The 83,314-nt window shown below is 44.9% G+C and carries 65 protein-coding genes and 1 pseudogene (1 of these 66 only partly in view); 30 read left to right on the top strand and 36 right to left on the bottom strand.

Annotated elements, in window-relative coordinates; all coding sequences use genetic code 11:
* Window positions 1-1,314: condensation domain-containing protein (locus A4R26_RS02335; RefSeq protein WP_207625660.1), on the bottom strand; the 1,314-nt coding region annotated here is incomplete at its 3' end.
* A gap of 36 nt (window positions 1,315-1,350) precedes the next feature.
* Here A4R26_RS02335 and cysC point away from each other — a divergent pair.
* The 3 genes from cysC (at window position 1,351) to A4R26_RS02320 (ending at window position 5,146) form a co-directional block, all read left to right on the top strand.
* Window positions 1,351-2,031 carry an adenylyl-sulfate kinase gene (gene cysC, locus A4R26_RS02330; RefSeq protein WP_341350282.1) on the top strand — a complete coding sequence of 227 codons (681 nt, stop codon included), beginning with the start codon at window positions 1,351-1,353 and terminating at the stop codon, window positions 2,029-2,031.
* Between the two features lie 75 nt (window positions 2,032-2,106).
* Entirely contained in the window at window positions 2,107-3,483 is a 1,377-nt protein-coding gene (locus tag A4R26_RS02325; RefSeq protein WP_081159384.1) for an FAD/NAD(P)-binding protein, read from the top strand.
* Between the two features lie 25 nt (window positions 3,484-3,508).
* Window positions 3,509-5,146 carry a cyclic peptide export ABC transporter gene (locus A4R26_RS02320; protein WP_081159381.1) on the top strand — a complete coding sequence of 546 codons (1,638 nt, stop codon included), beginning with the start codon at window positions 3,509-3,511 and terminating at the stop codon, window positions 5,144-5,146.
* A 14-nt stretch (window positions 5,147-5,160) separates the two neighbouring features.
* Here the strand turns inward: A4R26_RS02320 and A4R26_RS02315 are convergent, their stop codons facing one another.
* The 4 genes from A4R26_RS02315 to A4R26_RS02300 form a co-directional block, all read right to left on the bottom strand.
* The gene (locus A4R26_RS02315) at window positions 5,161-7,125 is read right to left on the bottom strand and encodes an alpha/beta fold hydrolase (protein WP_165760120.1); all 1,965 of its coding nucleotides are present in this window, start codon (window positions 7,123-7,125) and stop codon (window positions 5,161-5,163) included.
* Between the two features lie 71 nt (window positions 7,126-7,196).
* A complete protein-coding gene (locus A4R26_RS02310) occupies window positions 7,197-7,379 on the bottom strand; it encodes a hypothetical protein (RefSeq protein ID WP_081159375.1) in 183 nt (60 codons plus the stop codon).
* A 16-nt stretch (window positions 7,380-7,395) separates the two neighbouring features.
* Window positions 7,396-9,240, bottom strand: coding sequence for a lanthionine synthetase LanC family protein (locus A4R26_RS02305; RefSeq protein ID WP_081159372.1), 1,845 nt, complete (start codon window positions 9,238-9,240; stop codon window positions 7,396-7,398).
* A gap of 12 nt (window positions 9,241-9,252) precedes the next feature.
* On the bottom strand, window positions 9,253-10,149 hold the full coding sequence (locus tag A4R26_RS02300) for a DUF6734 family protein (RefSeq protein WP_133054510.1): 897 nt from the start codon (window positions 10,147-10,149) through the stop codon (window positions 9,253-9,255).
* An 81-nt stretch (window positions 10,150-10,230) separates the two neighbouring features.
* On the opposite strand from A4R26_RS02300, the gene A4R26_RS02295 reads away from it, so the two are divergent.
* Together A4R26_RS02295 and A4R26_RS02290 are read left to right on the top strand one after the other, a co-directional pair.
* Window positions 10,231-11,289, top strand: coding sequence for a sulfotransferase (locus A4R26_RS02295; RefSeq protein WP_081159366.1), 1,059 nt, complete (start codon window positions 10,231-10,233; stop codon window positions 11,287-11,289).
* A gap of 55 nt (window positions 11,290-11,344) precedes the next feature.
* A complete protein-coding gene (locus A4R26_RS02290) occupies window positions 11,345-11,836 on the top strand; it encodes a hypothetical protein (RefSeq protein ID WP_081159363.1) in 492 nt (163 codons plus the stop codon).
* A 269-nt stretch (window positions 11,837-12,105) separates the two neighbouring features.
* Here A4R26_RS02290 and A4R26_RS02285 read toward each other — a convergent pair whose 3' ends face one another.
* The 3 genes from A4R26_RS02285 to A4R26_RS02275 all read right to left on the bottom strand — a co-directional run bounded on the left by A4R26_RS02285 (window position 12,106) and on the right by A4R26_RS02275 (window position 15,189).
* A complete protein-coding gene (locus A4R26_RS02285; RefSeq protein WP_081159360.1) occupies window positions 12,106-13,611 on the bottom strand; it encodes an alpha/beta hydrolase in 1,506 nt (501 codons plus the stop codon).
* A 212-nt stretch (window positions 13,612-13,823) separates the two neighbouring features.
* On the bottom strand, window positions 13,824-14,252 hold the full coding sequence (locus A4R26_RS02280) for a hypothetical protein (protein ID WP_133054509.1): 429 nt from the start codon (window positions 14,250-14,252) through the stop codon (window positions 13,824-13,826).
* Between the two features lie 91 nt (window positions 14,253-14,343).
* Window positions 14,344-15,189: a helix-turn-helix domain-containing protein gene (locus A4R26_RS02275; protein ID WP_081159355.1), complete on the bottom strand. Its 846-nt coding sequence runs from the start codon at window positions 15,187-15,189 to the stop codon at window positions 14,344-14,346.
* Between the two features lie 372 nt (window positions 15,190-15,561).
* On the opposite strand from A4R26_RS02275, the gene A4R26_RS02270 reads away from it, so the two are divergent.
* The 4 genes from A4R26_RS02270 to A4R26_RS02255 all read left to right on the top strand — a co-directional run bounded on the left by A4R26_RS02270 (window position 15,562) and on the right by A4R26_RS02255 (window position 18,806).
* Window positions 15,562-16,464, top strand: a complete 903-nt coding sequence (locus A4R26_RS02270; RefSeq protein WP_081159352.1) for a hypothetical protein — start codon at window positions 15,562-15,564, stop codon at window positions 16,462-16,464.
* Between the two features lie 21 nt (window positions 16,465-16,485).
* The gene (locus A4R26_RS02265) at window positions 16,486-16,920 is read left to right on the top strand and encodes a DM13 domain-containing protein (protein WP_081159349.1); all 435 of its coding nucleotides are present in this window, start codon (window positions 16,486-16,488) and stop codon (window positions 16,918-16,920) included.
* Window positions 16,921-17,040: 120 nt separating this feature from the next.
* Window positions 17,041-17,613: an RNA polymerase sigma factor gene (locus A4R26_RS02260; protein WP_081159461.1), complete on the top strand. Its 573-nt coding sequence runs from the start codon at window positions 17,041-17,043 to the stop codon at window positions 17,611-17,613.
* Window positions 17,601-18,806 (top strand): outer membrane beta-barrel protein, encoded by a 1,206-nt coding sequence (locus tag A4R26_RS02255; protein WP_081159346.1) that lies wholly within the window; start codon window positions 17,601-17,603, stop codon window positions 18,804-18,806. Before A4R26_RS02260 ends, A4R26_RS02255 begins: the two co-directional genes overlap by 13 nt.
* Before the next feature lie 42 nt (window positions 18,807-18,848).
* Here A4R26_RS02255 and A4R26_RS02250 read toward each other — a convergent pair whose 3' ends face one another.
* The 3 genes from A4R26_RS02250 to A4R26_RS02240 all read right to left on the bottom strand — a co-directional run bounded on the left by A4R26_RS02250 (window position 18,849) and on the right by A4R26_RS02240 (window position 21,238).
* Entirely contained in the window at window positions 18,849-19,547 is a 699-nt protein-coding gene (locus A4R26_RS02250) for a DUF1826 domain-containing protein (RefSeq protein WP_081159343.1), read from the bottom strand.
* 228 nt (window positions 19,548-19,775) lie between these two features.
* Window positions 19,776-20,480: a LytR/AlgR family response regulator transcription factor gene (locus A4R26_RS02245; RefSeq protein ID WP_081159340.1), complete on the bottom strand. Its 705-nt coding sequence runs from the start codon at window positions 20,478-20,480 to the stop codon at window positions 19,776-19,778.
* The gene (locus A4R26_RS02240) at window positions 20,477-21,238 is read right to left on the bottom strand and encodes a sensor histidine kinase (RefSeq protein WP_081159338.1); all 762 of its coding nucleotides are present in this window, start codon (window positions 21,236-21,238) and stop codon (window positions 20,477-20,479) included. Before A4R26_RS02240 ends, A4R26_RS02245 begins: the two co-directional genes overlap by 4 nt.
* 291 nt (window positions 21,239-21,529) lie before the next feature.
* Between A4R26_RS02240 and A4R26_RS02235 the strand changes: the two are divergent.
* Both A4R26_RS02235 and A4R26_RS02230 read left to right on the top strand, forming a co-directional pair.
* Window positions 21,530-22,357 (top strand): annotated as a pseudogene (locus tag A4R26_RS02235) (ABC transporter ATP-binding protein); the annotation flags it as partial.
* A gap of 21 nt (window positions 22,358-22,378) precedes the next feature.
* Complete coding sequence (locus A4R26_RS02230) at window positions 22,379-25,996, top strand: ABC transporter permease/M1 family aminopeptidase (protein ID WP_081159335.1); 3,618 nt, start codon at window positions 22,379-22,381, stop codon at window positions 25,994-25,996.
* Between the two features lie 64 nt (window positions 25,997-26,060).
* On the opposite strand, the gene A4R26_RS02225 is transcribed toward A4R26_RS02230, so the two are convergent.
* Window positions 26,061-26,852, bottom strand: a complete 792-nt coding sequence (locus tag A4R26_RS02225; protein WP_165760119.1) for an HAD family hydrolase — start codon at window positions 26,850-26,852, stop codon at window positions 26,061-26,063.
* Between the two features lie 161 nt (window positions 26,853-27,013).
* Window positions 27,014-27,763, bottom strand: a complete 750-nt coding sequence (locus tag A4R26_RS02220; protein ID WP_081159330.1) for a DeoR/GlpR family DNA-binding transcription regulator — start codon at window positions 27,761-27,763, stop codon at window positions 27,014-27,016.
* Between the two features lie 220 nt (window positions 27,764-27,983).
* Here A4R26_RS02220 and A4R26_RS02215 point away from each other — a divergent pair, with 220 nt between their 5' ends.
* From A4R26_RS02215 to rluF, 4 genes are all read left to right on the top strand, one after another.
* Entirely contained in the window at window positions 27,984-28,826 is an 843-nt protein-coding gene (locus A4R26_RS02215) for an SDR family NAD(P)-dependent oxidoreductase (RefSeq protein WP_081159455.1), read from the top strand.
* A gap of 56 nt (window positions 28,827-28,882) precedes the next feature.
* Entirely contained in the window at window positions 28,883-29,800 is a 918-nt protein-coding gene (locus A4R26_RS02210; RefSeq protein ID WP_081159327.1) for a helix-turn-helix domain-containing protein, read from the top strand.
* Between the two features lie 72 nt (window positions 29,801-29,872).
* A complete protein-coding gene (locus A4R26_RS02205; protein WP_081159325.1) occupies window positions 29,873-30,484 on the top strand; it encodes a class I SAM-dependent methyltransferase in 612 nt (203 codons plus the stop codon).
* A 118-nt stretch (window positions 30,485-30,602) separates the two neighbouring features.
* On the top strand, window positions 30,603-31,652 hold the full coding sequence (rluF, locus tag A4R26_RS02200) for a 23S rRNA pseudouridine(2604) synthase RluF (RefSeq protein WP_081159322.1): 1,050 nt from the start codon (window positions 30,603-30,605) through the stop codon (window positions 31,650-31,652).
* 33 nt (window positions 31,653-31,685) lie between these two features.
* Here rluF and A4R26_RS02195 read toward each other — a convergent pair whose 3' ends face one another.
* The gene (locus tag A4R26_RS02195; protein WP_081159319.1) at window positions 31,686-32,441 is read right to left on the bottom strand and encodes an SDR family NAD(P)-dependent oxidoreductase; all 756 of its coding nucleotides are present in this window, start codon (window positions 32,439-32,441) and stop codon (window positions 31,686-31,688) included.
* A gap of 117 nt (window positions 32,442-32,558) precedes the next feature.
* Between A4R26_RS02195 and A4R26_RS02190 the strand changes: the two genes are divergently transcribed.
* A complete protein-coding gene (locus tag A4R26_RS02190; RefSeq protein WP_081159316.1) occupies window positions 32,559-32,912 on the top strand; it encodes a winged helix-turn-helix transcriptional regulator in 354 nt (117 codons plus the stop codon).
* 65 nt (window positions 32,913-32,977) lie between these two features.
* Here the strand turns inward: A4R26_RS02190 and A4R26_RS02185 are convergent, their stop codons facing one another.
* Genes A4R26_RS02185 through A4R26_RS02170 form a run of 4 tightly spaced genes read right to left on the bottom strand, consistent with a single transcriptional unit; the run spans window position 32,978 to window position 37,932 of the window.
* A complete protein-coding gene (locus A4R26_RS02185; protein ID WP_081159314.1) occupies window positions 32,978-33,739 on the bottom strand; it encodes a LytR/AlgR family response regulator transcription factor in 762 nt (253 codons plus the stop codon).
* On the bottom strand, window positions 33,736-34,788 hold the full coding sequence (locus A4R26_RS02180; RefSeq protein WP_081159312.1) for a sensor histidine kinase: 1,053 nt from the start codon (window positions 34,786-34,788) through the stop codon (window positions 33,736-33,738). The genes A4R26_RS02185 and A4R26_RS02180 overlap by 4 nt, the downstream gene beginning before the upstream one ends.
* 23 nt (window positions 34,789-34,811) lie before the next feature.
* Window positions 34,812-35,597 (bottom strand): DUF4249 family protein, encoded by a 786-nt coding sequence (locus tag A4R26_RS02175; RefSeq protein ID WP_081159309.1) that lies wholly within the window; start codon window positions 35,595-35,597, stop codon window positions 34,812-34,814.
* 4 nt (window positions 35,598-35,601) lie between these two features.
* Window positions 35,602-37,932, bottom strand: a complete 2,331-nt coding sequence (locus A4R26_RS02170) for a TonB-dependent receptor (protein ID WP_081159307.1) — start codon at window positions 37,930-37,932, stop codon at window positions 35,602-35,604.
* Window positions 37,933-38,137: 205 nt separating this feature from the next.
* Here A4R26_RS02170 and A4R26_RS02165 point away from each other — a divergent pair, with 205 nt between their 5' ends.
* Both A4R26_RS02165 and A4R26_RS02160 read left to right on the top strand, forming a co-directional pair.
* Window positions 38,138-38,752 (top strand): DUF4230 domain-containing protein, encoded by a 615-nt coding sequence (locus tag A4R26_RS02165; protein ID WP_081159306.1) that lies wholly within the window; start codon window positions 38,138-38,140, stop codon window positions 38,750-38,752.
* A gap of 44 nt (window positions 38,753-38,796) precedes the next feature.
* Window positions 38,797-39,669: an alpha/beta fold hydrolase gene (locus tag A4R26_RS02160; protein ID WP_081159304.1), complete on the top strand. Its 873-nt coding sequence runs from the start codon at window positions 38,797-38,799 to the stop codon at window positions 39,667-39,669.
* Window positions 39,670-40,060: 391 nt separating this feature from the next.
* On the opposite strand, the gene A4R26_RS02150 is transcribed toward A4R26_RS02160, so the two are convergent.
* A complete protein-coding gene (locus tag A4R26_RS02150; protein ID WP_081159301.1) occupies window positions 40,061-41,035 on the bottom strand; it encodes an alpha/beta fold hydrolase in 975 nt (324 codons plus the stop codon).
* Between the two features lie 86 nt (window positions 41,036-41,121).
* On the opposite strand from A4R26_RS02150, the gene A4R26_RS02145 reads away from it, so the two are divergent.
* The gene (locus A4R26_RS02145; RefSeq protein ID WP_081159299.1) at window positions 41,122-41,985 is read left to right on the top strand and encodes a LysR family transcriptional regulator; all 864 of its coding nucleotides are present in this window, start codon (window positions 41,122-41,124) and stop codon (window positions 41,983-41,985) included.
* Window positions 41,986-42,139: 154 nt separating this feature from the next.
* Here the strand turns inward: A4R26_RS02145 and A4R26_RS02140 are convergent, their stop codons facing one another.
* The 8 genes from A4R26_RS02140 to A4R26_RS02100 all read right to left on the bottom strand — a co-directional run bounded on the left by A4R26_RS02140 (window position 42,140) and on the right by A4R26_RS02100 (window position 55,207).
* A complete protein-coding gene (locus A4R26_RS02140) occupies window positions 42,140-43,129 on the bottom strand; it encodes a YncE family protein (protein WP_081159297.1) in 990 nt (329 codons plus the stop codon).
* A gap of 259 nt (window positions 43,130-43,388) precedes the next feature.
* The gene (locus A4R26_RS02135; RefSeq protein WP_081159295.1) at window positions 43,389-44,837 is read right to left on the bottom strand and encodes a Gfo/Idh/MocA family protein; all 1,449 of its coding nucleotides are present in this window, start codon (window positions 44,835-44,837) and stop codon (window positions 43,389-43,391) included.
* Window positions 44,838-44,870: 33 nt separating this feature from the next.
* Window positions 44,871-46,049: a Gfo/Idh/MocA family protein gene (locus A4R26_RS02130; RefSeq protein WP_081159293.1), complete on the bottom strand. Its 1,179-nt coding sequence runs from the start codon at window positions 46,047-46,049 to the stop codon at window positions 44,871-44,873.
* A 49-nt stretch (window positions 46,050-46,098) separates the two neighbouring features.
* Window positions 46,099-48,288, bottom strand: a complete 2,190-nt coding sequence (locus tag A4R26_RS02125) for a TonB-dependent receptor plug domain-containing protein (protein WP_081159292.1) — start codon at window positions 48,286-48,288, stop codon at window positions 46,099-46,101.
* A 211-nt stretch (window positions 48,289-48,499) separates the two neighbouring features.
* Window positions 48,500-51,466 (bottom strand): T9SS type A sorting domain-containing protein, encoded by a 2,967-nt coding sequence (locus A4R26_RS02120; protein WP_081159290.1) that lies wholly within the window; start codon window positions 51,464-51,466, stop codon window positions 48,500-48,502.
* Between the two features lie 93 nt (window positions 51,467-51,559).
* Window positions 51,560-52,759, bottom strand: a complete 1,200-nt coding sequence (locus A4R26_RS02115; protein WP_081159287.1) for a porin — start codon at window positions 52,757-52,759, stop codon at window positions 51,560-51,562.
* A 252-nt stretch (window positions 52,760-53,011) separates the two neighbouring features.
* The gene (locus tag A4R26_RS02105) at window positions 53,012-54,088 is read right to left on the bottom strand and encodes a 3-oxoacyl-ACP synthase III family protein (protein ID WP_081159282.1); all 1,077 of its coding nucleotides are present in this window, start codon (window positions 54,086-54,088) and stop codon (window positions 53,012-53,014) included.
* 216 nt (window positions 54,089-54,304) lie between these two features.
* Complete coding sequence (locus A4R26_RS02100) at window positions 54,305-55,207, bottom strand: NAD(P)-dependent alcohol dehydrogenase (protein ID WP_081159280.1); 903 nt, start codon at window positions 55,205-55,207, stop codon at window positions 54,305-54,307.
* 236 nt (window positions 55,208-55,443) lie between these two features.
* Between A4R26_RS02100 and A4R26_RS02095 the strand changes: the two genes are divergently transcribed.
* From A4R26_RS02095 to A4R26_RS02075, 5 genes are all read left to right on the top strand, one after another.
* On the top strand, window positions 55,444-56,640 hold the full coding sequence (locus tag A4R26_RS02095; RefSeq protein ID WP_081159452.1) for an aminotransferase class V-fold PLP-dependent enzyme: 1,197 nt from the start codon (window positions 55,444-55,446) through the stop codon (window positions 56,638-56,640).
* 213 nt (window positions 56,641-56,853) lie between these two features.
* On the top strand, window positions 56,854-57,441 hold the full coding sequence (locus A4R26_RS02090) for a biliverdin-producing heme oxygenase (protein ID WP_165760118.1): 588 nt from the start codon (window positions 56,854-56,856) through the stop codon (window positions 57,439-57,441).
* Window positions 57,425-58,939, top strand: a complete 1,515-nt coding sequence (locus A4R26_RS02085; protein WP_081159274.1) for a GAF domain-containing protein — start codon at window positions 57,425-57,427, stop codon at window positions 58,937-58,939. The genes A4R26_RS02090 and A4R26_RS02085 overlap by 17 nt, the downstream gene beginning before the upstream one ends.
* Window positions 58,940-58,943: 4 nt before the next feature.
* Complete coding sequence (locus A4R26_RS02080; RefSeq protein WP_081159271.1) at window positions 58,944-63,077, top strand: chemotaxis protein CheB; 4,134 nt, start codon at window positions 58,944-58,946, stop codon at window positions 63,075-63,077.
* Window positions 63,074-63,478, top strand: a complete 405-nt coding sequence (locus A4R26_RS02075) for a response regulator (protein ID WP_081159268.1) — start codon at window positions 63,074-63,076, stop codon at window positions 63,476-63,478. The genes A4R26_RS02080 and A4R26_RS02075 overlap by 4 nt, the downstream gene beginning before the upstream one ends.
* 116 nt (window positions 63,479-63,594) lie before the next feature.
* Here A4R26_RS02075 and A4R26_RS02070 read toward each other — a convergent pair whose 3' ends face one another.
* The 4 genes from A4R26_RS02070 to A4R26_RS02055 all read right to left on the bottom strand — a co-directional run bounded on the left by A4R26_RS02070 (window position 63,595) and on the right by A4R26_RS02055 (window position 71,247).
* Window positions 63,595-64,815 carry an amino acid kinase family protein gene (locus A4R26_RS02070; protein ID WP_081159265.1) on the bottom strand — a complete coding sequence of 407 codons (1,221 nt, stop codon included), beginning with the start codon at window positions 64,813-64,815 and terminating at the stop codon, window positions 63,595-63,597.
* Between the two features lie 492 nt (window positions 64,816-65,307).
* Window positions 65,308-66,534, bottom strand: coding sequence for an alkaline phosphatase family protein (locus tag A4R26_RS02065; protein WP_081159262.1), 1,227 nt, complete (start codon window positions 66,532-66,534; stop codon window positions 65,308-65,310).
* A gap of 85 nt (window positions 66,535-66,619) precedes the next feature.
* The gene (locus tag A4R26_RS02060; protein ID WP_081159259.1) at window positions 66,620-68,098 is read right to left on the bottom strand and encodes a SusD/RagB family nutrient-binding outer membrane lipoprotein; all 1,479 of its coding nucleotides are present in this window, start codon (window positions 68,096-68,098) and stop codon (window positions 66,620-66,622) included.
* Window positions 68,099-68,118: 20 nt separating this feature from the next.
* Complete coding sequence (locus A4R26_RS02055; protein WP_081159257.1) at window positions 68,119-71,247, bottom strand: SusC/RagA family TonB-linked outer membrane protein; 3,129 nt, start codon at window positions 71,245-71,247, stop codon at window positions 68,119-68,121.
* A gap of 229 nt (window positions 71,248-71,476) precedes the next feature.
* Between A4R26_RS02055 and A4R26_RS02050 the strand changes: the two genes are divergently transcribed.
* Entirely contained in the window at window positions 71,477-72,094 is a 618-nt protein-coding gene (locus A4R26_RS02050) for a TetR family transcriptional regulator C-terminal domain-containing protein (RefSeq protein WP_081159255.1), read from the top strand.
* On the opposite strand, the gene A4R26_RS02045 is transcribed toward A4R26_RS02050, so the two are convergent.
* Window positions 72,060-72,332 (bottom strand): CBU_0592 family membrane protein, encoded by a 273-nt coding sequence (locus A4R26_RS02045; protein ID WP_081159252.1) that lies wholly within the window; start codon window positions 72,330-72,332, stop codon window positions 72,060-72,062. The genes A4R26_RS02050 and A4R26_RS02045 overlap by 35 nt on opposite strands.
* A gap of 154 nt (window positions 72,333-72,486) precedes the next feature.
* On the opposite strand from A4R26_RS02045, the gene A4R26_RS02040 reads away from it, so the two are divergent.
* Window positions 72,487-73,719 carry a glycoside hydrolase family 18 protein gene (locus A4R26_RS02040; RefSeq protein ID WP_207625659.1) on the top strand — a complete coding sequence of 411 codons (1,233 nt, stop codon included), beginning with the start codon at window positions 72,487-72,489 and terminating at the stop codon, window positions 73,717-73,719.
* Here A4R26_RS02040 and A4R26_RS02035 read toward each other — a convergent pair.
* From A4R26_RS02035 to A4R26_RS02020, 4 genes are all read right to left on the bottom strand, one after another.
* On the bottom strand, window positions 73,689-74,408 hold the full coding sequence (locus A4R26_RS02035; protein WP_081159249.1) for a siderophore-interacting protein: 720 nt from the start codon (window positions 74,406-74,408) through the stop codon (window positions 73,689-73,691). The two genes, A4R26_RS02040 and A4R26_RS02035, sit on opposite strands and share 31 nt — an antisense overlap.
* Window positions 74,409-74,484: 76 nt before the next feature.
* Entirely contained in the window at window positions 74,485-75,342 is an 858-nt protein-coding gene (locus A4R26_RS02030) for an AraC family transcriptional regulator (RefSeq protein WP_081159247.1), read from the bottom strand.
* Between the two features lie 124 nt (window positions 75,343-75,466).
* On the bottom strand, window positions 75,467-76,312 hold the full coding sequence (locus tag A4R26_RS02025) for a class I SAM-dependent methyltransferase (protein WP_081159244.1): 846 nt from the start codon (window positions 76,310-76,312) through the stop codon (window positions 75,467-75,469).
* Between the two features lie 95 nt (window positions 76,313-76,407).
* On the bottom strand, window positions 76,408-77,094 hold the full coding sequence (locus A4R26_RS02020; protein WP_081159241.1) for a protein-L-isoaspartate(D-aspartate) O-methyltransferase: 687 nt from the start codon (window positions 77,092-77,094) through the stop codon (window positions 76,408-76,410).
* Window positions 77,095-77,260: 166 nt separating this feature from the next.
* Between A4R26_RS02020 and A4R26_RS02015 the strand changes: the two genes are divergently transcribed.
* From A4R26_RS02015 to A4R26_RS34730, 4 genes are all read left to right on the top strand, one after another.
* Complete coding sequence (locus tag A4R26_RS02015; protein WP_081159238.1) at window positions 77,261-78,376, top strand: beta-1,2-mannosidase; 1,116 nt, start codon at window positions 77,261-77,263, stop codon at window positions 78,374-78,376.
* Between the two features lie 647 nt (window positions 78,377-79,023).
* Entirely contained in the window at window positions 79,024-81,189 is a 2,166-nt protein-coding gene (locus tag A4R26_RS02010; RefSeq protein WP_081159235.1) for a T9SS type A sorting domain-containing protein, read from the top strand.
* Between the two features lie 175 nt (window positions 81,190-81,364).
* Window positions 81,365-83,224, top strand: coding sequence for a hypothetical protein (locus A4R26_RS02005; RefSeq protein WP_081159232.1), 1,860 nt, complete (start codon window positions 81,365-81,367; stop codon window positions 83,222-83,224).
* Window positions 83,225-83,311: 87 nt separating this feature from the next.
* Window positions 83,312-83,314: the 5' portion of a hypothetical protein gene (locus A4R26_RS34730; protein ID WP_165760117.1), read on the top strand. 153 nt of this gene lie beyond the right edge of the window; 3 of the gene's 156 nt are visible here — the first part of the coding sequence; it begins with the start codon at window positions 83,312-83,314; its stop codon lies off the right edge, out of view.

Raw genomic sequence — 83,314 nt, 5'->3', positions numbered from 1 at the left:
CATTTGCAGGGCGCTTATGGGTTTGCCGGGAGTGTGCAGCAATTCATGAATTAAAGATTGAAACCGGTTTGAAAAACTTTCTATAAAATCTGTATTGAAGAAACTGGTGTTGTAGTCAAAGTCAATTTTTACATCTCTATGATCATCAAATTCCCGTACATATATAGCCAGCGGTGTTTTTTCCATCTGATGCATCAGCGGAGTTACTATACAGGGACATCCATCGATGGAAACCGAATAATCGTGTTTTTCATACGAAAAAAAAACCTGGTAAACAGTTTGTTGCAAATTTCCTTTCATCCATCCGGCATTGGCGGCAATGATACTGAGCGGCAGCCGCTGGTGTCTGAAATTTTCTTTTAATTCATTACGAATGTCCTTTAGCAGGTTTATAAAAGCAGCGCTCCTTTCCACCTTTAATAATAAAGGTGTAAGGCTTGCAAAAAGCCCCACCGTTTGTTTGAATTTTTTATTTTTCCTGTTTAACAGGGGCAAGCCCAGGATGATAGAATTGTTATCAAAAAGGGATGAAAAATAAGTTAGCACAATGCCCACCAAAAAATGAAATGTAGTTACAGAATGATCAGCTGAGAACTTTATGAGAGCATTATATGTTTGCCGGTCAATATAAATAGCTTTTCGCCTGGTATCGCCGGTAACCGCTGCAGTTATATCTTTTCGAAACGGAAGAAAAGCAGGTTCCGGATGCGCTTCGCATTTCTGCTTCCAGTATTCCTGGTCCAGTTCAAACCGGGCTGAGTTCAGATAATCGAGATCATCCTTAATAAAGTCGATATATGAATGATCGGGAAGGGTATCAGGCTGGTTATATTTAAAAGCGTTGTAAATATCAGACACCCGCGACAGCAATAGAGAAGTACTCCACCCGTCTGCAATCAGGTGGTGATAAGCGGCAAATACAATATGCCGGTCCTTTGATATCTTTAATATCCAATGTTTATGAAGCAATGAAATCCCTGACAGATCGAATGGTTTATTGAACTCACGGCTGATAAACGATTCCGCCGCCTGATCGGGGTCCGGCTCGAAGGATAGATCGAGATAATCGATAACAGGCTCATAATTATCGACAATATTCATATACGGCACGCCATCCATGTTAACAATTACGCTTCGCAAAACATCGTACCGCTTAACCAGTAACTTAATTGCAAGTATGAGAAAGAATGACTGAATACGACCTTCGATCTGAACCTTAGCCCCAATATTATAAATGGTACTATCGGGATGAAGCAATTGCTCATAATAGATATCCCGCTGAGGAAGCGAAAGTGGATAAGATTTATCGGTCATCTGTTATCGATATATTAACGTCAACCGAATTTAAAGATTTATTTTTTATACAGGCAAATATTTTTTTATAATTTCAGTATAAATATTTTTTATCACGCTCAACTAATATCTGCAGTTCTTAATTTAGTTATTCATTATCTCCAATCTGAAAATCATTTTACAAATATGAGAAAGGGATTTACTATTTGGCTAACCGGCTACAGCGGATCGGGCAAAACATCGATTGCCACTGAGCTTTACAGGAAGCTGATCGAAAGAACGATACCTTGTGAAATACTTGACGGAGACGTTATAAGGCAACATTTGTCACAGGGACTAACTTTTTCAAAAGAAGATCGCTGTGAAAACATCATGCGGATCGGTTATGTGGCACAGATCTTATCTAAACATGGTGTTGGAGTGATCGTTTCCGCCATATCACCCTACAAAAGCGCCAGAGATATGGTCAGAGAGAAAATTCACTCCTTTGTTGAAGTGTACGTTAACTGCTCTATCGAAGAATGTGAGCGGCGCGACGTGAAAGGCCTATACAAAAAAGCTAAAACAGGGGAAATAAAAAATTTTACAGGTATTAGTGACCCATATGAAGAACCTGTTGATCCTGAAGTAACCTGTTATACAGAAACCGAATCCATAGATGAATCCGTAGCTAAAATTTTAGCCTGCCTCGAAGCGCTTCATTTGATCGGCCATATTAAAACCGGAATAACCGGCTAACCAGTTTAGCTGGAAACACGGCTTATACAGATAATGTTATCGCTTCTTTAATTAAACCTTATCAATTCATTATTAATGCAGCAGATCGTCGTTATTGGCAGCGGATTAAGCGGTACGCTATTTACGATCAATATCCTCCGGCATCATCATCACTCTCCTATAAGCATCACTGTTATTGATAAAAATCCGCCCGGTACATTGGGCCTGGCCTATTCCACCGATCATTCTTTTCATCTTTTGAATGTACCGGCTTTCAAAATGAGTGCATTTCCCGACAACAGCAATGATTTCACCGACTGGCTATCAAAAGCAGGCTATCCATATGATCCACATTCGTTTGTACCGCGAAAAGTTTACAGGGAATATATTCTTAGCTTGCTCCAAAACGAACTAAGCCGAAAAAAGGAAAACATACATTATACATATATAAATGACAGCGCAATTGACATTGTTCCCCAAAAACGTCTTTTATTATTGGGGTCAGGCAGGCAGGTTCCGTTTCACAAACTGGTACTGGCCGTTGGAAATTTCAACCCAGCCCCTTTAAGACTTCCTGACAATGATTACCTCCGCCATCCCGCCTACTTTTCATCGGCCTGGGATAATCACCTGGCAAATCAACATTCCCCATGGGAGCACGTGCTTATTATAGGCACCGGGCTAACCATGGTAGACACCGTATTAACCTTGCAACGATCTTCGCCCGATGTTCTTATAACTGCCTTATCTAATCACGGGTATATGCCGCTATCGCACGAACGAACAGCCGGGTACCAGTTGGAGGATAAACCTCACCACGACATCAGCACCCTTTCAGAAGCCTTGCAGATCGTAAATAAACATATTAAAAAATCCAGGGAACAAAAGATCGGTTGGCAGGCTGTGGTAGATGCCATACGGCCATATACCCAGGAAGTATGGCATAACTTCTCTTACAGGGAAAAGAAAAAATTCCTTGGGCGCCTCCGGCATATATGGGGCGTGGCGCGCCACCGCATGCCGCCGGAATGCGCAGAACAAATTCACCGGCTTTTATTACGCCAGCAATTGTTCATCGCTGCCGGACAAATACAATCCATCAACCTGAATGCCAGCAACGGTTTTGACGTATTTTACCACGAAAAAAGCACCCGCAGGAACGTTCAGCTGACGACCAACGCCATTATTAACTGTATGGGCCCTGAATGTAATTATGAAAACCTGGATGATCCGTTGATTAAAAATCTTTTACAAAGAGGGTTGATCCGGTCAGATGAATTACGGTTGGGACTCGATTGTTCACCCGGGGGCATTATCATAGAGAAAAACGGCGCCCCCTCCCCTTTTTTATTTACGCTTGGCCCGCCGGTGAAAGGAATACTATGGGAAATTACAAGTGTGCCCGAAATAAGAGTAGCCGCCTTACAATTAGCCAAACTGGTAGCCGGGAAAAAAGTGGAATCAATTGCCTGAAGATGAATCGCCAAAACAAGTTATAATGAGATATTTTTTGTCATTGCTTTCGATCACGAGGAAAATATTTGGTTACCGGGTATTCCTCTTTGGAATAGCGGCCGGTCTTTCAAATACCGCTCTGATTTCAATTATCAATGAAACCATAAAATACGGAATCGATAAAAAAGCGCCTTCTTTACTACTCTTTTTCGGATATATCACTGCCCTATTATTGTATTTCCTCCTGCAATATTTTTACCAGAGCCTTTTGATCAAATCGGCTCAAACACTGATCCTGCAAAGCCGGGAAACACTCATAGAAAAAATAAGAAAAAGCAATTTGAGGAGTTATGAAAAAGTGGGAAGCACCCGGTTATTTGTTTTACTTGCTCATGATACCAATACAATCGGCACCATTGCAACCCTTTCTTCCAGTGTGATCATCGCGCTGATCGTCATCTCCGGATCCCTGATCTATTTGCTTTCAATCAGCATAAAAGGCTTTCTGCTTACAGTAGGTATCATCAGCGTGTCGTTACTGATCACCTTTTCCATGCAAAAAGCAAATATAAAACGGATCAAAAAGTTACTGGAGCTGGAAACCGTATTCCTGAATTTCATCCGGAACATGCTTACGGGCATTAAAGAAGTAAAGATGGACAGCAAGATAAGCGAGGGCATATATAATACACACCTGAAGCCTTATATGAACGACATTCATGAAAAAAAGACAAGCAACAATATTTCACAGGCCCGGTTTGCCCTGCTTGGGCAACTCATTTTTTTCATAACCATGGGTTTTATTCTTTTCGTATTTCCGATGCTGCAAATATCCATAACCAGGAACCCTGCGCAATTCGTCATTGTATTGCTATATATCCTCTCTCCTATCCAGATGCTTATTCCATTGATCCCCCAATTCTCACATATAAAAGCAACCATGGAACGGATGGCTTCCATTAAAGATATGTTAGAGGAAGAGCCGCTATCCCATACAACAGAAAATTCATACAAACAGTTCGAGACGATCAGTTTTAAAGATGTCATCTATACATACGAACCAATAGCCGACAAACCCGATTTCAGGTTAGGCCCGGTTAACTTCGATATTCAGGCAGGTGACCTGATATTCATACTGGGAGAAAATGGATCAGGAAAATCTACCCTTATAAAAGTGCTTACCGGTTTGTATACCGCCAATAAAGGATCGATACAACTCGATGACGATCCCATTTCACATCGCAACATTCAATTGTACCGGAATTTGTTTGGCGTTATTTTCACCGACAATCATTTATTTGAGCATTTGTACGGAGTAGACGACATTTCAACCGCACATATTGACCAGCTTATTGAAAAAACCGGCCTCACCGAAAAAGTAAATTTCCAGGAAAACAGGTTCAATACCATCGACCTCTCCGAAGGACAGAAAAAAAGGATCGCGCTCATAAACGTATTACTGCGAGATAAACCCATTTATATCTTTGATGAATGGGCGGCCAACCAGGATCCTGATTTTCGCGACTACTTTTATAATGTTTTAATTCCTGAACTAAACAACCAGCAAAAAACGGTTATAGTTATTACCCATGATGACCGGTATTTACATATTGCCAAACGATTGTTCAAAATGGAAGACGGGCTACTTGAAGAAGTAGCAATGGCCGGTATCGATGAGTGAACAGGAACCAGCTCCTAATAGAAAAGCCAGAAATAAAATACAAAGAACAAAAAGGGAATTTGCAATAACAGGAAAGTCCGGTAATATTTTATGGCGTTCTTGTTCTTTCTTTCCCACACAAGCAAAAGCAGTTGAATGGCATAACATAAAACAATAAAATACGGAACCCAAAGAACAGTGGCATACTGACCAGGCAAACCAAAACCCAGCACCATCCGGTTTGATGCCGCTGTTTTAAAGATCACCTGTATCAACCGGATACAGAAATAAAGGCCGCCAATACTACCTGCTATTGAAAGAATGTAAAAACTTTTTTCAAGCGGCGTCCATTTATATTTTTTGTTTGTCAGATATTTTCTTCCGGCAATAAAAAGACCAGACAACAAGCAAAGACCTATCACAACCAGCCAGCCGGTGTATACCCAGTTTGCCTTATTGATCTGTAATTTAGGCGCCAGCGATATTATTCCATTATGCACATGCACATTGCCGGCAAAAGGAATGGGCGCAGCCTTTACAAAATGTGCGGCATCAGGTTCTTTGTCAGGATCATTCAGGAACTTTTGAATGAGATCCATTGCGTGCGGGTTACCCGAAGCAAAATGTCCCGTATTTTCAAACGTATATAAAAATGAACTACCTAACGTTCGATGTGCAATTTCACCGTTTGAAGCAGCTGCGATGGGGTCCATATCACCCGATAAGATCAAAGCAGGGATATTACTTGCAACTGCAGCAGAATCGATCTGGTTCGGAGCTGCTGTATTCCAGAGATTACAAATATCAAATTCATCCCTGTAAAAGCTCAACCCTTTCCAAAATCCGGACGATGAACTGTCAAAAACCTTCAGATCGTTAAAAGGCATACACTCTTTACAGATGACCGTATAATACAACCCATAATCCAATCTGAATATGCCATTGGACATAGCAGTAACAAAGTTTTTCAAAGCTGCTTCGTTCCGATTTTTTATCTGTTCAATAAGCAAAGGTAAAATGGGATAAATATCCTGGCTATACATGGCTTGCTGAAAAGCCAGCAACATATCCTGTGAGTTGATGATAAATTCGCCGGCAGGGAATTTTGTTTTATCAGCCATATGAACAACCATGGGCTGTTTGTCAAGGGACTCAATGGCTGCGTAAAAGTCATTTTTCAAATCAGGATAATTCAGTCTGCAACCCGCGTCCTGGCTGCATCTATCGAATAATTTATCTAAAGACCTTTTAAAGGTGGCGGTAATGTTCTGGAAATACGGAACGTTGGGTGGTAAAGGCGATTCCAGGATAACACTCCTGATGCCTTCGGGATAGTCGCGCATCATTGTTAACGCTACCCTTGTTCCATATGAGCTGCCCCACAGGTTCCAGGAGGTATAACCAAGCGCTTTGCCCAGATCGCGAATATCTGCAGCAATTGCCGCACTGTTGTATACCGACAGATCGATGCCTTTTTGAATTAATTTTTCTTTCGCCTTTGCAGCAATGCTTACCCGCTGTTCCAATTCCTGGGTAGGTGAAAGGTCCTGAGCAAATAAATTCAGCAACTGCTGGTTCATTTCAGGACTGAATGCAGGTTCAGAACTGCCAGCACCGCGTTGGTCAATAAAAACCACATCCCGGTCTTTCCGCAGCTTTTCATATTGCGGGGAATAAAAACCAACGATCTTTCCGCCCGGTCCGCCATGAAGGACAATCAGCGGGGCTTTCGTTGTTTTTGGGTCAGTTGATTTAAGAATGGAAACACCTAATCGAATTGTTCGCCCGTCTTTTATACTTCTGTTTTCAGGAACAGTTAGATAGCCGAGCAACATATTTATCCTTTTTATATCTGCGGGATCTGCTTTGGGGATGGGACATTTGGGGCAGGTGGCCCATTCAAATTTTACGGTTCCGGGATCCTGTGAAAAAGAAATGCTAAGTGAAAAAAAAGCGAGTACAACCAGGATAAGCGTTTTAAATGAACAGGATTGAGGCATAGGTTTATAATAATAGATGTACATGGGATAAGTTCGCTGACGTTATTGTAATTTTCTAAAGATACTAACAATTATGTCTTGTTCCCCAGGCTGCTATTGATCACTTGCATTATTTCTTCAGGATGGTCGAAAATAAAAAAATGTTTGCCGGGAAGTTTTTTCATTTCCACCTCTTTCATGGTTTCCTGCTGCCAGGCATTAATTTCTTCATCGCTTATATCTTCTTCATCACCGGTGAAACAGAACAAATTCATGTCGCGTGGTAAATATTCAATTGGTTACTTCCAGAAAACCTTCCATGATGCAGTATTTGATACCGTCCAATGTCATTTCGTTAATGATCTCCATAAGATGGTCTTTATCTTTTGCCCTATAATGATTTTTCAGGAACCCGATCACTTCTTCATTTTGCATAAGCAAAAAATAAGCGATCTGGTTGCGGGCATCCGTAACGGCAACAGGCGTACCAAACCTGTCGAAAATCAGCTTTAGAATACCGGGAACAAATACCTGTAGCGTGTCCATGTCAGACACCTTATACAAAAAGGTCTTTGTTCCATACTGCTGTAAAAAATTACCGAACGATTCTTTGGTAAAGCCATTTTCAAGCGAGGGTTCCTTACTAAAAACCCATACCTTTTCTGAATGGCGAAGGGTTAACTGCAGGAGCTTCTCATCCGGCAACTTCAACAGGGTATCTGTTTCCAGAATGGCACTATCATCATATAGAACCGGTTCTTTTGAAGACCGCAAAATAGACAACGCAAAGCTTTCCCGTTCAAAATTATATAGCAAGGAATTTATCTGTGCCACATCCTGTACTTCATCGATCACTCTTTTAATATAAGCTACGAAGTCATTCACATCTGCGGATTTTTCCCGTCTCAACAGTTCTTCCCATGCATCTGGCAACTCTTGTTTCAATGCCGATAACGTATTGCTGAAATGCCTGCGTACCGTGGTGAGATAAATTTCCTGGTTACCTTCACAAAAAACAGATTGCTCAGGCAACTCATCACGCTTAACGGCTGTGGTAAATGCGGGTATAAAAAATACACCTGGCCGGTCATTTTTTATGCCAATGAGTTGTAGCATAAAATAGCCAATACCCAGACTGCCTTCCATTGTAAGGGGCATATCATTTTTAGCGGAGACCGGAAGCAGCCGTTCGGCAATTTGTTCAGCTTCCTGCAAACAGGCTTCGTTACCTGTTATTCTGAAAACTTCACTAAAACCAAGGCCTGTGCCTGCCATACCTGTAAGGAGGCCGTATGAAGCCGGCTTCGGCAAATCATGAAGCTGTTGCGTATCCGTTATACCCAGATAATTTTTCACCAACACCATACCAAACAGTCCATGCTCCAATGATAGTTCTCTAGCGCCCGCGCTATTACCAGCCGCCCAATAGCCCTGTTCATATTGCAATGCCTGTTCCGCCAGTTCAACCAGCAGGGAATTACCAAAACATTTCCCCAAAAAAGCCAACACAAATGAAATACCTGCAGTGCCAGCCAACCCAATATTCTGTCGGCGTTTATTTGTTATACCGCCCCAGAATATGCCCTGGTCAGCTGAAATAGCATTACTGATTATTCGTAGCAGGTACTTCTCTACATATTCCAGCAACCAGGTTGCTTTCGTTTTCAGGTATAACCGTTGTGTAAAAAGCAATATACCCGAAATGCCATCCAGCAAAGAGGGGCGGCTGATGATCCGGTACTGGTAAGAATCCCCGTTATAATACTCCCGGGCCAGTTCCACCGCTTTTTCAAGGAACCCTTTTTTACCGGTACGCTCAAAAGCTTCAAGATAAAAAAAACCTAATCCTAATTTACCCTGTATGGTGAAATTGTTAGTCGCAACCCTTTTTGCAAAAGACTCAATAATTGCCAATTCAGTAAGTATATTATTCCATACGTTCTCATCACCCGTATTCTTATAAAGTTCCAGCATAAAAAACAGGAACCCCAATTTGCCCTCTTTAAAACCATAGGATTTCCAGACATTCCCGTTTGTTGTATGCAGATCGTTAGCGGAGCCGGGCGGATATATGATAAGGTATTCATTATATATGTCCCAGGCCTTTTTAAGCATCTCTTCTTCCAATCTCTTCATATCAAAAACTATTTATAATTCTGATGAATCTATCAATTCCAGGATCAGGTGATAATAATCCGGGTAAAGCGTTTTCATTTTCATTTCAAGGGTCCTGTACACCTGTCTGTTCTGTTTATAGGTACCCAGGCAATGCACAAAGCCCGCATTCCTGTCAGCTTCATGAAAAAAGCCAATGTATTTAGGTATATCAATGTCATAGGGAAATAAAAAGGTGATCTCCTTATTGGTTTTTTGGGCAAACTGGCTAAAGATCACCTGCTCATATATAACATTTAAATAAGCGGAGTTCATATTTACGATATTCTCTTCTATGCAATCGTTATTCTCATCGATAAAACGAAAGATCTCGTTTGTATAGGCTTTAAAAAAACCGATGTCGGTGCCGCCCAATATCCCCGCATTACTGCAAAACACGTACTGGCGCCCTTCCAGCTCCTTTAAATAATCAGGCACGTAAGGGAACTTCCTGCATATTTCATTGAAAGTTTGGGTATAGTCCAACGATTGGTGCTCCTTATTTTGCGCTGTCAGTGGTGCCTTAACAATGCGGTCATCAAATGCGTTCCAGATAAAAATATCGCTGTCTACATGTAAAAAAGGACTTTCCTGCAGGCTGTAAGCATATATTTTCCCAAGCGCCCATAATCCGGCATTATAGTTATTGATCCTGTTCAGATCTGTATTTACATTGGTATAGGGAAGCTTTAACTTCTCTATAAGAATAAATTTACCGAGGTCATCTGTAACCAATTCTACATTTGAATAATAACGGCATAATTGCAAGCAGCTTAAGGCCCAGCTGAAATAATTATATTTTCTGGCAGGCCAGCCGCCATTCATTCTCGAGTCCTGTAAATTGGGAGATTGTAAAAAAGGCCGTGTCCAAAAACTTTGGATAATTTTCATTATTTTTTATAACATTATTATCTAAATATATTATTTTCACGTATCCCTGATAGCGAGAGTATAAATATAAACCTTTTCCTTATGACGCTAACGCAACAGTTAAAAAATAAAGCGCATCTTGCCAAAAAAATCTACGAGTACTACCGGTATATACGCCCCTTCACAAAAAAGAACAGGTCACTCAACAATATAGATAGCAATACAAATATTTCTGTTTTTTCAGAGCCCAGAGGAGGATCAACGTGGGTAGGCGAAATTCTATGTAAGCTCCCAAGCAGTATTATGATCTTTGAACCCATGTTCCTGCTCCCACCCTACCGGGAAATAAAAAAAGTAAATTTTTGCTTTAATCAATATATACCTGAAGATGCAGAGTGGCCAGAGGCGGAAGAATATTTCCGCCAGTTGTATAACAGGGAGATCGGTTCTTTATCTTCTTTTAGAATTTATTATCACAATGATAACCTTCCGGAAATAGCTTCTGCAAAATATTTTATTTATAAGGATGTTAACAGCAATATGTTATTGCCCTGGCTTACCAAAAGGTTTAACATTAATCCAATTTACATTCTAAGGCATCCCTGTGCAGTGATAGCTTCCCAATTAAAGTACAAACACTGGGACTATATATTAAAAGATGTAAAAGCATATTTCCCCGACCCCAAAAACAGGTATAAAGAAATATACACCCAATACCAGGATATTATTGACAAAATAACAAAACCGGAAGAAAGGCTGGCGGCAGAATGGGCTTTACATAATATAATTCCAGTTACACATAAAGAGAATGACAGGAAATGGATAACGGTTTCTTATGAAAAATTGTATAAAGAACCTGAGCCATCACTTACACGCATATTTAACCGGCTGAATATCGACATGCCCGCCGGGCTATTAACCGAAATAACCCGGCCAAGTATAACAACGATCGATGAATCGCGAAGCAACATTAAAGCAGGCAACCAACTCGGATCCTGGAAAAGATCTTTGTCTTCAACACAGGTAAAAAATATATTAAGTATTGTAAAAGAGTTCGGGATCGATTTTTATGACGAATCATTGGAGCCAGATTATACAAAAATTTACAGGAATGATATATATTCTGGAAATGGAATAATGACGATGCCTGGGACAATTTAACTACACAGGTTTTGAAATCCGAAGTATATAATGTAGCCTTTAAACAGCAACCTCTATGACTAACATTAAACCATCAACATTTGCTGTTGCATTCTTTATATTCATCAGTTGCGGCAACCCCGGGGTTAATGAATCAGATAAACAAAAACCCGATGATATTTCGAAAAATATAGATTCAACCGCCTTATTAGTGGCGAACATGAAAAAGGCCCACCCCTATTTTGACCTGAAACTGGATTCTTCCCTGGTGGATACAGCCAAATATCCCGCGATTTATTATCCCGATGCATCAGATTGCAATTCATTTAGATTCGACAGAACATTCCTTGGCAAACTCAGCATGGCAAAAGCAACAGTGCAGAAAGAAAGTTCCGCCGATAGATTACACCTAAAAACCGGTAACTTAAACTTATGGGTTTGCAGTCTTCCGAATAAAGTAAAAGCCGGCGATACTGTATTGATCACCGTCCTTGTGTATGACATATTTGGCTCTGAGAAAACCTGGGGTTATCCTACCATAGTTACTGAAATTCGCATGTCATATTAACGAACTATATCCAGCTTATTACCCACCGTGCGCTTGTTCATCATACCCATTGACATGGCCTGCAACATTGCATAAAACTCTGTTTTATGCAAATTTTTCCAATTGTCTCCAGGAAATGTATACATCAGGTTATTATCCGCATTAAATATTTGTCCGGTTACAGGTTGCCATGCTGACAATCGTCTCAGCCGCCCCCGACAAGAAATCCGTTCCGCTTAAGCGGAACGGATTTTGTTTTTTATGGTAGTTGGAGAAGAATATACAAAACTTTACTTATATCCATACTTGAGTAAAAATGCGTTCCTGAGTTTTGTCACTTGTCCACTATACCTTCTATCAAACCAAATATGATGAGGTGCCCCTTCCATTGTATGAAACTCGAAATCATTACCCTGTTCTTTTATCTTTTCTGCAAATTCCTTTGCTGAAGCGTAATCTACACTCCGGTCATTCGTACCGTGAATGATAATCATTGGCGGCAGCCCTTTTCTCAACAGATGAAAGGGTGATATATTTTTGACGATGCTTTTATCTTTTAAATCTCTTGTTATCCAATCTGTGGCATCTTCCCATAATAAATTATAAACACCGGCATTTACCATAGCTAAATTGGGCGATGCACTATAATTGAGGTTGTCGGTGGATTCATTGAAATTATCTGCCAGAACGGTTGTCAATACAAGGTGACCTCCTGCTGAATTTCCGGACGCTACAATTCGATTTGTGTCAATATTATAAGTATCAGCATTCATCCGCAGCCAACGAATAGCCGACCTTGCGTCTTTTACCGCTTCAAATGGTGTGGTTTCATACCTGTCTGCAACCCTGTATTCAACAGAAACGCCCACCCAACCTCGCTTTGCATAAACGGCACAATTATAAAAATCCCATTCCGGATTTCCTTTCGTCCAGCTACCACCGGTGAAATACACGATTACAGGGATTTTATTAAATTTATTAATGCTATCAGGTAAAAACAGGTGAATATCAAGATTAAAACCATCAACCGTTTTATATGTTTTTATAAGATGATTTTTTCTTACTGCTGTACTTTCGTTATAAATTGAATCAATCTCTTTTTTATATGTTTCGTTTTTGCATTTTGCTTTAAAATTTTCGATAACAGATGCAATATTTTTACTTCCCCAATCGTCGAGGTGAGCAAAAATGTAAAAGTATTGCCAATAGTCCCTGCATGCCTGATTGATAAAGTATTTAGGTATCAGGTTAAGATAGGCATCAAGCCTTTTATTATCCGAATTTTTATAAAACGTTTTTTTTACTTCAATAGAGGATTGGTGCCGAAGAAAAGCTTCAATATAATCTTTTACATCACGGCTGCTTAAGAGGGCAGGATTGTTAAAGTCAGTCAAATGCCTATCCAGTCTCTTTTGTGTCACATGAGATAACTTTACTTTTTCTCCGGTGTGCGCTTCATGAAAATACGGAAAGTCCAGGATCATCCTGTCAAAAAAGAAATCGATATCCCTTTGTTCTTCCAATATGAATTTTACATCTGCATTGTTGGTCTCTTCCTTATATTTTATCAGGTTTTCTATGAAAACAGAACGCAAAGAATCGATTTTAAAAAGAAACTGTTTCTCAGGTTGAGCATAGATTATGGCACGGTTTGGATAATAGTAATCTGAAAATTTATTGCTGATCGTCTTTTGTATTGAATAATAATTTTTACGTAATGAGTCTATTGCTGATTGTTGTTGGGCATAACCTGATAGAGAGACCGTCAACAGGAATGTAAAACAGATTCTTATCATTTTGTATACTTAGCATTTTTTTACAGTAGTGCTTAAACGTAAGATAAATTATTGCTGCCATTAAAAGAAAGAATGATCGGCTCTGATACATCACCGGTTTCGGTATTCAGATCAGAAAGGTTTTAATTATCCGTTTGGGATATTATTTGATATATAAGTTGTTGAATTTTATAGGCAGGAAAAAGCAATTATCGCCCTGTGAAATTCCGCTATCAGCGAATGCCTTCTCCCGAATTCGATAAACGCCCTGACTTCTGAACCATCACCAGGTTGATGACGGCAATAGCCATAAATAGTAAAGGAATAACAGGTGGTTTTATTTTTAAGGGAAGAATAGCTGACGGTACCCACCTGATCAAATGAACTACCGTTGCGGCAACCATAATGGAGATCATTAAACAATTTGCCAGCACTAAGAGCAAATGTTTTGATCTGTCATTCATCATTACCAGGAAAGGAAGAAAAAAAACAATCCCTGTTATTATTTCACCCGCAATGCCGATAGCATACATATACTGAGGCAACCCGCTGCTTTCTATCTGGGCGTGGTACCAATCCCTGAATGGACTAAAAAACTTTAAAATACCAAATACTAAACTAACCACGCCAAGCCCCAGGCTGAGCATCTTTATACTTTTCATATTAAATTATTCTATTGCAAATTTCGCCGGCAGTCGACTTCCTTCCTTGTATAAAAAAGTCAGACTTTTGAATAATCCGGTCACTTTTACATTAGATCCCCTTCAGGGACAACCGGTATGCAGATGGAGAACAATGATAAGCGGTTTTAAATGACCGGGAAAAATGGGCCACATCAGTAAAGCAGGTTTGAAGGGCAATTTCACTAACTGATAAATCGCTCATGGCAAGCAGATCTTTTGCCCTTTCGAGCCGTTTCCGCTTTATATAATTAGCAGGCGTGTCATTGAACAGCGTTTGAAAGCTGCGGGTGAAAGTGGATACACTTAAATTCGCGAGGTTCGCCAGGTCTTCGACCGATAATTCGGAAAATATATGATTATTGACTACCTCTTTTATGCTTACATTCCGCGGGGCAAACAAATCGGTAAATAAACTTACGATCGAACTGGTATTTTGGGTTCTCAGAAGTAACAATATAAGCTCCCTGAACTTTAGTTCCAGCAGTTCATCGTTAACCAGTTCGGGGTTGTCGAAATAGAAAGAAAGACTTTCAACAAATTTTTTTACTACATCATGCGTTGCTACATAACTGATATATGATTTGTTTTCAACCTCCTTAACCAATGCGGGCATCTCATGCTTATATATCATTCGCAAAATATCCTTGTAAAGGTGTACCACCAGAATTTCATACCTGTTGGCCTCACTGTATTTCAGCAGATCGGCAAAATAGCTGCCGCATTTTAAAATTACCGCCTCCCCCGAAGCAACAGGTACCTGCCCGATAGGAGAACTGGTCCTGGCCGTTCCCTCCAAAAAATAAATGAAACAGGCCTCGTCGTGAAAGTTAACAGAATACCGAAAAGGCGCCTGTATAACCACTTTCTCAATAAGGCATTTATGGCCGAATTCAAATTTCTGATGATGCAGCACCATGTTTTTAATTTAACTGCGTAAATCTACCCGCAAAATGTCTTATACCTGACCTGTTTACAGGTATTAAGTACGCAAATGTATGGTTTGTATCCTTATCGGAAAATTGCGCAGGAAGGCCATGATCTTTCAATTCTTTATTTCCACCGGGCATATTGCCTTTCAATAGGATACGTTGTATGAACCAGCTTTTTTCAATAAATAATAAAATTCGTACTATCTGACTGCAACCCTTTCTTTTTTTATACGTATGTATAATATAGGCTGTTATGGAAATGATCCTATTTTAACTAACACCATAAATATAATCAAACCAGGGATTGCGATGAGCAATATATAGCGAACGGATTCGCCATACCTGTCACCTTTATCAACATGAAAAGAATTATCACTATCATAGTTTTTGTTCTTGGCGCCACGTCGGCGAAATCCCAGGGTTGCAGTGATGCAGGTTTTTGTACGATCAATAGCTTTGAACCATCGACTGACAAGGCTCAAACCGCCACTTACAAAAACCAGTTTAGAATAGGTGCATCAGCCGGAAGCGCGGACCACGACATTACGGTATACGGCTCAATGGTAGAGTATAGCAGGCAAATAAACAAATGGTTTAGCGCAGATCTTAAATTGACGTTTCTCGCCCAAAATGGCAATAACATAAGTACGGCCGGCCTTTCAGACGTTTTTGTCAATATAAACTATGCGGTTTCAAAAAAAGTTGACCTCATCCTTGGCGCCAAGATCCCGCTGAACGATGCCAATAAAAAGAAGAATGGTCTTGCACTGCCAATGGATTACCAAAGCAGCTTAGGCACGTTCGATGCAATTGTGGGGCTTGGTTATAAACTTGAAAAATGGAAATTCAATCTTGGCTGGCAGCAACCTCTCACCCAAAACAACAATACCTTTATTGCAGAGGATTATCCGATACATTCACCATTACATAGTTTTCAATCTACAAACAACTACTCGAGAAGCGGCGATGTATTGCTCAGGGTTTCTTATTTGTTCAACCTGTCGAAAAAACTATTGATTACACCGGGTATTTTGCCCATATACCACCTGGCAAATGACGAGTTTTCAAACATCAACGGTAAACAAGTTATCAATGGCTCAAAGGGATTGACACTTAATGCCGTTGTGTATTTGAATTATAAACTGAACGAAAAAAACAATCTTGAATTTAATATGGGTAGTCCATTGGTGGCAAGAGACGTAAGACCCGATGGCCTTACCAGGAGTTTTGTGGCAACAATACAATATCAATTATCCTTTTAAAAAAGGGTCAAACCAAATTATATGCATTTATCGAATTCAATAAAACTGTTCGTATTGCTGCTGGCGGCCGTTGTGTTCAATGCCTGCAAAAAGGAAAACACACCAACCACACCGGCTACCGATGAAACCCCGTCAGGTTCGGTAATTGCCTCGGCCAATATTAAGGAAGGAAATACACCCGGCGATAAAGCCAACGGGAATGCACGTATTTATAACGACAATGGCACCTGGAAACTCTACCTGTTTAATTTTTCCGCCACCAACGGGCCCGACCTGCATGTATATTTATCGACCACTGAAAACGCCGCCACCTTTATCGATCTGGGGTTATTGAAGTCTACCGCCGGCGACCAGGTATATAACATCAGCGGCAACCCCAACCTCGCTACCTTTAAATATGTCCTTATCTGGTGCAAGCAGTTTGGTGTTTTTTGGGGTGGTGGGCTATGGATGTGACCAGGAATGTCGGCTAGCTGACAAAAAAGATCCGGCAATGTCCCCTACCTTTCTATGATGAAAAACTAAACTTTTTCAGAATATCGCTATTTAAAGTTGCCAAACCTTTTTTACCTGAGTTTGAAAAATATAACGCGTATCATAGAAGGATGCATTGCCAAAGAACATAAATATCAAAAGATACTTTATGAGGGCTACTATGGGTATGCGCTGAAAACGGTATTCAGATACATCTTCAGCTATGAACAGGCGGTTGACATCGTAAATGACGGGTTTGTAAAACTATTTTCACATTTCCAGCAATTTGAACCGGGCAATGACAGCGATAATGAAAAAAAGTTAATGGGATGGCTGAAAAAAATAATGATCAATACGTCGATAGATGTTTTGCGCAAAGGAAATATGCTTTCGGAAACAGGAAGCATCCCCGAATATGTTTGGGACAATACGTACAGGGGTGACGAGGCCGACCAGGTATTGCTGTACAAAGAGCTGGTCATTTTAATTAAGGAACTTCCACCGGCCTACCGTATGGTGTTCAACCTGTATGTCATCGACGGATACACGCATAATGAAATTGCAGGTTTGTTGAATATACCGGCTGGCACTTCGAAATCAAGCTTGTCAAGAGCAAGGGAACTGTTGCAAAAAAGCCTTAAAAAAATTGAAGATGCGCAATTATGCAAAATCTGAATAACGATATGGATGAATTGTTCAGGAAAGCCGCCGCCGGTTATCCGCTAAAAGCGGATAACAGTGACTGGAATGGCCTTGCATCCAGATTGTCAGCCCCCCCGGTTCCCCCTGCGCCCCTTAAAAAGAAAAACAGGTTCAAAAAATATGGCCTGCCGTTGCTGCTGATGCTATTGCTGCCTGTTTTTGGTGGACCGCCTTTAAAACAAATGCGTGGCCATTTAACTGCGCCCCCATCATCTGTAAGGGATGCGTCAAACACCGGTAAAGGCGCTTTTTTATTGACCTCAAATACGCCAACTACCCAATTTCAACAACAGCCGCAAGGGCGCCCCGCCGTGACCGGCATGGTTACCGGAAAAAGAGAATTAAACAATGTCCCGGCTCATTCACCAGTAACGGATCAACCGGCAAATGAACATTCAACCCGGGGCTATAATCACCTGAACCGTACTATAACATCAAATTACCGGCAAACAACCGATGCCGCCGCCACCCACATCACATCGGCTGGCACCAGCTTCCCCCTCAATAAAACGATCACTAAAACGCCAGGAGGAACAGAAAAGAAAACAGATACGACACGAAAATCTTCCAGGTTCTACTGGGGTGTGGTGTTCGGCCCTGAAATTAACAGCATTGAAAACCAGAAGTTACAAAAACCGGGCTTCGATATTGGGATCGTCGCAGGTATTACAATATTAAAAGACAGAGCTGCTATTGAAACCGGGTTATTATATACGCAGAAATATTACTTCACCGACGGCAAATATTTCAATATGGATAAGGCCGGAAGTTCCATGCCGCAGGGAATGGAGATAATGAGCCTTGAAGGAAGCTGCCGGTTAATTGAATTACCGGTAAAATTTAAATACAAAGTGCTACAAAAGAACAGATCGGCTGTTTTTTTGTCAACCGGCATTTCCTCTTACCTCATGACCAAAGAAGAAAACGATTACATTACTATGATGAATGGTACGGAACAAAACATGTTGGGCTCTTATAACGACAACTGCCGGTATATTGCTGTAATGGCCAATATCGGAGCCGAATACAATTACAAAATTGGAAAACATACATTGATCAGAATTGAGCCTTACATTCAAATTCCCCTCAAAGGCATAGGCATTGGCTCCATGCCTGTAACAACTACAGGCCTGCATGTTGGTTTTATCCGATCTACACCGCGATAATGGCAATCGTGGTTAAATTACAACCGCTATTAAGAATGGTTTTCAACAGATCAGCAGCAACCTGTTTTTCCCTGATGTTTCCCGCGGTGCACGGTGAATACAGGGAGGAACCTGGCTTTCAGGATGATCAACCGCCAACCTCCACAGATGACCAGTGCCTAAGTTTACAGGGCGGGCATTTGGTACAGGTTGATAGTGCAGATCAAAGAAATGTTCACTTAAGAATGATTCAAAACCTTCATCCGCACCATGATATAGTTTCCTCAGCTCCGCCCGTATTTCCGGAATAAGTACTTTCTTTTGGCCTTGTGAATTTGGCAATATGTCACTCGATTCGCCATAGTAAGTGCATAAAAAGGTATCGGTTGGAATAGGCGAACGATCTACATGAAAGGAATAAACATCTGTTGGAAAAAACGGGCAGGCATCATCGCGGTCATAGTGTTTGATCACATTAAGCATTGGCAGTGCGCCATGAGCTTTTAAAACATTCAGGTCATTTAAGATTATTTCCCGGGCAAGCTGCCCCTGTTCACTCAATTGAAGCGCCTGAAGTTCCTCTGTTTCAACTGCCGTTATATTGCCGCTGAGCGCTACCTTATTAACGATCTCAGAAAAATTACCCGTCAGTTTACGCGCCCAACAAACCGCGTTTACTTTACCACTAAATGGGGTAGAAACAAGGTCATGGAAATTCGTGACACATGTAACCTGCTCCTCCGCAAAAGATAGATCGATCATAATTAAATGGCATTTTATCCTGAACTATGTAACCTCCACCACCCGTTACCTGCTTTCTTCTTTTTTAACTAAAGGATCACGCCTGCTGTGCCTGGCAGTTGGAAAATAACAGTAACGATAGGGAGTATAGTATGATTTTCATCAGGCCCAATATACGGTTATAGTAATTCACCCGGTTTTTTATTTACCCATCCCTTAGGATAGTTTCGTTTGATCTCCCCTTCCCTGTCACCGGTTACCTAACAGGTCATTTATATATGATTTATACATTTTACCTATAGGTATATAATGATCGCCTATCGATATCTGGTTACCTTCAATGCTTTTGATGTGTTTGGGAGCTATCGCAAACGACCTGTGCACCTGTAAAAAATTTTCGGGTGGCAAAGTATTTAAAAGATCGGAAAACACCTCTCTTACAAGAATGGCATCTACACTTGTGATGATTTTTACAAAATTACCGGCAGCTTCCACAAAAAGAATATCGCCAATACGCACCTGAATATATTTATTTCCCGATCGAAGGAAAATAGTAGCCGATTCATTGCCTGCTGTTTCATTTTTAGCAATGTTGGGTGGTAACGAAGCGCCCATTGCCTTATTTACCGCTTTCACAAAACGCTCAAAGCTGAATGGCTTCAGCAAATAGTCCACCACATTGAGTTCGTACCCTTCCAATGCAAACTCCTGGTATGCCGTGGTAACAATTACTTTGGGTGGCAACTGTAAGGTTTTAAGAAATTCAAATCCTTTCAGTTTGGGCATTTTCAGGTCAAGAAAAATAAGATCTACCGTGCCTGCATTCAGGTATTCCAACGCTTCAATGGCATCATAGCAGTTCTTCTGTAATACCAGGTTGGGAAGCATATCGCAGTAGCCCTTAATAATATCATGGGCAATGTGTTCATCATCGACAATCAGATACCTGATCATATGTTCTTCAATTTTAACTGTGCCAGATATTCACCATTACGTTGTTCCAGCTTCAATTGATATTTATTCTCATAAGCCAGATGCAGCCTCCTTTTCAGGTTGTTCAGGCCAATTCCGGGCTTTTCCGGCGGTAACGAATCATCAAAATTATTCTTTATTTCAAAATTGATCTCATTATTCGCCGTAGTAAGCAACAGGTGCACGAAAGCCTTTTCCCGGAGGTTTTCTACACCATGTTTAAACGCATTCTCTACCAATATTATAAACAACAACGGCATAACCCTGTAGCCATCCCGGATATCTATTTTGAAATTTACATCTATATGCTTATGATAACGCATCCTGTGCAGCTCAATATAATTGCTGAGGTATTCAACTTCTTTTTCAAGCACTACCCGTTCGTTTTGCGCTTCATAAATTCCGTAACGCATTATATCTGAAAGTTTAAGAACAAGTACTTCAGCCTTTTGGGGATCTGTTTTGATCAGGCCATACAGGTTGTTCAGCATATTAAAAAAGAAATGTGGGTTTACCTGGCTCTTCAGATGCATTAACTCGGCTTTCCTGCGTTCATTTCTTAAGCGAAACACTAACACTACCTGCCAGATCAACCAGGGTATAAATATAAACGCAGTAAAGAAAAGCCCGGCAATCAAAAAGTTCAGTTCGTATTCTTCCATTATTGCCGCCATTACCAGTAAAAGGAAATAAACGATGGCTATTAAGAGCAGACTATACTTATTCAGAAACGCTATCATCTCCAAAAATAGGCAGTTGACGCCAATAAACCGGGTGAAAGGCAGCCGCCGGACCTATAAATGTGATGAACGACGGTTTGGCTACTTCGAACAGCCAGGAAACAGACATGAAAATACTTTGTCACGATGTAACAATCGTATGTCAGCTGTATGGGTGGTTTTATCACACTCATTTGGATAGCCCCTTTCGCGGCCTTAGGTTTGAAAAAAACACAAATGACGGAAATGGCACTCACCATATCAGGATTATCGAAAACCTATGCAAATGGAGTTCAGGCCCTCAACAATGTTTCGTTAACTATCCGCACAGGCATCTTCGGGCTTTTAGGGCCAAACGGCGCCGGTAAATCAACCCTTTTGCGAACCGTAGCAACATTGCAGGAACCAGACGCAGGCTCCATCCTGCTGGGAGAAACAGATGTGCTCAGGAATAAACCAGAGGTAAGAAAAAAACTGGGATACCTGCCGCAGGAGTTTGGCCTGTATCCCCGGGTCACTGCCGAAGTACTATTAAATCACCTGGCAGTGCTTAAGGGCATCACCAATAAAAAAGAGCGGGCGGAGTTAGTGAAAGCGCTGCTTTACAAAACAAATCTCTATGAGAAAAGAAAGAAGCACCTGGGCAGTTACTCAGGCGGAATGAAACAACGCTTTGGCATTGCGCAGGCCCTGCTTTCAAACCCGCAATTACTTATTGTTGATGAACCAACCGCCGGGCTCGACCCCGCTGAAAGAAATCGATTCCATGATCTGCTCAATGAATTAAGCGCAACGACAATTGTTATTTTCTCTACACATATTGTGGAAGACGTAAAAGAACTCTGTACCGATATGGCCATTATCTGCAATGGCAAAGTTCTTTTAACAGGCAATCCTTTACGGGCTATTGAAGACGTACAAGGGCATGTATTCAGTAAGGTTATTCAAAAAAATGAGTTCGGGGTATATAACGAACGTTATACGATAATTGCCAACCGGCTTTTCCAGGGCAACACGGTCATCCACATATTCAGTAAAACCACCCCGGGTGAAGGATTTAAACCGGTTGAGGCTGATTTGAGTGACGTTTACTTCTCAAAGATCTCCGGCGCTCCCGCCCCTGTTCAAAAACTTTACTGATCGCATTATAAAACCCTCTTCATGCTGTTTGAAATAATCAAATTTGAGCTCAATTACCGCATCCGCCAGTACAATACCTACCTCAGTTTTATCATCGTATTTATGTTTTCCATCGTTGCTGTAGACTTTATTTTTGAAGGCCAACCTGATGCATTCAAAAGAAATGCACCTTTAACCATTGCAAAAAGCATGGGTATCATTTCGGCGTTTCTTCTTATGATACCCTCTATGATCATGGGAACGGCTGTACTGAGAGATTTCGATCACCGGATGGAAGCTTTATTGTTTGTGAACCCGGTTAAAAAAAGTGACTATCTTATGGGCAGGTTCCTGGGATCTCTTGTGATCCTGGTCTTTATTTTTACCGCCATTCCATTGGGCATGATGGTTGGCGATGCGATGCCCTGGCATCGGGCAGATGAACTTATCCCGTTTCATCTTTGGCATTATCTTCAGCCGTTCCTCTTTTTGGTAGTGCCCACCTTGTTCTTTGGCGGATGTCTCTTTTTTGTTACCGGCGCATTAAGCCGGAGTTTACTGATCGTATATATTCAGGGATGCTTCTTTCTGATAGTATACCTGTTAGCCGTCAACTTGTTGAAATACCCCGAAAATCAGCTCCTGACAGGTATCCTGGAACCATTCACCTTTCAAACAGTGCGTATTACAACTGCATCCTGGAGTATCGATGATCGCAACACGGCTTTGGTACCCCTAACGGGAATAATGCTTTACAACCGCTTATTCTGGATATCGCTCGGCATGCTCACACTTGGCATCGGACACTATTTCTTTACCTTTAATGTGCTGGCTGATAAAACATCCACAAAAAAAAAATACGCAGGTAAAACCCAGGATAAAAACATACCCGGTTATGTTCCGGGGCCCATACCGTTCGCATCCCCTGATGCGGGCAAACAAAAAACTTTCATTCAACTTTTTCATACTACGTTATTCAGTTTCAGATCGATCGTTGCCACCCTTTCCTTCAAGGTGATCGTACTTTGTGGAATGGGCGTTTTGCTCATCAATTCATTCAATCTTAACACGGGCTATGGGGTGAACAATGTTCCGGCCTCTTATCTTATTGCCGGCGAACTGATTGAACTTACGGGACTCTTCTTCCTGGCAATCGTTATCTTCTACACCGGCGAACTCGTTTGGAAGGAAAGAGATTCAGGGATCGATCCGCTGTTTGATACGCTGCCTGCTTCGAACCTGATCAGCCTGGGCGGCAAATTCCTGGGCCTCATGCTTACACTTATCCTTCTCTTTTTTACAATGACAGGCACGGGTATCCTGTTCCAGTTCTCCCATGGCTATTATAAGTTTGAACCAGCTATTTACCTGGCAGCCTTTTTTATTGAAGTGTTCCCCTTTTTGTTTTTGCTTGGAGTTGTTTGTTTTGTTGCCCAGGTGCTCGTGAATAACAAATACCTGGCACACCTGGTGGCACTTATTTTTATCGGCATATGTACTTTTGGCTGCAGGCTGCTTGGCATCGATCACGGCCTTGTTACTTTTGGCGGCTCACTCCTTACCTCTTATTCCGACATGAACGGGTATGGCCATTTCCTGCAACCTTACCTTTGGTTCAAAACATATTGGATCTCCTTTTCTGTTCTGCTTTTTATGATCGCAGTGCTTTTTTCAGTAAGAGGCGCAGATACCGGATTCAGGAAACGTTGGCGGCAACATAGAGCGCTGTTGATTACGGTTAAGCGCATTTCAATGTCTGTATTGATAGTCTTTATTTTTTCAGGCGGATATATTTTTTACAATACCAATATATTAAACAGGTATGCCTCCAGGTCTACTCAAAATACGTTCCGGGCCGAATACGAACAGCAGCTAAAGCCGCTCATAACGCAGCGTCAACCCCGCATAGCTGCGGTATCACTGAAGCTGGACCTTTATCCCGGCCAAAGAAAGTATTCGGTAAAGGGACAATACCTGTTATTCAATCCGGGACAAAAGAGCATTTATGAAATTCATATTCAAAAGCTGCCGGTTGATGAGGTAAAACTGGAATACCTTGCCGTGGAAGGAGGAGCCATCAGGGATAGCACGTATATTCGTTTTGGTTATTATATTTTAAAACTGGAACAACCGCTGCAACCGGGAGACACTTTAAAAATGGAATTCATTCAGCATTTTACTCCCGCCGGATTTCCAGAAAGCACCAATACCTTTATGGTGTATAATGGCACTTTGCTCGATAATTATCATTTTCCAACAATTGGCTACAACCACGACCTTGAACTGGAGGATCCAACCATTCGTGCAGCATATGGATTGAATCGCCAGCCCGGAAGGGCTGCTATCGACGATCCGGTAGCCCTGCTTGAAGGCAAGTCAAACGGAGATGGTGAAGAGATCGATCTTGACATAACAGTCAGTACAGATACCAGTCAGGTTGTTGTAGCTCCCGGTAGTTTAATAAAAAGGTGGACCCAACAAGCGCGTCGTTATTTTCATTTTGTTTCCGACGAACCGGTCTCCAATTTTTATGCAGTGCTTTCGGCCAGGTATGCCGTCAAAAGCGAATTCTGGCATCCCGGTAAAGAAAATACCGCCCTGGAGATCTACTACCATCCCGGGCATACCTTCAATCTGGATAGAATGATGAACGGCATGAAAAAGTCTCTCGATCATTACAGTAAACACTTCACGCCCTATCGATATCAACAGGTACGCGTGGCAGAATCACCCTTTTATTCCGGAAGAGGCCAGGCTTTCCCCGGGCTGATATCAATTGCCGAGAACGTTGGATTTATCATGAATATCGATGATGAAACGGATATGGACATGCCTTTTTACATCACAGCGCATGAAATGGCCCATCATTGGTGGGGCGACCTGGTGAACCCGGCAAATGTGCAGGGTAAGACAATGATCTCCGAATCACTGGCTCAGTACTCGGCACTGATGGTCTTTAAAAAGGAATTCCCGGCAGAAAAAGTTAACAAACTGCTGAGATGGAATATGGAGCATTATTTAAAAGGCCGGTCGGAAAAGGCCATCCCCGAGTCTCCCCTTTCGTTAGTGGGGTCCAAACAGGAATATGTTCATTACAACAAGGGTTTGATCAGCCTGCATGCACTTCAACATTACATCTCTGAAGACAGTGTCGATAAAGCGTTACAGCGTTTTATCAGGGACTGGAATAGCTACACCGGGTTGAAAAAGCAATATACCGGCCGGTATCCCACCACAAACGATCTGCTTTGCTACTTAAGGCAGGTAACCCCTGACAGTATGCAATATATTCTCAGCGACCTGTTTACCTCGGTTATACTATATGACAACAAATTGGGCCAGGCACACTATGAAAAAACTGCTGCAAACCAGTATACCATAACGGTGACGCCCGATCTGAAAAAAATAAAAATAAACCCGCAGGGCAATGAAATACCTACAGCCATTAATGATTATGTTGAGCTGGGAGTTTACACAAAGGATAAGGAGGGGAACGAAACCCTTGCCGGCATAAAAAAAATAAAGATCACTTCAGCACATCCTACACTGAAAATATCTGTTTCACAAAAACCAGCGAAGATCGTACTTGACCCCAACCTGCTCCTGATCGATAAGAATATCGCCGACAATGAAAAGTCGTTTGGTAATGATCCCTTATAGCGATTGGATTCCTGGCGATGCCGGTCGCGGTAGTCCGATAAATTTGCTGATTTCAGGCCAATAGTTATGATTTAAAACACAGCGCCTCTATCACATCCAGAACGCCCTCCTCATTATTGTCTTTTTCGGTAACAAAATTGGCGACCTCTAAAATTTTGGAATACGAATTTTTCATGGCATAGCTGTATGTTGCGGCTTTCATCATTTCGTAGTCATTCATAAAATCGCCAAATACGAGTGTTTCATCAGGTGTTATGCCATTTAATTGTTGCAGCGCCTGTACCGCTTCGCCCTTATTGGCATCTGTACGAGTGATATCGAGCCAGACTGCGCCGCCTACGGCAATCTTCAATCTATCTTCGAATTGTTTGAAGTAAGGATAACTATTTTGTTCAGCACCCATGAGATCTAATACAGTTATCTTTAATACGGCATCATCAACCTTCGTAAGGTCATCCACGATCTTAAAATTCCTGATGTAGTTCGAGATCTTTTCTATAAGCCTGCTATCTGAATTCTCCACGTACCAGATATCCTTTCCGCAAAGAATTGGCCAGCCATGCGGGGCTGAACGCGCCGCCATTACCAGCGCTTCTATTTCATGCTGTGGCAAAGGTTTCGAAAACAATTCAGTTTTATTATGAATGATCATGCTGCCGTTATCTGATATAGCGTACAGATGTTCCATAATTGACCTGAAATTTTCGGTGATGCTGAAATGAGGCCTGCCCGAAGCAATGCCTAACTTAACCCCCTTCCTGAACAACCGGTCTGCAATATCCCAAAATCGTTCCGGCACTTCGTGGTTGTCTTTAAGCAACGTTCCGTCAAGGTCTGTAACAACAAGTTTTATCATATTATTAAATGAATTTATTATGTAATAGCAACCTTCATGATGCAATATTATGCAATTTTGCATATTTACGCAAAATATACAAATGAATACCTGTTAAATCACTGACACAAAAAAGCCCATATAGTTATCTATACGGGCGGTGCCATTATAAAGTTTAGATCCTATATGATCTCTATATCAAGGTTGCGAAATGCTTCCAGTTCTTCGTGATCACTATTCAGGTTGGTTATCAAAACATCGATTTCCTGTATACCGCAAACTTTAAATGCATCTACCCGCCTGAGCGACTGGTCATTGGCCAGCACTATCGTTCTGCGGGTATTTTTTTTCATAGCTCTTTTTACATCGGCATCGTGCTGAAAAGTGGAGGAAATTCCGAATTGCTGGTCAACCCCACAGGTGCCCATCAGGTAAAGGTCCGCCGTAAAACCGGCAACGCCTGTACAGGTGGCGAGCCCGGAAAATATTTGCAGATCGCGGTCATAATTCCCCCCAGCAACGATCAGCTCCACATTTTTATAGGCGGCCAGGATCGAGATCAAGGTATAATTATTGGAGATCACCCTTAACCTGATATCCGTAGGAAAATAGGCTGCTACAGCGCAAATGGTGGTGCCGCCATCCATAAAAACGGTCATTCCATCCTGTATCAGTTGTTGTGATTTAAGGGCAATTACATCTTTTTCTTTTTTCAGGTGTTTTTGCCTGTCCTGGAAGGTCAGCGGGTTCTTCGCGCGGGGTATTGCCCCGCCCCGAACTTTTGATAACAAACCATTTTTATGCAGGTGCTCTATATCCCTCCTAACGGTATCATCAGATACGCCCAGCTTTACAGCCAGTTCCTCGAAAGTAACCTCTTTCTTCTTTTTTAGATTTTCCAGGATGATCTCAAACCGTTTCTCTTTTAACATGTAAGCCAGTTTATCCTTTTTGTAATATTATGCAATTTCGCAAATTATCGCAAAATATGGCAAATTGTTTTAAGCAACCAGTCATTTTGATCAGTTCCCGGCTGCCACGGGCAATGACGCAAAATCCGCAATCAGGCTACAAAAGCACCCGATTAGACTACGTGCGGCCGCCGGCAACTCCTGAGCTTTGTTCTATCAAAAAATTGAAAAAGAAATGAACATGGAAAATCAAAGAAACAGTAAGGTCTGGTTCATTACCGGCGCCTCGCGTGGTTTTGGACGTATATGGGCCGCCGCCGCCCTGGAGCGTGGCGATAAAGTTGCCGCAACAGCACGTAACATAGCCAGTTTGGCGGTACTTAAAGAAAAGTATGGCGATAACGTATTGACACTTGAACTGGATGTAACGAACCATGCCCGGGCAGCAGCCGCTGTAGCACAGGCTTATGCCCATTTCGGCCGGTTAAACGTTGTGCTGAACAACGCCGGCTATTCGCTGGTAGGCACCATCGAGGAAGCAAGTGCGGAAGATGTTAAAGCATTGTATGAAACCAACATTTTCGGCGCGTTGGCTGTTATTAAGGCAGCATTACCGTTACTCCGGCAGCAGGGCGGCGGTCATATCCTTGGTACCTCCAGCAACCTTGGCCATGTAACAATGCCGGTAATCGGCTACTACTGCTCATCTAAATGGGCATTCGAGGCTATTCACGAAAGCCTGTCGAAAGAGGTGAAAGACTTCGGTATAAAAGTAACCATTATTGAACCGGGCGCATACGCAACAGAATTTGGCAGCCAGGAATCCCTGAAGTTTGCAAAGGGCATGGACATATATTCGGATTTTAAAACGCAATTCATCGGAACAATTAAAGACCTGGAAAGAGGCGATCCGAATGCCACCCCCCAGGCGCTTTTCCAGATCGTAGATGCGGACAACCCGCCCCTACGCTTCCATCTCGGCAACCAGAACCTGCCCTGGGTAAGGGCCGCTTATGAAGAACGGTTGGCGCTTTGGGAAAAATGGGATGCCGTTTCCAGTTCAGCCCAGTCTTTATCTAAATAATAACCGGTCATAACCGGTAACTAAATGATTGCCGGTTATGATTAAATTTGTACAAGATGAAAAAAGAAGAGAAAAGCCTGCTGAAATTTGAGACGTTGTCCGATGCACACCGCGCCTTTGGACTGCCTCATCCAAAACATCCCCTGATCAGTTTGATCAATGGAACACATGCCCTGTCGGAATTAAACCGGCCGGCGCAGCATCATGTACTGGGATTTTATAAAATTTCTTACAAGCCAAAACTTGGCGGTAAATTAAAATATGGCCAGGGTCATTACGATTTCGATGAAGGCGGTTTGCTGTTCGCTTCCCCCGGCCAGGTGGTCGGTAGCGCAGACGAGGGAACAGTTTGCTCTGAGCATGTCCTGCTGATTCACCCGGATTTCTTTTTGGGTTACCCGCTTGCCAAAAAGATCGGTCAGTACGGGTTCTTTTCCTATACCGTCAACGAAGCCCTGCACCTTTCGGAAAATGAGAAAGCCACCATCATTTCTATTTTCAGGATCATGGAAGAGGAACTGAACAGCCGTATAGATGACTTCAGCCAGGATGTGATCATATCGCAGATCGAATTGCTGCTGAATTACGCCAACCGTTTTTATAAGCGCCAGTTCATTACCCGTAAAACCGTCAGCAACGATCTGCTGCAAAGACTGGAAGAGTTGTTGAACAGGTACTTCAGCGATGAGCATGGCTTAAACAAAGGCATCCCAACCGTTCAGGACCTTGCCGACAACCTGCATCTGTCACCCGGTTATTTAAGCGATATGCTGCGGGCGCTGACCGGACAAAATGCGCAGCAGCATATCCATGATAAACTGATCGAAAAGGCAAAGGAAAAGCTGTCAACCACAACATTATCAGTAAGTGAAATAGCCTACGCACTGGGTTTCGAACATCCACAGTCGTTCAGTAAATTATTTAAAACAAAAACCAATTTTTCGCCGCTCGGGTTCAGGCGCTCTTTCAACTGAGCTATACAAAAGGAAACCGCCCGGTAAAAACAAAGCCCACTTCTTTACATTGCTCCCTATTCAATACATAACATGCAAAACAAACTACAACAAACCTACGGCAATATCGATATCTATCTGTTCGACCAACTGCTGAAAGGCCGTTATGACAACTGCAAAAAAGTATTGGATGTGGGTTGCGGTAATGGGCGGAACCTGTTTTACTTTTTACGCAATGGTTACGAGGTGTTTGGTATCGATCAGAATCCCCATGCGGTGGAAGCGGTCAGGGAATTATCTGCTGCACTTGCCCCTGGCAATCCGCTGGAGAATTTTACCGTTTCCCCGGCGGAAGATCTGCCATTCGATGATGCGGCGTTTGACCTCATCATTTGCAGCGCAGTATTGCATTTTGCGAAGAGTGCGCAGCATTTCGATGCCATGCTGCGGGCCATGTTCAGGGTGCTGCAACCCGGTGGTTATTTCTTTGCACGGCTGGCATCGGACATCGGGATAGAAAACCTGGTAAAACCACTAGGCAATGACCGTTATTTACTGCCCGATGGGTCAGAACGGTTTTTAGTCAATGAACAAACGTTGCTGAAATATACCAGCGAATTTGGTGTTTTATATGAACCCATAAAAACCACCAACGTGCAGAATATGCGGTGTATGACTACCTGGTGTGTGCAGAAGACCGGTTAGGCATTTATATTCATAGCCCGGGCTGAAAAGACCGAATTCCCGCGAAGGCGCTTTTTTTGTTCTCAATTCCCGACCTTTGCGACCGGGAAGCATACGCCGACCGCTAAAACATACATCATTGGACAATTCGATCAGTTTAAACAAGTTTATCAGCGATACGGGTTATTGCTCACGCCGCGAAGCCGACGAACTCATCAAGGAAGGCCGGGTATTTTTGAACAACCGGCCGGCTGCATTAGGCAACCGGTACAAACCCGGCGACACTGTTGAGGTGGATGGCAGCCTCGTCACCGCCGCCAAAAAGGAAAAACGCGTATACCTGGCGCTCAATAAACCGCCCGGCATCACTACCACTACCGAATTGCACATCAAGGACAATATCATTAGTTTCATCAACTATCCCAAAAGGATCTTTCCCATTGGCCGCCTCGATAAAGACTCTGAAGGGCTGATCCTGCTTACCAATGACGGCGATATCATTAACAAGATCCTCAGGGCCGATAACAATCACGAAAAAGAATACATCGTAAGGGTTAATAAACCCATCGATCATGCGTTCGTACAACAGATGTCGCAGGGAGTGCCCATTCTCGACACTACCACCCTACCCTGTAAAGTGCAGATGATCGGCCGCCAAACCTTCCGCATCACGCTTACACAGGGCCTCAACCGCCAGATCAGGCGCATGTGCGAATACCTGGGCTACGCTGTTACAGGTTTGCAACGGGTGCGCATCATGAACATCAGGCTCGACAAACTGGCAGTTGGAAAATGGCGATACCTGAGTGATGTGGAATTGTTGCAGTTGATGGAAAACATATCAGGGTCAACAAAAGAAGAAAGTAAAGGCAAACCTGCCCCCCGCAGGGACAAAAAGGCTGCACACAGATCTGCACCCCCCAAAACAGGCGCTGCTTCAAAAGACAAAGAGAAGACCACCGGTAAGTTCAAAACAACAAAACCTGCCGGTAAAGAAGGCAGGGCGCAAACAGGCAGGAAGGATGCGAAACCGGGGAAAGGAAAAAATGCTGCACAAAAATCTGCTCACGGCCGCCCGAAAAAGAATACGCATAAAACGAATAAAGAAGGCGATGGCGGTAAAAAAAGCAGGCAGCCGGAGAGAGAAAACTCTTTTAAAAGCTATAGAAACAGAGGGCGCCGCAAATAAGAACAGGCGGCATAAAAGCCGCCTGTGCGTTCTTTAAAAACCGTAAATACCACCCGACACGGAGATCTTTTCTCCTGTTACCCATGCTGCATCTTCAGAGGCAAGGAATACGGCGATCTTCGCAATATCTTCCGGCTGCCCCATCCGGCCAAGCGGTGTATTCTCTATTAATTTTTTTTCGAAATCACTGCCCACAATGCCGGTGGTATGTGTTCCTTCGGTTTCAGTGGCCCCGGGCAGTATCGAATTGATACGGATATTTCTTGCCCCCAACTCTTTCGATAATGAAATGGTAAGGGCGTCCAGCGCGGCTTTGGTTGCAGAATACACCGATCCTGTAGACATAGGCGTCCTGCTTGCACCTGAGCTGATGTTGATGATATTCCCACCCCTGTCGCCAAACCGTTTTACCGCTTCGCGAATGGTGAGTATAGCCCCTATAACATTTATACTCAAATGCTGGTTGATGGTCCCTTCCGACACCTGCTCAATAGGCTCGTAAATATAAACGCCCGCATTGTTCACGAGAATGTCCAATGCGCCAAATGCTTTGTCTGTTTCTTCAAACAGCCTGATCACATCGGCTTCTTTCGACACATCGGCCTGCACTGAAATGGCCGTACCGCCAGCATCTTTTATTGCATTTACAACTTTGCCGGCTCCCTCTTTGCCCGATACATAATTGACAACAACCTTTGCCCCCTCCGCTGCAAAATATTTAGCGATAGATGCGCCTATTCCTTTCGATGCCCCTGTAACTATGGCTACCCTGTTGTTTAACTTGCTCATTTTAATTTTTATTTATTGTTGGAGGTGTAAAGTTAGCGGAGCCGCATTTACTTTAGTAACTTTGTTACGAAAAGTAACAGTAACCCAGGGGTAACCCGGTAACAATAAAGTAACGACATGGAATGTAAACCGCTTCTAAAAGAAGCGCATAAAAAGGAAATGCGCGCCATTCAGGATTCAATGGATGTACTGAGCGGCAAATGGAAAATAGCCATCATCACATCTATCTGCCTTTATAACAAACGGCGATTTTCCGACATCCTGAACGATGTATACGGTATTTCGAACAAAATGCTGAGCAAGGAATTGAAGGAACTCGAAACAAACAAACTGATCAAACGAACTGTTTTGGATACGCAGCCGGTAACGGTGCAGTATGAATTAACGAAACACGGAAAATCGTTGCAGACGATAATCAAGGACCTCACCGCCTGGGGTATTCAGCACCGTAAAGAAATTATAGGGAAATAGTTTAAAAGCAAAAGCCTGTATGCTGTTGCAGCAACAGGCTTTTTTGCCTTTTCCCATTTAGAAACTTATTTTATCAGCCACGCCAGGAAATTAGCGGTCCTGTTCTTACTTACGACCAGGGTTTCTTTAAATCGTACAGAAAGGTTGACGATGTATTTCCGGTGCCGGATGTGATTGGCATCCTGAATGGCGCGCCTGTTTACGAGGTGCTGCCGGTTGATTCGAAAAAAAGTACTGCCGCACAATTCCTCCAACTCATCTAACGACTGGTTCAGAACAAAATCCCTGTTGTCGAAACACTGCACATGTGTTAACTCGTTATCAATATAAAAAACAGCAGCTTCGTTTAAACCAACGGGTAATATTTTATCGCGATGGTAAACCAGTATGGAGCTGGCTTTTTTATCTGGTGTTTTGTGACCGGTTATTGCCTGGATAATTTTTTCATAATCGGGCCCGGCCGAGAAATGGTCTTTGAGCCGCCGGTATCTCCCGATCGCTTCATCAATACCCTGCCCGGTATAGGGCTTTAAGATATACTCGATCCCATTGCTTTTGATAGCGTCGAGCGCATATTCATCATAAGCTGTACAAAAGATCACCGGGGCATGTATCGGTACCGTTCTGAAAATTTCAAAACTCAACCCGTCACCCAGTTGAATATCTGAAAAGATCAGATCAACAGCCGGCGCCTGCTGCAAAAAAGCCGTTGCATTTTTTACGGAATCGAGCAGCGCTACTACCCTGATGTCGTTATCGATGCTGCCGATGAGCCCGGCCAGGTCTTCCGCGGTAAGCTGTTCATCTTCTATGATGGCTATATTCATGAGCGAATAACTTTTAAATAAACCCTGAAAAAGCGGCCGTCGTTCTCGATGCTGATATCGTCCTGTGAAAGTAATTTGTACCTGTCCGACAAATTCTTCAATCCAACACCGCCATTACCATCTGCGTGTAATTTCGGCTGAATATTATTTTCAACCAGGATCCAGCCCGGTTCCTGGTAATAAATATTGAGATATAAAGGCGATTCCTGTGTAAGCAAATTATGCTTTATGGCGTTTTCGATAGTTAACTGCAACGAGAACACCGGCAATAATGCATCGGGCAAAAATGCATCGGGAATGCCTACTCTATATACCAGCGCTTCCCGTAACCTGATCTTTTGCATTTCAAGATAATAAAGCGAAAACTTCAATTCTTCTGCCAGCGGAACGACATTTTGTTCATTGTGAGAAATCGAGAAACGCAAAAAGGAAGACAACTTCAGCAGGTAATCTTCCGCCAGCACCGCATCTTTTCGGATCAACGATTTAAGCGCCGTTAATGAATTAAAAAGAAAATGCGGATGCAGTTGACTTTTCAATTTCTCATGGTGCGCTTCCAGGCTCTTCATTCGCAGCCTGGTATTCTCGGCCTGCATATTGGCATATGCCAGTTGAATACTGGCCTGTGCCGACCGTGATTGAATTAACTCTATAGCAATAAGCGACAGCGTATTGAAACAGGCAACAAAAATAAGCGGTCCCGAAATGGGATGATTTATAGGTTTATCGCTCAGGAACCGGTAAACCGGTGAATGCGCAATGAACATTCCAATAGAACAGGTAACCAGGTAACTGGGCAGGTAAAAGAATATCCACCGCGCAGCTTTTATGGCGGGCATAACCGGTAAAAAGAACAGTAAGATAAGCAGATCGATCACCCAGCAAACACTATTGGCAAAGGTAAATTTCAATAACTTCAGCATCAGCGCCGGATAAATACCCTGGTCATATTTTAAATAAATAATGAACAGCACACACAATAAAAGAAACAACAGGTTGATGGCGCCTGCCATGTAGATCAACTGTTTGTTTTGCTGGGTAATTTGCATATTTATAGAATGCAATATTATTATTAATATTTTACCACTGCCGTTTTATTACTGACCGTTTGGGCGCTGAAATAGCCCAAACATCCACCGCGGATATTGGAACCGGGCGTAGCGGGCGATACCAGGTCATCATTGTCATAAGCTACCCCTTCGGCCTCATGTAAATAGTTATATACGGCGGCATCGATGCCTACCAGGTTGAGCTGCACCGAATAATTGCGTTTGATCTCACCCGTATCGGCATCTATTTTATCACGGATATACCGGCCGTTCGACAGGCGGTCTTCAAACGTTGAAAAACGTTTGACCCTAACGCCATTCAATACCAGGTTGTATTTGTAATAATTAATGGCATTGGATGGGTCCTGGTAATTGGCGACTGCAGCAATTTCCGCGGTATCGCTGGTATTGAAGGTCACAGAATCGAGCAACACCGGTTGCGGCATGGTTGAGGAAGCAGTGTATATTTTGCCATCGAGGGTTACCTGTAACAAATAGGTATGTCCGGGTATGCCCTGCATGATTGTACGGGTGCTATACACGCCGGTTGTGCCAGTTTCTATTAACTGGTCGGTTATCCCTGCCGTTGAATCGGTAATGGAGATCACAGCGCCGGAAACACCGGGAAACTCATTGCTATCATAAAAACCAATGGTTTTAACAATAGTCACGAAATAAGGCCCGGCCGTATCGCTCACCGCACCCTGGATATACAGTTGCGGCGTTGCATGGTTCAATTGCGGCGAAATGATCTTTTTGCAGCCAAGTAAAACGCCAGTAAATGCAATTATTTTCAGGTAGGTTCGCATATAATTAAAATTTAAAATTGTAAGTAACGGCAGGCACCATTCTAAACAGCGTGGTTTGCTCTATCTGCGTACGGGCAGGATTTTTTGGATCGTTCTGAAATTTGATGCTGTATGGGTTTTCGTACCCGTAGGCGTTGTAGATAGAAAAATTAAGATCGCTTTGAAACCGGGCGGTATTTTTTAACTGCAGGGTAGCGCCGACGTCGAGCCGGTGATAAGCCGGCAGGCGGTCGCCGTTGCGTTTGGCATAATAGTAAACAGGTACGCCATCGACCGGGAATTTACCCGAAGGCCAGGTAACCGCATTGCCGGTATTGTATACCCAGGAGGCGGAGAAAGTCCACTTTTGATTGTACTTGTAAATTCCTACGATCGAAAGGCTGTGGGTTTGATCCTGGAATGCAGGATACCAGTCGTTATTGTTTACACCTTCTATTTTTCGTTCTGTTCGCGAAAGTGTGTAACTGATCCAGCCGGTTAGTTTACCGCTTTTCTTCTTAAAATAGTTTTCCCAGCCATAAGCTCTCCCCTTTCCAAACAACAGGTCGGCCTCTACATTATTATTGCCTACCAGTTCCGCATTGTTTTTATAGTCGAGCTGGTTCTGCAATTTTTTATAATACACTTCCGTCGAAAACTCGTACCGGCGGTTATGAAAATTGCTGTAATACCCGGCCGATACCTGGTCGGCTACCTGTGGCTGTACTATATTACCGGTTGGCAGGTATACATTGGTAGGGCTCGACGATGTGGAATTGTTCAACAGGTGAATGTTCTGCACATTCCGGTCATACGCCAGTTTAACGGAGTTGATGTTATCTAACTGATATGTTACGGCCAAACGCGGTTCGGGGTTTAAATATGTTTTTACGGCTTTACCGCGGCTGTACCAGGTAGTGGTTAGCACATTACCGTCCTGGTCATATGTATACATGTTACCGGGGCCCAATACGGTAAGGGCGCTAAGCCTGATACCATACATGAATTTCAATTTATCGGTAGCGCTCCATTCATGCGACGCATAGGCAGCGCTTTCCAGCGCATATTTCTTTTCCAGTGTAATATCATTGAAATTGGAGCTTTCGCTGGCCCTGGCCTCTCCCGGTTGGGTAATGTGATAGATGAAATTAAAACCAACATCAAACCTGTTGCGCGGATCGAGATAATAGTTGAAATCCTGTTTGAACTGATAGTCAGTTATATCGGAAGTAACCCTGATATTGTTGTTATCGCTGGCAAACTGAGTATTGTAATTATACCGGCTATAGATGAGTGAGGTATTGGAGAACAGCCTGCTGTTGAAAATATGGTTCCATCGGAATGTAGCGGTGGCATTCCCCCAATCTATTCCCCCTTCGTTTTGAAACTCCAGCACGTCTTTTCCAAAATAACCGGAGATAAACAGCCTGTCTTTTTTACCAAGTCTGTAGTTCGCTTTCAGGTTGAGATCGTAAAAATACAATTTGGTATTGCTGATGTTGGTGTCGGATGAAAGACCGGTAAACAGATCGACATAGGTTCTGCGGCCGCTGATGGTGAACGAACCTTGATCTTTAACGATGGGGCCTTCAAGGCTAAACCGCGAGGCAATTAAACCGATTCCGCCGCTGCCTGAAAACTGCTGATCGTTGCCATCTTTCATTTTAATATCCTCAACCGAAGCCAGCCGGCCGCCGTACGCTGCCGGCATGCCGCCTTTGTAAATGGATACATCCTTAATAGCATCTGCATTGAAAACCGAAAAGAAACCTAACAGGTGGGAAGCATTGTATACGGGCGCTTCATCGAGCAGGATGAGGTTTTGATCGGCCGCCCCGCCCCGCACGTAAAAACCCGATTTTCCGTCACCTGCCGATTTTATACCGGGCAGTAATTGAATGGTTTTTAAAATATCTTTTTCACCCAGCAATACCGGTATCGATTTAATTTCCTCTATCGACATTTTTTGTAAACCGGGCGGCGTCTTTAGTAAACCGGCAGCTTTTCTTGCCGATACAACAACCTGTTGCAACTGGCCATTGCTTACCGATAAGCTCCGGTTCATTACTATATTCTTTTGCAGATCGAGCTGAACGGTGTCGATGGCATAACCCGAGAAAGAAATGATCATGGTGTACTCACCTTTGGGCAGGGAAATGGAGTAAAATCCATATGCATTGGTAACGACACCCAGTTTTTCCTTTTGTAAAAAGCCAATACTGGCGCCACTGAGGGTTTCGCCAGTTTTTTTATCTTTTACAGTTCCGGCTACCGTGAAAACAGGTTGCTGCCGGGCAAATATTACCAGCGGAAGCAGGGTCATTATAAGCGCTGTAATCTGTTTGCTTTTTAGCATACGAATTAATTGTGGTTGTTATTCAATGGCCCAAAACTGCCCCCGCAGGCCAGGAAAACAACGCAGCTTTACCGGGAAATGGACAAAATGGGGGGTGAATGGAAGGGAGAAAGAAAATAACCCCACACTTTCCGGTGCAATTATTTAATTATAACTTGCCGGTGTTAATGGCAGGGTAAATACCTGCCCTGAAAAATCCACTTCAATGAAGAAACTGATCATCTGGCCGGTATTGGTATTGACAATTGTATTGGTGTTTTGGCTGGGCCAACGCTCCGGCGCACGAAATGTACATGAACAGGTCCTCTCCAACAGCCTTATTGTACGCGAAATTGCAGAACTTGCCAGTCTTGAAGTACAGGGAACCGCTACGATCAAAAGAAGCAACCTCACCAACGACGGCGGCTGGGCCGACAATCTGCGCAAGGTATTTGCAGAAAATACCATATGGGTAACCGTTCCGTACACGGCCAAATTTGGGGTAAATATCGATGAAAAGAATTTCAAAGTGATTGTCGGTAAAAAGGAAGTAACGGTACTTATACCTGCAACCAAACTTCTGAGCTACGAGCTGCGCCTCGACCAGATGGAAACGGCCAACAAAAAAGGCTGGTTCATGTTCTCCGACGATGAAACGTACACCGACGTACAAAAAAAACTGTACACCACCACCCGTCAACAAATTGAACAGAACACTGCCTATCGCGAGCAAAGCAAAGAAAAGATCCGCAAGATCATTACCCAATACTACGCTCCTTTTAACCTGACTGTAAACGTTAAGTTTGAAGCGGAAACGTTGCAGCCGCAGCCACTGAATTAGCCGTTGAGCCGTGGCCGGGCATAAAATTTGAAGCCCGGATAACGATGAGCAGGCAAATTTTTCACAATACAGTGAATGTCGATGGTATCGACATATTTTACCGCGAGGCCGGCGATAAAACAAATCCATCCCTGCTGCTGCTGCATGGGTTTCCGACCTCGTCTGTGATGTTTAAAAATTTAATGGTTGCACTTGCTGATAAGTATCATCTTGTTGCGCCCGATTACCCCGGTTTTGGGTTCAGTGCTTTTCCCGACCGAAATAGTTTCGAATATTCTTTTAAAAATATTTCCGCCTGCATCGCCAGGTTCACAGAGGTAATAGATCTGAAAAAATTCACTATTTATCTGCATGATTATGGAGCCACTATGGGGCTGCGCATCTGCGTGAACCATCCTGAAAAAATAGACGGGCTCATTGTTCAAAACGGTAATGCTTATCTTGAAGGTGTAGAAAAAATATGGGATGAAGTAAGAGATTACTGGGACCATCCTACAGAAGAAAAAAAGAAAAAGGTATATGCATTTATAAGTGCAGCAGGAACAAAGAGCCAGTACTATGCCGGTTTACCCGAAGCACTTCACAGCCGGGTAAGCCCCGAAACCTGGCTGCTCGACTGGGAGCGGATGAGCCGGCCCGGCAATGCTGAAATGCAGTATGAGTTGAACTGTACGTATAAAAGCAATATTGAACTATTTCCCGTCTTCCAGGAATATTTCCGCACTTACCAGCCGCCGGCCCTGGTTATGTGGGGAAAGTATGAACCCTATTTCAACGTGGCGGAGGCACATTGTTACAAGAGAGATCTGCCCGATGCACAAATTCACATTCTCGACGGCTCGCATATGCTGCTTGAAACAAATTTTGATGAGGTGGTGGAATTGATCAATGGTTTTTTAAGCAGGAATTTTGCTTAATGCCCTATAACGCCATATATGGCCCGCCCCCGCTTATAAAAACTCCCGCTGAAGAAGCTTTCATTCATTACTCCTGAAAAAAGGTGTTTTTCCCGTTTGTCATATTTCAAAATAAACCTATCTTATCGCCTCCATTGATTGGTCCTGATTGGTAGCAAAACGCTTAATAAAACAATAGTAAAAGTATTGAACTGCCAGCCGAAGGTGGAAAATTACCTGGTTACAAAGAAATCGTCGAAACCAAATAAAAAATTCAGAAGAAAAATCCACAAAGACGCCATCCAGTCTTTGTGGACTTTTCCAATCGTCCCTCCTACTCCTTCACACCAGTGTGCTGTCACCGCATTTTCGCAACTTGCGAAACAATGAAATAACTGCCACTCCCCTTTGCCTATCCCGGCAGCGTCGCCATAAATTTCAATATATCAATACCAATCTCCTGCACATGCGTTTCCAGTGCAAAATGTCCGGTATCGTAAAATTTGACAATGGCATTTGGGTTATCCCTTTTATATGCTTCAGCCCCCGGAGGCAAAAAGAAAGGATCTTTGTTACCCCATACCGCCAGCAGCTTGGGTTTATAAGTTCTGAAATACGCTTGGAACTTCGGATATAACGCTACGTTGGTTTTGTAATCTTTAAATAAGTCGAGCTGAATTTCGGCCGACTGCGGACGATCGAGAAAATGCTGATCCATAGTATACGCTTCCGGTGCGATCAGCGTTGAATCAGACACCCCGGTGAAGTATTGAAACCTCGTTCCCTCCGTTGTGAAAAAGGTTCTTAGCGCATCCCTGTTCTCGCGGGTATCATGTTCCCAATAACGCTGAATAAGGTTCCAGCCCCCGCTGCTTAATCCTTCCACATAAGCATTGCCATTCTGTGAAATGATACCGGTAATTTTCTCCGGATTCGCCAATGCCAACCGAAAGCCCGTTGGCGCCCCATAATCAAATACATAAATGGCAAAACGTTTAAGCCCCAGTTCGTCAACGAACGCCTGCATTGTTTTCGCCAGGTTATCGAACGTATAATTGAATTGTGTACGGTCAGGCGTTTCGGTATAGCCAAAACCGGGCAGGTCGGGTGCAACCACATGGTATTTGCCGCTTAACAGAGGAATAAGATCGCGAAACATATGTGATGAGGTTGGATACCCATGCAGCAACAGTATCGTTGGCGCATCCTTAGGGCCTGCTTCGCGGTAAAATACATTCAGGCCATTGGCTTTCACTGTACGATAGTGAATGCTTCCGGCCGCCGATGCCGTTCTGTTATTGAATGTTGTTTTTGTTTGTGCTTTCATATTGTGGTTAAAGAGTAAAGCTGCCGCTCCCAATGCAAATACTAACTTTATTTTTTTCATTCGTTGTTATTTTTTTCAAAAGTAGTTCCGATATTTAATCTTTCAAACCGATTTAAAGTGATTTCAACTATCATAATTTGCGATTTATGAATACCAATGATCTGAATCTTTTTGAAGCGGTGGCGCATCACGGCAGCTTTACCAAAGCGGCGGAAGCCATGTTCACCGTGCAATCGAATGTGACCGCCCGTATAAAGAACCTCGAAGAAGAATTTGGCGCAGCGCTTTTTACAAGAACAAACCGTAAAGTGGAATTGACCGCTGCCGGCGAAACCCTGATGCGGTATAGTAAACAACTAAACAATTTATTGGAGGAAGCCAAACGGTTGATCGGTAAAACTGATGTAGTGCGCGGACAAATAAAGATCGGCTTCCTCGAAACGATCATGACGCTCAAAGGCCCCGAATTGGTGAACCTGCTTTCAGCTAAGTTTCCATTTGTTGAACTTGACTTTCGTTCGGCCATGAAACCGGTACTTATTAACGATGTGTTGAATTATAAGCTCGATGCGGCCTTTGTTTCAGCACCGCTGGATAATTCTGAATTGAAGCAGATTAAGATCAAAGAAGAAAAGGTAGTGGTGGTTGCGCCTGCTGATTGTAAAAGCCTGAACGATCTTATAAAGAGAAAACCATTAAAAGCGATCGTCTTTGACCAGGGTTGTGTTTTCAGGGCCCGGCTTGACTCCTGGCTGGTTAGCAAAGGCATTGCGCAATATCATAAAACAGTGATGAATTCAATAGAAGGTGTAATTAACTTTATTGAGTCAGGTATTGGGTGCAGCGTTTTACCTGCAGAGATCATCTCCACTTTCTATAGTGGCAGAAAGATCAAAACGTTTGCCCTTCCGCGGGAACTTGGTCTTATGACCACGATCCTGGTTTATCGAAAAGATGTAACCCCCTCCCCTGCACTAAAGGCGTTCATCAGTCTTTATGATAATATATAATAGCGTTATTGCTACAATACAATTTCAACCGAAACTACTCTATCGATATTATACTCAACCAACCCGTACGTGAAAAAAGTAAAGCTTATCATTTGGCTCAGCCAAAAACTTCAGGCTGAATATTCTATTTTTTTACAACGCCTTCTTTTATTATTTACTGCAACGCCCATGCTAACCCGTCAGGTCGGCCGCCTACATCTATGCGGGTAACCACTTCAAAGGTTTTCAGATTAACCACCGCTACATAATTGTCGGGTGAGCAGGCTACAAAGGCCCGGGTGTTGTCAAGGTCGATCAACAACCCGGCAGCGCCGGTTCCTGCTTTAAGCCGCTTCAATTCCCTGCGCGCCTTTACATCATAGATCACCAGTTCACCGGTACGCAGGCTCGAGATCAATGCCAGCTTACCATCAGATGAGATCTTCAGCCGGTTGGCGCCTACGGCTTTTGCATCAATTGTCTTAATAACCGATTTCGAAGCTGTGTCAATTATATAAATGGAACCGTTCTCTGCTGCAACGGCCCAAATTTCTTTTCCATCAGGTGTTATATCAAACCCCTCTACTCCTTTGGAGGTTTGAACAACTGTTTGCTCCCATTCAACATTCGCCCTGTTTAAGATGCTGACCGTACCCCCGGTAGTATTGGTGGTATAGGCGTGCTGCCCATCCCTGGTAACCTCCACCATATGGGTTCTGCCCTGCCCTGTACCTATTACCAGATCAATTTTTTTTATGGCCGGGTCGTACCGGCCTACTGCTTTGGACCCCTCTGCTGAAAACCACAATTTGCCATCAACGAATGCCAGCCCATGCGGGCCCTTTAGCGGACTGGTATCGATACTATCGATTGTCTTTTGCGCCACCAGGTCAATTACATTCAACACATGAAAACGACCGCCGCCGGTATTGGACACATAGGCTGTTTTCCCATCTGCCGAAGCAATCACTTCATGCGGATCGGCGCCTACCGGCGTTTTTGCAATCACCTTTAACGATCCGGGATCTACAATAGCCAACGTATGATCGGCTTTGGAAAGCGCCAATAGTTTACGGCCCTGCCCGGTTTGCGCCTGTATACCGCTAGTGGTTGTCAGGAACCCCGCCAGGCAAAACGCCACCATAGATGCTGTAATCCTTTTCATTTGAATGGTTTTATTTTACTTTATGCCAATATTACTGAAACAAAAGTAAGGATCTAGTTTGTCTAAACTTGCAGGTTCCTATCTTCAATTCAACATACCCTCAAAGCATATGAAAAAGATATTAGCATCGGCATTGCTGCTTATTTGCCCTGCCCGGTTATTACCTGCTCAAACTGATAATAAACTAAAAGAAGACATTCCCGATTGTGAAGGCCGCACCGGCAGCAAGATGGCTTTCGCTTATTGCCGAGTTCTAGAATTAAAAATCATATTTCTTTCTCCGGGGCCTCGACAGCATAGCTATAGCGTCCTTATCATTATTGGTTATAGTTTCGCTTACGGGGTCCCAATAAATTTTTCTTTTCAGTTTCATGGCCATATGATGTAACAAACAGGCGCTGCAGCTCCGGTGGCCAACTTCAGCGGGCGCCGAAGGTTGTTTTCCTGTTTTTATACAATCTAACCAGTTGGCATGTTGTTCACTGCTTTCGTACAAATGAATGCCATTTTTACCTGTTACCGACTGAAGAATTTTCGGATCGCTGGCATCGATGGGTTTAATACCGCTGTTATCTGCTACGGGATCGGTATCGGTAACTTTATAATTGCCACGAGTAGCCCACAGCCAGCCTTCGGTGCCAATAAACTTTACCCCATTGGGTAATTCGTTCGAAACGATCATATGCACCCCGTTGGCATACAACGCTTCCGTTCTGAAAATGCCATGTACATCCCACAACCCTTTATAACCGGGATCATCGCCCGGGAATTTTGCACTGCCCCAGATCTCTATAGGGCCGGAAAGTTCCATACCCATGCCCCAATGCGCGGTGTCTATATGATGGGCGCCCCAGCCGGTGATCATGCCGGCGCCGAACTGTTCGCATCGCAGCCACCCCGGCCTGCTGGTAATCCCTTGTATAGTTGCTTCCTGTGCATGCACCCTGTCTTGCGTATAATAAACCTCCGGCGTTGTTCCCAGCCAGGCGTCGTAATCGAGATCAGCAGGTACCGGCATTTGCGTTATGCTGCCACCGCCGGGGTCGCCGGGTAAACCTACCTCAACGGATTTCAATTGCCCTATCTTTCCATTGCGCACCAGCTCACAAACCTTTTTAAACTGCGGCCATGGATCCGTTGAACGTTGCTGGCTTCCCATTTGCAGGATCTTTCCGCTTTTTTTCACGGCATTGCTTAAGATCCTGCCTTCCTCAATGGTAAGGGAGGCGGGTTTTTGTAAATACACATGCTTGCCGGCATTAACGGCATGCACGCCCACCACCGCATGATGGTGATCGGGCAGGCTGATAAGCACCGCATCGATCTCTTTATTTGCCAGCAGCTCTTTGTAGTCGTGATATACTTTTATTTCCCAATCCCCTTTCAGTCCGCCATTGAACTGCACCGCTCTTTCGTAATTCCTTTTTACGTGAGCAGGTGCGGCGGCGGCGCGTTTTTTATCTACGTCACAAACGGCCATTATTCTTGCACCGGAGCATCTGGCTGTACAAGTCATGTCGTGAATTATGGAGATCCTGCCGCAGCCGATGGCGGCAATATTGATCAGGTTGCTCGGTGCATTCTTACCAAATACGCTTGCCGGAACGATCATGGGGATGTTGGCTGCAATAACGGTTCCCACCGAGGTTTTAACTGTATTACTTAGAAATTTTCGGCGGCTGATCGTTGGTTTCTTTTCTTTTTTCATTGGCATAGGTTTGAAGCAATCGTTTTACCGGTTTTATTTTTTCACTGTCATTACTTTTGCACTCTTTTGTGCTTTTAACGCCAGTTCTGTTGCCAGGAAACAATGCGCCTGGGTCATGGCGGTTTCGGTTCTGTTCAGCACATCGTCGACAAATAATGGCCCGAATGGCAACACTTCATTGTTGCAATCGAGATGCAGCATTTCTTTTTTATCTACAAGATATAAATGGTTGCCGCCTTTATTTCCCGAAACGATATCCGTGTTTTTTCTCACTTCAATATAACCGTCGGTGCCCATTATGGTTAATCTTCCATCGCCCCAGGTATTCAGGCCATCGGGCGTAAACCAGTCGACCCGGATATAACCGGCGCCGCCATTACCGCTTAACATTACATCGCCAAAATCTTCGAACAAAGGTTTGTCGGGGTGATGCACATTTCCTACCTGCGACATCAGCACCTGTGCTTCGGTAGAGCCGGTAAAATGTAAATACTGATCGAACTGATGCGAACCGATATCGGTAAGAATACCGCCATATCTTTTTTTATCCCAGAACCAGGGGGGCCGTACCGCCAAACCAGTTTTGCCAATATTATTATTGATGCGGTGCGGCGCTAAATTGATTGTTTGTATCACCTTGCCAATGGCGCCTGCCTTTACCAGCTGGCTTGCTTTTTCCGTGCCCTTATTTTCAAAACGCTCGCTGTACATGATGGAGTAAATGCGTTTTGTTTCCTTTTGCACTTTTTTTACCGCGGCCAGTTGTTCCAAAGTGATGATGCCCGGTTTATCTGTCAAATAATCTTTACCATGTTGCATTACGCGAATACCCAACGGCGCCCGTTCATCGGGTATGCCTGAACTTAATACCAGATGAATGGAAGGGTCTTCTAAAATTTCCTTTTCGCTTTTTACCGGTTTCGCCTCGGGAAAGGCTTTATTAAATGCAGGAATGAGCTCCGTGTTTTTGGCATACATGGCCACCAGTTCCCCGCCGCCTCTTTTGATGGCATCGGTCATTCCATAAATATGCGGATGATCGATATCGATCACCGCAAACTTTATGCGGTTGGGCGCAGTGATTATTTCCTTTGGCTTTGGTGCAGATGCTTTACAGGTAACCTTATCGATCAATGGCGCCATGATCATTAAGCCGGAAGCCCTGACCGAATCTTTTAAAAACTGCCTTCTGAGGTTCTTTTTATTATTCATATAGCAAGCTCGTTATTTGAATGATCAGCTAATTTACTAAATGAATCGATCAAAAGCCCGCTCTCAGTTTCAACACCAGGTTTCTTCCGGCGCCGCTGATACCGGAGGCGAATACCCGGTAATTTTTGTCGAGGATATTTTCTACAGCCAGCTGAAAAGTATATTTCCTGTTTATGTTAAAACCGGAAGAAAAATTTAAGATCTGCCAGCCCGGCATGCCATCCGGGGTAGCATACTGCAGGTTATCTTCTCCATACGGATTATAATCTTTCAGCTTTTTGGTGCCATTGTACAACAGGTACACTTCGGCTTCCACAAATTTATACCGGCCTGTGATCCCCGTTTTTCCGAATACAGGCGGAATATGGTCCATTGGCACTTCCGACTTATCGTCCTGCTTATAGCGGCCATATGTATAGGTGATATAAGAATAAAAACTCAGGTATGTCACCGGCCTGAGCGTGAAACCGCCCTGCAGGCCGTACAGCGAGGCGCGTGCTTTATTCTGATTGGCGGCCACGGGCGTCATTTGCCCGTCGTACAACACACTGGCTGCACCATTCAGGCTGAACCTGTCGAGCACCACCGCATCCCTGAACAGGGTATAGAATGCGTTTGCTTCTATTTCTAACCACTTACCGAAGCGTTTGCTCATATCGAGATCGAATTGCCAGGTATGCTCGGGTTTAAGACCGGGGTTAGGCACTACCAGCTGCACGCCGCCCGCCGATTCAAATACTTTGGCAAGGTCGTCGATATTGGGCGCCCTGAAACCGGTGGAAACGTTCAACGCGATCCTGCTGCTGGTTGCATGGGGCAAAAAGATGAGGCCCGCATTGACGCTATACGCCGTGTGGCGCTGTGTGGCCGTTGTGAAAGGCAAATGCAGCAGGGCCGTGTCTTTGAAATGCGCATTCAGCTCTACATAATTCAACCGGATGCCATCGTTCAGGATCAGTTTGCCGGGTATGATCCTGAAGGCGTGTTGCGCATAAACGCCGCTGTAGGTCATGTTGTTCTTCCCATCGGGATACCTGCTTACCAGCCCCGGCGAAGTAACGCCGGTATGGATATCATAATTGAATGCTTCGGAGCGAAGGTCGTTGAACTGGGCATCGGCCCCAACATGCCAATCGTGCTGTGCCGTACTTTTCTTAAGATCGACGTTCAGCGCCCATACGTTTATCCGTTCTACCCGGTGCTCGCGTAAGGGTTTGCGGTAAGCGCGCTGCATGCGGCTTTCCTCTATATGCTGATAACTGGCGCCGGTTTTCAACTGATCGAAGAACCCTTTTATGTTTTTCGACTGATAATTATAAGCCGCCATCAGCCGTTCCTGCGGGCCATAGTACCATTCCGCCCATCGTAAGGCGCCATTACGGGTATCGGTAAGCCGGTCGTACCGGGGAATATCATTGCTGTTGGAATATTGCAGGTTCAACTCGTGTGATTGCGCCGGGTTTGGCTGCCACAGGAATTTTTGTAAAATATCGTACTGATGATAACCGCTCAACGTTTGCTTATTCACATTGCCGTTCTGCACAATGGAATCGACGCCGCCGATCTGTGTAATGTATTCCTTCCGTTTTCCAAACTCGGCATACTTCGAACTTCGCTGCGCGCCCTGTCGTAAATTGCCATAACCGCTAAAGCTGAATGAAGTGAGCGATGCAAATTTGCGCGTTCCCATGTTCACATCGGCATGGCCGGTAAATTCGCTGAATGCGCTGCTATAACGCGCCGATACATTGCCTCCTGTTTTTCCCAACAGCGGTTTTTTTGTTTGTAAATGAATGACGCCTCCCAATGCATCGGAGCCATACATGGTTGATGCGGGGCCCGACAATACCTCTACCCTTTCCAGGATATCGTCATCGATAGTTATTACATTTTGTAAATGACCGGTTCGGTAAATTGCATTGTTCAACCGAACGCCGTCAACCACCAGTAAAATGCGGCTGGCCTCAAATCCCTTTATAACCGGGCTGCCCCCACCCAACTGGCTTCGCTGTACAAATACCTTCCCGCTGTGCTCGAGCAAACCGGCTGTATTATTAGAGAGTGACTTATCTATATCCTTTTGGGTAAGGACGAACGTTGGCTGGGCAATATTTTTTCTTATTTCGGGAAATTTATTGGCGGTTACGATCACTTCTTCCAGCACGCCGGCTGAATCAGGCAATTGGGCAAACACGGGAATGTAGAACAATCCCAATAGGATAAGTATAATATATTTCATTGTAACCCAGAGTTGAAAATGTTTATAGTTTATAGTTTATGGTTGCTGCCGCACTTTGAGATTTGTGATTAATTAAGATCATCTGATATGCAGCATGAATTGAGGCTGCAATTAATGAGAGCTTCACGAATTAATGAACCACAAACCACAAACCACAAACCATAAACTATAAACTATAACTACAAACTATAATCTGCAAACCATAAACAAATTATTCTTTAATGATCCTTAGGTTAGTATGTCCCTGATCCTTATCGATGATGATCACCTGGTAAATGCCCCGGGTGAACTTTTGCAGATCCAACACTTTTGTGTTGCCGTTTACCTGCTGGGTAAGTACCTGTTTCCCATTCATATCATACATGATTATCGTATGTGCATGCTGCAATCCGGTTATCGTTAATTTGCCCGAAACAGGATTGGGGAAAGCTTTGATACCCCTTGCCGGTAATTCATCGGGTGAAGTAACATACCTGTCTGTTTGCGTAGCCGTTTTTGTAAGTATAGCCGGTTGTTGAATGCCATAGATGCGCAACTCTGCTACCTGGAACAGCGAGCCGGCCTTACAGTTAAAGTTGACCTGGTAGTATTTATAGGCTGCCGCATTATTGAATACATATACTTTTTCCTGCGCCCTGCCGCTGAAGAATTCGTTTGAAACGGTATGCAACGTTACCCAGTTCACACTATCCAGAGAAGCCTGTAACGTCCAGTTTCTGGGATCCCTGTCAGGTGCATCATTACCCGATACGATGCTGTAGCCTTTCGGTACCCAGGTATTGGCCGCGCTGTAACGCACCCAGGTTGAACAATTGAAGGTCAGGTATTTGGTAGTATTGTTGTTATCGATCACTTTGGTATAATCCTCATTGGCCGGAGAACCGGTCATATGCTGCGCCAGAATTAAGCCGCCGTCATCGGTTATATCGGTAGTGCCCACCAGTATGGGTGACCACAAACTGGTTTCCCACACACCTCTTCCGTAGGTAGCTACGCGCAGTTTGCCTGAAGATTTCTGGATCTCCACTTCGTTCACGGCAACCAGTGGCAGCCCGCTTGCATGCTCAACCCAGTTGGTATCGACATTATCACGATAATATACGCCCACGTTCATACCTACATAAATACTTTCGGAAGGATTGTTGTCGACAACGATCGACCGGGCAACCAGGGCCGGCAATCCGTTAGAAATGTTGGTGAGCGTTGTACCCCTGTTGGTGGATACAAAAACCCGGTTGGAAGTGCTGTTAAGGGCCAGGTAGATCTTCGAAGGGTTTACCTGGCTTACATAAATGGCGTTGATCGATGCAGGCACCGTTACCGAATCCCAGGTAGCACCGCCATTGTTGGTGCGGAATAATTTAGCGCCTACAGACCCGTAAATATAATTGGTGTCACCGGGCGCTACCGCCAGGCAATTCATTTTGCTGTTTATTATGGTGCCTGAAATCCTGGTCCAGTTGGTACCGCCGTTCACCGACCTGTAAATGCCCGTCCACCCGCCATACACTGTATTCTGATTGGTGGGGTGCATTACCAGCGGCGTTATCCAGTTGCCGCTTGAAGGCTGCGTAAGATTGCTGCGCGACTGGCCGGCATTGGTTGTTTTATAGATGGCCCCGTTTTGAGAGGTACCGATAGCAATATTCGCATTGGTGGGACTGATGATGCAATCCATGCCATCGGCGCCCAGCCAGTCTTTCCAGCTGCTGTCCGTTCTTCTGAAAGAAGAACCGTTGTCCTGCGCACCGCCGGTGATCACATCGGGATCAGTTTTGGAACAGGCTATGCGGTAGAACTGCCTGATGCCCAGCCCGGCAGAAAGATCGATCCAGTCGCCGCCATTATTATTGCTTTTGTAGATACCGCCATCGCTGCCAGAGTAAATGGTGGCGCCGATCCATTCGAGCGCGTGTACATCGGCATGGTTATAACCTACCGAGTTCGGATAACTCCAGGCAGTTTGCGCAACGAAGGAAGTACCGCCATTGGTAGACTTCCAGCAAATTATACCTGCGATCATCACTTCATTGATATTGACAGGATTTACACAAATAGCCATATCATAGGTGGCCTGACCACCGGTACCGGTACCTGTTGTTTCATAACCGAAATAGTTGGTGCCGCTGGCAGCGTTGCCCGTAACCGTGGTAACAAATGTCTGGCCGGCATTGGCAGATCTGTACATTTTACCAAATGAGCTGCCATTGGCCTGCACAACGTATACAACAGCGGGATCGGCAGGCGATACGCCGATCAACGATCTTCCCACGTTGGTGATACCGTTAGCCACGGTAACGGCCGTCCAGGTAACGCCATTGTCGACAGACCGCCAAAAACAGCTGGTACCGCCGGAACCGGAAGTATACATAATATTGGGATCGGTTGGGTGAAATTCGAGATCCTCTTTTGATTCTGTATGCACCTGCGTCCAGGTAGAACCACCATTTGTTGAACGGAAGATACCGTTATTGGCGGTGGCAAATACGATAGAACTATTGGCAGGATGCACCACTACTTTCCTGGTAGTGGAAGGGCCCGAACCTGTTGCCGCCCAGGTAACGCCCGCATTGGTCGATTTGATAACGCCCCCGCCCTGTACTGCAGCATAAACAACACTTTGGTTCAAAGGGTCGATACAAAGGTTGAAAATGTTCATCCAGTCCGGGGAGGTAAAATCAACGAGCGGGGTCCATGAAGCTCCGCTGTTGGTGCTTTTCCAAATACCGCCGCCGGGTGAGCTTACATAAATTACGGCGTGGTTTGCAGGGTGAATGGCTACCGAGGTAATTCGGCCTACGCCGGGATTCCAGCCGCTTGTGTAGGTCCAGTTTTGCGGCCCCAGTTCAGTCCAGGTGCCAAAGGTGCCTCTTGCAGAAGGGTCGGATTGGCGGGCTTTCATCAATTGCTTCGCCGCTTTATAGCGCGCCGCTTCTGTTTCAGCATTGATAAAGAAACCGTTTTCATCAATGTGAAATTTTCTTTCATATAACCAGCGTTGATACTGTTTATAACCGGTTCCCCTGCCGGTGCCAACACTGTCGAAGTAACGGTTGGCGATGCGTTCAATTTCACTGAGCCGAAGATCAGTGCGCTCCATTAAAGTGAAAATATCTGTTTGGGAGCTGGCGGTAAGGCATAGCACCGCCAGTAAGAAGGACAAGGTCAGCTTTCTCATATAAGGTTTGTTTGCACTAAATGTACTAACAAACACTTATAAACGAACCTGCTAAAAATATTCAGCTAAAAATAGATATTCACAATTCTATCATCAGAAATTCAACTGCGCCTGCAGCCGCAACAGGTTGCCTTTCTGATCATTGTTCTCATTCATAAAATCGGCTGTGCGGCGGTGCGAGATGGTGTACATGGCTACCAGCTCAAAATATTTTGAGGGTTGCCATTCCAACCCAATTTCCAACTCGCGCACTAAATAGGCTCTTGCATCCTGTTCGAACTTTTTACCGCCATCGTAATAATGAAAACGGCTGAAAGGGATGAAAACCTGCCGGTTGATCTTCTTTCGGAAGGAAGCCATCACATAACCACCCTGTAAGCTTTTATGCACAATGGAGTCCAGTGCCGGATCATACTGCGGGCCGCGGCCTATATTGTATTCGGCCTGAAAACCGAATGGCTGCGGGTAAAGAATAAAACTGGCCGCTACGCGCTTATCTTCATACGTATGGTCATCCTCGATCTTTACCTTACCCGATAAATGCCTGTCGGTAAGCGTGAACATGCCGCTATAGGCCTGTATACCGGCTTCTATGATCTGTTTTTTGATTGCGAAAGGATAAGACAGCCTTGCTACCACATGCATTCCTTCATTCTTTTCGGGGCGGTTGGCGCCCTGGCCGTTGAGCACCCCGAATGCCGCCACGCCATAGTCGCCCGAGCCTTTTAACCCTTCGCTTAAGAGCCAGGCAAACCGGGCCCTGATCTTTGCAGGTGCATAATAAAAGTAAGCGCCCAGATCGCGTTCGTTTACAAAAGCGCTGTTGATGCCATCGCTTCTGTCGAGCGGCATGCGGTTCGAGCTGGACTGCATAGCCTCGAAGCCATACGGTACCTTGCTTTGTCCGAGCCGCACCCGGTATTCCCGTTTTTTATCGAATGACACGTCAATATAGGCGTCCCTTATCTGGCCGAAGTGCAGGTCATCTGAAGAAGGAGACGCCGCGAAATCGGGTTGGAAATAGAAATATACGTGATTATTGAGCTGCCCGCTCAGGATTATTCGTGCGCGGCGGATCGACATCCCGCCGTTTTTGCCGATTGACTTATCGCCCTGGTCATTTTTCAGGTTTGGATTGGTTTCCAGCAGCCTGTTGTACCTGACCTGCACATATCCCCTGATAGTGAACCTTTTATACCAGGGGTTATCCTTGTTCGCATCCGCAGCTGAGTCGCTCGTTTGGCCCCAAACCAGCGAGGGTATTGCCAATAATACCACAATGATTTTATTCATTGTTAATTTTTGATGAACAAATTGTTAACTGGGCGCAAAAGTAAGGGGCCATTGAATTGATAACATTCGCTTAACAATTTGATAATATTGGAACCCATGAGTGCGGGCCCGCCTTTACTCCGGCTATTTACCTGAACGTCATTGCAATTTACCGGGTGCCGGTAAAAGTGCCCACGCCCGCCGTTCATAGTCAGGGCAAAAAAAAACTCCCAACCGGGAGTCAATGTATTTGCGACAATATGATTGTTCTGTTTATACAAGCTGATAACAAACCGCATTTATATTCATTCCTGCGCCCACCGAAGCAAATAACACCACATCACCGGGTACAAGGGCGTGATCAGTTAACTCGTTTTTGCGCACGAGGTCATACAAGGTAGGAATGGTGGCAACCGAACTGTTACCCAGCCAGTGAATGGTCATTGGCATAATATGCTCGGGCGCCTTTTGAATACCATACAAGCTATAAAAGGCTTTTATTATGGCTTCATCCATTTTTTCGTTCGCCTGGTGAATGAAAACCTTTTTTAACCGGTCGATAGAAACACCGCTTTTTTCGAGGCAGTGCTTCATTTCCTGCGGAACGTGCTTCAAGGCATATTCATAAACTTTACGGCCTTTCATTTTTATATAGCGGGTATTATCTTCCGCTTCAGAATAATACGACGGGCCAAAATTTATAAAATCAACCTCGTCGGTACAATCGGATCGGGAGGCAGCCCCCAAGATCCCTGCAGGCTCATCCCCCACTTCTTTATATTCAACGATGCAGGCGCCGGCTCCATCTGAAAAGATCATGCTATCGCGGTCGTAGCGGTCTATCACCCGCGATAATGTTTCTGTACCGATAATAAGACATGTTTTTGCACTTCCTGCTTTCATTGCGGTTTCGGCCAGTATCAATCCCTGTACCCAACCGGGGCAACCAAACAGGATATCATATGCCGTACAATAGGGATTACGGATGCCCAGCTTGTGTTTGACCCTGGCCGCAAGTGAAGGCACGGCATCCGACTGCACGGTTTGGTTTACGACATTTCCATAATTATGGGCCACAATTATCTGATCGATCGATTCGGGATCGATACCACTATCTTTAATGGCCATACTGGCAGCAAATGCCGCCATATCTGATGCATTTATATTTTCGGGGGCATACCTGCGTTCTTCTATCCCTGTAATCTGCCTGAATTTTTCAATAATTTCCAGTGATGGGAGATTGATAGCTTTTTCGGGTTCACTATGAAAATTTTCCCTGGCAAAATCGCTGTTTTTCTTTATTACCGGAGGAATATAAGAACCTGTACCTGTAATGACTGATCGTAACATAACTAATAGAAAATTGTGGTATTAACAATTTATGGATATGCTGTCGCAAAGTAACAGCCACCAGGCTTACCATCTTTCCTTCACAAATGTTGAAAAAAAACAAAATCAAGATAGGTGCAGGGACGAAATAAGTAATGCGAAGATATGCCATTTAGCGATAATTTGAAAACGGCACATTACAGTCTAACTTCCTCATTTCGAATATTTAACAAAAAATCACCCGCCTGTCACGTTCACCACGACATTTCCTTTCTTATGAAACCCCTCTACATAGGCATGCGCCTCCCTGATGGTCTCCAGCGTGTACTTTCTGTCGATCACAGGTTTTAATTTGCCCGATTCCATAAGGTCTTTTAAAAACAGCAGATCGTTTGCATTTCTTTTTGGATTTCCTTTTACAGAAATATACCTGCCGCCAGGCTTCAGCAGTTTATTACAGGCCGGTTTGGAAGTTTTTCCAACAGCATCAAAAACAATATCGAACCGGGCGTCGAGTTGCGTAAAATCTGTTTTAGTATAATCAACAACATGGTCTGCGCCAAGTGATCTTACCATCTCTGTATTGGCGGTACCGCATACAGCTGTAATATGGGCGCCAAAGTATTTGCCAATTTGAATGGCATACGTGCCTACACTTCCCGAGGCGCCATAAATGAGGATATTATCCCCCGTTTTTACCCCCGCCTGTTTAAGAAATCTCAATGCCGTAAGACCGCCGATAGGAACCGCTGCGGCCTCTTCGAACGTTACATTGGAAGGTTTTAAAACAATGACTGAATTATTTTCCGGGAAGCATTTGTATTCGGCATAGCCGCCGAATTTAAATTCACAGTCAGCGAATACGCTGTCGCCGGGCTTAAATGATCTCACCTTCGCACCCACTTCTTCTATCACCCCGGCTACCTCAAAACCCAATATTTTTACTTTCGATGGCTTGAAAAGACCAGCAAATATCCTTACCAGAAAAGGATCGGCTTTTCGCATTCGCCAGTCGCCGGCGGTTACCGTTGTCGCATATATTTTTACCAGCACTTCATTGTCTTTGGGTACCGGCTTTTCGATATTTTTCAGCTCAAGTACATCGGGCGATCCATATCGTTCATATACAACTGCTTTCATTTTTTATCAGCTTTGAATGAAGATACATTTTATCGATCAATTTATGTTTCAGGAAGAGATATTCCTGTGCCCGTTAGAACTTATCAATAATTAAATTACCGCAACCCTTTATGTCACCGGCGGCACACAATCAGGAAGTGATCTGATCCACCCGGAATTCACCGATCTGCCTCTGTTCCCATGTTGTCAAATCCCGTTGTTTTGCATTGTATGTGCTTCATGCATACGGAATGTTTATGGAAATACAACCTTTCAATGAAGCGGAGATCAGTGCTTTCCGTGCCGAAACCGCCGGCACCGCTGAACGCATTCACTTTAACAATGCAGGCGCCTCCCTGCCGCCTGACGTTGTAGTGAGAACGATGGTCGATTTTCTGCGTGAGGAAGCGTTGTATGGCGGTTATGAAATGGAAGCCCGGCACCGCAACCGGCTCGATCATACGCATACGCTGATCGCTCAACTGATCAATTCGAACCCCGATGAAATCGCCCTCACCGAAAATGCCAGCGCTGCCTGGGATATTGCTTTTAACGGGCTCCCGTTTCAACCGGGCGACGAGGTGATCACTACCGAAATGGAATATATTTCCAATATGCTGGGATTGCTGAATGCGCAAAAGTTATATGGCATCGTCATTAAAATGATTTCCAATGATGCGGCAGGCAATTTTCAAACCGATGCATTGGAAGCGGCCATCACACCCCGTACCAAACTGATAGCTGCAACCCATATTCCCAGTACCGCGGGCAATGTATTACCTGTGGCAGCCATTGGCAAAGTGGCCCGTAAACACAATATTGTTTATTTATTGGATGCCTGCCAGTCGGCCGGACAAATTCCCCTGAATGTAGCTGCCATTGGCTGCGATATGCTGGCAGTAACCGGGCGCAAGTATCTGCGCGGGCCGCGCGGGTCAGGCTTTTTGTATGTTCGAAAAGCGATGCAGGATAAACTGAAACTGATGTGCTTCGATGGCCGTACGGTTACCAGTATAGATACCCAAAACTTTACGGTGCGGCCCGATGCACGGCGTTTTGAATGGTATGAAAAGAATCCTGCTGTTGTGCTGGGCTTACAGAAAGCGGTGGAGTATGCATTGAACATAGGTATAGACCGCATATGGCAACGGGTTCGGCATGTAGCCTCTTTATTCAGGAACCGACTCGGTGAACTCGATGGTATTACCGTACACGACCAGGGCGATGAATTGTGCGGCATCGTTACTTTTTCGGTAACCGGTATTCCGGCAACAGAAGTAAGGACAAAGCTGGCGGCGAAAAATATCAATGTACATATTGGCCTGGCCAAATCGACACTATATTACATGAACCGCAAAGGGCTCGATGGCATCGTTCGCGCATCTGTACATTATTACAATACCGAAGAAGAGATAGAACAGGTTTGCCGGGAACTGCGTTCGATCTTTTTATAACTTACAGGTATGGGCATGTTAAAATGGTTCATCATACTGCATGCTGCTCATATCCTGTTTCCGCTCCTATTCACAACCAGCCTCACCCCGCGCTTTTGTCGTAATGATCAATCCTCCTCCACGTAGCCACGGCATAATTATTTTCTATATATATCGCAACATAATACAAAATGCGGTGTTCGCCCTATCTTGTGCCGCAAAAAAATTGCAGCAGTGGAAGACCTCACATTTCCGGAATTTATAAAATTGCACACAAAGACAGAACACGCCGACCTCGAAAAAAAGCTGGCAGGCATCATTAAAAGAATTCGCAACCGGCAACAATACATACACCTTCTCAGGATGTTCCATGGGTACTACCATTCCCTCGAAACTGAAATGGAACAATATTTGAAAAATGAGCGTATCCCCGATATTGAACAACGGCGAAAAGCCAATGCGCTTTTACAGGATATCAGGGACCTTGGCGGTGACAGCCAATGGCAACCGGTACAGGTGAAAACACCGGTGATCGACAGCTATGCACGCGCACTGGGCGCAGCTTACGTGCTGGAAGGATCGACACTGGGTGGAGTGATCACCGCGAACATGATCAGGTCGCAGTTGCCGGATCTTCCTGCAGGAAAAGGATTTTCCTTTTTCAATTGTTATGGGGAACAAGCGCTCGAAATGTGGAAGAAATTCCGCACTTATCTGCTTGCACTTACCCGAAAAGAAGATCAGGAAGCAACAGCCGAAACAGCCAGGCAAACTTTTTTAAAATTCAAAGTATGGATCGACAAGTATGAGCCAGTTTTCTAAATACGACTCGGAATTTTGCGGAAATATACCCATTCACATCATCAATACGATACAGGAGTACGGGATCCTGCTTGTGCTCGACCGGCAAACACTCAACATTGAACAGCTTGGCGAAAACGCTGCCGCCATGTTTCAAACCCCATTCAGGAACCTGGTGGGGAAACACATACAGGATGTCATCGGCACATCTGCCCTCGGGGTATTGCACGAACACCTTGAAAAAGGAAACGGCAAATACACCACACAGTGGGAATTGAACGGGCAACACTATTATACCATGTTGCATGTATACGACCAGATGGTGATAGTGGAAATGGAGAACCAGCCGGCAGAAGGCACCGAAGCATCTTTCACCGCCCTGTACCAGTCGCTCCGAAATTCTATCAGCAAAATTGAAACGGCGCCCGATATTCAGGAAGTATGTAACATCGCCGCCGTAGAACTGAAAGCGATCAGCGGTTTTGATAAAATAATGATCTATGCATTCGACCGCGACTGGAACGGCAACGTGCTGGCGGAAGCAATGGAACCGGATATGGAATCGTATCTCGGCTTCACGTTCCCGGCATCGGATATTCCCAAACCCGCACGCGACATGTACCAGAAGAACCCTTACCGGTTCATCCCCAACAGGGAATTCAAACCGGTGAAGTTGTACCCCGTGATCAATCCCATTACCAATTCTTTCCTCGACATGTCGGAATGCAATCTCCGCGGGGTGGCGGCGGTGCATGTGGAATACCTCAGGAACATGAACGTTATGGCCTCCATGTCGGTAAGGCTTTTGAAAGACGGCAATTTGTGGGGCCTCATTGCCTGTCATCATAAAACGGCAAGACGCATCGACAGCCAGCTTTGCACGGTGCTGGAATTGTTGTCGACCGTTATTTCAGCACGAATCAACCTGCTGCACCACCAGAAGTTCCTCGACCTCAGCGCGCGCATCAACAGCCTTTACACACAGCTTATCGAGAACATTTACCAAAGTAAAGACCTCATTAAAAGCCTGCTGAAGGAGCAACCGGGTGTAATGGACCTGTTCGGCGCCCAGGGCGTGATAATTACTTATAAGAATAAAACCTGGTCGGCCGGCGATGTGCCCGATGCCTCCCAGTTGGAAGACCTGATGCTTTGGCTTCACCTGAAACAACTGCGTAAGGTTTGGTACACCGACTCGCTGTCGGGCATCTATGATATTGCGTCGGAATACCAGGAAATCGCCAGCGGTATCCTCGTGATCCCGATCCAGGCGGCGCAGGATGAATACGTCATCCTGTTCCGCAAAGAATTCATTCGCACTACCAGCTGGGGCGGCAACCCGGAAGAACGCATATTTTTCGACAATGATCCGCGCATCTACCACCCGCGCCACTCTTTTAAACTGTGGCAGGAACATGTGAAAGGATTTTCGAAACCCTGGCTGCAGGAAGAAACAATGGCTGCGGATAACCTGCGCAGCTTCATGTATGAATTGATAAATCCCGAACCACTGGCATAATGAAATGAAAGCAACCCGTAAACATTATGTGATAACCGTAGGGGCTTCTGCAGGCGGCCTGGAAGCTATCCAGGAATTCTTTGACCATATGCCGCAGACAGGCAATATGTCGTTTGTAGTGATCCAGCATCTTTCGCCCGATTACAAAAGCCTGCTGGTTGATCTCGTGGGCAGAAGAACCCACATGAAAGTGCTGGAAGCGGCCCATAATATGCCGGTGACGGAAAACTGTGTATATGTGATCCCCAACAACAAACAGATCCGTATGGTGAAGGGGAAACTGATGTTAAGCGATAAAGTCATTGAAAAAGGCCCCAACAACGCCATAGACGTATTCCTTCATTCGCTGGCTGTTGAGAAAAAAGAAAAAGCGATCGCCGTAATACTTTCCGGAACCGGTACAGACGGCACCCGGGGCATTGCCGCCATAAAAGAGAATGGCGGTTGTGTAATGGTGCAGGACCCTTCATCGGCCAAATTCGACGGCATGCCCAACAGCGCCCTGGCTTCCGGTTATGCCGATGTGGTAGACACACCTTCCGGCATCGCCGAAGCGATCGTAAAAGAAATTTTCCAAACCGAACAACATATCAGGGCCAAAGAGCCCGATGAAAAAACCCTGCTGCAGATCTTCGAACTGATCAACAAGAACGCGGGGCACGATTTCCATTATTATAAAACGCCTACCATTCTGCGGCGCATCAATAAGAGAATGATGCAGCACAGCATTGAAGAACCGGAAGATTTTTTGAAACTGCTGCAAAGCAGTCCCGAAGAATGCAGGGAAATGGCGCATGATTTCCTCATCAGCGTTACCAGGTTCTTCCGCGATACGGATGCTTATAAAGTGCTTTCTGAAAAAGTGCTGCCCGAACTGCTCGCCTCCAAAGAAAGCGGCGAGCAGCTGAAAGTTTGGGTTTCTGCCTGCAGCACCGGTGAAGAAGCCTACTCTATTGCCATTGCCATTGACCAGGTGCTTGAGCAAACCGGCAAAGAGATCGATATAAAGATATTTGCTTCCGACATCGATGCGGCCAATCTCGATATCGCTTCAAACGGCCTCTACCCTTTTACTATCGAAAACGATGTACCCAAAGACCTGCTTGAAAAATATTTCGTAAAGAAGTCGAAGGGCTGGCTCATTATACAACGGCTGCGCAAACAGATCGTTTTCGCGCGCCACGATATCACCAAGGACCCGCCCTTTATCAAGAACGACCTGGTTACCTGCCGCAACATGCTTATTTATATGAACAGCGTGCTGCAGGACAGGATCTACGCCATGCTGCAATTTTCACTGAACAAAGACGGGTTTCTTTTCCTTGGCCCCAGCGAAAACCCGCCGTTCAGCAAAAGCAGCTCCATGCAGCAGGTAAGCATGAAGTGGAAGATCTTCAAAAAACTGGCCGACGTAAAACAGCGGGTAAGCTTCAGCGATAATTTCACGCCCGTAAGAATGCCGCGCGACAGCCATTCCAGCCATGTAGATGTGGGCACCAAAGGGCAGAAAGACCTCTGGAAAGAGATGCGCACGGCCCTGCTCGAAGACCTCGGTTTCATTGCCTTTTATGTCGACCGCAACTTCGAGATCCATGAAACCATGGGCAATTACGAGAACCTGCTTTCCCTGCCTAAAAAAATGCTCAACCTGAACCTGGTGCGAATGCTGCCACAGGACCTTTCCATTGTCGTGAACCGGGAAGTACGCAAGGCATGGAAGAACAATAAACCTGTACACCTCAACTATGTGGTGTTTGGAAAAGGCGACAATACCCGCGCCGTGAACGTTTTGGTGAAGCCTTCGGTAACCGCAACCGGCCACGATTACACGCTGGTAATGTTTCACAGGGCCGTTATACAAACCGAACGCCTTCCCGAATCGCCTGATCAGGAAACCGACTATGATTATGTGCGCAACCTTGAAGCGGAACTGGCCGAAACCAAAAACAGCCTGCAGCTCGCGGTAGAAGACCTCGAAACCGCCAACGAAGAACTGCAAAGCTCGAACGAAGAACTGCTTTCTTCGAACGAGGAATTGCAAAGCTCCAATGAAGAACTGCAATCGCTGAACGAAGAACTGTATACGCTGAACACCGAGCACCAGCTTAAGATAAAGGAACTGGTAGAACTCAACGACGACCTGAACAACTATTTCCGCAGTACAAACATTGCACAGATCTTCCTCGATACGAACCTGAACATTCGAAAGTTCAATCCGGCGTCAACAGAGATCATCAACCTGATCGACTCTGACCTGGGCCGGCCGTTCTCCGATATTTCGAATAATTTCAAATACAACCAGTTGCTCGATGATATCAGGAATGTAGAACGCAACCGTACGGTAGTGGAAAAAGAGGTGACCCTGCAGCAGGGAAAGAATTTCCTGCTTCGTATTATGCCCTATATCACCCGCGAGAAAAAATACGCCGGCATCATCATCACCTTCGTTGACATCACTACCATTACCAACCTGAACAATATCATTCGCAGCGTATTCAATGCCACTACCAGCGCCATTTTTGCGTTGCATACCGTTACAGACGTTCGCGGAAAGACCATTGATTTTGTGATAGATGCGGCAAACGAAAAAGCGCAGCAATGGTTTGGCGCCGGCGACGGGCCGCTCACGGGCAAAAGCCTGCGCAGCGCCGCGCCTGTCATCAGCACCCCCGAACTTTTTGGGGATTATTTATCGGTTGCGCTGGATGACACCCAACTGCACCGCGACCTCATGCTGGACGACATGGATATGTGGTTTGAACTGACGGCAGCTAAAATGCCTGAAGGGCTTGTGGTAACGTTTACCGACATTACCGATAAAAAGAAAGCGGTTCACAAGATCCGCAGGAACTACAGCGAACTGAACGAAGTGAAGGAAAATCTTCGCAAACTCAATAAAGAGCTGGAAGATAAAGTAAAAGATCGCACCCGCGAGCTCTCGTTCAGTGAAGAACGCTTCAGGCTGGTAGCCCGCGCCACCAACGATGCGCTGTGGGATTGGGACCTTACCGTGGACAAGGTATGGTGGAGCGATGCCTTCCGCAAAACATTCGGTTATGAAGAAACCATAATGACGCGTAAAGAGTGGCTGCAACATGTGCATCCCAGTGACCGGCAGGCTGTAAAAAACAGCGTGCATACCGCCATTCACGATAACTGCAACCAGTGGAGCCAGGAATACCGCTTTCTGAAAGCAGATGGCGATTATGCCAATGTGCTCGACAGGGGTTACATTCTGCACAATGAATTCGGCGTACCTTACCGCATGCTGGGCTCCATGCTCGACCTTACCGCCCTGCGCAAAGCAGAACAGAAGATAAAACGCATGAACGAAGAGCTGGAAGAAAAAGTGAAACAGCGTACCGAACAGCTACAGACAATGAACCTCGAACTGGAATCGAGCAATCACGATCTGCAATTATTTGCTTCGGTGGCCAGCCACGACCTGCAGGAACCGCTGCGCAAGATCCATATGCTTACCAAAATGGTGAAAGACCGGCATGAAAACGATCTGCCTGCCGACACCGTGGTGTACCTTGGGAAGATCATGCAATCTGCCATGCGCATGAAAGCCCTGGTGAACAATATCCTGCATTTCTCGAAGCTTTCCAGCGATTTCTCGGGTTTCGAAAAAACAGATGTAGCGCAGATCATCAGGGATGTACGCGAAGATTTTGAAATGGTTATCAGGGAAAAGAATGCAGAGATAACGGTATCGGAGATGCCCGCACTGGAAGTGATTAAACCGCATATTCAGCAGGTGTTCCAGAACCTCATTGGCAATGCGCTCAAATTCACCCGCGCAACTGTAGCGCCGGTTATTTCCATCACCGCATGGCGGGTAAATGAGAAATCCTTTTCCGCGGCGCCCGATGAAAACGGGGCCTGGTGCCATATAGAAGTAAAGGATAATGGCATCGGCTTCGATGAACAGTTCAGGACACGTATCTTTGACCTGTTCCAGCGCCTGAATTCAAAAGATAAATTCGAGGGTACGGGCATTGGCCTGTCGATCGTGAAAAAGATAGTGGAGAAACATGACGGGCTTATTACGGCAAACAGCCGGAAAGGCGAAGGCGCGGTTTTCTCGATCCTGCTGCCGCTGGTACAATCATCCAACAAACCAGATAACGAATGATCAATCATAAAAGAATACTGCTGGCTGAAGATGATGAAGATGATAAAATGATCTTTACCGAGATCGTTAAGGCATTGATCGCAGACAGCAATATCCATTTCGATGCGGTAGACAACGGCGTGCAAATAATGCAGGCGCTGGAGGGCGCCCCTCACCTGCCCGACCTGGTGGTGCTTGACCAGAACATGCCCCAGCTCAATGGAAAGGAAACGCTGGAGCTCATCAAAAAAAGCGACCGGTTCAGTCATATTCCGGTCGTGATCTACTCAACCTATAACGACAGCCGTTTATCGAACGAGTGTTTCCGCATCGGCGCCACCCAGATCATCACCAAACCCGATTCATTTGAAGGTTTCAAAGAGATGATCAAAATGCTGATGCAGAAGTATTGTAGTGTTTGATAAAAACGAAATAAACTTAAAAGCCCTGAATTCTTTAAAAGAGCTCAGGGCTTTTTATTTATACCGCAGGCTGATCGAACAACAAGCCGTTACTCATATTTCTTCAGGTTTTCTTTTCAGGCCATTTCGTCAGCCAGTGCTAACTTTTCAGCTTTGAAGCTCTTCGCTGCAGAGAACATGGCGGCTGCCGGAGCTGCGGAATGCCCTACGAATTGTGATACAGAAAGTATATTGGCGCCAAGTACCACCGGTACCCCGGCTATGCTGGTGGTTGTGATAGTCATATGCCCCTGCTGATCGAATGTGGCGGTATTGGTTACCGAACTGCCGCTGGAACCGGAATAGAATGGCCAGAACCCCGAATGACCGCTGGAGGTAATGGTTTGCTGGTCTAACGTAGAATAAACAGCGTCGGATTTTACGGTAACGGTCATACCCGCCGCAATGATAAGATTGGCAGCAAAACGTTGCAGGTTGCCATTACCACCGAAAGTATTCTCCCAGTTGATGGACGACTGCGGGCTCCAGGGATTGCCGGTCTTGTTGGCAAAGGCCAGTCCCATAGCGCCTGAATTATACCACAAACCCGGTGTATTGGCAAACACCAGCACATTCGTAAACGTTGCGTTTACCGTTACATGGCTGGCAGCGAACTGCTCACTTATAGAAGAAGTAGTTGTACTGCCGCCCCACAACCCGAAGAAACCAGCATTGGATCCTTTTGTCCATGCGGTGCTCACGTTGGTATCCATACTATTGCTATCGAAGCTGATATTTCTTGAGTTGGCGCCCTTCAACTGATTGGTCATATCATCGTAATTGAGGCTCCAGTTGAAAGGAACCGGAAGCCCGTTCACATCGGTGTAAATAAGTGTGAGCTCATTTTGAGCGGTAGCAATAGGGTCAAGTAAAATAGCTGCGTAATCTGAAGAACCGATATTGGCAACTTTTGGCGCATTGATCATAGCCCAGTTCCTGAATAAGGTAGGGATCTGGTTCATACTGGGGAATGTAGCCAGGTTCTGAACATACCGCTGCCATCTCTTGAAATTATCAGCGCCGATATCACCCTGCACATCGATATTCCTTGAAGGCACCAGGGCCGACATCAATTCCCTGTAATTACTGTAAAACTGGTTGCCGCCACTGGCCATAAACTGCTGCGTAAGCGATAATGGTGGAATGTTATTATAATAAGCCCATAATGTAGAATTGGCGGCCGCTCCGCTGGCGATCGGCGGCGCCGGTTCAATGATCTGAAATGCATTTACATTTTGCCCCATTGCCTGTGTGAAGCCGTTGTACCAGCCGTTTTGCAAGTCTAAAAACGTGCTCATAAATGAAATGTTTTAAGTTACCCCTACTCGTAAGGCTTTTCGGGATGTGCCCCCGCTGAAATTATCTGCAGCAGGACAGATCGTTTTTTGCAGTGGTAGCAGAACTCCACTTTTCACTAGCTTACAGGAACCATCATGCATGAAATGCACTAATTCATTTGCCTTACCAGAATAGAATGCTACCTGGTACAATTCAAATTGTACCACACAGAGAAGAACAAACCGTCAGACTATTATTGCCAATAGCCTTTTACGTCAATGATCAGAAAAGATGTTCGTAATAGATAAAGCTAAAATCAGGCAGGTTGATCGATATATCAATTAAACAAAACTTAGCTGGGGTGCTTAGGGCAGCCAAGGTAATACAATTATTTTATATATAAAGCACCGTGAAAACACCCTTTTTGAAAATTAATCTTTAAAATAAACGGAGGTGTGCCACAGTTCGCTCCCGATGAACGGGATAACTGTGGCACACCTCATCTGTGTGGCTTACTTAACTATCACCCACCTGTTCAAAAAATTATCGGGGGTTTCAATTACAATTTTATAAAAAGAAGATGGAAGGTTTGTTACATCAACCACCGCACGCTGCGATTGTACCGGTACGGTAGCCATCAATGTATACTCATCCTCACCGCCTTCCTTAAATTTATTGGTTGTGGTTACCCAAATTTTTGCATCGCCCTTACCAGCTGCTTTCCAGGTAATATTCAGCTTCCCGTTTTCCAGAATGGCGTTGGGTGAAGTGGCAGATAACGGCCCGGTCAATGAGATGCCATCTATTTCCATAAGCCGGTTCCGCGGAATGCGAAGACCTAAAAAATTTGCAATGGAAGGCATAATATCAACTATGCCCGGAGTTCCTTTTTTAAAATGATCGTTCAGCCCTTTTGCGTTGGTCACCATCCAGGTACTTCTTTCCCGGTCGCTCTGCCCGCCATGCCCTTTTCCGGTACGGGCATCCCTGCCATGGTCGGTGGTTATATAGATCACCCAATCTTCTTTAAATTTCTTCCGGCGGTGTTCGATGGCCTCCCACAGGCGTCCCATTTGTTTATCCATGAGGTCAACCGCCCGGTAAAACTCCGGGCTATCGCCATACATATGCCCCATGTCATCGGTATACTCCAGGTACACCCACGACAGGTCTGGCGCTTCATTTTTTATAGTGGCGGTGGCTTTATCAATAACAGCTTCATCGATGCGGTGCATAAAATCGCGCTTCTTATCGTGCGGGTAATTGATGGTATCCAGTTCCAACCCGTCGAAACGGTAATCCAGTTTCAGGTTACCCGTAGCCGGCAGGTGCTCGCCTACCAGTTTCGTGCGGTTATCTTCCCAGCTTGAAAAAACGGCCGTTTTCTTTTGCGGGTACTGCTCTTCAAAGAAACGGAAGATGGTATGGTAATTATAGTTGGGCGCCTTGATATCATTGCCCCAGACGTTATGTTTGTTTACCCAGGTACCGGTAAGCAAGCTGTTATAACCAACCGCCGAAATGGTAGGCGTTTGGGAATAGCCGTCTTTTTCGCCGCCCACATGCGCCTTTGTATAACCGCCCTTTTTGGCAATTGCATCTAAAAAGGGTGTAGGCTGTTTTTCTATAACATCCGCGGCAATACCGTCAACAATGACAAATACCGCCTTTTTAACAGGCTGCGCATAACCGCGGATTGTTATATTCACTATAAGTAATAACGCCAGGTATTTTCTCATATTCTCAAAAACTTAATTACGATTTATAAAATATAGCGAACCTTCCCGGCAACAGGGAACCGGTAACCGGTAACCCATATAAAGGTTATTGCAGCAGCCACATAACGCCATTGATATTATCCCCATCGGGATACTGGTCTTTTACTGCATTTTCAACATTCACCCGGTTGTTATTGTATTCATCGGTTGGGTACATCCATCTTTTGGGCACTTTGCCGCCGTTTAAAATGCCGCCGCCTGCTGTTTCAAACACCGGCGTACCGGTGCGGCGTTGTTCATAGAATGCCTGCCAGCCCGTATTCATAAACATGCTGATATATTTTTGGGTAATGATCTGGCTGATCTCATTGCCTGGTTGCAGGGCAATAGCCGGCTGGTTTAAATAGGTCTGAATATCCGCTGACGAATACGTGTTGCCAAAGTTCGAAAAATTCAGGGAAGCCTCTATGCCTTTTTTATAATAGTCCCCCGCATTGCCGCCGATCCAGCCGCGTACCGCCGCTTCAGCCAGCAGGAACTGTACTTCGGCATACCCAATCAATAAACTGGGTTCGTTAATGGCCTCATAAGCATAGCGCCGGTTGATCTGGGAGGCTTTCCCCTGCCCTTTTTTAACTGTATTGGCAGAAAGATTTGCACTGCCCGACAAACCATCATAAGCATCAAAATCATTAGCCGGTAGTCCCGAAGCCACAGTTGGCTGGCCATATACAAACAGGCGCGGGTCTTGCAGGTCCTGTAAGATATCAACGAACGTACTATCGAGGTAATAATCCGTTTTCATACTATTACTGTTGTAAAACGGGTACTGGTTGCCGGTAACGTTATAGTATTTCAATTGACCGTTATCGCTGTTGGAAGCCAGCAAGGGGTATTTGGCCGGGTTGGATACAATTTCATCGAAGCGTTGTTTTATGTTCAATGTGGCATTGCTTTCCTTTTTCGAAAGGCTCATCAATACCCGTAAGGTAAATGAATTGATCAGCCTTTTCCATTTATCGATATTTCCGCCGTAAATGATATCGCCTGTGATGGCCACACTGCTGCCGGACAATGAATCGCTCGCGATCTTCAGCTCGTTCAATACATTCAGGTAAACCTCCTGCTGTTTATCGTATACCGGCCGGGTGGCGGTGCTGTCGAATTTGTTATTTGTAAGCGACTGCATCATTTGGGAATAAGGAATATCACCAAATGTTTGCGTCATCAATATGGCATAATATGACTTGAAGAACTTACCGAGATACCTGTAATTTGATTTTCCCACCCGGGCAGCTTCCAGCTCCATTTTAACGGCCTGGCTTATATTGGAATAGCTCATGCCGCTGCGTTGCCAGCCGTAGTATTGCGCATTGCTCGATGACTGGGTATAAACCAACTGGCGGCTGGCCAGCGCAGCATCGGTAGCGATGGTTGAAAAAGAATTCATTTCCAGGTTTGTCAGCAACAGCGAAGGATCGGCGGTTGTTGGATTGTTGGGGTTTTCCTGGAATGAATCGAACTTTTTACAGGATACAAAAACCGCTACCATCATGACACCAGCTATTATATTAAAACGTTTCATTGTAGTAATTTTTGTGGTCTTTAAAACTTAAAGTTGATATTGATACCCATACTTCTCATGGAAGGCGTTTGCAGTTGATCTCTTTCAGAATCCGGATCAACATTCGGCATTTTGGCAAGCAGGAATAAATTATTTCCGATGAACGAAACGGATGCCGAATTAAACACGCCCTTTGTGAATTTGCCGGGAACATTATAGGTCAACACCAGCTCGCGCATTTTCAGGTAAGTACCTTTATAATAGAAATAGTTGTTCAGCATTTGTCCGCTTGTTGTTTGCATAAAGCCGATATAGTTAACAGCTTTTGTATTCGGTGCAAACTTCCTGGTATCTGAAATAATGTTGCCATGCGCATCGTAGTCTACCTTGCCCGATTCTACCACTACACCGGGACCTACATACGTGCTTTTACCTGCATTGGCATCGTCACGGAAATTGTTTACCGTACCGGGCGCGGTACCACCCCACCACATTTTTTGGTTGGTAGTGGAATAGATCAATCCGCCTAACCGGCCGTCTACCGAAAAGCTCAATGAAAGGTTTTTGTACGTAAAGGTATTTTGCCATCCATAGATCCAGTCGGCATCACTGTGCCCAAAGAACCGTGCATACGGATCGGTGGCCTGCATACCGTTCGAATTATAAATGGCCTGTCCGTCGGGCGCGCGCGACGCGGAAATAAAGATCTTATCGGTTCTGCTTCCTTCTTTGATATTTTGATAATAACCGTCCGGATCATCGGTAGCATCTTTCAGCCACACGTGCATGGTGCTTAAATTAACACCGGTTTCCCATTTGAAATCTTTTGTTTTTACCGGAACACCGTTGATCATAAACTCCCATCCTTTTCGCTCATATACATTGGCATTCTTAAGCATACTTGTAAAACCGCTTGCCTGGGACTGGGCCACTTCTACGATCTTGTTATACTCCCTGTTCCTGAAATAAGTGGCATCTATTGTGATCCTGTTGCCGAAAAACCCCGCAGCCACCCCATATTCACCCGATTTTACGGTAGCAGGTACGAGGTCGGGTTGAATTGCGCGTGCAGGCCAGCGTAAAGAAGGTACGTTATTCCATTTGGCGCCAATGTTATAGGTAAGGATATGCGCATAAGGATCGCTGCCATTGGAAATAAAGCCGGTATTCACTTTTGCCCAGCTCGCTCTTGTTTTTAAGAACGAAATGGGTTGCGGCAGTTGTAATACATCGGATAAAACGGCAGAAATACCTGCAGACGGATAGAAGAACCCATTGTTCTGCAGGGGTAAGGTAGATGTTTTATCGTACCTGCCGGTAAAGTTGAAGTACAGGAAACGGAAAGCTTCAATGTCGGCCATTCCATATACACTGGCTGTTCTGCGTTCTCTTAAATAGTTGGAAGAAACGATCGGACTGATCGAATTGCTCATATTGTAGTAACCGGGTATGGTTAAACCGTCGGTACTGGTATATAGCTGCTTTTCATTTCGGTAAGCATTGGCGCCCCCGGCCGTTACGTTGATATTGAAGTTATTGCTGAACCTGTGTTTGTAATTTATAATAAGATCAGTGGTGATATCAAAATAACTGGCGGTTGTAACCGAGTAATTCCCTTTGGAGATATAATCGTACGCTATATAGCTATAAGGCTCTTTCACATCTTTATCTGATGAAAACTGGTTAAAACCCGTACGCAGCCGGGCCGAAAGATCGTTAGTGATCTGGTAGTCGAATGTGGTTTGCCCGAAACTGTTGCTCCTTTTATAACCGTTCAACAACTCATTCACTACAAAATAGGGATTGTTGTACCAGGAGAGGTTATAGTTCTTTTGTTGCAGCCCTTCTTTGCCTTTCACCCAATAATCTTTCAGGTCACGGATATCTACATCGGGCCCAATCCATAATAACAGGTTATACAAAATGTTTGGCGGGCCATAACCAACGGTGGGGTAATTGTCGGAGTACTCCCTGTTGTAAGTAAGTTTTGCATCCATGCTCAACTTCGAGGTAAGCGCATAGTTACCGCCAAAGGAGAAGGAAGTGTTGTTCACTCCCGTATTGGGCACCACGCCTTTCTGTGCAATATGCGAAGCCGACATTCTGAACGAACCTTTTTCGCTGCCTACCGAGGCCGATACGCTGTTGGTTGACAATATACCTGTACGGAAGAAATTTTTGATATTGTCTTTCCCCCTCGAGATCCAGGGAAGCGGCACCAGTTTTCCTGTAGCAGGGTCAACCGGGCTGTTATATTGCGTGGTTTCATAATAACCGCTCGGTGTGGATGGGTCTTTCTGGTCAAGCTTAGGGCCCCAGATCCAGCCACCGCCTTCGGTTCCATTACCTGAACCATTTATATAAGCGTATTTTCCGGCATCGCCATTACCATATTGCGTTTGCACTTTGGGCACTTTGGTAAAACCGGTTTGAAACATGGTAGAAGAGTTTACCTCAACGGTGAGTTTTCCTTTTCTGCCTTTTTTGGTGGTATACAAAATAGCGCCATTGATTCCCAGGGCGCCGTACAATGCACCGGCTGCCGGGCCTTTCAATACAGAGATACTTTCAATATCATCGGCATTGAGTTTATAAGGGTCAGCATTGGGATCGGGTATGCCATCGATCACAATAAGCGGGGTAACGCCTCTTAAAGTAATTTCAGGGTTCTGGAACAGGTCGGTAGTGTTCTTTACGTTCAAACCGGCCACTTTCCCCGTTAATGCGCCTATGGCTGTTGGTACTTTTGTTTTGGCCATGGTTTCGCCGCTCACTTCCTGCACAGCATAACCCAATGCTTTTTGTTGCTTCTTTATACCAAGCGCGGTAGTAACCACTACCTCGCTCAACTGGTTCATTTCACCCACCTGCATATACACATCGATGGAAGTGCTGCCAGCCACAGGCACTTCGCGGGTGATATGGCCTAATAATGAAAACACCAGCACCTCGCCGGTGCCGGCGGTAATGGAATACGTTCCGGCCGTATTGGTGGTAGTGCCCCTGGTACTACCTTTTACCATTATGGAAACGCTACTTAATACACTACTGTCTTTGGCAGAATGAACAACGCCTGTTACTTTATTATTCCCTGCAGGCAGGGTTGTTTGAGCGAAACAGGCAGAAGAAAGCAGCGCCAAAAGAAAAGCCATACAGGCAGCTAGTTTCATACTTGAAATGTTTGGAATTATAAATGCGTTTTGATGTAGATCTTTGATTTGTCAAATATGAAGAAAAAAACAACCGCTAAAAATAAATTGACTGTTCGTTCAATTAATTTATTTATTTGCTAATAATAAGTTCGTAATTAATTAACATGAAAAAAATTTCCGGATTACCGGCGCATTTGAACAGGCAGTAACATTATATTTGTCGGCAATAATTACTGTAACTTATTGTATGGGCAGGAAAAGTTTAAAAACACCGCGTCAGAAAGAGATCATCAAAGCATTTTACAAACTGGCAAAAAAAGAAGGGCTGGAGAATGCTTCCATAGCGAAAACTGCCGCATTGCTCGATATGAATCCCAGCCTGGTGTTGCATTATTTCCAAACAAAAGAATCGCTTGTATATGGATTGATTGAATATATACTCGATAAATACCTGCTGATCTATAACATTCCCACGGAAGACGCCACCGAGCCGAAGAAGGCCCTGTTGAAGGTGATCGATAATATTTTCTCGGCAAAATGGAATACGCTTTTCGATGACAGCGTTTCGTATAGCTGTTATGCGCTTGCCTTTCGCGATAAAACCATTAAAGAAAAGTACAAAAGGCTGTTGGATACGTTACGGCAGAACCTGCAACAACTGATCATGGATTGTAAGGCCCAGGGCATTCTTTCGGTAAAAGATCCGGCACTAACTGCCGACCTGATATTCGTACTGGTCGACGGCGCCTATTATTATTTATGCCTTGTAAGTGATAAAGAGGAGTATAAACAAAAACTGGCGTTGTATAAGAAACAGGCCATATCGCTGCTCAATCTGACCGCTTCCGCACAATTAGTAAAATAGCCATCAAAGCGATCGATCCCCAAACGATATTTACCAGTACATTAGGATAATCCTGAATAAAAAGGGCATTTACGGTGAGGCCTAATGCCCCTACGATATTCAAAACATGGTATGCCTTCTGACCGGCTTTCAGTTTGTTAAGGCTGAGCAGTAAATACGCCAGCAAATAAGCGAACGAGCCTACCCACCCCAGCATCAGAGAAAAACCTTTGCCTGTAAAAAGTAGAATAACTGCCATTAATGTATCACCCTGTTAAGGCGCTTTTTGAATTTCGCTAAAATACGCCACCTTTTTTTATGGGAAAGCAGTACTGATTAAATATCTATTATATCTGTTACCCCTCTATACCTTTCCTGCGGGCGCGTGGCATGGAAATTTTACGCAGGAATGGATGCGCATATTGTTACTGATACTATTGGGCATGGGATATTGCTTAACGGGCGCCGCAGCGGATACCACCCGCCGGTTTTCCGTTATTGCCTATTACAGCGGCAATGCCACCGATATCGATCGCTATAACATTCAGTCGCTCACCCATATTATTTACAGTTTTGCGTTGCTGAAGAATAACCGGCTGCATGTGAGCGCCGCAGCCGGAAACATTTTGAAAAAACTGGTATCCCTGAAAAAAAAGCACCCGCATTTAAAAGTGGCGCTGGCCTTTGGCGGCTGGGGCGGTTGTAAACCCTGCTCAGATCTGTTTGCCGTGCCGGCTAACAGAACCGCTTTTGCCCAATCGGTACTTGATATACTACAAAAATACAGGCTCGATGGTATCGACATCGACTGGGAATACCCCGCCATCGATGAAGGCCCGGCCGGCCACCCCTATAACGTTGCCGATAAACAAAACTTTACCGAACTGATGAAGGCCCTGCGCAATGTGCTGGGTAAAAAGTATGAGCTTAGTTTTGCCGCCGGCGTATTTCCCGAATATTTATACAATTCAATAGAGTGGAAAAAGGTAATGTCGCTGGCCGACAGGGTTCATTTAATGAGTTACGATATGGTGAACAGGAAAAGCCCGTTCACCGGCCACCATACAGCGTTGTACTCCACTCCTTCGCAAACTATTTCTATCGACAATACCATCCGTTTTTTGGATTCCTTACGCATTGACCGAAACAAAGTGGTTATCGGCGCCGCATTTTATTCGCGCACCTATACGGTGAACAGCACCAGGAATAATGGATTGTACCAACCAGCAAAATTTAAAGGCTTCGCCGTTTACAAAACGTACCGGCAACGTTTTACAAAAGAAAACGGGTTTACTTTTTATTGGGATGATGTTGCCAAAGCGCCCTGGTGTTTTAGTTCAACCCAAAAATTGTTTGCCACTTTCGATGATGAACGCTCCGTAACGCTCAAAACCAATTACGCCATCGACAAAGGTTTGAACGGATTACTGATCTGGGAACTGCGGCAGGACGATTCCCGCCAAAGACTTTTGAAAGCTATTGCCGCCGCTGTTCGCCATCGCAGCGATCATTTATACTGGAACGACTTATCGGGGTATGGCGGCGTTTTGGGCATATCCGGTGAGGCGCCTTTTCAGGTGCATGGGAATGACTATGTGCCAAAAAGATCTTTCAGTTATAAACCTGTTTTGCCTTCGGCCCAGTAGGCCTGTGCCAGGATGTTTCCTGAAATATTGTTTTGTTTTAACACCTTTCGTATCGTTTGTACCGACCTTGCATTCCCGGTTAAAATGAAATTCCCCCGGTGCCAGTTCCTGATCCTGAAAAGCGGAAGTTCATTGACAAGGGCTGCATCGAAAAACGTTGTTCCCTTTGCCACCAAAGTATAATTATCCAGTCCCAAAAGAGCGGGCACGTTTTTGTTTTCATGATCAAGTTCAAAATAAAAACGATAGCGTTGATCGTTTTTTTGCAGGGATTGCTGCAGGGAACAGGCCAGTCCCAGCGAAGTTTCATCGCCGAAAAAGAAATGTTGCTTCACAGCACTATCGTACATTTTCTTACCGCGGGGCGGAACCAGCCTGAGCGCATCGCCGGTTGTAAGGCTATCGACATAAATGCTTCCCGGCGCATTACCATGCAGGTGAGCGATCATTTCCACAATACCTTTCTCCGCATCATGGTACGATACGGTATAGTTCCGGTATTCGGTACCGCTTACCCGAACAGCCATGGCATAGCCAACATGGAAATTGAGCCTGCTTATATCACCGTGAAAACGTATTCGTTTTATTGCAGGATTGATATATTCGGCAGCGATTACCTGCAACATAGGCATTTTACCGCTCAACAACGACTCAACCGTATCGTTCAACCATTTCGGCGCTTTTGGCATTTTTACTTTTTATTTATGCTGCAAAGTAAAAAGCCTTGTCGTGTTGGGAAATGAACGTACCGGCGTAGCTATTGGACTAATCGCGGTTTTTATTCCGGAAAGTAAGGGCGGTCATTCCGGTAACTTTGGTAAACAGGCGGGAAAAATAAGGATAATCATCATACCCCAGTTCATCGGCGATCTCTTTTACCGATTTGCCCGAATGATACAGGAGCCGTTTTGCTTCCATTATAACCCGTTGCTGAATATGATAGCTGACGGGAAAACCGGTTACGTTGCGCACGCATTCATTCAGGTAAGCGGCGGAAATATTCAAAATACCGGCGTAATCGGATGGACGTTTGTACTGGATAAAATGTTTGTCCAACGACAGTTTAAACGCCCTGGTGATCTCTTCAAAACGCGAAGTTCCTTCTGCAGGTTTCAATTGCCGGGTATATTGAGAAACAAACAAACCGACAAACGTATTACAACTATCTCTTAGCAACGGCAGCCGGAGTTTATTGTCTTTTCTTTCAAAAAGGGTTATGCATAATGATATCGCCTGAATAAAAACAGCCAGTTCTGCACCGGGTAAAACCAGCGATCGGGCCGGGGTAATTTCATCGAGCAGTTTCAGGTAAGCGGCATTGAGGTTATCGTTGCTGATGGCCAGCAAATAAAAATCGGCATTTTTTACGTTATCAAAACGATGTACCTGGTTGGGATGAATATACAGAATGGCGGATCTGTTCAACTGACGTTTTTCAAAATCAACTTCGTAAAAGGATGATCCTTTTAGCTGCAGGATGAAAATATGGAAGTCGTGACGATGCGAATGCCGGGCTTCATCAGCGGAGCGAAAATTACCAGACGACATTCTTCCTACAGCAATTCCTTCGTCAAACTCTTTTGTCAATGATTGAACGGGAATGGTGCTCGCTTTTTTAGACATGTTGATGATGATTCACGATGAAAGGTCAATACCCTTAAATTTTCGCTATAATACAACACTTACAGCTCAAAACAAAAAAGCCTTCAACAATTGCGTGCTGAAGGCTTCGTATGACCTTTCGGTTTTATTTTTTCACCGTCACCCGCATAAAGGTAGCGGGAATGGAAGTTTTGCCAGGATCACCGCTTTTGTTCTCGCGGATAAACAATTCTTCCAGCTCGCGTTGCAACTCAGCGGCTTTACCATTTTTTTCTGCGGCTTCGAAAGCATTCATGGTTGGGCCATAAAAAGTCTTAAACTTTTCAACCAGTTCAACCGGCGAAAACAGCGCAATGAAAGTATAGGTATCTTTTTCGAATGAAATATTTTCAGGCGGGATACCGGCGCTTCCAAAACGCTCAGTGATATTGCCTTCCACACCCCAAAGCATGGGGCTTATAAAACCTTCCGGCGGCGGCGGCGTGTAGGCAGAACTGATCTTTAAGATCTGCGCCACCAGCGTGGGATCGCCGGGGATCCAGTTGCCCATTACGATCCGGCCGCCGGTGCGCGTTACGCGTACCATTTCTTTGGCTACATCGAATGGTTTGGGGGCGAACATTGCGCCGAAAATGCTTACGACGAGGTCGAAACTTTCATCTGGTATGCCTTCGAGGTTGGTGGCGTCGCCTTCGCGGATAGTTATATTCGTTAGCCCTTCCTCCTTTATTCGTTTGTTACCCGCCTTCACCAGGTTGCTGGCAATATCTACCCCGGTTACATTGGCCCCAAGCCGGGCGGCAGGAAGGGCTGTAGTACCGTCGCCACATCCAAGATCGAGTACATCCATACCAGGGGTGATGCCCAATTTGTCGATCAGCGCCGCACCACTGTCACGCATGGTTTCTGCTATGCGGGTAAAATCGCCTTTTTCCCATAATGCTTTGTTGGCATTAACTGCAGTTGACTGCACGGGTGTTGTTTCATTCATGGTTCACATTTTTGAAGTTAAGAATGGAGAGGGTCTTCAGTGGTAGCGTATGGCGTTAAATAAGGCACGAGGCTTATGAAGTTACAAAACTATCGTTAAACCCTTCCTTCCAACATGGGAACAAATGAAAAATGATCGAATACTTCCTCCCTGAAATGCCGGCCGGCCTCGCGGGTTACGCGTATCATGCGCTGGCTTCCCTGTTTTCCTACCGGGGCTACCAACAAACCGCCAATACACAGTTGTTCAATTAATTGAACCGGCAGCTCTTCCGGCGCAGCAGTTATCAGTATTCTATCGAATGGCGCTTCTGCGGGCCACCCCCTGAAGCCATCGCCATAACAAAAATGCAGATTGGGAAAATTGGTAAGAAAATTAAAGTTGCGGATGCGGTCGTACAGTTTTTTTTGCCGTTCGATGGTGTATACCTCAGCCCCCATCACCGCCAGGATGGCGGCCTGGTAAGCGCTGCCGGTGCCTACTTCCATAATTTTATCGCCCGGTTGCACCTGCAGCAACTGCGTTTGGTAAGCCACCGTATATGGCTGCGAAATGGTTTGCCCTTCACCTATGGGAAACGCGCGGTCGACATACGCCATGTTTTCCATATCGGCCGGCATAAACACATGCCTTGGCAACTGGCCGATGGCTTGCAGCACCCTTGTATCGGAAATGCCTTTTTTAGCAATACTGTCAGCCAGCCGTTGCCTGAGCCTCGACTGTCTTAACGTGTCGACATAACCATGCAGATAAATTTTTTTATCATGTTGCCGCTCTTTCATATGGGGTCATTGAGCCTGTACTTACATTGCATCAATTATTCTGCCATGCCCGGGAATCCGGGGGCTTTTTTTATGACATCCGGCCCACGATGCTTACTGGCAATTTGCTGTTTTTCCTTAACTTACCGCGCTTTTTTACAGCAATTCAGTAACCCAACATGCCATTATGAAACGAACGCTTGCAACAACCTTATTACTGGCCGGCTTAATAAACGTTATGGCGCAGGCGCCGCTGCCCGACTGGGCGTTTGGCCCATTTGTAAGGCCGGCCAATGCCAACCCGGTGCTTTCACCCAATGCCAACAGCGTTTTCAACGATCCCATGAGCAAAACAAAGGTTGCCTGGGAGTCAAACGATGTTTTTAACCCGGCTGCCACTATAAAAGACAACAAAATTTATGTGCTCTACCGGGCAGAAGACAAATCAGGCAAAGGCATCGGTGAGCGAACATCCCGGTTAGGTATTGCTGAAAGCAAGGACGGCATCAACATGAAACGCCGGCCGACACCCGTATTTTTTCCCGCCAACGATAACCAGAAAGAATTTGAATGGCCGGGCGGCTGCGAAGACCCGCGTATTGCCGTAACGGAAGACGGCACTTATGTGATGTTGTATACGCAATGGAATAAAAAAGTACCCCGGCTGGCCGTTGCCACATCGAAAAACCTCACCAGCTGGACCAAACATGGACCTGCATTTTATAAAGCTTACCAGGGCAGGTTCAAAGATATGGCCAGCAAGTCGGCCTCAATAGTTACCAAACTCGTGAACGGCCGCCAGGTGATCGCCCGAATAAACGGCAAATACCTGATGTACTGGGGCGAAAGGTTCATGAACATCGCCACCTCCGACGATTTGATAAACTGGGAACCCATGCTCGACGAGAAAGGCGAACTGAAGGCTGTTGTTCGCACCCGGCCGAATTACTTCGACAGCGACCTTACCGAATGCGGCCCGCCGGCAATTATTACCGATAAAGGAATACTCGTTTTATATAATGGGAAGAACAAGCCACGCGAAGGCCGTGACACCGCCTATACGGCCAATACCTATGCCGCCGGTCAGGTCTTATTCGATGTGAACGATCCCACAAAAGTTATTGGCAGGCTCGACAAGCCATTTTTTGTACCAACAGAACCCTTTGAAAAAAGCGGGCAATATCCTGCGGGAACCGTATTTGTGGAAGGCCTTGTGTACTATAATAATAAATGGTTCCTGTATTATGGCTGCGCCGACAGCCGGGTAGCTGTGGCTATTTTTGATCCGGCTGTTGGCAGATAAGACCGGTTTCCTGACCGGCATCATTCGAAATTATGATCCCGGTTATTACTTACCTAAAGGTTGTTTGACCCCGATCAAGAATATTAAATAATGGGTGTTAAATCACCGATTAGCTGAAAAATTAAAATAACACATGTAATATTTTGTTATATCTTCAACAAGCAATTTAATATCCTCCATCTGAAGCTGCGTATATACTAACGTCTGTGCTCACATGAAGTAACTTTTTCGTATTCTATAGTATTTCGATATCTCACCGGCTCCGTGCTTTATTTTTTATTATGGCAGAACCGTAAAGGGTACCCAATATCCCCTGCTTTTCCCTTTTTCTTTTCTGCATTCATTCTTATTGATTTCAACGCTCTTAATACTTACCGGCACCCGTGTGCGAATACACCGGGTTGCTGAATGGGTAATCTATCTCTATGCATTAAACGATCGCGTTATGATAACAGGTCATTTGGAGACATCCCGGCATAAATGGCATTCTTATGCCTGCCACAGGGCAAGAGCGCCCGGCAACTCTTACATACTATCCATTATTTTACCTTTTATCCATATCAAACCATTGCTGAACATTTCCTGAACAAAGGTTCCTCAATGCTCCTACCCAATAACAACTATCCCTGAACTTAAAAATTTTTATTATGACCTCTCCTTTTTCTACCCAAACCGATAACCTGCCGCAAAATCAGGTTGCAGTATATATTCTCCATAGAACTTTTTACGATTTGATCATTAAAAACCTGCACTTTCTTTTTTTACTGGCCTGTTTGTTTTCTTCCCGGGCCTTTGCACAAACAACTTCAACTTTTCCTTCCGCTTCGTCCTGTACTTCCAAGGACCTTACGCTTGTAGGCGCTGCCTTACCGGGCGCTGACCTTTGTAATGTATGCGTATCGGGCGATTCGGTATACAGGACATTAAATCTGTCTATCAATAACAAAACAGGTTCAACAAGAACCGCTTTTGCTTTCTGGGGCACACTCGTAATACGGAACAGTAACGGTACCATTTCTTCTACTCAGGCAATTCAGGGTTGCGGAGGCCCGGTAGCGAAAAATACGACCACAACTTTGCGGTTCAATCAAATTGGTTATATATGTGGCCAGTCGTTAACGATAAAAGATCTGTTCCTGGCATGGACAGACGCTTCTCCAAACAGCACCTGCGCTTCTATCAATTCAGCTACCATCAATCCCAAGTGCGGTACACTCGATTCCATACAAATCAACACCGGGCTCGACGCCGGCTTTAGTGTTACCAACGCTACCTGCGCCGTGCCGGGTGCTATCAACATGACCCCGCTGGGTGGAAAAGCGCCGTATACTTATTCCTGGACCGCCAGTGAAGGCGGCGCGATTCCTTCAGGCCAGTCAACCAACCAGGACCTTACCGGCCTGGTGGCAGGAAAGTATACCGTTACAATTACCGACATTTTAAATTGTACTTCCACAAGATCTACAAACGTTACAGCTTCTGCACCCGTTATTGCCAACGCCGGGGATGACTTTACCAAAACCTGTATTGCCAATGCAAGCGGAAAACAAATTGGGGTAGCATCGGAAGCCGGGTTCACCTATTCATGGGCGCCAACCACCGGTTTAAGTAATGCCACTGTCAGCAACCCTACTGCTAACCCATCGTCTACCACAACCTATACAGTAACAAAAACCAACACCGCCTCAGGTTGCAGCAATACCGACCAGGTGACGGTAACGGTAAATAATGAGGCAGTTGTAGCAAACGCAGGCGACGACTTCACAAAAACCTGTACTTCCAATGCAGGCGGAAAACAAATTGGGGTAGCATCGCAAGCCGGGTTCACCTATTCATGGGCGCCAACCACCGGTTTAAATGATGCAGCCATCAGCAATCCGACAGCCAACCCATCTTCAACCACTGTTTATACTGTAACAAAAACAAATACATCGAGTGGTTGCAGCCATACCGACCAGGTGACGGTAACGGTGAATAATGAGGCAGTCGTTGCAAACGCAGGCGACGACTTCACCAAAACCTGTACCTCCAATGCAAGCGGCAAACAAATTGGCGTAGCACCGGAAGCCGGGTTCAGTTATGCATGGTCGCCAGCCACGGGCTTAAGTGATGCAGCCATCAGCAACCCCACCGCCGATCCATCTTCAACCACTGTTTATACCGTAACAAAAACAAATACTTCAAGTGGTTGCAGTAATACCGACAATGTAACTGTTACCGTAAATACAAACGCACCTGATGCGCCTGGTGTTTGCATTGTACAGCCTTCGTTGTGCGGACCCGCAACAGGCAGTGTAACAATAACGTCCCCGCTTGGTGCAAATTATGAATATAGCATCGATAACGGAGATAGCTGGCAGTCATCGGCAGTGTTCAATAACGTGGCCGCAGGTTCGGTAACCGGTATAAAGGTTAAACAACTGAGCTCCGGTTGTATTTCATCCGCCGCAAATTGCGACATATCCGACTGTTCACAATCAGGGGCCAGATTGATAACTACCACTACAACTCAAAACGAAACGCAGCCATCACCAACTACTTTAAGGACAGGGCAAACTACCATCAAAGCGTTTCCCAATCCTTTCAGCGATAATGTGAAGTTTGTGGTAAACGCTGCTGAGGGCGGGTACGGAAGCCTGGAAGTGTTCAACCTGCTTGGCCAGAAAGTAAAAACAGTTTATCAGGGACGTATTCAGCCGGGCGCCAATATGTTCCAGGCAAGCCTGCCATCGATGAAAGCCGCCCGGTTAATTTATATTCTCAGGATGGGCGATAAAAAATTAACGGGTAAGTTATTACAGTTAAAACAATAATTCAACTAACGGGAGCTACTAATGTGGCAAGGGTGGGGCATTCGCCAACTGGCGGATGACCCGCCTTTTTCATCATTCCAATTTAGCATTGTAATAAGCTATTTTATCAATTTGTAATTTTGGCATCGTTGAAGCAAAGGGAAGTAATAACTTGTATCTGAAAACCATTATGCTTATGCCACGAATTGCCTGCCGCATTGCCATCGTAACGATGCTGGCATTATCCGTATTCACAACAACCGCACAATCACGATGGACTGAAATACCCGGTATCGATCTGTCGAAATTCAAACCTTCCGATTTTACCGATCAGGAACTGGATATTCCCTATTACCTGAAACATTTTCATACGTTTGCCAACAGCGTTACAGAAACCGGTGCCGACAAGGGTTTTATCAATATTCACGTATGGCGTTCTCCCAATGACAACAAGCCCTACAATGCCCGCATTATGGAGAACATCCTTTCCCTTGCCTGGTTCTATTGCACCAACCGGCCATGGAATATCTACTACTCATCTCCTGCCCTGCGCGTTAGACTGGAAGCCGCTTTATCGTTCTGGTGCCGGATACAACATACAGATGGCCGCTTTAGTGAGTACGGCGCATTAAAATGGAATTTGCCGGCCACCGCCTTTGCCACAAAGTTTATGGGTGAAACGCTGCGGCTGCTTAAAGCAGGGCCGCCCATCGACGCCGCTGTTCTGCAAAATACCATCGATGCCGACCGGAAGGCTATCATGGCCGTTCTTACGATGGAAGACCTGTATCAACATGGCAGGAACTATTCAAACCAGTACACCAATGTATGGGCAGGCGCTTTGGCGTATTTGTCGCTTTTTCCCGATGCAGACATAAGCAAACTGCTGCCGGAGCGCATAAAACGATCGGCCAGTGATTTTCAAAGCCCGGCCGGATTTTTTTACGAAGCCGGCGGCACCGATTTCGGCTATAACTTCAATACCCATCACAGTAACCTGTGGATGGCGTACCACTACAGCCGCGGCACACCGCTTGCCGGCAGTTTTATTGAAGAAGAAAAAAGGTTTTATAACTGGATCGGCTATAATGCGGTGCCGGAACCCGGTTCAATATACTTCACCATTAACCGGGCCATAGAAATGCGGCAAAAGGCAACCACTACCATGAGCTATTTTACCATCAGTCCGCTTGGCGAAGCCGTAGAAGGCATCAGGGCGTTCAATTTGAACAGCGAAGAAAAACAAAAGGCCATAGCCGGGGCCAGGAAAAAACTGGAAGAAAACTGGCCCAACGTGCCGCCGCTTGCACCGGGAGAATTCAGCACGTTTTCACCCTATGCGTTTTTGCACCGCTCACATTTTCAGTGGTATCCTTCACCACAACAAAAAGAAGCAGCGTATAAAAAGCTGCCATATATAAAAAGCGACAAATTCATTCATCAGAAAATGGATAGTCGCCAGCCCACTGTATTTACCTATGTACGCCAGCCCGGCTATTATGCCTGTTTCAATTCAGGTCCCCGCTTAAAACCGCAGCAGCGTTACGGCATCGGCCTTTTATGGCACCCCAAAGCCGGTTCCTTTTTACAATCGCAAACCGATACAGAGAATGCCGCCTGGGGCACAAAACCCGAAAGCGGAAAATTATTTGAAGCCGATACGCTGAATGCCATTTTTTCTATAAACAATAAAACCATCGAACCCGCTCCCGGCAATCGTGACCTGAAAGCAGGCACCTTAATGATCTCATATGCTTTAGGTAACGACGGGAAAAAATCAATTGCCTTTAAAGAGAAGAATATTATAATAGAAGTTCAACATCGCGGCAGGTTCACTGAATATATTCCCCTGTTGCTGAACAGTACCGATTCCGTTCAACTTATTTCACCCGGCAAAGTGATACTGCAAAAAGCCGGCGAAAGCATTACTATCCTGTATAATGCTGCGGCAAAGGCAGACCTGGAAGAAACAACGCTCAGGGCTGGTAAACAGCGGGTAGTGGTATTGAATCTCGAAAGCAATGATAGCATCAGTTATTCTTTTAATATGGACTAGCTGAACCGTTGGCCGGAAAGTAATTTTTGCAAGTATGGCGGTGCATGAGTAATTGACGTACCTTTGTTAGTCTGGAACGGTTGGTTTATG

Source organism: Niastella populi (assembly GCF_002078015.1).
Lineage (GTDB): Bacteria > Bacteroidota > Bacteroidia > Chitinophagales > Chitinophagaceae > Niastella > Niastella populi.
This window is presented reverse-complemented; position numbering and strand designations above follow the sequence as displayed.

Excerpts from the sequence above, each read along its gene's own strand:
- A4R26_RS02015 (WP_081159238.1), top strand. The coding sequence starts at position 77,261 with ATGAAACGAACGCTTGCAACAACCTTATTACTGGCCGGCTTAATAAAC.
- A4R26_RS02305 (WP_081159372.1), bottom strand. The coding sequence starts at position 9,240 with ATGAAGAGATTGGAAGAAGAGATGCTTAAAAAGGCCTGGGACATATAT.
- A4R26_RS02030 (WP_081159247.1), bottom strand. The coding sequence starts at position 75,342 with ATGTCTAAAAAAGCGAGCACCATTCCCGTTCAATCATTGACAAAAGAG.
- A4R26_RS02125 (WP_081159292.1), bottom strand. The coding sequence starts at position 48,288 with ATGAAATATATTATACTTATCCTATTGGGATTGTTCTACATTCCCGTG.
- A4R26_RS02240 (WP_081159338.1), bottom strand. The coding sequence starts at position 21,238 with ATGATAGCGTTTCTGAATAAGTATAGTCTGCTCTTAATAGCCATCGTT.
- A4R26_RS02300 (WP_133054510.1), bottom strand. The coding sequence starts at position 10,149 with ATGAAAATTATCCAAAGTTTTTGGACACGGCCTTTTTTACAATCTCCC.
- A4R26_RS02045 (WP_081159252.1), bottom strand. The coding sequence starts at position 72,332 with ATGGCAGTTATTCTACTTTTTACAGGCAAAGGTTTTTCTCTGATGCTG.
- A4R26_RS02290 (WP_081159363.1), top strand. The coding sequence starts at position 11,345 with ATGACTAACATTAAACCATCAACATTTGCTGTTGCATTCTTTATATTC.
- A4R26_RS02245 (WP_081159340.1), bottom strand. The coding sequence starts at position 20,480 with ATGATCAGGTATCTGATTGTCGATGATGAACACATTGCCCATGATATT.
- A4R26_RS02035 (WP_081159249.1), bottom strand. The coding sequence starts at position 74,408 with ATGCCAAAAGCGCCGAAATGGTTGAACGATACGGTTGAGTCGTTGTTG.
- A4R26_RS02005 (WP_081159232.1), top strand. The coding sequence starts at position 81,365 with ATGCCACGAATTGCCTGCCGCATTGCCATCGTAACGATGCTGGCATTA.
- A4R26_RS02160 (WP_081159304.1), top strand. The coding sequence starts at position 38,797 with ATGAGCAGGCAAATTTTTCACAATACAGTGAATGTCGATGGTATCGAC.
- A4R26_RS02210 (WP_081159327.1), top strand. The coding sequence starts at position 28,883 with ATGAAAAAAGAAGAGAAAAGCCTGCTGAAATTTGAGACGTTGTCCGAT.
- A4R26_RS02060 (WP_081159259.1), bottom strand. The coding sequence starts at position 68,098 with ATGAAACGTTTTAATATAATAGCTGGTGTCATGATGGTAGCGGTTTTT.
- A4R26_RS02115 (WP_081159287.1), bottom strand. The coding sequence starts at position 52,759 with ATGAATAAAATCATTGTGGTATTATTGGCAATACCCTCGCTGGTTTGG.
- A4R26_RS02020 (WP_081159241.1), bottom strand. The coding sequence starts at position 77,094 with ATGAAAGAGCGGCAACATGATAAAAAAATTTATCTGCATGGTTATGTC.
- A4R26_RS02065 (WP_081159262.1), bottom strand. The coding sequence starts at position 66,534 with ATGAGAAAATACCTGGCGTTATTACTTATAGTGAATATAACAATCCGC.
- A4R26_RS02255 (WP_081159346.1), top strand. The coding sequence starts at position 17,601 with ATGCAAAATCTGAATAACGATATGGATGAATTGTTCAGGAAAGCCGCC.
- A4R26_RS02285 (WP_081159360.1), bottom strand. The coding sequence starts at position 13,611 with ATGATAAGAATCTGTTTTACATTCCTGTTGACGGTCTCTCTATCAGGT.
- A4R26_RS02025 (WP_081159244.1), bottom strand. The coding sequence starts at position 76,312 with ATGAATGAAACAACACCCGTGCAGTCAACTGCAGTTAATGCCAACAAA.
- A4R26_RS02105 (WP_081159282.1), bottom strand. The coding sequence starts at position 54,088 with ATGTTACGATCAGTCATTACAGGTACAGGTTCTTATATTCCTCCGGTA.
- A4R26_RS02170 (WP_081159307.1), bottom strand. The coding sequence starts at position 37,932 with ATGCTAAAAAGCAAACAGATTACAGCGCTTATAATGACCCTGCTTCCG.
- A4R26_RS02270 (WP_081159352.1), top strand. The coding sequence starts at position 15,562 with ATGAAAAGAATTATCACTATCATAGTTTTTGTTCTTGGCGCCACGTCG.
- A4R26_RS02140 (WP_081159297.1), bottom strand. The coding sequence starts at position 43,129 with ATGAAAAGGATTACAGCATCTATGGTGGCGTTTTGCCTGGCGGGGTTC.
- A4R26_RS02075 (WP_081159268.1), top strand. The coding sequence starts at position 63,074 with ATGATCAATCATAAAAGAATACTGCTGGCTGAAGATGATGAAGATGAT.
- A4R26_RS02165 (WP_081159306.1), top strand. The coding sequence starts at position 38,138 with ATGAAGAAACTGATCATCTGGCCGGTATTGGTATTGACAATTGTATTG.
- A4R26_RS02080 (WP_081159271.1), top strand. The coding sequence starts at position 58,944 with ATGAAAGCAACCCGTAAACATTATGTGATAACCGTAGGGGCTTCTGCA.
- A4R26_RS02315 (WP_165760120.1), bottom strand. The coding sequence starts at position 7,125 with ATGCCTCAATCCTGTTCATTTAAAACGCTTATCCTGGTTGTACTCGCT.
- A4R26_RS02220 (WP_081159330.1), bottom strand. The coding sequence starts at position 27,763 with ATGTTAAAAGAGAAACGGTTTGAGATCATCCTGGAAAATCTAAAAAAG.
- A4R26_RS02205 (WP_081159325.1), top strand. The coding sequence starts at position 29,873 with ATGCAAAACAAACTACAACAAACCTACGGCAATATCGATATCTATCTG.
- A4R26_RS02280 (WP_133054509.1), bottom strand. The coding sequence starts at position 14,252 with ATGAAAAGTATAAAGATGCTCAGCCTGGGGCTTGGCGTGGTTAGTTTA.
- A4R26_RS02230 (WP_081159335.1), top strand. The coding sequence starts at position 22,379 with ATGCTGTTTGAAATAATCAAATTTGAGCTCAATTACCGCATCCGCCAG.
- A4R26_RS02130 (WP_081159293.1), bottom strand. The coding sequence starts at position 46,049 with ATGAATAATAAAAAGAACCTCAGAAGGCAGTTTTTAAAAGATTCGGTC.
- A4R26_RS02085 (WP_081159274.1), top strand. The coding sequence starts at position 57,425 with ATGAGCCAGTTTTCTAAATACGACTCGGAATTTTGCGGAAATATACCC.
- A4R26_RS02265 (WP_081159349.1), top strand. The coding sequence starts at position 16,486 with ATGCATTTATCGAATTCAATAAAACTGTTCGTATTGCTGCTGGCGGCC.
- A4R26_RS02100 (WP_081159280.1), bottom strand. The coding sequence starts at position 55,207 with ATGAAAGCAGTTGTATATGAACGATATGGATCGCCCGATGTACTTGAG.
- A4R26_RS02120 (WP_081159290.1), bottom strand. The coding sequence starts at position 51,466 with ATGAGAAAGCTGACCTTGTCCTTCTTACTGGCGGTGCTATGCCTTACC.
- A4R26_RS02145 (WP_081159299.1), top strand. The coding sequence starts at position 41,122 with ATGAATACCAATGATCTGAATCTTTTTGAAGCGGTGGCGCATCACGGC.
- A4R26_RS02180 (WP_081159312.1), bottom strand. The coding sequence starts at position 34,788 with ATGCAAATTACCCAGCAAAACAAACAGTTGATCTACATGGCAGGCGCC.
- A4R26_RS02095 (WP_081159452.1), top strand. The coding sequence starts at position 55,444 with ATGGAAATACAACCTTTCAATGAAGCGGAGATCAGTGCTTTCCGTGCC.
- A4R26_RS02310 (WP_081159375.1), bottom strand. The coding sequence starts at position 7,379 with ATGAATTTGTTCTGTTTCACCGGTGATGAAGAAGATATAAGCGATGAA.
- A4R26_RS02195 (WP_081159319.1), bottom strand. The coding sequence starts at position 32,441 with ATGAGCAAGTTAAACAACAGGGTAGCCATAGTTACAGGGGCATCGAAA.
- A4R26_RS02135 (WP_081159295.1), bottom strand. The coding sequence starts at position 44,837 with ATGAAAAAAGAAAAGAAACCAACGATCAGCCGCCGAAAATTTCTAAGT.
- A4R26_RS02010 (WP_081159235.1), top strand. The coding sequence starts at position 79,024 with ATGACCTCTCCTTTTTCTACCCAAACCGATAACCTGCCGCAAAATCAG.
- A4R26_RS02055 (WP_081159257.1), bottom strand. The coding sequence starts at position 71,247 with ATGAAACTAGCTGCCTGTATGGCTTTTCTTTTGGCGCTGCTTTCTTCT.
- A4R26_RS02225 (WP_165760119.1), bottom strand. The coding sequence starts at position 26,852 with ATGATAAAACTTGTTGTTACAGACCTTGACGGAACGTTGCTTAAAGAC.
- A4R26_RS02070 (WP_081159265.1), bottom strand. The coding sequence starts at position 64,815 with ATGAGCACGTTTTTAGACTTGCAAAACGGCTGGTACAACGGCTTCACA.
- A4R26_RS02215 (WP_081159455.1), top strand. The coding sequence starts at position 27,984 with ATGGAAAATCAAAGAAACAGTAAGGTCTGGTTCATTACCGGCGCCTCG.
- A4R26_RS02275 (WP_081159355.1), bottom strand. The coding sequence starts at position 15,189 with ATGGTGCTGCATCATCAGAAATTTGAATTCGGCCATAAATGCCTTATT.
- A4R26_RS02320 (WP_081159381.1), top strand. The coding sequence starts at position 3,509 with ATGAGATATTTTTTGTCATTGCTTTCGATCACGAGGAAAATATTTGGT.
- A4R26_RS02250 (WP_081159343.1), bottom strand. The coding sequence starts at position 19,547 with ATGATCGATCTATCTTTTGCGGAGGAGCAGGTTACATGTGTCACGAAT.
- A4R26_RS02050 (WP_081159255.1), top strand. The coding sequence starts at position 71,477 with ATGGGCAGGAAAAGTTTAAAAACACCGCGTCAGAAAGAGATCATCAAA.
- A4R26_RS02150 (WP_081159301.1), bottom strand. The coding sequence starts at position 41,035 with ATGAAAAAAATAAAGTTAGTATTTGCATTGGGAGCGGCAGCTTTACTC.
- A4R26_RS02175 (WP_081159309.1), bottom strand. The coding sequence starts at position 35,597 with ATGCGAACCTACCTGAAAATAATTGCATTTACTGGCGTTTTACTTGGC.
- A4R26_RS02325 (WP_081159384.1), top strand. The coding sequence starts at position 2,107 with ATGCAGCAGATCGTCGTTATTGGCAGCGGATTAAGCGGTACGCTATTT.
- A4R26_RS02040 (WP_207625659.1), top strand. The coding sequence starts at position 72,487 with ATGCGCATATTGTTACTGATACTATTGGGCATGGGATATTGCTTAACG.
- A4R26_RS02185 (WP_081159314.1), bottom strand. The coding sequence starts at position 33,739 with ATGAATATAGCCATCATAGAAGATGAACAGCTTACCGCGGAAGACCTG.
- A4R26_RS02295 (WP_081159366.1), top strand. The coding sequence starts at position 10,231 with ATGACGCTAACGCAACAGTTAAAAAATAAAGCGCATCTTGCCAAAAAA.
- A4R26_RS02190 (WP_081159316.1), top strand. The coding sequence starts at position 32,559 with ATGGAATGTAAACCGCTTCTAAAAGAAGCGCATAAAAAGGAAATGCGC.